The sequence below is a fragment of the Mesorhizobium neociceri genome (assembly GCF_013520985.1).
GTDB lineage: Bacteria > Pseudomonadota > Alphaproteobacteria > Rhizobiales > Rhizobiaceae > Mesorhizobium > Mesorhizobium neociceri.
Genome location: NZ_JACDTY010000005.1, coordinates 111,842 through 220,676 on the forward strand (window position 1 = coordinate 111,842; position 108,835 = coordinate 220,676).

The 108,835-nt window shown below is 63.0% G+C and carries 121 protein-coding genes, 1 tRNA gene and 2 pseudogenes (2 of these 124 cut by a window edge); 64 read left to right on the forward strand and 60 right to left on the reverse strand.

The features are described 5' to 3' along the window. The 3 genes from H0241_RS12805 to H0241_RS12815 all read right to left on the reverse strand — a co-directional run. A protein-coding gene (locus H0241_RS12805) for a (2Fe-2S)-binding protein (protein ID WP_181057891.1) crosses the window boundary here: on the reverse strand, positions 1 to 32 show its 5' end (the start). 448 nt of this gene lie to the left of the window's left edge; 32 of the gene's 480 nt are visible here — the first part of the coding sequence; it begins with the start codon at positions 30 to 32; its stop codon lies off the left edge, out of view. Continuing rightward, positions 32 to 892, reverse strand: a complete 861-nt coding sequence (locus tag H0241_RS12810; protein WP_181057893.1) for an FAD binding domain-containing protein — start codon at positions 890 to 892, stop codon at positions 32 to 34. The genes H0241_RS12805 and H0241_RS12810 overlap by 1 nt, the downstream gene beginning before the upstream one ends. A gap of 110 nt (positions 893 to 1,002) precedes the next feature. After that, positions 1,003 to 1,959 carry an SDR family oxidoreductase gene (locus H0241_RS12815; protein WP_181057895.1) on the reverse strand — a complete coding sequence of 319 codons (957 nt, stop codon included), beginning with the start codon at positions 1,957 to 1,959 and terminating at the stop codon, positions 1,003 to 1,005. Between the two features lie 95 nt (positions 1,960 to 2,054). Here H0241_RS12815 and H0241_RS12820 point away from each other — a divergent pair, with 95 nt between their 5' ends. Further along, positions 2,055 to 2,963 carry a LysR family transcriptional regulator gene (locus H0241_RS12820; protein ID WP_181057896.1) on the forward strand — a complete coding sequence of 303 codons (909 nt, stop codon included), beginning with the start codon at positions 2,055 to 2,057 and terminating at the stop codon, positions 2,961 to 2,963. Here the strand turns inward: H0241_RS12820 and H0241_RS12825 are convergent. Beyond that, positions 2,927 to 4,102 (reverse strand): MFS transporter, encoded by a 1,176-nt coding sequence (locus H0241_RS12825; RefSeq protein ID WP_181057898.1) that lies wholly within the window; start codon positions 4,100 to 4,102, stop codon positions 2,927 to 2,929. The two genes, H0241_RS12820 and H0241_RS12825, sit on opposite strands and share 37 nt — an antisense overlap. Positions 4,103 to 4,425: 323 nt before the next feature. On the opposite strand from H0241_RS12825, the gene hisC reads away from it, so the two are divergent. Continuing rightward, the gene (gene hisC / locus H0241_RS12830) at positions 4,426 to 5,499 is read left to right on the forward strand and encodes a histidinol-phosphate transaminase (protein ID WP_181057900.1); all 1,074 of its coding nucleotides are present in this window, start codon (positions 4,426 to 4,428) and stop codon (positions 5,497 to 5,499) included. A 56-nt stretch (positions 5,500 to 5,555) separates the two neighbouring features. On the opposite strand, the gene H0241_RS12835 is transcribed toward hisC, so the two are convergent. Both H0241_RS12835 and H0241_RS12840 read right to left on the reverse strand, forming a co-directional pair. Further along, a complete protein-coding gene (locus tag H0241_RS12835) occupies positions 5,556 to 5,864 on the reverse strand; it encodes a DUF1244 domain-containing protein (RefSeq protein WP_181057902.1) in 309 nt (102 codons plus the stop codon). 12 nt (positions 5,865 to 5,876) lie between these two features. After that, a complete protein-coding gene (locus tag H0241_RS12840; protein ID WP_181057904.1) occupies positions 5,877 to 6,674 on the reverse strand; it encodes an N-formylglutamate amidohydrolase in 798 nt (265 codons plus the stop codon). A 245-nt stretch (positions 6,675 to 6,919) separates the two neighbouring features. On the opposite strand from H0241_RS12840, the gene H0241_RS12845 reads away from it, so the two are divergent. Then, a complete protein-coding gene (locus H0241_RS12845; protein ID WP_181058229.1) occupies positions 6,920 to 7,408 on the forward strand; it encodes a DUF1036 domain-containing protein in 489 nt (162 codons plus the stop codon). Next, positions 7,405 to 8,850: a pyruvate kinase gene (pyk, locus tag H0241_RS12850; RefSeq protein ID WP_181057906.1), complete on the forward strand. Its 1,446-nt coding sequence runs from the start codon at positions 7,405 to 7,407 to the stop codon at positions 8,848 to 8,850. The genes H0241_RS12845 and pyk overlap by 4 nt, the downstream gene beginning before the upstream one ends. Before the next feature lie 8 nt (positions 8,851 to 8,858). On the opposite strand, the gene H0241_RS12855 is transcribed toward pyk, so the two are convergent. The 4 genes from H0241_RS12855 to ykgO form a co-directional block, all read right to left on the reverse strand. Beyond that, the gene (locus H0241_RS12855; protein ID WP_181057908.1) at positions 8,859 to 9,323 is read right to left on the reverse strand and encodes a hypothetical protein; all 465 of its coding nucleotides are present in this window, start codon (positions 9,321 to 9,323) and stop codon (positions 8,859 to 8,861) included. 5 nt (positions 9,324 to 9,328) lie between these two features. After that, positions 9,329 to 10,396 (reverse strand): alpha/beta fold hydrolase, encoded by a 1,068-nt coding sequence (locus H0241_RS12860; RefSeq protein WP_181057910.1) that lies wholly within the window; start codon positions 10,394 to 10,396, stop codon positions 9,329 to 9,331. A gap of 146 nt (positions 10,397 to 10,542) precedes the next feature. Next, positions 10,543 to 11,124 carry a tetratricopeptide repeat protein gene (locus H0241_RS12865; RefSeq protein ID WP_181057912.1) on the reverse strand — a complete coding sequence of 194 codons (582 nt, stop codon included), beginning with the start codon at positions 11,122 to 11,124 and terminating at the stop codon, positions 10,543 to 10,545. 113 nt (positions 11,125 to 11,237) lie between these two features. Further along, positions 11,238 to 11,363 (reverse strand): type B 50S ribosomal protein L36, encoded by a 126-nt coding sequence (gene ykgO / locus H0241_RS12870; RefSeq protein ID WP_006327841.1) that lies wholly within the window; start codon positions 11,361 to 11,363, stop codon positions 11,238 to 11,240. Positions 11,364 to 11,605: 242 nt separating this feature from the next. Here ykgO and H0241_RS12875 point away from each other — a divergent pair, with 242 nt between their 5' ends. Beyond that, positions 11,606 to 12,034, forward strand: coding sequence for a lysozyme inhibitor LprI family protein (locus H0241_RS12875; RefSeq protein ID WP_181058230.1), 429 nt, complete (start codon positions 11,606 to 11,608; stop codon positions 12,032 to 12,034). Positions 12,035 to 12,040: 6 nt separating this feature from the next. On the opposite strand, the gene H0241_RS12880 is transcribed toward H0241_RS12875, so the two are convergent. The 5 genes from H0241_RS12880 to H0241_RS12900 all read right to left on the reverse strand — a co-directional run bounded on the left by H0241_RS12880 (position 12,041) and on the right by H0241_RS12900 (position 15,395). Continuing rightward, entirely contained in the window at positions 12,041 to 13,117 is a 1,077-nt protein-coding gene (locus H0241_RS12880; RefSeq protein ID WP_181057914.1) for a 5-(carboxyamino)imidazole ribonucleotide synthase, read from the reverse strand. Next, positions 13,114 to 13,611, reverse strand: coding sequence for a 5-(carboxyamino)imidazole ribonucleotide mutase (gene purE / locus H0241_RS12885; RefSeq protein ID WP_181057916.1), 498 nt, complete (start codon positions 13,609 to 13,611; stop codon positions 13,114 to 13,116). The genes H0241_RS12880 and purE overlap by 4 nt, the downstream gene beginning before the upstream one ends. A 95-nt stretch (positions 13,612 to 13,706) precedes the next feature. Then, complete coding sequence (locus H0241_RS12890; protein ID WP_181057919.1) at positions 13,707 to 14,612, reverse strand: anti-sigma factor family protein; 906 nt, start codon at positions 14,610 to 14,612, stop codon at positions 13,707 to 13,709. Further along, positions 14,609 to 15,148 carry a sigma-70 family RNA polymerase sigma factor gene (locus tag H0241_RS12895; RefSeq protein WP_181057921.1) on the reverse strand — a complete coding sequence of 180 codons (540 nt, stop codon included), beginning with the start codon at positions 15,146 to 15,148 and terminating at the stop codon, positions 14,609 to 14,611. Before H0241_RS12895 ends, H0241_RS12890 begins: the two co-directional genes overlap by 4 nt. A gap of 46 nt (positions 15,149 to 15,194) precedes the next feature. Further along, a complete protein-coding gene (locus H0241_RS12900) occupies positions 15,195 to 15,395 on the reverse strand; it encodes a hypothetical protein (RefSeq protein ID WP_181057923.1) in 201 nt (66 codons plus the stop codon). A gap of 166 nt (positions 15,396 to 15,561) precedes the next feature. Between H0241_RS12900 and H0241_RS12905 the strand changes: the two genes are divergently transcribed. Further along, positions 15,562 to 15,918, forward strand: a complete 357-nt coding sequence (locus H0241_RS12905) for a hypothetical protein (protein ID WP_181057925.1) — start codon at positions 15,562 to 15,564, stop codon at positions 15,916 to 15,918. A 46-nt stretch (positions 15,919 to 15,964) separates the two neighbouring features. On the opposite strand, the gene H0241_RS12910 is transcribed toward H0241_RS12905, so the two are convergent. The 6 genes from H0241_RS12910 to H0241_RS12935 all read right to left on the reverse strand — a co-directional run bounded on the left by H0241_RS12910 (position 15,965) and on the right by H0241_RS12935 (position 20,762). Next, entirely contained in the window at positions 15,965 to 17,170 is a 1,206-nt protein-coding gene (locus H0241_RS12910; protein WP_181057927.1) for an aminotransferase class V-fold PLP-dependent enzyme, read from the reverse strand. Between the two features lie 20 nt (positions 17,171 to 17,190). After that, the gene (locus H0241_RS12915; RefSeq protein WP_181057929.1) at positions 17,191 to 17,652 is read right to left on the reverse strand and encodes a RidA family protein; all 462 of its coding nucleotides are present in this window, start codon (positions 17,650 to 17,652) and stop codon (positions 17,191 to 17,193) included. Between the two features lie 37 nt (positions 17,653 to 17,689). Beyond that, positions 17,690 to 18,484: an amino acid ABC transporter ATP-binding protein gene (locus H0241_RS12920; protein WP_181057930.1), complete on the reverse strand. Its 795-nt coding sequence runs from the start codon at positions 18,482 to 18,484 to the stop codon at positions 17,690 to 17,692. 4 nt (positions 18,485 to 18,488) lie between these two features. Continuing rightward, positions 18,489 to 19,139 (reverse strand): amino acid ABC transporter permease, encoded by a 651-nt coding sequence (locus tag H0241_RS12925; RefSeq protein WP_181057932.1) that lies wholly within the window; start codon positions 19,137 to 19,139, stop codon positions 18,489 to 18,491. A gap of 1 nt (position 19,140) precedes the next feature. Continuing rightward, positions 19,141 to 19,806 carry an amino acid ABC transporter permease gene (locus tag H0241_RS12930; RefSeq protein ID WP_181057934.1) on the reverse strand — a complete coding sequence of 222 codons (666 nt, stop codon included), beginning with the start codon at positions 19,804 to 19,806 and terminating at the stop codon, positions 19,141 to 19,143. Positions 19,807 to 19,892: 86 nt separating this feature from the next. Then, a complete protein-coding gene (locus H0241_RS12935) occupies positions 19,893 to 20,762 on the reverse strand; it encodes a transporter substrate-binding domain-containing protein (RefSeq protein WP_181057936.1) in 870 nt (289 codons plus the stop codon). 116 nt (positions 20,763 to 20,878) lie between these two features. Here H0241_RS12935 and H0241_RS12940 point away from each other — a divergent pair, with 116 nt between their 5' ends. After that, positions 20,879 to 21,694 (forward strand): IclR family transcriptional regulator, encoded by an 816-nt coding sequence (locus H0241_RS12940; protein WP_181057938.1) that lies wholly within the window; start codon positions 20,879 to 20,881, stop codon positions 21,692 to 21,694. Positions 21,695 to 21,720: 26 nt separating this feature from the next. On the opposite strand, the gene H0241_RS12945 is transcribed toward H0241_RS12940, so the two are convergent. After that, positions 21,721 to 21,924: a YdcH family protein gene (locus H0241_RS12945; protein WP_112559568.1), complete on the reverse strand. Its 204-nt coding sequence runs from the start codon at positions 21,922 to 21,924 to the stop codon at positions 21,721 to 21,723. A 239-nt stretch (positions 21,925 to 22,163) separates the two neighbouring features. Here H0241_RS12945 and H0241_RS12950 point away from each other — a divergent pair, with 239 nt between their 5' ends. From H0241_RS12950 to H0241_RS12970, 5 genes are all read left to right on the forward strand, one after another. Beyond that, complete coding sequence (locus H0241_RS12950) at positions 22,164 to 22,343, forward strand: YdcH family protein (RefSeq protein ID WP_095487303.1); 180 nt, start codon at positions 22,164 to 22,166, stop codon at positions 22,341 to 22,343. Positions 22,344 to 22,638: 295 nt separating this feature from the next. Continuing rightward, entirely contained in the window at positions 22,639 to 23,892 is a 1,254-nt protein-coding gene (gene ispG / locus H0241_RS12955; protein ID WP_181057941.1) for a flavodoxin-dependent (E)-4-hydroxy-3-methylbut-2-enyl-diphosphate synthase, read from the forward strand. A gap of 3 nt (positions 23,893 to 23,895) precedes the next feature. Next, a complete protein-coding gene (locus tag H0241_RS12960; protein ID WP_181057943.1) occupies positions 23,896 to 24,756 on the forward strand; it encodes a lytic transglycosylase domain-containing protein in 861 nt (286 codons plus the stop codon). Positions 24,757 to 24,796: 40 nt separating this feature from the next. After that, positions 24,797 to 25,357: a phosphotransferase-like protein gene (locus H0241_RS12965; RefSeq protein ID WP_456238127.1), complete on the forward strand. Its 561-nt coding sequence runs from the start codon at positions 24,797 to 24,799 to the stop codon at positions 25,355 to 25,357. 45 nt (positions 25,358 to 25,402) lie between these two features. Beyond that, positions 25,403 to 26,155 carry a Stf0 family sulfotransferase gene (locus H0241_RS12970; protein WP_181057945.1) on the forward strand — a complete coding sequence of 251 codons (753 nt, stop codon included), beginning with the start codon at positions 25,403 to 25,405 and terminating at the stop codon, positions 26,153 to 26,155. A gap of 83 nt (positions 26,156 to 26,238) precedes the next feature. On the opposite strand, the gene H0241_RS12975 is transcribed toward H0241_RS12970, so the two are convergent. Beyond that, complete coding sequence (locus H0241_RS12975) at positions 26,239 to 28,581, reverse strand: response regulator (protein WP_181057948.1); 2,343 nt, start codon at positions 28,579 to 28,581, stop codon at positions 26,239 to 26,241. A 407-nt stretch (positions 28,582 to 28,988) separates the two neighbouring features. Further along, a pseudogene (locus H0241_RS12980) lies at positions 28,989 to 29,312 on the reverse strand (AtaL-like protein); the annotation flags it as partial. Between the two features lie 83 nt (positions 29,313 to 29,395). Between H0241_RS12980 and H0241_RS12985 the strand changes: the two are divergent. The 3 genes and pseudogenes from H0241_RS12985 to H0241_RS12995 all read left to right on the forward strand — a co-directional run bounded on the left by H0241_RS12985 (position 29,396) and on the right by H0241_RS12995 (position 32,206). Further along, positions 29,396 to 29,974, forward strand: a complete 579-nt coding sequence (locus H0241_RS12985; RefSeq protein ID WP_181058231.1) for a TetR/AcrR family transcriptional regulator — start codon at positions 29,396 to 29,398, stop codon at positions 29,972 to 29,974. Between the two features lie 46 nt (positions 29,975 to 30,020). Continuing rightward, positions 30,021 to 31,298 carry a beta-ketoacyl-ACP synthase II gene (gene fabF, locus H0241_RS12990; protein WP_181057952.1) on the forward strand — a complete coding sequence of 426 codons (1,278 nt, stop codon included), beginning with the start codon at positions 30,021 to 30,023 and terminating at the stop codon, positions 31,296 to 31,298. 92 nt (positions 31,299 to 31,390) lie between these two features. Continuing rightward, positions 31,391 to 32,206, forward strand: a pseudogene (locus H0241_RS12995) (oxidoreductase). Between the two features lie 445 nt (positions 32,207 to 32,651). Here H0241_RS12995 and H0241_RS13000 read toward each other — a convergent pair. Continuing rightward, a complete protein-coding gene (locus H0241_RS13000) occupies positions 32,652 to 33,236 on the reverse strand; it encodes a TetR/AcrR family transcriptional regulator (RefSeq protein ID WP_181057954.1) in 585 nt (194 codons plus the stop codon). A 103-nt stretch (positions 33,237 to 33,339) separates the two neighbouring features. Here H0241_RS13000 and H0241_RS13005 point away from each other — a divergent pair, with 103 nt between their 5' ends. Together H0241_RS13005 and H0241_RS13010 are read left to right on the forward strand one after the other, a co-directional pair. Then, positions 33,340 to 34,155 carry an oxidoreductase gene (locus tag H0241_RS13005; RefSeq protein WP_181057955.1) on the forward strand — a complete coding sequence of 272 codons (816 nt, stop codon included), beginning with the start codon at positions 33,340 to 33,342 and terminating at the stop codon, positions 34,153 to 34,155. A gap of 68 nt (positions 34,156 to 34,223) precedes the next feature. Continuing rightward, positions 34,224 to 35,225 (forward strand): NADP-dependent oxidoreductase, encoded by a 1,002-nt coding sequence (locus H0241_RS13010; RefSeq protein ID WP_181057957.1) that lies wholly within the window; start codon positions 34,224 to 34,226, stop codon positions 35,223 to 35,225. Between the two features lie 39 nt (positions 35,226 to 35,264). Here the strand turns inward: H0241_RS13010 and H0241_RS13015 are convergent, their stop codons facing one another. Continuing rightward, the gene (locus H0241_RS13015) at positions 35,265 to 36,182 is read right to left on the reverse strand and encodes a polyprenyl synthetase family protein (protein WP_181057959.1); all 918 of its coding nucleotides are present in this window, start codon (positions 36,180 to 36,182) and stop codon (positions 35,265 to 35,267) included. Positions 36,183 to 36,313: 131 nt separating this feature from the next. Here H0241_RS13015 and H0241_RS13020 point away from each other — a divergent pair, with 131 nt between their 5' ends. The 4 genes from H0241_RS13020 to H0241_RS13035 all read left to right on the forward strand — a co-directional run bounded on the left by H0241_RS13020 (position 36,314) and on the right by H0241_RS13035 (position 39,148). Then, the gene (locus tag H0241_RS13020; RefSeq protein ID WP_181058232.1) at positions 36,314 to 37,021 is read left to right on the forward strand and encodes a transglycosylase domain-containing protein; all 708 of its coding nucleotides are present in this window, start codon (positions 36,314 to 36,316) and stop codon (positions 37,019 to 37,021) included. A 198-nt stretch (positions 37,022 to 37,219) separates the two neighbouring features. Next, complete coding sequence (rpmF, locus tag H0241_RS13025) at positions 37,220 to 37,402, forward strand: 50S ribosomal protein L32 (protein ID WP_008834724.1); 183 nt, start codon at positions 37,220 to 37,222, stop codon at positions 37,400 to 37,402. Between the two features lie 200 nt (positions 37,403 to 37,602). Then, positions 37,603 to 38,550 (forward strand): agmatinase, encoded by a 948-nt coding sequence (locus H0241_RS13030; protein WP_181057961.1) that lies wholly within the window; start codon positions 37,603 to 37,605, stop codon positions 38,548 to 38,550. A 196-nt stretch (positions 38,551 to 38,746) separates the two neighbouring features. Beyond that, positions 38,747 to 39,148, forward strand: coding sequence for a hypothetical protein (locus H0241_RS13035; RefSeq protein WP_142869343.1), 402 nt, complete (start codon positions 38,747 to 38,749; stop codon positions 39,146 to 39,148). 5 nt (positions 39,149 to 39,153) lie between these two features. Here the strand turns inward: H0241_RS13035 and H0241_RS13040 are convergent, their stop codons facing one another. From H0241_RS13040 to H0241_RS13050, 3 genes are all read right to left on the reverse strand, one after another. After that, positions 39,154 to 39,585: a GlcG/HbpS family heme-binding protein gene (locus H0241_RS13040; RefSeq protein WP_181057963.1), complete on the reverse strand. Its 432-nt coding sequence runs from the start codon at positions 39,583 to 39,585 to the stop codon at positions 39,154 to 39,156. 184 nt (positions 39,586 to 39,769) lie between these two features. Further along, positions 39,770 to 40,003, reverse strand: coding sequence for a hypothetical protein (locus H0241_RS13045; RefSeq protein ID WP_023670152.1), 234 nt, complete (start codon positions 40,001 to 40,003; stop codon positions 39,770 to 39,772). A gap of 79 nt (positions 40,004 to 40,082) precedes the next feature. Next, complete coding sequence (locus H0241_RS13050) at positions 40,083 to 40,610, reverse strand: winged helix-turn-helix transcriptional regulator (RefSeq protein WP_181057965.1); 528 nt, start codon at positions 40,608 to 40,610, stop codon at positions 40,083 to 40,085. Between the two features lie 102 nt (positions 40,611 to 40,712). Between H0241_RS13050 and H0241_RS13055 the strand changes: the two genes are divergently transcribed. From H0241_RS13055 to H0241_RS13070, 4 genes are all read left to right on the forward strand, one after another. Next, positions 40,713 to 41,540, forward strand: a complete 828-nt coding sequence (locus tag H0241_RS13055) for an alpha/beta fold hydrolase (protein WP_181057967.1) — start codon at positions 40,713 to 40,715, stop codon at positions 41,538 to 41,540. A gap of 119 nt (positions 41,541 to 41,659) precedes the next feature. Next, the gene (locus tag H0241_RS13060; protein ID WP_181057969.1) at positions 41,660 to 42,316 is read left to right on the forward strand and encodes a glutathione S-transferase family protein; all 657 of its coding nucleotides are present in this window, start codon (positions 41,660 to 41,662) and stop codon (positions 42,314 to 42,316) included. Between the two features lie 5 nt (positions 42,317 to 42,321). Further along, on the forward strand, positions 42,322 to 42,660 hold the full coding sequence (locus H0241_RS13065) for an ArsR/SmtB family transcription factor (protein ID WP_181057971.1): 339 nt from the start codon (positions 42,322 to 42,324) through the stop codon (positions 42,658 to 42,660). Positions 42,661 to 42,671: 11 nt separating this feature from the next. Beyond that, entirely contained in the window at positions 42,672 to 43,136 is a 465-nt protein-coding gene (locus H0241_RS13070) for an SRPBCC family protein (RefSeq protein ID WP_181057973.1), read from the forward strand. A 30-nt stretch (positions 43,137 to 43,166) separates the two neighbouring features. Here the strand turns inward: H0241_RS13070 and H0241_RS13075 are convergent, their stop codons facing one another. The 3 genes from H0241_RS13075 to H0241_RS13085 are packed head-to-tail and all read right to left on the reverse strand — an operon-like array spanning position 43,167 to position 44,991. Next, positions 43,167 to 43,430 (reverse strand): ArsR/SmtB family transcription factor, encoded by a 264-nt coding sequence (locus H0241_RS13075; RefSeq protein WP_181057975.1) that lies wholly within the window; start codon positions 43,428 to 43,430, stop codon positions 43,167 to 43,169. A gap of 32 nt (positions 43,431 to 43,462) precedes the next feature. Continuing rightward, positions 43,463 to 44,887: an MFS transporter gene (locus H0241_RS13080; protein ID WP_328824688.1), complete on the reverse strand. Its 1,425-nt coding sequence runs from the start codon at positions 44,885 to 44,887 to the stop codon at positions 43,463 to 43,465. After that, positions 44,797 to 44,991, reverse strand: coding sequence for a DUF1192 domain-containing protein (locus tag H0241_RS13085; protein WP_112559543.1), 195 nt, complete (start codon positions 44,989 to 44,991; stop codon positions 44,797 to 44,799). The genes H0241_RS13080 and H0241_RS13085 overlap by 91 nt, the downstream gene beginning before the upstream one ends. A gap of 144 nt (positions 44,992 to 45,135) precedes the next feature. Here H0241_RS13085 and H0241_RS13090 point away from each other — a divergent pair, with 144 nt between their 5' ends. The 3 genes from H0241_RS13090 (at position 45,136) to H0241_RS13100 (ending at position 47,659) form a co-directional block, all read left to right on the forward strand. Then, positions 45,136 to 46,146, forward strand: a complete 1,011-nt coding sequence (locus tag H0241_RS13090) for an NAD(P)H-quinone oxidoreductase (protein ID WP_181057979.1) — start codon at positions 45,136 to 45,138, stop codon at positions 46,144 to 46,146. Between the two features lie 358 nt (positions 46,147 to 46,504). Then, a complete protein-coding gene (locus tag H0241_RS13095) occupies positions 46,505 to 46,645 on the forward strand; it encodes a DUF1127 domain-containing protein (RefSeq protein ID WP_112393407.1) in 141 nt (46 codons plus the stop codon). A gap of 321 nt (positions 46,646 to 46,966) precedes the next feature. Further along, the gene (locus H0241_RS13100; protein WP_044548374.1) at positions 46,967 to 47,659 is read left to right on the forward strand and encodes a DUF1013 domain-containing protein; all 693 of its coding nucleotides are present in this window, start codon (positions 46,967 to 46,969) and stop codon (positions 47,657 to 47,659) included. Between the two features lie 61 nt (positions 47,660 to 47,720). Here the strand turns inward: H0241_RS13100 and H0241_RS13105 are convergent, their stop codons facing one another. From H0241_RS13105 to H0241_RS13115, 3 genes are all read right to left on the reverse strand, one after another. Further along, on the reverse strand, positions 47,721 to 48,440 hold the full coding sequence (locus H0241_RS13105; RefSeq protein ID WP_065518138.1) for a helix-turn-helix transcriptional regulator: 720 nt from the start codon (positions 48,438 to 48,440) through the stop codon (positions 47,721 to 47,723). Positions 48,441 to 48,572: 132 nt separating this feature from the next. Then, entirely contained in the window at positions 48,573 to 48,983 is a 411-nt protein-coding gene (locus H0241_RS13110; protein ID WP_181057981.1) for a hypothetical protein, read from the reverse strand. 184 nt (positions 48,984 to 49,167) lie between these two features. Further along, positions 49,168 to 49,338, reverse strand: a complete 171-nt coding sequence (locus H0241_RS13115) for a hypothetical protein (protein ID WP_181057983.1) — start codon at positions 49,336 to 49,338, stop codon at positions 49,168 to 49,170. Positions 49,339 to 49,547: 209 nt separating this feature from the next. On the opposite strand from H0241_RS13115, the gene H0241_RS13120 reads away from it, so the two are divergent. The 5 genes from H0241_RS13120 to H0241_RS13140 all read left to right on the forward strand — a co-directional run bounded on the left by H0241_RS13120 (position 49,548) and on the right by H0241_RS13140 (position 51,865). Then, positions 49,548 to 49,883: an ArsR/SmtB family transcription factor gene (locus H0241_RS13120; protein ID WP_181057985.1), complete on the forward strand. Its 336-nt coding sequence runs from the start codon at positions 49,548 to 49,550 to the stop codon at positions 49,881 to 49,883. Further along, positions 49,880 to 50,350 carry an SRPBCC domain-containing protein gene (locus H0241_RS13125; RefSeq protein ID WP_181057987.1) on the forward strand — a complete coding sequence of 157 codons (471 nt, stop codon included), beginning with the start codon at positions 49,880 to 49,882 and terminating at the stop codon, positions 50,348 to 50,350. Before H0241_RS13120 ends, H0241_RS13125 begins: the two co-directional genes overlap by 4 nt. Next, positions 50,343 to 50,798 carry a DUF417 family protein gene (locus H0241_RS13130; protein ID WP_181057989.1) on the forward strand — a complete coding sequence of 152 codons (456 nt, stop codon included), beginning with the start codon at positions 50,343 to 50,345 and terminating at the stop codon, positions 50,796 to 50,798. Before H0241_RS13125 ends, H0241_RS13130 begins: the two co-directional genes overlap by 8 nt. Positions 50,799 to 50,831: 33 nt before the next feature. Then, positions 50,832 to 51,614, forward strand: a complete 783-nt coding sequence (locus H0241_RS13135; RefSeq protein WP_181057991.1) for an SDR family NAD(P)-dependent oxidoreductase — start codon at positions 50,832 to 50,834, stop codon at positions 51,612 to 51,614. Between the two features lie 89 nt (positions 51,615 to 51,703). After that, the gene (locus H0241_RS13140) at positions 51,704 to 51,865 is read left to right on the forward strand and encodes a hypothetical protein (RefSeq protein ID WP_181057993.1); all 162 of its coding nucleotides are present in this window, start codon (positions 51,704 to 51,706) and stop codon (positions 51,863 to 51,865) included. A gap of 142 nt (positions 51,866 to 52,007) precedes the next feature. On the opposite strand, the gene H0241_RS13145 is transcribed toward H0241_RS13140, so the two are convergent. The 10 genes from H0241_RS13145 to tkt form a co-directional block, all read right to left on the reverse strand. Beyond that, entirely contained in the window at positions 52,008 to 53,642 is a 1,635-nt protein-coding gene (locus H0241_RS13145; protein ID WP_181057996.1) for a Dyp-type peroxidase, read from the reverse strand. Beyond that, positions 53,639 to 54,670: a hypothetical protein gene (locus H0241_RS13150; protein WP_181057999.1), complete on the reverse strand. Its 1,032-nt coding sequence runs from the start codon at positions 54,668 to 54,670 to the stop codon at positions 53,639 to 53,641. Before H0241_RS13150 ends, H0241_RS13145 begins: the two co-directional genes overlap by 4 nt. Beyond that, positions 54,657 to 55,331, reverse strand: a complete 675-nt coding sequence (locus H0241_RS13155) for a hypothetical protein (protein WP_181058002.1) — start codon at positions 55,329 to 55,331, stop codon at positions 54,657 to 54,659. Before H0241_RS13155 ends, H0241_RS13150 begins: the two co-directional genes overlap by 14 nt. Positions 55,332 to 55,548: 217 nt before the next feature. After that, on the reverse strand, positions 55,549 to 56,262 hold the full coding sequence (locus H0241_RS13160; RefSeq protein WP_181058005.1) for an SGNH/GDSL hydrolase family protein: 714 nt from the start codon (positions 56,260 to 56,262) through the stop codon (positions 55,549 to 55,551). A gap of 189 nt (positions 56,263 to 56,451) precedes the next feature. Continuing rightward, the gene (locus H0241_RS13165) at positions 56,452 to 57,192 is read right to left on the reverse strand and encodes a DUF899 domain-containing protein (protein ID WP_181058007.1); all 741 of its coding nucleotides are present in this window, start codon (positions 57,190 to 57,192) and stop codon (positions 56,452 to 56,454) included. Positions 57,193 to 57,370: 178 nt separating this feature from the next. Next, a complete protein-coding gene (locus tag H0241_RS13170; protein ID WP_181058008.1) occupies positions 57,371 to 58,396 on the reverse strand; it encodes a class I fructose-bisphosphate aldolase in 1,026 nt (341 codons plus the stop codon). A 121-nt stretch (positions 58,397 to 58,517) separates the two neighbouring features. Beyond that, positions 58,518 to 59,720, reverse strand: coding sequence for a phosphoglycerate kinase (locus tag H0241_RS13175; protein WP_181058010.1), 1,203 nt, complete (start codon positions 59,718 to 59,720; stop codon positions 58,518 to 58,520). Between the two features lie 159 nt (positions 59,721 to 59,879). Further along, positions 59,880 to 61,769 carry a potassium/proton antiporter gene (locus H0241_RS13180; RefSeq protein WP_181058012.1) on the reverse strand — a complete coding sequence of 630 codons (1,890 nt, stop codon included), beginning with the start codon at positions 61,767 to 61,769 and terminating at the stop codon, positions 59,880 to 59,882. Between the two features lie 207 nt (positions 61,770 to 61,976). Continuing rightward, the gene (gene gap / locus H0241_RS13185) at positions 61,977 to 62,987 is read right to left on the reverse strand and encodes a type I glyceraldehyde-3-phosphate dehydrogenase (protein ID WP_181058014.1); all 1,011 of its coding nucleotides are present in this window, start codon (positions 62,985 to 62,987) and stop codon (positions 61,977 to 61,979) included. Positions 62,988 to 63,144: 157 nt separating this feature from the next. Then, positions 63,145 to 65,136, reverse strand: coding sequence for a transketolase (gene tkt, locus H0241_RS13190; protein ID WP_181058016.1), 1,992 nt, complete (start codon positions 65,134 to 65,136; stop codon positions 63,145 to 63,147). 261 nt (positions 65,137 to 65,397) lie between these two features. Between tkt and H0241_RS13195 the strand changes: the two genes are divergently transcribed. From H0241_RS13195 to H0241_RS13210, 4 genes are all read left to right on the forward strand, one after another. After that, on the forward strand, positions 65,398 to 65,670 hold the full coding sequence (locus H0241_RS13195; protein WP_023670128.1) for a DUF4164 domain-containing protein: 273 nt from the start codon (positions 65,398 to 65,400) through the stop codon (positions 65,668 to 65,670). A 12-nt stretch (positions 65,671 to 65,682) separates the two neighbouring features. Then, on the forward strand, positions 65,683 to 66,048 hold the full coding sequence (locus H0241_RS13200) for a cell division protein ZapA (protein ID WP_023670127.1): 366 nt from the start codon (positions 65,683 to 65,685) through the stop codon (positions 66,046 to 66,048). Positions 66,049 to 66,246: 198 nt separating this feature from the next. Continuing rightward, complete coding sequence (locus H0241_RS13205; protein WP_112559528.1) at positions 66,247 to 66,906, forward strand: peroxiredoxin; 660 nt, start codon at positions 66,247 to 66,249, stop codon at positions 66,904 to 66,906. Between the two features lie 146 nt (positions 66,907 to 67,052). Further along, complete coding sequence (locus tag H0241_RS13210) at positions 67,053 to 67,925, forward strand: MBL fold metallo-hydrolase (protein WP_181058018.1); 873 nt, start codon at positions 67,053 to 67,055, stop codon at positions 67,923 to 67,925. A gap of 301 nt (positions 67,926 to 68,226) precedes the next feature. On the opposite strand, the gene rpoH is transcribed toward H0241_RS13210, so the two are convergent. Further along, positions 68,227 to 69,138, reverse strand: a complete 912-nt coding sequence (gene rpoH, locus H0241_RS13215) for an RNA polymerase sigma factor RpoH (RefSeq protein WP_181058020.1) — start codon at positions 69,136 to 69,138, stop codon at positions 68,227 to 68,229. A gap of 188 nt (positions 69,139 to 69,326) precedes the next feature. Further along, positions 69,327 to 70,367 carry an RluA family pseudouridine synthase gene (locus H0241_RS13220; protein WP_181058022.1) on the reverse strand — a complete coding sequence of 347 codons (1,041 nt, stop codon included), beginning with the start codon at positions 70,365 to 70,367 and terminating at the stop codon, positions 69,327 to 69,329. 26 nt (positions 70,368 to 70,393) lie between these two features. Between H0241_RS13220 and H0241_RS13225 the strand changes: the two genes are divergently transcribed. From H0241_RS13225 to H0241_RS13255, 7 genes are all read left to right on the forward strand, one after another. Next, complete coding sequence (locus H0241_RS13225; RefSeq protein ID WP_181058024.1) at positions 70,394 to 70,774, forward strand: fimbrial protein; 381 nt, start codon at positions 70,394 to 70,396, stop codon at positions 70,772 to 70,774. A 15-nt stretch (positions 70,775 to 70,789) separates the two neighbouring features. Next, entirely contained in the window at positions 70,790 to 71,203 is a 414-nt protein-coding gene (locus tag H0241_RS13230; RefSeq protein ID WP_181058026.1) for a VOC family protein, read from the forward strand. Between the two features lie 85 nt (positions 71,204 to 71,288). Beyond that, positions 71,289 to 71,363, forward strand: a tRNA-Glu gene (locus H0241_RS13235). A gap of 163 nt (positions 71,364 to 71,526) precedes the next feature. Beyond that, the gene (locus H0241_RS13240; protein ID WP_181058028.1) at positions 71,527 to 72,348 is read left to right on the forward strand and encodes a hypothetical protein; all 822 of its coding nucleotides are present in this window, start codon (positions 71,527 to 71,529) and stop codon (positions 72,346 to 72,348) included. An 810-nt stretch (positions 72,349 to 73,158) separates the two neighbouring features. Further along, entirely contained in the window at positions 73,159 to 73,740 is a 582-nt protein-coding gene (locus H0241_RS13245; protein ID WP_181058030.1) for a VOC family protein, read from the forward strand. A gap of 25 nt (positions 73,741 to 73,765) precedes the next feature. Further along, a complete protein-coding gene (locus H0241_RS13250; protein ID WP_181058032.1) occupies positions 73,766 to 74,629 on the forward strand; it encodes a glutathione S-transferase family protein in 864 nt (287 codons plus the stop codon). A 232-nt stretch (positions 74,630 to 74,861) separates the two neighbouring features. After that, entirely contained in the window at positions 74,862 to 75,230 is a 369-nt protein-coding gene (locus H0241_RS13255) for a hypothetical protein (RefSeq protein WP_181058034.1), read from the forward strand. Positions 75,231 to 75,340: 110 nt separating this feature from the next. On the opposite strand, the gene H0241_RS13260 is transcribed toward H0241_RS13255, so the two are convergent. Next, positions 75,341 to 75,556, reverse strand: a complete 216-nt coding sequence (locus H0241_RS13260) for a hypothetical protein (protein ID WP_142869957.1) — start codon at positions 75,554 to 75,556, stop codon at positions 75,341 to 75,343. A gap of 291 nt (positions 75,557 to 75,847) precedes the next feature. Here H0241_RS13260 and H0241_RS13265 point away from each other — a divergent pair, with 291 nt between their 5' ends. Next, a complete protein-coding gene (locus H0241_RS13265; protein ID WP_235984261.1) occupies positions 75,848 to 76,756 on the forward strand; it encodes a DUF2865 domain-containing protein in 909 nt (302 codons plus the stop codon). A gap of 17 nt (positions 76,757 to 76,773) precedes the next feature. On the opposite strand, the gene H0241_RS13270 is transcribed toward H0241_RS13265, so the two are convergent. Further along, entirely contained in the window at positions 76,774 to 77,130 is a 357-nt protein-coding gene (locus tag H0241_RS13270) for a hypothetical protein (protein ID WP_210284891.1), read from the reverse strand. A gap of 190 nt (positions 77,131 to 77,320) precedes the next feature. Between H0241_RS13270 and H0241_RS13275 the strand changes: the two genes are divergently transcribed. From H0241_RS13275 to phoB, 7 genes are all read left to right on the forward strand, one after another. Continuing rightward, on the forward strand, positions 77,321 to 81,877 hold the full coding sequence (locus tag H0241_RS13275) for a PAS domain-containing protein (RefSeq protein WP_181058040.1): 4,557 nt from the start codon (positions 77,321 to 77,323) through the stop codon (positions 81,875 to 81,877). 492 nt (positions 81,878 to 82,369) lie between these two features. Beyond that, a complete protein-coding gene (locus tag H0241_RS13280; RefSeq protein WP_181058042.1) occupies positions 82,370 to 83,398 on the forward strand; it encodes a substrate-binding domain-containing protein in 1,029 nt (342 codons plus the stop codon). Between the two features lie 96 nt (positions 83,399 to 83,494). After that, positions 83,495 to 84,955: a phosphate ABC transporter permease subunit PstC gene (pstC, locus tag H0241_RS13285; protein WP_181058044.1), complete on the forward strand. Its 1,461-nt coding sequence runs from the start codon at positions 83,495 to 83,497 to the stop codon at positions 84,953 to 84,955. Continuing rightward, on the forward strand, positions 84,952 to 86,268 hold the full coding sequence (gene pstA / locus H0241_RS13290; RefSeq protein ID WP_181058046.1) for a phosphate ABC transporter permease PstA: 1,317 nt from the start codon (positions 84,952 to 84,954) through the stop codon (positions 86,266 to 86,268). Before pstC ends, pstA begins: the two co-directional genes overlap by 4 nt. Positions 86,269 to 86,285: 17 nt before the next feature. Beyond that, positions 86,286 to 87,110 (forward strand): phosphate ABC transporter ATP-binding protein PstB, encoded by an 825-nt coding sequence (pstB, locus tag H0241_RS13295; protein WP_112559514.1) that lies wholly within the window; start codon positions 86,286 to 86,288, stop codon positions 87,108 to 87,110. A gap of 41 nt (positions 87,111 to 87,151) precedes the next feature. Continuing rightward, positions 87,152 to 87,856, forward strand: a complete 705-nt coding sequence (phoU, locus tag H0241_RS13300) for a phosphate signaling complex protein PhoU (RefSeq protein WP_181058047.1) — start codon at positions 87,152 to 87,154, stop codon at positions 87,854 to 87,856. Between the two features lie 16 nt (positions 87,857 to 87,872). Beyond that, positions 87,873 to 88,562, forward strand: a complete 690-nt coding sequence (gene phoB / locus H0241_RS13305) for a phosphate regulon transcriptional regulator PhoB (protein ID WP_010911896.1) — start codon at positions 87,873 to 87,875, stop codon at positions 88,560 to 88,562. Positions 88,563 to 88,592: 30 nt separating this feature from the next. Here phoB and H0241_RS13310 read toward each other — a convergent pair whose 3' ends face one another. Then, positions 88,593 to 89,828, reverse strand: a complete 1,236-nt coding sequence (locus tag H0241_RS13310; protein ID WP_181058049.1) for an ROK family protein — start codon at positions 89,826 to 89,828, stop codon at positions 88,593 to 88,595. A 270-nt stretch (positions 89,829 to 90,098) separates the two neighbouring features. Here H0241_RS13310 and xylF point away from each other — a divergent pair, with 270 nt between their 5' ends. From xylF to H0241_RS13330, 4 genes are all read left to right on the forward strand, one after another. Further along, positions 90,099 to 91,139: a D-xylose ABC transporter substrate-binding protein gene (gene xylF / locus H0241_RS13315; RefSeq protein ID WP_181058051.1), complete on the forward strand. Its 1,041-nt coding sequence runs from the start codon at positions 90,099 to 90,101 to the stop codon at positions 91,137 to 91,139. A gap of 145 nt (positions 91,140 to 91,284) precedes the next feature. Continuing rightward, on the forward strand, positions 91,285 to 92,637 hold the full coding sequence (locus H0241_RS13320) for a sugar ABC transporter permease (protein ID WP_181058053.1): 1,353 nt from the start codon (positions 91,285 to 91,287) through the stop codon (positions 92,635 to 92,637). A gap of 72 nt (positions 92,638 to 92,709) precedes the next feature. Next, positions 92,710 to 93,522 (forward strand): ATP-binding cassette domain-containing protein, encoded by an 813-nt coding sequence (locus H0241_RS13325; RefSeq protein WP_181058056.1) that lies wholly within the window; start codon positions 92,710 to 92,712, stop codon positions 93,520 to 93,522. 154 nt (positions 93,523 to 93,676) lie between these two features. Continuing rightward, on the forward strand, positions 93,677 to 95,323 hold the full coding sequence (locus tag H0241_RS13330) for a CHASE domain-containing protein (protein WP_181058057.1): 1,647 nt from the start codon (positions 93,677 to 93,679) through the stop codon (positions 95,321 to 95,323). Positions 95,324 to 95,362: 39 nt separating this feature from the next. Here H0241_RS13330 and H0241_RS13335 read toward each other — a convergent pair whose 3' ends face one another. The 6 genes from H0241_RS13335 to H0241_RS13360 form a co-directional block, all read right to left on the reverse strand. Further along, on the reverse strand, positions 95,363 to 95,605 hold the full coding sequence (locus tag H0241_RS13335; protein WP_112559509.1) for a YMGG-like glycine zipper-containing protein: 243 nt from the start codon (positions 95,603 to 95,605) through the stop codon (positions 95,363 to 95,365). Between the two features lie 83 nt (positions 95,606 to 95,688). Next, entirely contained in the window at positions 95,689 to 96,015 is a 327-nt protein-coding gene (locus tag H0241_RS13340; protein ID WP_181058059.1) for a hypothetical protein, read from the reverse strand. 151 nt (positions 96,016 to 96,166) lie between these two features. After that, a complete protein-coding gene (locus tag H0241_RS13345; protein ID WP_210284893.1) occupies positions 96,167 to 96,328 on the reverse strand; it encodes a hypothetical protein in 162 nt (53 codons plus the stop codon). A gap of 203 nt (positions 96,329 to 96,531) precedes the next feature. After that, entirely contained in the window at positions 96,532 to 97,572 is a 1,041-nt protein-coding gene (locus tag H0241_RS13350) for a sensor histidine kinase (protein ID WP_181058061.1), read from the reverse strand. A gap of 168 nt (positions 97,573 to 97,740) precedes the next feature. Then, positions 97,741 to 97,908, reverse strand: a complete 168-nt coding sequence (locus tag H0241_RS13355; RefSeq protein WP_127414401.1) for a DUF1328 domain-containing protein — start codon at positions 97,906 to 97,908, stop codon at positions 97,741 to 97,743. A 193-nt stretch (positions 97,909 to 98,101) separates the two neighbouring features. Then, positions 98,102 to 98,896 carry a response regulator gene (locus H0241_RS13360; RefSeq protein ID WP_181058063.1) on the reverse strand — a complete coding sequence of 265 codons (795 nt, stop codon included), beginning with the start codon at positions 98,894 to 98,896 and terminating at the stop codon, positions 98,102 to 98,104. A 211-nt stretch (positions 98,897 to 99,107) separates the two neighbouring features. Between H0241_RS13360 and H0241_RS13365 the strand changes: the two genes are divergently transcribed. Then, positions 99,108 to 99,311 (forward strand): NepR family anti-sigma factor, encoded by a 204-nt coding sequence (locus tag H0241_RS13365; protein WP_181058065.1) that lies wholly within the window; start codon positions 99,108 to 99,110, stop codon positions 99,309 to 99,311. 3 nt (positions 99,312 to 99,314) lie between these two features. Continuing rightward, positions 99,315 to 99,866 (forward strand): RNA polymerase sigma factor, encoded by a 552-nt coding sequence (locus tag H0241_RS13370; RefSeq protein ID WP_181058067.1) that lies wholly within the window; start codon positions 99,315 to 99,317, stop codon positions 99,864 to 99,866. 17 nt (positions 99,867 to 99,883) lie between these two features. On the opposite strand, the gene H0241_RS13375 is transcribed toward H0241_RS13370, so the two are convergent. Next, positions 99,884 to 100,261: a response regulator gene (locus H0241_RS13375; RefSeq protein ID WP_181058069.1), complete on the reverse strand. Its 378-nt coding sequence runs from the start codon at positions 100,259 to 100,261 to the stop codon at positions 99,884 to 99,886. 273 nt (positions 100,262 to 100,534) lie between these two features. On the opposite strand from H0241_RS13375, the gene H0241_RS13380 reads away from it, so the two are divergent. The 3 genes from H0241_RS13380 to H0241_RS13390 all read left to right on the forward strand — a co-directional run bounded on the left by H0241_RS13380 (position 100,535) and on the right by H0241_RS13390 (position 102,238). Beyond that, a complete protein-coding gene (locus tag H0241_RS13380) occupies positions 100,535 to 101,296 on the forward strand; it encodes a Crp/Fnr family transcriptional regulator (RefSeq protein ID WP_181058071.1) in 762 nt (253 codons plus the stop codon). A 139-nt stretch (positions 101,297 to 101,435) separates the two neighbouring features. After that, on the forward strand, positions 101,436 to 101,762 hold the full coding sequence (locus tag H0241_RS13385; RefSeq protein ID WP_181058073.1) for a DUF883 family protein: 327 nt from the start codon (positions 101,436 to 101,438) through the stop codon (positions 101,760 to 101,762). Positions 101,763 to 101,773: 11 nt separating this feature from the next. Beyond that, positions 101,774 to 102,238, forward strand: a complete 465-nt coding sequence (locus H0241_RS13390; protein WP_181058075.1) for a hypothetical protein — start codon at positions 101,774 to 101,776, stop codon at positions 102,236 to 102,238. Positions 102,239 to 102,359: 121 nt separating this feature from the next. On the opposite strand, the gene H0241_RS13395 is transcribed toward H0241_RS13390, so the two are convergent. Further along, entirely contained in the window at positions 102,360 to 103,889 is a 1,530-nt protein-coding gene (locus tag H0241_RS13395; RefSeq protein WP_181058077.1) for a sensor histidine kinase, read from the reverse strand. A gap of 157 nt (positions 103,890 to 104,046) precedes the next feature. On the opposite strand from H0241_RS13395, the gene H0241_RS13400 reads away from it, so the two are divergent. Next, positions 104,047 to 104,241: a hypothetical protein gene (locus H0241_RS13400; protein ID WP_181058079.1), complete on the forward strand. Its 195-nt coding sequence runs from the start codon at positions 104,047 to 104,049 to the stop codon at positions 104,239 to 104,241. Between the two features lie 26 nt (positions 104,242 to 104,267). Here H0241_RS13400 and H0241_RS13405 read toward each other — a convergent pair whose 3' ends face one another. After that, complete coding sequence (locus H0241_RS13405) at positions 104,268 to 105,188, reverse strand: diacylglycerol/lipid kinase family protein (RefSeq protein ID WP_181058081.1); 921 nt, start codon at positions 105,186 to 105,188, stop codon at positions 104,268 to 104,270. Positions 105,189 to 105,443: 255 nt separating this feature from the next. On the opposite strand from H0241_RS13405, the gene H0241_RS13410 reads away from it, so the two are divergent. After that, positions 105,444 to 106,772: a PRC-barrel domain-containing protein gene (locus H0241_RS13410; RefSeq protein ID WP_181058083.1), complete on the forward strand. Its 1,329-nt coding sequence runs from the start codon at positions 105,444 to 105,446 to the stop codon at positions 106,770 to 106,772. Between the two features lie 75 nt (positions 106,773 to 106,847). Here H0241_RS13410 and H0241_RS13415 read toward each other — a convergent pair whose 3' ends face one another. Continuing rightward, positions 106,848 to 108,395, reverse strand: a complete 1,548-nt coding sequence (locus tag H0241_RS13415; RefSeq protein WP_181058085.1) for an alkaline phosphatase family protein — start codon at positions 108,393 to 108,395, stop codon at positions 106,848 to 106,850. A 219-nt stretch (positions 108,396 to 108,614) separates the two neighbouring features. Between H0241_RS13415 and H0241_RS13420 the strand changes: the two genes are divergently transcribed. Further along, positions 108,615 to 108,835, forward strand: partial view of a VOC family protein gene (locus H0241_RS13420; protein ID WP_181058086.1) — the start only. The gene runs 712 nt beyond the window's last position; 221 of the gene's 933 nt are visible here — the first part of the coding sequence; the start codon lies at positions 108,615 to 108,617; its stop codon lies beyond the right edge, outside the window.

Below are 108,835 nucleotides of genomic sequence, written 5' to 3' on the forward strand. Positions count from 1 at the left end.
TTGATTGTCGTTGATACTGCTACACCGGCCATCATTTGCCTCCTGCACGTGCATAGGCGGTCGTCGTGGCTCTCCTGGCCAGCACGCCCGCAACTTTTCGTCTGAACTCGATGGTGCCCCGCTTGTCGTCAATGGGGCGGCAGGCCCCAGCGCAGACCTTGGCAAGCCGCTCAAGCGCTGCTTCATCCAGCTTCCTGCCGATAAGGGCCTCGGCTGCCTCTTCAACCAGCAGCACTGTTGGTGCTGCCGCACCGAGCGCGACGCGGGCGGCTGTGATGACGCCATGCTCGTCGAGCGTCAGGTTCACGCCGGCGCTGACCACCGCGATGTCCATTTCGGTGCGCGGAATGAATCTGAGATAGGCATCGCCTGAACGCGGCGCTTGGCTGTCGAGCAGGATCGCCTCGATGATCTCGCCCTTGGTGAGCGAGGTCTTGCCTGGTCCGATCGGCACGGCCCCCACGGGAATGGTGCGCCTGCCCGAGGGACCGGCAACCACTGCCTTTGCGCCGGCGGCCACCAAAGCCGGGACGCTGTCGGCGGCCGGCGAGGCGTTGCACAGATTGCCTGTTATGGTGCAGCGGCCCTGGACCTGCTTCGAGCCGATCAGCTTCGCCGCTTCGACGACACCGGGCCAGGCCTTCTTCAGAACCGAGCTCTCGCCCAGGACGGCGCAGGGGACGGTGGCGCCAATGCTGAAGCCGTCGGCCGTCTCCCTGATCTCGCTCAAGCCCTCGATCGCCTTGATGTCGACGATCAGGTCGGGTTCGACAAAACCGCCCTTCATCCGAACGAGGAGGTCACTGCCCCCGGCAAGAATGGCTGATGTGCCGGAAGCGCCGGCCAGCAGGCCAACGGCATCTTCGATTGAAAGCGGACGTATGTAACGCATCGTCTCCCCTTGGTGATGGTGATCTCGCCGACCGTTATAAACAATCACCTTATAAAGACCATCCGGTTGCTCGTTTCCAGCGATTGGGCCAGGGGCGGATGGAGTTTGCCTTAGGCCGCGACTTTTGCACGGCCGAGGCTGATGCCGATGTCCTTCAGCGCCTCGGCCACGGCCTCATCCAGCGGGGTGTGCGGGATCTCTCCAATAATGCCTTCCAGGCGGTCGGACACCAGCCTGTGCGGTTCGAAGCGCAGATAGGACATCGCGACGATTTCGCGCCACATCGCCACGAACGGGCTGCCGGCGCGCAGCACCCACCAAGGCATGAAGCTCAGTTTCAGCTGATATCCCAGCGCCTTTTCGGCAGCGGCCTTGATGTCCATGTCGGTGACGGCGTGGCCGGGGAAGTTGAGCGCTTCGTAGAAGCCGAGCTTGTCGAGGTTGCGCGCCAGGCCGACGAAGGCGACGGCAAAGTCCGGCAGGTAGGCCCATTCATGCACGAGGTTGGCCGGGCCGGGCGCGGTATAGACGCCCTTGCTCATCTTGGCGGCGACGACGAGGTCGAACCATGACCCGCTGCCGGTGCCGCCGAAGAAATCGCCGGCCCGCAGAATGATGGTGCGCACCCGGCCGGCGTCGGCCTCGCGGCGAAACAGCGCTTCCATGGCGCAGCGGATGCGGCCCTTCTCGGTCGTCGGGCGGAACGGCGTGTCTTCGCTCACCACCTGAGGCATCGGCGAGCCGTAGTTATAGACCGTGCCGGGGAAGAGATGCAGCGCGCCATTGGCGTGGCAGGCGGCCATGACGTTTTCCGCCATCGGCAGGCATTTGCCCCAGTCGGTGTAGATCGGGTTGAGGCCGTTGAAGATGATGTCGACGCCCTCAGTGGCGCGGATCAGCGCCTCGCTGTCAAGCGCGTCGCCGGCAGTGGCGGTGGCGCCCTTGAGTTCTGCCGGCACCTTGCCGCTGCGGGTGATGGCGCGGACGTCGAAGCCGGCGTCGATGAAGGCCTTGCCAACCACGCGGCCGAGCCGGCCATTGGCGCCCAGAATTGCGATCTTGGTCATTTTTCTTCTCCGTGTTTGTATTTGCACGCTGAATATGATGCCTTCATATGCGAATGAAAATTGACTGTGATTGGCGTTCTGTTATTCACAAATGAATGATCGATATCGACTGGAACCTGATCAAAAGCTTCGTCACGGTGGCGGAGACCGGCAGCCTGTCGGCTGCGGCGCGCAAGCTGTCGGCCAGCCAGCCGACGCTTGGGCGCCACATCGGTGAACTCGAACAGGCACTCGGCGTCACGCTGTTCCGGCGCGGGCGGCGCGGCTATTCACTGACGGAAGCCGGTGCCACGCTGTTCGAGCGCGGCAGGGCGGTGAGCGAGCAGGCGAGTGCCTTTTCGCTGCTGGCGCTGGGCTCGGTCGAGGCGATCGAAGGCACGGTGCGCATTGCCGCCAGCGAGGTGGTGGCCGCCTATGTGCTGCCGAAGATGACGGCGCGGCTCGGTATCGAGGAGCCCGGCATCGAGGTCGAGATCGTCGCCTCGAACCAGGTCGAGAACCTGCTAAGGCGCGATGCCGATATCGCCATCCGCATGGTCAAGCCGGCGCAGAACGAACTGACAGCGCGCAAGGTCTGCGATATTCCGCTCTGCTGCTGCGCGGCCAAATCCTATCTCGACAGGCACGGCCGCCCGCTCAGGCCCGCCGACCTAGTCGATCACCCGCTGATCGGCTTCGACCGCAGCGACGAGATGATCCGCGGCTTTACCCAGTTTGGCGTCCCCGTCACCCGCAGCAGCTTTCGCTTCAGGTCCGACAACCAGATCGTTCTGTGGGAAGCGCTGCGGGCAGGAAACGGCATCGGTCTCGGCCAGGAGCCGCTGGCCGACAGCGACCCATTGCTGGAAAAACTGCTGCCCGGAATGCCATTGCCCAGCCTGCCGGTGTGGCTGGCCATGCATCGCGACGTGCGCACCAGCGTACGCATCCGCCGCGTCGCGGATTTCCTCTACGAGGAGCTGAAACGCTATTCGGCGGGAGCTGCCGCGAATTCGGCGCGGTGAGCGAGCCCGGCCATCAAAAGCACGACGATCAAAAGTCCCGACATGGCGACGAAGATCGGTCCGAAGCTCGAATGCTCGGCAACGAAGCCGATCGCCGACGGCGCCACCAATATGCCGGAATAGCCCATGGTGGTGACGACGCTCATACCGGTGCCTGATGACATGCCTTCCTGGTTGCCGCCGGCCGAGAAGATGATCGGCACCATGTTGGCGATGCCGAAGCCGCAAAAGGCGAAGGCGGCGATCGCAACCCAAGGAGTGGGCGACAGGCCGGCAACCAGCATGCCGGCAGCGGCGACGATGGCCGAGCCGCGCAGTGTTGCCACCGCGCCGAAGCGGTTGCGCACGCCGTCGCCGAAGAAGCGCATGACCGCCATGACGCCGGAGAAGGCCGCGTAGGCGAGGCCGGCTATGGCAAGATCGGCGCCGAGTTCCTGTCGGAGATAAAGCGCTGCCCAGTCGAGCACGGCGCCTTCCGAAATCATCGTCAGCAGCGCCATCAGCCCGACCAGATAGACCAGCGGATTGGCCGGCAGGGTAAATTTGTGATGCTCGACCGCCTGCGGCTTGTCCTCGGCGATGAGGTAGCCGACCGCCACGGCTATGACGGCAAAAGCGATGACCGTGACGACAGCCGCATGGGCGAGGCGGCCGTACGTCTGGATGGCGTAGCCGCCCAAACCGCCACCCGCGAAACCGCCAAGGCTCCAGAAGCCATGCGACGACGACATGATGGCGCGGGAGAGCCTTCTTTCCACCGCCACGGCATTGGCATTCATGGCGACATCCATGCCGCCGATCGAGCCGCCGAAGATGACCATGGCAATCGCTGCCAGCGGCACGTTGGGCGCCAGCGCCACGACCAGCAGGCCGAGGCTGCCGCACAGGCCGAACCAGCGCAACACGGTGCGCGAGCCATATCTGGAGATCAAATGGCCGCACCAGCTCATGGCCGCGACGGCGCCGACGCCGAACAAAAGGATCAGCAGGCCGAGCGTGAATTTCGAGATATCGAGCCGGGTCAGGAACACCGGAATCTGCGGCGCCCAGCTGCCGGTCAGGAAGCCGTTGGCGAGGAATATGGCGGCAACAGCCCATCGCCCGCGAATGGCGCTCTGCATCGCGTTTTGCGCGCTCATGGTTCGAATCCGGTCAAAAGTGGCTTTGAACGGCAAATTAGATCGATTCAATTTTCAGTCAAGCCACTCTCAACCGAAAGCGCTTGGGCCAAACAGGACGGGAGGCGCCGTCATGCACCTGATCGCCTCTTCTGCGGCCTGCCCCTTGATGCGGAATTCTGTCAGGTCGCAAAGGCGAGGCGTGCGAGTTGTCGCAGATTGCTCAGCCGATCAGTTCGAAATGACCCATATCGGTGGCCACTTGAAGGCCAACGGCCGCGGCCTTGACCGCAGGAGTCTGAACCCCCATCAATATGTTGGAATTTGCTGCGAGAGGGGAACGCGTGAGCCGCTATTGGTCGGAGCTTGCCCGAGGTCTGTCGCCATACGTGCCCGGCGAACAGCCGCAGATTTCAGGCCTGGTGAAACTGAACACCAATGAAAGCCCTTTTGGACCATCTCCGATGGCGATCGAGGCCGTTCGATTGGCTGCCGCCGACACGCTCCGCCTCTACCCGGATCCGCAATCCACGCGCCTTCGGGAGGTATTGGCGGAATATCACGGCGTCGGGCCCGAGCAGGTCTTCGTCGGCAATGGCTCGGACGAAGTGCTCGCCCACGCCTTCTCCGGGCTGCTGAAGCAGCCCAAGCCAGTGCTTTTTGCAGACGTCACTTACAGCTTCTATCCCGTCTATTGCGGGCTGTTAGGCATCGACCACGAGACGGTCCCACTCGATGGCGAGATGCGCATTCGCATCGCCGATTATTTCGAGGGGGGCGGTTCCATCATCATCGCCAACCCGAACGCACCCACGGGGATCGCCCTGTCGCGGACGGAGATCGAACAACTCGTGAGTCGGCGGGTCGATGCGCCTGTGGTGATCGATGAGGCTTATGTCGATTTCGGCGCGGAAAGCGCCATACCCTTGATCCGCGACCATTCCAATCTCCTCGTGGTCCAGACCCTGTCGAAATCCCGCGCGCTCGCCGGCCTTCGCGTTGGCTACGCGATCGGCGATCGGGCGCTGATCGAAGCCCTGACGCGGGTAAAGGACAGTTTCAACTCCTACCCGCTCGGACGGCCAGCCCAAGCGGGTGCCATAGCGGCCATCCAGGACGAGGCATACTTCCAACAGAAGCGATCGATCATCATCGGAAACCGGGAGGGCCTGACCGCAACGCTGATCCAGCTTGGGTTCGATGTTCTGCCGTCCAGCGCTAACTTCGTCTTTGCCCGCCATCCGAGCCATACCGGCCAAGCCCTGTCGGCGGCACTGCGTGATCGCGCTGTACTCGTCAGACATTTCGCCGGCCCGCGAGTATCCGACTTCATGCGGATCACCATCGGATCGAAGGCGGAACTCCACCGACTGACAGACGCTCTGGCAGAGTTTCTTGCGACGCCATCGCCAATATAGCGACCGTTGCTGGGTAGCCGCGAATGGCGGCTGCTCAGCGTGATTGGGCTTTGCCCTTAATGATCCCTCGGCCGTCTCGCCTCGAACTCTGCCTTCTTGGCGTCCGAAGCCTCGGTCTGGTTGAGCGCCTGCCATTGCGCATAGGGCATGCCGTAGACGATTTCGCGCGACTGGTCCTTGCCGAGATCGACGCCCTCGGCATTGGCGGCGTCGCGGTACCAGTTCGACAGGCAGTTGCGGCAGAAGCCGGCGAGGTTCATCAGGTCGATGTTCTGGACATCGCTGCGTTCGCGCAGATGCTCGATCAGCCGGCGGAAGGCGGCGGCCTCGAAATCGCGTTTCTGTTCGTCGCTGAGTTCGGTCATTTTCTTGGGTCCCTATATCGGCCCGGTGCGCGAGCCGAACATCTTCACCTGATGTATATCGGCATGACGATCGATGGCGTCAACGATCGGCGCCAGCCGTTCGGCCCAGGCCAGCGCGCCCTTGCTGTCCGCAATCAGGTCCTGGCGGATCTCGATCAGCGCGTGGGCGAAGCCGTTGACGATGGCATGCTTGAACATGGTGTCGCCGCGCAGCGCGCCGTCATAGGGTTCGTTGTCGCCGACGACGAGGTTTTTATCCTGCGCCAGCATGTCGATCAGCGGCCGCGCCACGCGGTCGTCGAGGTCCCAAAGGATGCCGACATGCCAGGGCCGCGCAACGCCTTGCATGACCGGGGTGAAGGAGTGCACGGAGAAGATGAAAGGCGCTTTGCCCGAGGCCTGCGCCACCGACGCGATCATGGCGCCGACGGCGTCGTGATAGGGCCGGTAGAAACCGTCCAGCCGCCTTTCGCGTTCCTCCGGCGCCATCGGGTAGTTTCCCGGCACGACGGTGCCGTCATAGAGCTGGCGGATCAGTGTCGGGTCGTCCTCGCCGCGATTTGCGTCGATCAGCAGACGCGAAAAATTGGCGATCACCGCCGGCGCGTCGAGAACTGCCGCCAGTTCGCGCGTTACCGTCTCGACGCCGATGTCGTAAGCGATGTGACGCTCCAGTTCAGCCGCCGGCAGGCCGAGGCTGCCATACTCCTCCGGCAGGTCGCGCCGGGCATGGTCGGCGATCAGCACGATGCCGCGCTTGCGGTCGCCTTCGACAAGATCGAAAGGCGCGAAAACTGTGGATCGGGTCATTGGCTGAAAAGGTCTGTTCGCTGGCTTCCGGGGAGGGTGGTATCGTCATTCCACGAAGAGGACGCTGGCGCAATGCCGTTGTTTGGCCACGGTTTCTACGAAAATCCGGTCACGCGCGGCAGATTGCGTGTCGGGGGCCTTTCTAAATCGATTGGATTTGGACAGAACGGCGCGTTGACATGCGCCCGGACTTTTCCGAAAAGGGGCGTTGAGAGATGCAGATGACGTTGTTGAGGGGTTTCGGGATGGGTTCCGCCGGCAGGCCGGGTGCGCGCACCGCCTTTGCCGTGCCGCTCCTGACCTTGACCGTCGGGCTTACCGCGCTGGTTGCGGCCTCGCCCGCCCGCGCCGATTTCCGTGTCTGCAACGCGACGCAGAACTTGGTCGGCGTCGGCATCGGCTACCGCGCCAAGGCCGGCTGGATCACCGAGGGCTGGTGGCACATCGAAGGGTCGAGCTGCAAGACGCTGATCGAAGGGCCGCTGTCATCAAGGTTTTACTATCTTTATGCAGAAGACGCCGAGCGTGGCGGGCGCTGGGATGGCCCGATCAACATGTGCGTGGCCGAAAAAGAGTTCAAGATCGCCGGCGTTACCGATTGCGTCGCCCGGGGCTTCCAGCGCGCCGGATTCCAGGAATATGACACGGGCGAGCAGGCAAGCTGGATGGTCCAGCTGACCGATGAGTCCACAACGGGAGGCGCTCCAGCCGCCCCGGGAACAAACAGTCAATGAGACGTAGCCGCAAGGTCAAGATACTCGCCACCATCGGTCCGGCCTCCTCGTCCGAGGAGATGCTGCAGAAGCTGTTCGAAGCCGGCGCCGATGTCTTTCGCATCAATATGAGCCACACCGACCACGAGCTGATGCGCACGCTGGTCGCCCGCATCCGCGCCGTCGAGGAAAAGGTTGGCCGTCCGATCGGCATCCTGGCCGATTTGCAGGGACCGAAGCTGCGCGTCGGCAAGTTCGCCAACGGCAAGGAGGCGCTGACGGCTGGCCAGACCTTCACGCTCGACAACAATCCGGAGCCCGGCACGTCGACCAGGGTCTATCTGCCGCATCCCGAAATCCTGAGCTCGGTCGAGGCCGGTCACCGTCTGTTGATCGACGACGGCAAGCTGGAGCTCAAGGCGGTGAAAAGCGACGGCAAGTCGATCACCTGCACGGTCGTCGCCGGCACCACGATTTCCGACAAGAAGGGCGTCAGCCTGCCCGACACCGACCTGCCGGTCGGCGCGCTGACCGAAAAGGACCGCAAGGACCTCGACGCGGTGCTGGCGGCCAACGTCGACTGGGTGGCGCTGTCCTTCGTGCAGCGGCCGGAGGATCTCGCCGAAGCCCGCAAGATCGCGCGCGGCCGCGCGCTGATCATGGCCAAGATCGAAAAGCCGCAGGCCGTCGCACGGCTGGCCGAGATCATCGAATTGTCCGACGCGCTGATGGTCGCCCGCGGCGATCTCGGTGTCGAAATGCCGCTGGAAGCCGTGCCCGGCATCCAGAAGCAGATCACGCGCGCCGCGCGCCGCGCCGGCAAGCCGGTGGTGGTCGCCACTCAGATGCTGGAATCGATGATCACCGCCCCGGTGCCGACCCGCGCCGAAGTGTCCGACGTGTCGATCGCCGTGTTCGAGGGCGCCGACGCCATCATGCTTTCAGCCGAGTCCGCGGCCGGCGCCTATCCGGTCGAGGCGGTGGCGATGATGAACCGCATCGCCACCAAGGTCGAAACCGACCCGACCTATGCCGGCATCATCAACGCGCAGCGTTCCGAACCGGAAGCGACCGGCGCCGACGCCATTTCGCTCGCCGCCCGCGAGATCGCCGAGACGCTGAAACTGTCGGCGATCATCACCTATACGGCGTCGGGCACCACGGGCCTGCGCGCCGCGCGCGAGCGCCCGCAAGTGCCGATCATCGCGCTGTCGCCGATCCTCAACACGGCTCGCCGGCTGTCGCTGCTGTGGGGCACGCATTGCGTCGTCTCGCCCGATGCCGTTGATCTTGACGACATGGTCGACCGCGCCTGCCGTATCGCTTTCGAAGAGGGGTTCGGCCAACCAGGCGACCGTGTCATCATCACGGCGGGTGTGCCGCTGAGGACGCCGGGTTCGACCAACATGCTGCGCATCGCCTATGTCGGATCGGGCGCGCAGGTCAGCCGCAGCGTCGGTTGAGAGAGGCTTCAACTCGTCAGAGTCCGCAGCGCTCTTGCCGCGGCTTCGGCGTGATCTATTCGCCGAAGGAACCGGCGAGCCCGAGGAACGGGGTCGTACAGGTACTGGTCCGGACCCAGTATCTTTCGCCGGTTGAGCTCGACTGTATCGAGCAGATCGAAATCGACCCTGGTGATCGCGTAGTGCCATCCGGCGCTGCGTGAAGCCCAGCCTTTGCCATGGTGTTCCAGCAGCCGCTCGCGGGCGGAGTAGCCGTGGTAATCGAAGGCGATCAGGCCATTCGTCACATAGACATGGTTTCCAGAAAAGCCTTCGCCCGGAATGATCCGTTCGCCGTAAAATCCTTCCAGCGGGGGATGCTCAAGAAAGGCGCCGGCGAGAATGGCGCACGCGCCGTAGCCGAAGAAGATGCGGTCGGGCAACGCCCATCGCTTCTCCGGGTTTTTCTTGATGCCGTGCTTCAGGACATACATGGCCATCAGGTCGGGGCGAGTTCCGCGTCGGGCACCGTGATGTCGGGGCATTGCCCCTCATTATAGGCATCGCCGGCGATCCGCGTTTCCACGGTTTTCGTTATTACCTGCAGGTCGACGTCCTTGCCGCCGACCTTTTCGATGGCGCCGACGACGAGGTCGGAGGCGATCCAGTCCGGCTTGTGGCCGAGATTGTGGACCCAGATCAGCTCGGCGCCGGGGATGTCCCTGACAAGCCCGACGGAGTGGATCGAGGCATAGACCACCTTGTCGTGGTCGCCCGAGATGACGATCGTTGGCGTCTTGATGTCACGGTAATGCGGCGCGGCCTTGAGTGCGTAGTCGTAGAGGCCGGCGACATCGATGGCGTTGGCGCGGAAAGCGCCGGGACGCAGCACCAGTGGGATCGAGGCATTGCCGACATAGAAGTCCGGCACCTTGTTGGGGGAAAACACGCAGGCCGTGGCGCTGTTCATCTGCAGCGTGCCGGCCGGATAGGCCAATGTCTCGGAAAACAGCCAACCAATGATGGGGGTGGCGGTCAGCCTGTAGTACCAGGCGGTCGCGCCGCCCGGCCAGGGGTGGCTGACCGGCGACAGGAAGACCAGCCCGAGCGTCTTGTCGGGGTGCTCGCGGCCAAAGGCGGCGGTGATCACGCCGCCGAAGGAGTGGCCGACGATGACCGCCTTTGGGATGCCGAGGCGGTCCATCAGCCTGGCGATGGTGTTGGCCTGCGCCGACGGGCTCTCATTGTTGCCGGGGCCTCGCCCGGACCAGCCAAAGCCTGGCCGGTCGAGGAACACCATCTCGGCGCGGCCTTCGAGCAAAGGCCTTATCGGCAGCATCTGATCTCTAAGGTTGGCGCTGGCGCCATGGATGAAGACGATCGGCGGCAGCTCGGCATTTTGCGGCGCCGGCACGTGGACATAGTGGATGCGGGCACCGTCGATGTCGGCAAATTCGCCGGCCGGCGGGTTGCGCCATTCGATCAGCCATGCGCCGGCGCGGGTGACACCGGCAAGGGCAAAGACGAGCGCGAGGAGGAAGGCGCAGGCGGCGTAAATGAGGTTCATGGGGAGAGGTACGGGGATGGAGGGGGATAAGTTCTAGGCAGTAGGCAGTAGGCAGTAGGCAGTAGGCAGTAGGCAGTAGGCAGTAGGCAGTAGGCATCGGTTTCAACCGCCACCCTACAGCCTAAGCCCTATTCCCTACTGCCTAATCAAATTCCTTCGCCGGCAAGCTCTTCCGAGAGGGTCGCGACCTGGTCCTGGGCGCTGCGCATCATCGGATATATGGCCAGCACCTTCTGCCAGGCTTCGAGCGCCGATTGCTTGTGGCCGGTGGCGGCCATGATCTGCGCCAGGCCAGAAAGCGCGCCGAAATGGCGTGGCTCCAGCTGCAGCGTCTGGTCGATGTCGGACATCGACTTCCCGAAATTCTTCATCATGTAATGGACGGTGGCGCGCCGGTTCCAGCCTTCGGCATATTTTGGCTGCAGGATCACGACCTGATCGAGGAAGTCGAGGGCGACGTCGAACTTCTGGTCATCCATCGCCTTTTGCGACCATTGCATCATCAGGTCGATCGAGGCGCTGCCGGACTGGAACCATTCGCCCCAGATGCGTCCGGCGATGCGCTCGGCCGCCCTTTCATTGCGTTCACGCTTCAGGTCGGCAAACAGCTGGTCGAGCCGGGCTTCTTTTGTGGCAGCAACCGGCGGCTTTGCCGGCGGATCGTCCGCCCACGCCGGAGCGGCGCCGAACAGGAAGAGGGTCGCGAAAAATGCAAAAAGAATCCGCATCGCCGGAATCTAACCCCGGACGACGGATCGTCAAACTGAAATTAGCGTGAAAGTGCCTGATCTCAGGCAATTAACATCATCTGGGCGGCGGCAGCGTGCCTCCGGCCGAAAACTCAGCCCTGGCGCGCCTTGTAGCGCGGAGCGGTCTTGTTGATGATGTAGACGCGGCCCTTGCGGCGAACCAGCTGGTTGTCGCGATGACGCGCCTTCAGCGCCTTGAGCGAATTCTTGATCTTCATGGTCTTGCCCGTCGGTCTGGGCCCGGTTCGGGCCGAATTATTAAGGCGCGCCTGCAAAGCGCGCCTTTGAACTTGCGGTGGCTCATAAACGAGGAGCCTTGCCCGTGTCAACCGCAAGCGTGCTGGATAGAGGCTGAGAACGGCTTTGGCCATCAAATATCCGCCATCTCCGCTCCACGCCATTGCGCCGCCGAAGGCGGGCTGGAATGGTGCTGCGCCTGCAAGCTGATTTGGAGACGTCCATGCGCCTGTTGTTTCTGTCCGCCTGCCTTGCCGTTCTGGCCGCGGCCTCCACCGCGCAAGCGCAGGAATGCGACCGCAACGACGACAGCCAGCAGATGATGAATATTTGCGCCGGCGAGGACTATCAGGCGGCCGATGCCAAGCTCAACCAGGCCTACAAGGATCTGGTCGGCCGCAACGACGACAAGAGCAGGAAGCTGCTGCAGGTCGCGCAGCGCGCCTGGATCGCCTTCCGCGACGCTGAATGCGCCTATACGACGACAGACAGCGAAGGCGGCTCGATCCATCCGATGGAAGTTTCGCAATGCCTGACCGAATTGACGGAACAGCGCATCAAACAGCTCACCGCGGGGGCCAACTGCCAGGAAGGCGATGCGAGCTGCGCCAGCCCCGACGAGGACGGGGATCTGAACGACGAGTTGCAATAGAAGAGTTTAGCCGCGACGGCTGATGCGCGTGAAATGGCCCATCTTGCGGCCCGGACGTGCCTCGGCCTTGCCATAGAGATGCAGCATCAGATCGGGCTCGGCGAGCAAGGCAGGCACGCGCAGGACGTCGTCGCCGATCAGATTTTCCATGACGCAGTTGGAATGCCGGCCGGGGTTGCCCAGCGGCAGGCCGGCAATGGCGCGGATATGCTGCTCGAATTGCGAGACGACGCAGGCGGCTTCCGTCCAGTGGCCGGAATTGTGCACGCGCGGCGCTATTTCGTTGGCCAAGAGCGAGCCGTCGGCAAGCACGAAGAACTCGACGCCGATGACGCCGACATAGTCGAGGGCTGACAGGATCTTTGCCGCCGCCGCTTGTGCGGCGGCTGCGGTCTCCAGCCTGATTGCAGCCGGCAAGGTCGAGGTATGCAGGATCCCGTCGCGGTGGATATTCTCGGCCGGATCGTAGGCGGCGACCGCGCCGTCCAACCCGCGCGCGGCGATCACCGAAACTTCGCGCTCGAAGGCAACGAAGGATTCCAAGATCAGCGGCACATTGCCCATGGCCTCGCAGGTGCCGGCAAAGCCGCCAGTCTCCATGTTGCGGAAGACGCGCTGGCCCTTGCCGTCATAGCCCATGCGGCGGGTCTTCAAGATACCGCTGCCCGAGAACTCTCTCAGCGCTGCGGTCAGTTCGTCGTCATTGTCGACGGTGCGGAAATCCGCTGTCTTGATCCCGATGCCGTTGAGGAATTGCTTCTCCGCCACCCTGTCCTGGGCGACTTCCAACGCCCTGGGCGGCGGATAGACCGTCACCTTGGCAGCAAGCGCGCTGGCGGCGGCCACCGGCACATTCTCGAATTCGTAGGTGACAACGGCGCTGGCTGCTGCCAGTTCGGCAAGGGCTGCCGCATCGTCATAGGCCGCCGTGATCTGGCGGTTGGCCACTTGAGCTGCCGGGCAGGCCGCCTGCGGTTCGAGGATCACGGTGCGGTAGCCGAGCCGGGCCGCCGCCATGGCTAGCATGCGCCCGAGCTGGCCGCCGCCGATAATGCCGATGGTCGATCCCGCGGGCAGGCTCACGGCGCGTCCGTCGGTTCGGCGGCGACCTTGGCGGTCTGGGCGGCGCGCCAGGCATCCAGCCGGGCAGCGAGCCGCTCGTCGTTGAGCGCCAGCACGGCGGCGGCGAGAAGGGCTGCATTGGCAGCCCCCGCCTTGCCGATGGCCAGCGTGCCGACCGGGATACCGGCAGGCATCTGGACGATGGAGAGCAGCGAATCCTGGCCCGACAGCGCCTTCGATTCGACGGGCACACCGAACACCGGCAGCGGGGTCATCGCCGCGGTCATGCCGGGCAGGTGGGCGGCACCGCCGGCGCCGGCGATGATCACCTTGTAGCCGGCCGCCTTGGCGCCCTTGGCGAAATCATAGAGCCGGTCGGGGGTGCGGTGGGCTGAGACGATCAAGCGCTTGTGCGGGATGCCCAGCGCCTCAAGGGTTTCGGCGGCGTGGCGCATCGTTGCCCAATCGGACTGGCTGCCCATGATGATGGCGACGTCGGCGCGGTGGTCGGTCAAGCGCATGCTCCCGGCGGCAAAGGCGCGCCTTAGCGGAATTCGCGCAAAGCCGCAAGGATAGGTGGCGGCCGACGGCGCGCCGGCCGCCAATCGAACTATACCGCTGCCTTGCGGAAGCGCGCGACGAAATCGTCGAGTTCGGGGCGCTCCATGTCGGAGATCGCCCAGTAGGAGAAGGCGCCGTCGCTCCAGTGCACCATGGAGAAGCCGCCCGAGGAAACGTCCTTCGGCTCGGTGATACGGCCACCTTGCTGCGGTTCGGCGATCAGGGTGATCAGATGTTCGCGGTGGCGGTAGACCAGCGCCGGCACCGGCTTGCCGGAGACGACCTCGACCCGGCCGCCGATCAGTGCGAACCCGTCCGTGGCAAGATCGGGCGCCGGCGGCGACACGCCGATGCGGGCATCGAGCCATGGTTTTACCGTGTGGCGGTCGGACGAGACGATGTCGATCGGGCTGGCGGCGAGCAGGCTGCGGCGATGGTCGCCGGCGATCTCGGCAGCAATGCTGTCGGAGGCGCTGTTGAACATCACCCATTGCGTGGCGCCGCTGGCCAGCACTGCGGTCATGACGATCGATGCCGCCATCGCGCGCCAGTCGAACGAGCCGAACCGGCGCACCCTTGGCGATGGCCTTGCCTGGGACGGCCGCGTATCGGCCGCTCGCCGCTGTCCTGCGCCGGCACCAGCGATCAATCCCGGCAGCGCCGACGGTGCGCCCCGCTGGGGCTCCTGTTCCTGCATCGGCTGTTGTGATGATGCCATGCCGATCGCCGCAATGCGGGCCCGAAAGGCATCGCTGACATCGGGACGCGGCAAGCGGCTGACCGCGCCTTGCAGTGCAAGGATGCGGGCGTGTTCGGCGGCAAGCGCCGGATCGGCAGCGATGCGCCGTTCCACGGCAAGCGCGGCCGCCGCATCGAGTTCGCCATCAACCAGAGCGTGGATCATCAGCCTGATGCCTTCGGGATCATTGGGCAGTCCATCGTCATGCACGGTCATGGCGCTCTCCCCAGTTCGGACGCAAGCAGGCCGCGGGCCCGCGCCAGCCGTGACATCACAGTGCCGATCGGCACGGCAAGCATCACCGATATGTCGCGGTAGCTGAGGCCGTTAATGTCGCGCAGCACCAACGTCTCGCGAAAGGGCTGCGGCAGCGCCGCGATCGCGGCTTCCAGTGCCGCCGTGTCGGACTTGGCGATCAGGCTGGCCTCCGGACCGTCTTCATCCGGCAGGCTGGCGCCGTGTGCTGCGGCCATCTCGTCGAGATCGCCGAGGTCGCCGACGGCCATCATGCCGCGCGGCCGGTTGCGTGACATCCAGGTGTAGGCGGTGTTGCGCACGATGGTCAGCAGCCAGGCGCGCGGGTTGCCGCCGGCATAGCCGGCAATTCCGGCATGCGCCTTGATGCAGGCATCCTGCACGACATCCTCGGCATCGGCGGCATTGCCGGTCAGCCAACGTGCCAGCGCAAGCGCGTCGCCGAGATGCGGCAGCACCACTTCGTTGAAGCGTTCGGCCAGAGCCCTGTCGCTCACAGCAGCACCATGATCGGACACTCCAGGACGAACAGGCCGTGCGCTCTCAGCCAGCGCCGGTCTCGCCCTGCTTGTGCGGGCAAACCCCGCAGAAACAGGCAAAGCCGCCCGCAGTAGCGAAAGTGAATTCATCTGCGTCACCGGTGTCAAGCGCCATGGAAAGGGGACTGGTGACGCTCATGCGGTTCAGCGCATGACGACGGCTGACGCCGAGGCCCTGTTCACTGTCCTCAAAATGATGCGGCATGCCGGTCTCCTCAACGCCTGCAAGGGCGTATGTGGAGGAGACCTGTTGCGGCAGCGATTTATTCCCGCTTGTATCGCTTTCGGAGATCACGGAGTCGTGATCTGCGGCGTCTCGCGGCCTGACGAAGATAGGGCGAACAATCCTCTGACGATCAAAGGAGTCGCATATGTTGCGAGAAATGCGAGAACTAATTGAGTTCTTCATCCCGCATGCCCGCGATACCGAGACCTTGGAACGCCTGCTCCGAATGATCGACGACCGTGGCTCCTGGCCGAGGGCACATCACCTTTTTGATCATATCCGGCACAAGACGCTACGTGCACATCGCGTGCACGACATTCAGGCCGAAGCGCAGTTCTTGTTTGAAGAGGCCTGCGCCAAAACGCTGTTCAATTTTACCCATAGCACTGCACCATTCGATCCCGACTCACCGTACTGGATCGTGCCGAACGCGCTGACCTGTGCACAAAAGCTTGGGCTGGATCCGATGGATGTCGTCAGGATTGTTGCCAGGACCGACTGACACGCATCGCGATCTGGCGAGACCTGGCTGTTGCTTTGCTTGGCGCTCAATCCGGCCAGCGCAGGGCGCCGGACGAATCCTTTCGCGGTTGTTTCATCGCATCCGCCGGCCGGTCGGCCGCGGTGAGCACGGCGCGCAGGCGCTCGGCGACGATCTCGGCTTCGCCGGGGTGCAGATTGCACGGGTCGAGGAAGAAATGGCCGCGCTCGACCTCGTGGTTGCGCACGATGATCGGCGGCGAGCCGGCGGCAAGTGCCGAGGCGAGGCCAGCGGCGGTGAAGCGGCTTTCGGGCGAGACGAAGATCTGCAGCCGGTCGAGCGGGTTGGCGGTGGGGTCGGGAATGATATGGGCGGCGATGCCCGGAATGCCTTGCAACGAGCCCTTCCACAGATTGAGCGCTGCCTCCTCGCGCTGCCGGATGCCGGCATGGTCGCGCTTTTCCCAGGCTTCGAGCGCCGCCATGGTGCCGGCGATGCTTTCCTTGCCGACCTTCATGGCGCGGGCGACGCCGCGGTTCTGCAGATAGGCGGCGCGGACAAGATCCTTGCGTCCCGTAATAATGCCGCTGGTCGGCCCCGAGAGGAACTTGTGGCCGCTGTAGACGACGATGTCGGCGCCGCGCGCCAGGAAGCTGCGCAGATCATATTCGGAGGCCGCGTCGACGATCACCGGAACGCCCCTGGCGTGGCAGATCTCGCAGAATTCCTCGAGGGAAAGCATGCCGTACTGCACGGTGTGGTGCGCCACGACGTAGAGGCCTGCCGCCGTGCGCTCATTGATCGCTTCGCGCACGTGATAATCCTGGGTGACGCTGACGGTGCCCGCCGGAATGACCTTGGCGCCGGCCACGCGGATCGACTGGTCGATCGGCGCGCCGTAATTGACGATATGGCCAAGCTGGATGACGACTTCGGACTTCAGCCCTTCGGTATCGTCGGGCAGCCGTTCGATCGCCAGCAAATTGGTGCCGGTCATCGCCCCGGCGATCGCCATGGTGATGCCTGAGGCGCAGCAGGCGGTGATGAAGCCGGCCTCGCCGCCGGTCAGGCGGGCGCTGATCACGCTTGCGGCGCGCTGCAGATCGTCCATCTCCACCCATTGCGAGGCGATCTCGGCCATGGCGCTGATCGCCTCGGGAACGATGATCGAGGCGCCGAGCGTCGTCATCGTGCCGGAGACGTTGATGATCGGCCTTAGTCCCAGCCGTTCGCGGATCGTGGTGTTGGAGCCGGTGTCGGAATAGGTTTTCATTTTCAGCAATCCCTTGACTGTCAGGCGGCGATCTCGACGACCGCTTCGATTTCGACGGTGATGTTTCCAGGCAGCGAGCCGACGCCGATCGCCGAGCGGGCGTGACCGCCTATTCTGTCGAAGACGTTGGCGAACAGATCCGAGCAGCCATTGACGACCTTCGGATGGTCGCTGAAGGTCGGCGTCGCGTTGACGAAGCCGAGCAATTTGACGACACGCACGATGCGGCCGAGATCGCCGGCGGCAGCATGCATGACAGCCAGCAGATTGAGCCCGGTGAGCTGGGCATGCTCATAGGCCTGCTCGACGGTGACGTCCTCGCCGACCTTGCCGGTGCACAGCGTGCCGTCGGCGCGCAGCGGCCCCTGGCCCGAGAGAAAGATCAACCGGCCGCTCTCGGCATGGGTGACGAAATTGGCGATCGGTGTCGGCGGCTCGGGCAGCGTCAGGCCGAGTTCGGCGAGCCGGATGTAAGGCGTCATGGAAGAATTCTCCTTGGGGCGGCTTCAGCCGCCCATATCAGAAATGCGAGGCGCGGAACCGCGCCAGGAAAGAGCGCAGGCGCTCGTTGGTGGTCTCCTGGGCGAGGATCTCCTTCGGCGGGCCGACAGCGCTGACACCGCCATCGGCCATGAAGACGATGCGGCTCGAAGCGTCGCGGGCAAAGGCCATTTCGTGCGTGACCATCACCATGGTCATGCCGTCTTCGGCGAGGCTGCGCACAACGGCCAGCACCTCGCCGACCAGTTCGGGATCGAGCGCGGATGTGATCTCGTCGAGCAGCAGAATCTTCGGTTCCATGGCGACGGCGCGGGCAATGCCGACGCGCTGCTGCTGGCCGCCGGAGAGTTCCGCCGGCAGGCTTTCAGCCTTGTGGGCCAGGCCGACGCGGCCAAGCCAATGCTCGGCGATCTGGCGTGCTTCGGCCTTGCTCTTGCCGCGCACTTTGGTGAGGCCGAGCATGATGTTGCCGGCGGCGGTGAGATGCGGAAACAGGTTGAAGCTCTGGAACACCATGCCGGTCTCGGCGCGCATGGCGGCCAGGTCGCGCTCGCTGCGCCGCTGGCGCGCGCCGGCCTCGCGAAAACCGACCTCCTTGCCGTCGATGCGGATCGAGCCGCTGTCATAGCTTTCGAGGAAGTTGACGCAGCGCAAAAGGGTCGTCTTGCCGCTGCCCGAAGGGCCGATGACGGTGACCACCTCGCCCTTGTCCACCTTGAGGCTGACCGCGCGCAGCACCTCGACCGAACCGAAGGCTTTCGAGACCCCGGCAATGTCGAGAAGGGCTGTCGTGTCGTTCGAGCTTGTGGCCATCGTGCTAGTCCCGGATGAAGGCAAAGCGCCGTTCCAGCCGCCGGCTGGCGTAGGAAAGCGCATAGTTGACGGCGAAATAGATCAAGGCGCCGAGGATGTAGAGCGGCATCGCCTCATAGGTGCGGCCGATGACCTGGTTGATCGCCTGCATCAAATCGGTGATGCCGAGCAGCGAGACCAGCGCGCTGCCCTTGACCGCGTCGGTGACACCGTTGATCCAGGGCGGCAGGAAGCGGCGGAGGGCCTGCGGAAAGATGACAGAGGTGAGCCGCTGGCGAAAGGTCAGGCCGATCGCCATCGCCGCCTCGGACTGGCCTTTGGGAATGGAGCCGACGGCGCCGCGCACATATTCGACGACCTGCGCCGTTTTGAACAAGGTCAGCGCCAGCACCGCTGCCCAGAACGATTGCAGGTGCAGCCCAGCGGCGGGCAGGCCGTAATACACGAAGAACATCAGCACCAGGATCGGGATGCCGCGGATGGTGTCCGAGAAGATGCGCACCGCCCAGCGCACCGGCGCTGGGCCATAGACGAGGCCGACGCCGAGCGCGACGCCGGCAATCAGCGACAGCACCACGACGAGCAGCGACACCCACAAGGTCACGGCGAAACCCTGGGCGAGGAACGGCAGGGCGTAAAGGATCTGGCTAAGCATGTCAGCGCGCCGCCCTGAACCGGCGCTCGACCAGCCGCAGGCCGAAGAGCAGGGTGTAGCCGGTCACCAGATACATTGCCGTCGTCACCAGATAGACCTCGACGATGCGGAACGTGTTGAAGTTGATCCACTGGGCGCCGTAGGTCAGCTCGGGCACGGAGATGACCGAGGCGATGGACGTGTCCTTGAACAGCGAGATGAAGGTGTTGGAGAGGGCCGGCAAGGTTATGCGCAGCATCGTCGGCAGGCGCACGTGAACAAGCCGCTGCCAAGGCGTGAGCCCGATCGCCTTGCCGGCATCTAGCTGCCCGCGCGGCACGGCTTCCAGCCCGGAGCGGAACACCTCGACCAGATAGGCGCCGCTATAGACCGACAGCGTCAGCACGAACGAGGTCGGCGCGTCGTAGGCGAGATCGACCACCGTCGGCACGCCGTAGAAGACGAGATAGACCAGCAGGATCAGCGGCACGTTGCGGATGAATTCGACATAGGCGGCGATGATGCCCCGTACGACGCGCCCCGCCGAAACGTACCAGACCGCCAGTACGAGCCCGATGACGATGCCGATGGCGATCGAGATGACGGCGAGCTCGAGACTGAGCAGCAGGCCACCCCACAGCTTGTCGAAATGCCGCCAGATCAGGTTGAAGTTGAGGGCATAGCCCATGCGTCCGCCTCAATATCCAACGTGGCATCACGCTGTCGAGGAAAAGGAGGCGGAAGGGCGTTTGCTCGCCCCTCCGTCGGCTTTTGTCAGATCACCGGAAAACCGGGATGCCGCGCCGGCGGCTCCAACCCGAAATAGTCCTTCAATGCCGCGTCGTAGAGCGCCGTTTCATGACCGAACATTGCGGTCGCGAAGGTCGTGTTGACGAAGGCCAGCCAGTCGAGATCGCCCTGCCGCAGCGCGGCGCCGTAAAGCATCGAGAACCAGCTCTTGCCGGCATCGAAATACTTGTCGGGATTGCGAGAGGCGAGCCAGCGGACCGTCGAGAGATCTACGGCGGCCGCGTCGACGCGCTTCGATTCCAGTGCCTGCAGCACGTTGGCCTGAGTGTCGATCTGCATCACTTGTGACTCCGGCAAGACGAGATGCACATTTGCCTCGGCATCGACGTTCTGCAGGATGGAAATCCGCGTTGCCGAACCGCCGGCGAGCAGCTTGTCGAAGGTCTTGTTCTCGGCTGTCGGAAGCGTCAGCAGTGCGACGCCCTCGACGTAGTACGGCCTGGAGAAGTTGATCAGCTGCGAGCGCTGGGCGGTCATGGTCATGAATTGGATGGTGATGTCGACCTTGTTGGTGGTGACATTCGGAATGCGCTGCGCCGGGTCCTGCATGACGAACTCGACCTTGGTCGGGTCGTCAAAAAGCCCCTTGGCCAGGATGTGCCCCATGGTGATATCCATGCCGACGAGTTCGCCGGCATCGTTCTCGAAATGCCAAGGCGCGTTGGTGCTGCCGGTGCCGACGATCAGCTTGCCGCGGTCGAGCGCGGTGCGCAGCACGCTGTCGGTTGCGGCCTGTGCTGCCGCCTTTTCGGCGCTGACCGCGGTCATCACGCCGGCCGTTGCCAGTCCGGCCATGCCCAGTTTCAGAAAATCTCGCTTGGATGCGTCGTTCACTGCGACCTCCTGTTCGTTTGAGTTCCCCTTACAGGCACATGTGTCGCATGCGATTTGTCTCTTACAAAAGACACATGTATCCTATACAAGACAGATACTAACATCAGGAATCAGTTATGCAAGACAGCAATGGGATCACCGATCAGCCGGAGCTTGGTCCAGCCGAGGCCCTGACGGCGGACAAGGCCTCAGGTTCTCGCGAAAAGGGTCTCAACCGGGTGCTGGAGATCCTGGAGTTCCTGCATGTCACGCAGCGCGCCATCGGCATTGGTGACCTCGCCAAGGGGGTGAATGCGCCGCGCTCCACCACCTATACGCTGGTGCGCTCGCTGGTCGATGCGGGTCTCTTGGAGATGGAGGGCGACGGCAACAGAGTCTATTTCGGCAAGAAGCTCTACCTCTACGGAATGGACTATGTCAGGGGCAACGACCTGCTTAGGAGAGGCCGGCAGGAGGTCGACAATCTGTCACGCGAGACCGGCGAGACCTCCGAATTGTGCATGCTGCAAAGCGGCCGCTACACCATCGTCCATTCCAGCCCCGGCACCAGGCCTTTCCGCATCAGCTCGGCCACCGGCCTGCAGATCCCGCTGCCATGGACGGCATCAGGGCGGCTGCTTCTGGCCGGGTTGGAAAGGGCCGCCATCCAGGACATGGTGTCGGACGATGACCTTTTGCTGCCGGACGGTCGCAGGCTGCAGCTCGACGATTTCATCGCTGACATCGCGACAGCCAGGACGACGGGCTATTGCATCACTTCGGGGCTGGTTGACGCCTACACCAAATGCCTGGCCGCCCCGGTCTTCGCCGCCGCCGGCAAGGTCGAGGCGACGATGTGCCTGGTGGTGCCGATCGACACCACGGCGGACAAGACCGACGAATTGCTCACGCTGCTGCGCCAGCGCGCGGCGCGACTGTCGATAGCGGGATGAACAGTTAGGCCCTGAGGCTCGGCCGGCTAAGCTATGATGTCTGGGATGATCTTGTCTTCCAGCGCCATCAACCGGTCCTTGAGGAAAAGCTTCTTCTTCTTCATGCGCTGGATCTGCAAGGGATCACAGCCCATGGCGATCATCGCATTGATGGCCGCGTCGAAATCGGCATGCTCTTGTTTCAGCCGAGAAAATTCGAGGCGAATATCAGCCTGTTCCTGTTCGGACATTACCTACCGTCTGCACGTCTGCGGCGCCCAGCAATGGGCTTGATTGGGCGGGGGCGGCATCAATTGCCACCGGCGCGCAGGCAATATCACATTTCACATTGTCGTGGAATGCTACCACGCAGCATTCGACATCGCCGCTGGATGGTGGCAGAGTGTCATGGTGCCGTCACAGATGCGACCTGCGGTGGACGTGCCTTTGACGGCTGCAATCGAGGAAACCATGAAAGGGAGAACCAATCATGTCTCTTGCATCCCATCTTGATGAGTTGCAGCGGAAACACGGTGATATCGAACGCGAGATCGATGATGCGATGAACCATCCATCGGTCGACGACCTCGAAATCGTGAATCTCAAGCGACGCAAGCTGGCACTCAAGGACGAGATTGAAAAACTGAAGGCGAAACCGACGACACACTGACGCCCTTCCTGGAGTAGTCGCGCCGCCTAGGCGCGTATCCATCGCTCCGGTGGCGACACGCCGCCGGAGAGCTGTATTTGTTACTGTTTCCCACACTATTGGCCGGTCGACACCGTCTGTGACGGGTCGCCGCGCCAGTGCGATTTGGCGGCTCTGCCCGGCTGTCGCCATTGACAAGCCATCTTTGCTCCTCCACCTCATGCCCGAACCTCAGCGCAATGCGCTGATAACTGTTTGAGCGTAGTTGTGCGTCGACGTGGACGTATGTCGCTCGGGTGAGCAAGAGGCTGCCGGCATGACCGGGTATTTTTCCTCCCCCTTTCCGCGCCGGACATCGGTCGGCGTCGATGTCGGCGGCGTGATCGTCGGTGGTGGCGCGCCGGTCGTCGTGCAGTCGATGACCAACACCGACACGGCCGATATCGACCAGACCGTCGCGCAGGTTGCGGCTTTGCACCGTGCCGGCTCGGAGATCGTGCGCATCACCGTCGACCGGGACGAGAGTGCGGCCGCCGTGCCGCGCATCCACGAACGGCTACAGCGGCTTGGCATCAATGTGCCGTTGGTCGGCGATTTCCACTATATCGGCCACAAGCTGCTCGCCGATCATCCAGCCTGCGCCGAGGCGCTGGCCAAATACCGCATCAACCCGGGCAATGTCGGCTTCAAGGACAAGAGGGACCGCCAGTTCGCGGCGATCGTCGACATGGCGATCAAGCACGACAAGCCGGTGCGCATCGGCGTCAATTGGGGGTCGCTCGACCAGGAGTTGCTCACCCGGCTGATGGACGAAAACCAGGCGCAAGGTTTTCCGCTGACGGCGCAGGAGGTCACCCGCGAGGCGATCGTGCAGTCGGCGATCCTGTCGGCCGAAATGGCCGAAGAGATCGGCCTTGCCCGCGAAAAGATCATCCTGTCGGCCAAGGTCAGCGGCGTGCAGGATTTGATCGCCGTCTACACTGAGCTTGCGACGCGCTCCAACCATGCGCTGCATCTCGGCCTGACCGAAGCCGGCATGGGCTCGAAAGGCATCGTCGCCTCGTCGGCCGCCATGGGCATTCTGTTGCAGCAAGGCATCGGCGACACCATCCGCATCTCGCTGACCCCGGAGCCGAATGGCGACCGCACCCGCGAGGTGCAGGTGTCGCAGGAATTGCTCCAGACCATGGGCTTCCGCCAGTTCGTGCCGATCGTCGCCGCTTGCCCCGGCTGCGGCCGTACCACGTCCACCGTGTTCCAGGAGCTGGCGCAGAACATCCAGGCCGATTTGCGCAAGAACATGCCGGTGTGGCGCGAGAAATATCCCGGCGTCGAGAACCTCAAGGTCGCGGTGATGGGTTGCATCGTCAACGGCCCCGGCGAATCCAAGCATGCCGATATCGGCATTTCGCTGCCCGGCACCGGCGAGACGCCGACGGCGCCGGTCTTCGTGGACGGCAAGAAGGCGGCGACGCTGCGCGGTCCGTCGATCGCCGCCGATTTCGAGAAAATGGTCGCCGACTATATCGAGCAGCGGTTTGGGCAGCACGGCAAGGCCGCGGCCGAATAGGCCATGCGGGGGCTGCTCCAAGCCGGTGTGATCCTGCTCTGCGGGCTGGGTTTTACCGGACAGGCCCTCGCCGATCCGCCGCAATCGCGCTCGGCGGCAAAACGATTGATTGGCCGTGTCTGCGACCTGATCGAGGCGCATGCCGAACAAAACGGCCTGCCCAAGGACTATTTCGCACGGCTGATCTGGAAGGAAAGCCGCTTCGATCCCAATGCGGTGAGCCCGGTGGGCGCCGAAGGCATCGCCCAGTTCATGCCGGGTACCGCCAAGATGCGCGGGCTGGCCGACCCGTTCGACATCGACCAGGCGATCCCGGCCTCGGCAAAGTATCTTGGCGAGATGAAACTCGCCTACGGCAATCTCGGCCTGGCGGCGGCAGCCTACAATGCCGGCGAGAACCGGGTGTCGCGCTGGCTTGATACCGGCGGCTTCCTGCCGATGGAGACAGAAGCTTACGTCTTCGACGTCATGGGCGAGCCGGTCGACAAGTTTTCCGACAGCGCCTACGCCGGAATGGTCGAGCCGCTCGATGCCAGGACAAGCTTTGCGGTTGCTTGCCGCAAGCTGCCGGTGATCATGTCGCGAACGGTCGCCATGGCCTCGATCAATGTGAAGCCATGGGGCGTGCAGGTGGCCGGAAATTTCCGCCGGGGCGCCGCGATCAATCAGTGGCTTAGGGTGCGGAGTCGGTTTCCGGCGCTGCTATCCGGCCATGATCCGGTGGTGAGCCGGGTGCGCACGCCGATCGGCCGGCGCGGCATCTATGCCGTCAGGATCGGCGTCGATGACCGCGCCGCTGCTAACGTCATCTGCCAGAAACTGCAAAGCGTCGGCGGCGCCTGTATCGTGGTGCGCAACCGGTAGGCTTGATCGCGGCGCGGCTTCTCTTTGGAAGGTTTGCGAGATGACAGCCAGGATCGTCCTGCTCAATGGTGTCGGCAGCGCCGGCAAAAGTTCGATCGCGAGAGCCCTGCAGACAATCACTGCCGCGCCGTTCCTGCATGTCCAGATGGATGTCTTCATCGACATGATGCCGGAGGCGTTTCAGAACCATGCCGACAGGTTTTCCTTTGAAACGGTGTTGGAAGACGGCAAGCCGTCGGTGGTGATCCGGAGCGGGCCTGTCGGCGCGCGAACCATGCGCGGCATGCGCCACGCCATCGCCGCCATGGCAGGGCAAGGCAACAATCTCATCGTCGACGACGTGCTCTGCAATGGCGGGATATCGGAATATCTCCAGCTGCTGTCAGGTTTCGATCTGCATCTCGTTGGCGTCATTGCGCCGCTCGACGTCCTTGAGGCAAGGGAAGCCGCGCGCCGACAGGCTGCCGGGACTGGCGCGCTGGCAGTATGGGCGCGTCCACAAGGGCATAGACTACGATCTCGAAGTCGACACCAGCCGGCTGACGCCGCTCCATTGCGCCCGTCGCATCCAGCAGGAATTTCAGCTATAGGCCGACGCTGAAGTGGCCGGGCTTGCCCTGGCTCTGACGAGCGGCAAGGACAGCGCATGTTAGACGGCTACATAATCTGCGGCACGCCGAGAACTGGAAGCACGTTGCTGTGCGGCCTGCTGGCATCGACGAAGACGGCCGGCGATCCGCACTCGTTCTACCGACGGCAGGACATGGCGGAGTGGGCCGAAGAGTGGCATTTGCCGCATCCGGAGACGATGAACGCGCATGAGTTCGATGTCGCCTATCTCCAGGCAGCGATCAGCGCCGGCAAGGGCCAGACAGATGTCTTCGGCCTGCGTCTGATGCGGGAAAATCTGGATGAGCTTTCGGCGATCCTCGACCGGATTTTCCCAGGCCTGCCATCGGACAAAGCGCGGTTCGAAAAAGCCTTCGGCCGCGTCCTCTACATTCACCTGTCGCGCGAGAACAAGCTGGCGCAGGCTGTCTCCCTGATCAAAGCCGAGCAGACCGGGCTTTGGCATGTCGCGCCCGACGGAACCGAGATCGAACGGGTCGCGCCGCCGCAGGAACCCCGTTACGATTTCGAGCGGATCCGGCATGAGCTCGCCGAACTCGAAGCCTATGATGCGGCCTGGAACGCGTGGTTCGCCGAGCAGGGGATCGTCCCGCTGCGGATCGGCTATGAACGCCTGTCAGCCAATTCGGCCGCCACGTTGGCTTCCATCTGCGAGGCCCTGGGCGCCCCGCCGCCCAATGCCGCTGACGTAAAGCCGGGCGTCGCAAAACTCTCGGACGCGACCAGCCTGGACTGGATGCGGCGCTATGATCTGGACGCGGCCGTCTGAGGGATTTGTCTGACGCAGTTCGCAAGGGAAAGCGCTACGCGCTTTTCCCGGGAAAACCGCGTCGCACTTTTCCTGGAATTGCTCTAAGCCGTCTTCGCCGCCACAGTCTCGCTGAGCCAGGTGCCGATCTTGCTGCCGAGGCGATCGGGCGAGACGGGCTTGGGCAAATAGTCGTCCATGCCGGCCTCGATGCATTTGTCGCGGTCGCCTTTCAGCGCGTGCGCGGTGACGCCGATGATCGGTGTGTGGTCGCCTGTCGCGGCCTCCGCCGCCCTGATGGCGCGGGTCGCCTCGTAGCCGTTCATCTCCGGCATGGAGACGTCCATCAGGATCAGCTTCGGCCGCAGCGCCCGGTACATCTCGACGGCGGTGCGGCCATTGCCGGCGATGCGGTAGCTGAGGCCAAGCCCATTGAGGATCTGGCCGAACACCAGCTGGTTCACGTCATTGTCCTCGGCAATCAGGATGTCGATCGGGCCATTCGGCGTGGTCATCGATTCGGGCACTGTGGCCGCAGGCATCACCGGACCGCGAATGACGGTGAAGGCCGGCGGCGCCACGGGCGCTGCCTGCGCGACAACCGGCTCGCGAACGAAGTGGGCTTTGCCGATCTGGGCACGCGCCTTCTGGATGACCGAGATGACGGTGCCGAGCAGGATGGCCGAGCGCGCCGGCTTCGTCAGATGCGCGGCAATGCCGAAATCGATGACCATCTTGCCGAAATCGACCTGGTCGACCGAAGTCAGCAGCACCATCGGGATGGCGGAGAGACGGCTGTCGGCGGCAATCGCCTTGGCGACATCGGCGCCATTCATGCCGGGCATCTGGTAGTCGAGGATGATGCAATCGACCGCGGCGCCGAGCTGGCTGGCCCGGTCGAGGAAGGCGAGGCCGACAGCGCCGCTTTCGGCGGCCGCGCAGTCGAAGCTCCAGCTCCGCAACTGTTCCAGCAGGATCTCGCGGTTGACCGGGTTGTCGTCGATGACCAGCACGCGGGCGCCGGTGACGTCGACGGGCACGATCTCGTTGCGGGTGTCCTGCTGATGCGCCGGCAGCGGCACCGCGAACCAGAACACCGAGCCGCGGCCGATCTCGCTTTCGACGCCGATCTTGCCGCCCATCAGGTCGACGAGGCGGGCGGCAATGGCAAGGCCGAGGCCGGTGCCTTCATGGCGGCGTGTCGACGAGCCGTCGACCTGGGCGAATTTCTCGAACACATTCTCCAGCTTCTCTGCCGGAATGCCGATGCCGGTGTCCTCGACGCGGACCTTGAGCTGGACCAGACCGTCGACCACATCGCCGCCGACATCGATCAGCACATGGCCCTTTTCGGTGAACTTCACCGCATTGCCAAGCAGATTGGTGACGATCTGGCGGAAGCGTCCGGCATCGCCGACCACATGGGCCGGTAGGCGCGGGTCGACACGCACGATCAGCTCGAGGTTCTTTTCGGCGACGCGCGCCGACACCAGCGTGGCGACGTCCTCGACCGCTTCGGCAAGCCGGAAGGGGGCCGGATCGAGCGTCAGCTGGCCGGCATTGATCTTGGAGAAATCGAGGATGTCGTTGATGATGGTGAGCAGCGCGTTGCCGGATTTGACGATGACGTCGGTGAAGGTTTTCTGGCGCGCGGTAAGGTCGGTCTTGGCGAGCAGCTCGGCCATGCCCAGCACGCCGTTCATCGGCGTGCGGATCTCGTGGCTCATATTGGCCAGGAATTCCGATTTGGCGCGGTCGGCCGCTTCGGCCTTGAACAAGGATGCAGCGGATTCAGTGAAAGCGCGGCGGATCGCCTTTTCCATCGGCCGGAAGATCCACAAGGCGACAATGGCAAGAACCGCAAACAAAAGGCCGCTGGCCCACAAAAGCAGCCGGTCGCTGGAGGCGTCGGCCAGATGGCGTTCGCCGTCCATGGCGGTGCGCACCCGCACCAGCATCGGCTGGACGAACAGATCGTTCTGGTTGAGGATTTCGCGCGAGCTCCATTCATCGGTCTTTTGCGCCGCCGACATCAGGTTGAAGTTGCGCACCATGTCACGCGACGACCAGAACAGGTCACCGTTAACGGCAGCCGAGGAGAGTTCGCCCAGCGTTTTGGCCGACAGGCTCGGCTTGATCGCGGCAAGCTGGGCCGAGAGCGTTTCGATCTCACCGGTCAGGCGTTGCGAATGGCCGCGCGCGGCGGCCGCAAGGCCGTCACGGGTTTCGGTGCGCCAGGCGGTGCTGGCGGTTTCGGCAAAACTGGAGGCGTTGCGCAGATCGCGGGTGAAGACGACGAGGTTGCTGCTCAGCGCATCGATGTCGTGACGGAAGGAATTGACGCGATTGAGCGCAAACATCACAGCGGCGGAGGCCAGCGCAAAGATCAGCAATCCGGAGATATAGCGGATCCGGATCGAGCGGATGAAGAAAGAATATTCCGGCATGCGCAACCCCAACACATACGCATCATTTTAACGGTCGGGATTACGCTTGATTTACATTAAAATTTCGTTCGTGGTGGTGCCTGACACATGGGCAGAAGACGGCCGCATGGTGATTGAGAGCTTTTGTCCCGAAGGCGACCGCCGTGAGGCGCCGACGTTTGGCGGCTTTGCGCCTCATGGCAGCCATTCAAACGGTCCAGTCCATTCACCAAAACCGGACATCGCTGCAAAGGCCGCAGCCGGCTTTGCCAAGAGCGCACGTGAGCGAGGAGGGCAGAGAGCCAACCTAGCTGCATCGCGCTGGAATTCGGCACCTGGACGGAAAGCGGAGCTTCGCTGTACGTGCAAGTAGCGGTACAAGATGGGCGTTGTAGCTGAGTATTCCGCTAGGTTGCGCACGGCATGGAGTAGAAGCAAAGCTGCAGTGCGCCTTCCTCATCTTCGAACAGTTCGTTGACAGTCACTCCCTTGCGCGGACCGGCCGCCTGGAAGAAGGCGACCTTGCTTTCCGGCTCAAGCGTGACGATCTCGCGCAAGTCGTAGCCACGGATCGTGGCTTCACGCACTAAGTGGGTCGCGCTTTCCTCAACAACCTCACAACGGGTGCAGAGACCTGGGACGAGGAACAAGCACGCGTCGCGTGCTTTGAGTTCAAGACCCTTCCACGCTTGAGCGCGCGTCAACCGAGGTTCGCCTTCCGGGTTTACCGGAATAGCGGTTCTCTTTTTCACGCTCGCGCCTCACATCAAATTAGATTGCATTCGATTTCTATATCGATTATAGATTACGAACGCAATCAAAATGGAGAGCGATGATGCGCGTCAGCCGAATTCAAGCCGCAGAAAACCGCGAAACCGTGATCAATGTGGCAAGCCGTCTTTTTCGGGAGCGAGGCTTTGACGGCATCGGCCTCAAGGACCTGATGAAGGGTGCCGGACTGACCCAAGGCGCCTTTTACAAGCAATTCGAGTCAAAGGACGACTTGGCTGCGCAGGCATCCAGGCGCGCGATGGAGAGCGCCACCCACCGGTGGTCGGCCGCAACGGCAGCAAACCCTGAGAATCCGCTCGACGCAGTGATCTCGTTCTATCTCAGCATGGATCATCGCGAAGAGAAGATGGACGGCTGCCCGGTCGTTGCACTCGGCTCGGATGCTGCCAGACAGGGTGCCGACGTGAAGGCGTCATTCGAAGCCGGGATCAAGGAGTACCTTGAGATGCTAGGCCGTTGGGTTGGCGAGGCCGACGGCGACGAGGCCGGCGGCAAGGCCATGGCCATTCTCTCGACAATGGTCGGCGCGGTGCTGCTCTCGCGGGTCGTCAACGACCTGGGCCTCGCGCAGGCTTTTCTAGATGCGGCGACCGATCAGGTTCGCGAAGCAGTCACCGCTTGAACGGCGTGGGCAGCGCTGTCGGCGCACCCAAGTGATAGGAGAATAGATGCGACGGATTGTGGTTACAGGCATGGGGGCGGTCACGCCCCTTGCTGCCGATGTCGAAGCGTCCTGGTCGCGTCTCTTGGCCGGCCGCTCGGGCATCCGGAGGCTTCCGGACGATGTGGTGAGCGACCTGCCCGCGAAGGTCGGCGGGGTGGTGCCCTCCATAGACGAAGACCCGGACAGTGGTTTCGATCCGGATGCCGTCCTGCCGCCGAAGGATCAGCGCAAGGTAGATCGGTTCATTCTCTTTGCGCTGGCGGCGGCGGAAGAGGCGCTTGTGCAGGCAAAATGGAAGCCGGGCTCGGAAACGGATCGCCTGCGCACGGCCACGATCATCGCTTCAGGGATCGGCGGGTTTCCCGCCATCACCGAGGCGGTGCGCACCGTCGACCTGCGTGGCGTCCGCCGCCTGTCGCCCTTTACGGTGCCATCCTTCCTGGTGAATCTTGCTGCAGGCCACATCTCGATCCGCCATGGCTTCAAAGGCCCACTCGGCGCGCCGGTGACGGCGTGCGCGGCCGGCATCCAGGCGATTGGCGATGCGGCTCGTCTTATTCGCGCCAACGAAGCCGATATTGCCGTGTGCGGCGGGACGGAAGCATGCATAAATATCGTCAGCCTGGGTGGGTTTGCCGCGGCACGCTCTCTTTCGACCTCCTTTAATCACCGTCCTGATGAGGCCTCCCGACCGTTCGACAAGTCGCGCGACGGCTTCGTTATGGGCGAAGGAGCCGGCATGCTGGTCATTGAGGAATTGAGCCATGCGCTGGCGCGCGGCGCAAAACCGCTCGCCGAGCTCGTCGGCTACGGGACGACCGCGGATGCTCACCACGTCACTTCTGGTCCTGAGGACGGCGACGGTGCGCGCCGAGCCATGGAAATCGCAATTGCGCAAGCAGGGATTTCGGCGCGCGAGGTTCGTCATCTCAATGCGCATGCGACCTCCACGCCAGTAGGCGACCTAGGTGAGATCGAGGCAATCAAGAGCGTGTTCGGGCGCGATTACGCGATAGCTGTCAGCGCAACGAAATCGGCGACCGGACACCTGCTGGGCGCGGCTGGCGGGCTTGGCGCCATCTTCGCGATCCTGGCGCTCAGGGATCAGGTCGCCCCGCCGACCCTCAATCTGGGCGCGGCCGATCCGGCCGGCGACGGAATCGACTTCGTCGCAAACGAGCCCCGGCCAGTGGAGATGGAGTACGCGATCTCCAATGGATTCGGCTTTGGCGGCGTGAATGCCAGCGCCTTGTTCAGGCGCTGGAACCACCCGGTGGCCTGACGCGAGCGCCAGGGGCAGTCATGACAGACGCCTTTTGCTCCGATCTTTCATGCTTCTCCACTCCGATCCAACGCAAGAAGGAAATCATTTCCATGAACAAGACCAATCCTGGCGTCGCCCTCGTCACAGGGGCATCCTCCGGCATCGGGCGCGCAACCGCCAACACCTTACGGAACGCCGGCTTTCACGTATTCGGAACCAGCCGTCGCATGGCCTCCACACAATCCGACGGCGTTACCATGCTAACTTGCGACGTGACCGACGACGCGTCCGTTGCGACAATGGTCGATGACGTTCTGGCCAAGACCGGACGCATCGACCTGCTTGTCAACAATGCCGGTATGGGTCTGTTTGGCGGCGCGGAGGAGTCCTCAATCGCACAGGCTCAGGCGCTGTTCGAAGTGAATGTCTTCGGCGTTTTCCGCGTGACCAACGCGGTCCTGCCGGCAATGCGACGCCAAGGGAAGGGCAGAATCGTTAATTTGAGTTCGGTGCAGGGGTTCATCCCGGCTCCCTATTTCGCGCTTTACTCGTCGACCAAACACGCCGTCGAGGGTTATTCCGAATCGCTCGATCACGAATTGCGCCCGTTCGGCATTCGCGTTTCGCTAGTCGAGCCCGCCTATACCCGTACGTCATTCGAGGACAATCTCGCCGCCCCCGATCAGTTGCTTGATATCTATGACTCTGCGCGCGCTGGCATGACTATGACCGTTCGGAAATCGATGGAAAAAGGCGATGCGCCCGAAGTGGTAGCCAAGACCATTTTGGCCGCTGCGATCGATCCCGCTCCGAAGAAACGCTATGCGGCGGGAAAAATGGCGCGCTAGGTCAGTTTCCTGCGCCGTTTCGTCCCCGCGTCCGCATTCGACAAAAGCTTGCGAAAGCAGCTCGGGTTGCCGGTCTGACGTCGCCATCAACAACATCTGACAGTCGCGAAAGGACATTGGAAATCATCGGCGCCGGAAAATATTGGCGCGAAAGGTCGAAGCCTAATATTGGCGAACGATGGACGCCCCCATCGTTTCCTGAGCCGGTTCAGCGCGCTCAAAGGTCCCAGGGTCAGAAAGGCCAGTTCACCTAGACGTCTTCTATCCGGCATCTAAGTGGGCTCGGCAAAGTTCGACTGAGGTCAGTTCACGTCGATGCATGGGCCGCCTAAATGTCCGCTTCTCACACTCCAAGCTCCCCAAGCCGCAAGGCCGCTTCCGGCCCAAATCCGGTCATTCCTTAACGCAGATTGAGATGGCCCTGCGCTGGCAATCGCTGACAGCTTCTTGAGGCAAAGCGGACACTTCTTGTAGTGCGACCCGCCCGGATGATGTCAGGCCGCTTTGCCGTTGCCGCCGACCTCTAGGATGCCTTCTCACCCTCAGGGGTCTGGATCAGCCTCCGCGCCGCATCTGCTCCTGCCGCAAGGATACGATCCGACAATTCGGTCCCTGCCACCGCGCGGGCCAGTTGAAGCGTGCCGATGAGGGTCGCAAAGACACCCAGCGCATCGCCTTCCGGATCCTTGGCCCGCGGAAATGCTGCAGACAACTGGCGCGCCAAAATCAACAAGCGGTCGGTATAGACTTCGCGCGTTTCGGGTGGCTGACGCGCGAGTTCCGGCAACAGCGCGGCCGACGCGCAGCCCGTTCCCGGATTGTCCCGGTGCTCAGCTGACAGATACGCCGCTATGCCCATCTCCGGACCACCGGCGGCCAATGCTTCCTGCAGTTGCTGCGACTGGGTCTCCATAGCCGCTACCAGGCTTTCACGTACAAGCTCCGCCTTGGATTGGAAATGCGGATAGAAGGCTCCGTTCGTCAGCCCGGCGTCGCCCATGATGGTTGCCAGTCCGGACGCGGCTATGCCGTCTCCGCGAAAACGCTGGGCGGCGACCTCCACGATCCGATCGCGGGATGCATCCTTTCGGCCCTTTTCGTAGCGCATGGCGGCCGTTCCTTTCTGCTATTGCATTATGAACGTAATGTGATATTACGACTGTAATTCAATCGACGGCAAAAAGCTAGCCCTCATGTCTCTGGAGTATCAAATGAGTACCCTTTCAGGAAGAACTGCGATCGTGACGGGAGCCTCCTCGGGCATCGGCCGCGCCACCGCCGAGGCCTTGGCACGGGCGGGATATACCGTCTTCGGGACAAGTCGCAGCAAGGCCCGCAACAGCCCGACGCAGGTGTCCATGCTGACGTGCGACGTGACCGATGGGGCGTCCGTCAGTGCCCTCGTTTCAGCCGTGCTGGCGCAGACCGGCCGCATCGACCTGCTGGTCAACAATGCCGGTGTCGGGCTGCTTGGCGGCGCCGAGGAATCCTCGGTCGCACAGGTGCAGGCCCTGTTCGACGTCAATCTATTCGGCGTCATCCGCATGACCAATGCCGTGTTGCCGTCGATGCGGCGGCGCGGCCAAGGGCGCATCGTCAACATCGGCTCGATTCTGGGATTGGTACCCGCGCCATACTCAGCGCATTACTCGGCGGTCAAGCACGCGCTCGAGGGCTATTCGGAATCGCTCGATCACGAGGTTCGTGCCTTCAACATTCGCGTCTCGGTCATCGAGCCGGCATTCGTGCGTACCGTCTTCGACCAGAACGGAATCGAGCCGGATTCCTTGGTGGAGGAATATGATCGGGCGCGAGCCGGGGTCAAGGCGCTGCTTGCCGATGTGATGCCCAAAGCCGATCGGCCGGAAGTGGTGGCCGATGTGGTCGTCAAGGCGGCGACCGATGCCCGTCCGCGACGGCGCTATACCGCCGGCAAGGCAGCGCGCCAGGTCAGCCTGCTGCGCCGCTTCGCCCCAGCGGAGATGTTCGACAAGACCTTGCGCAAACAGTTCCGCTTGCCGGTCTGAACAACGGTGAGACCGAGAATTTCACGCACAAACGGCACACCAACAGACACTTTCAGAAAGTCACTGCCATGAAGGCATTCGTTGTCGATAAATATAACAAGAAAGGCATTCTGCGGCTGGCCGAGATGCCGGAGCCGGAGCTGCTGGACAATGATGTCCTGGTCGAGGTCAATGCCGCAGGCGTGAACTTGCTGGATTCCAAAATCAAAACCGGCGAATTCAAGCTCATCCTGCCCTATAGCCGGCCCTTTATCCTGGGTCACGACGTGGCCGGGACGGTTGTCAGGGTGGGATCAAAAGTCCGCAAATTCAAACCCGGCGACGATGTCTATGCGCGGCCGCGCGATGGCCGGATCGGGACATTCGCCGAATTCATCGCGATCGATGAGGCCGACGTGGCCCTGAAGCCCAAAAACCTCAGCATGGAAGAGGCGGCCTCAATCCCCCTGGTCGGTCTGACCGCCTGGCAGGCGCTCATTGAAAGGGCAGGCTTGAAGAAGGGACAGAAGGTCTTCATCCAGGCTGGCTCCGGCGGCGTGGGGACGTTCGCCATCCAATTGGCAAAGCACCTCGGCGCGACCGTTGCGACAACGGTAAGCGCGGCGAGTGCCGATCTGGTCAGGAGCCTCGGGGTCGATGTCGTCGTCGACTACAGGAAGGAAGACTTCGAGAAAGTCCTGTCGGGCTACGACGTCGTCTTGAACAGCCAGGACGCCAAAACGCTTGAAAAATCCCTGAGTGTGCTGAAACCGGGTGGGAAGCTCATTTCCATCTCCGGTCCGCCGGATCCCGAATTTGCCAGGGAAAAGGGGCTGAATTTGATCCTGAGGCTGGTGCTGCGCTTGCTGAGCCGCGCTATTCGGACCAAAGCCAAGCGCCGTGGCGTGAAGTTTTCGTTCCTTTTCATGAGGGGGCAGGGCGATCAGCTGAGCAAAATCACGTCCCTCATCGAATCCGGAGCGATCCGCCCGGTTGTCGATCTGGTCTTTCCATTCGAAGCGACCAATGAGGCCTTGGCTTACGTCGAAACAGGACGTGCCAAGGGCAAGGTCGTCGTCAAGGTCAGATAGCGAGCGCACGCAAGCGCCCATCCGCCAATAGCCAAAACCTCAGCTGTTGCGCGCCGCCACGAAACTGGCCGCTGCTTTCAGCAGGGCTGCCTCTTCGCCGTAAGGTTCAAGCAATTCATGCGCTTGCTTGACCAACCCATGGAGCTGGGCGCGCGCCCAATTCGTGCCGTGCAGCGCCACAAGCGTCGCCTTGCCGGCGGCTGCGTCCTTGCCGGTCGCCTTGCCCATCTGGCTCACATCGGCGGTCAGGTCGAGCAGGTCGTCGGCAAGCTGGAAGGCAAGCCCGACCGCCGAGCCGAATTCGGCCAGCCGGTCGCGGTCCTGTGGTGCCGCGCCGGCAATGATCGCGCCGGCTTCGCAGGCGAATCGGATCAGCGCGCCGGTCTTCATCGCCTGCAGCCGGATGATGCCGGCCTCACCAGGCCTGTTGCGCTCGGCTTCGAGGTCGAGCGTCTGGCCGCCGACCATGCCGCCGGCGCCGGCCGCGCGCGCCAGTGCCAGCAGCAGAGCCGCCCTGCGCTCCGCCGGCAAGGCTGTCGCCTCATCGGCGAGGACGTCGAAGGCAAGCGTCAACAACGCGTCGCCGGCAAGGATGGCGGTGGCTTCGTCGAAAGCCTTGTGCACGGTCGGCTGGCCGCGGCGCAGATCGTCGTCGTCCATGGACGGCAGATCGTCATGGATCAGCGAATAGCAATGCACGCATTCGAGTGCCGCCGCCACGCGGAGTGCCGCTTCACCATCGGCGGCAAAAAGGGCGGCACTTTCCATGACCAGGAACGGGCGCAGCCGCTTGCCGCCGTTCAGCACACCATGGCGCATGGCAGCCATCAGCCGCTCCGGCCGGGCGATCTCGCCGGCAAGCGTACGGCCGTCGAGCAACAGCCTGAGTTCGGTCTCGATCGCCGCCGCCCGCACCAAAAGTGCGGCTTCAAAGGCCAATTGCTCGTCTTTCGTCATGGCCGGGAGCGGTAGCCGACACTCAGACGTTGCGCAAGAAGCCTCACGCCATTATGCCGGAGGCGGGAGAGTGGCGCGGGTGGGGCGGCTTGACGGAACCGATCGTCGATCATGAAACCGAAGGGCTGGACATGGCGCGACCGAGGCGCCTGAACCGCGCCGGTCTGAAGCGCCTGGCTCGGCGCTGCCTTGTCGTCGCCGCCGTGCTGGTGGCGATACCCATTGTGCTGACCTTCCTTTACCTGCCGTCCTTCGTGCATCCGATATCGACCTTGATGGTGAAGGACCTGGCGACATTTTCCGGCTACGACCGGCGCTGGGTGTCGATTGACGATGTGTCGCCGGTGCTGGCCAATTCGGTGATCATGTCGGAGGACGGGCAGTTCTGCTTCCATCGCGGCGTCGATCTCGGCGAATTGCGCGGCGTCGTCGACGATGCGCTGGCCGGCGAGGCAACGCGCGGCGCCTCGACCATCACCATGCAGACGGTGAAGAACCTTTTCCTGTGGTCACGGCCGCTGGGCTCGGTGCGCAAGGTGGTCGAACTGCCGCTGGCCGTCTATTTCGACGCGGTGATGTCGAAACGGCGGATCATGGAGATCTATCTCAACATCGCCGAGTGGGGTCCGGGCATCTACGGCATCGAGGCGGCGGCCCAGCATCATTTCGGCGTTTCGGCCAAACGCCTGTCGCGGCGACAGGCGGCCCTGCTCGCCGTTTCGCTGCCCAATCCGATCGCCCGCAATCCGGCCAAGCCCGGTCCGGGTCTGCGGCGGCTGGCGTCGCTGATCGAGCGTCGCGCCGGTCGGTCGGGCGCATATGTGGGGTGTCTGGATTAGGGTGCGCCTATGTTCAGGTGAGGCCCGCCTGACCTCAAATCTTGCCACGCCTTGTGGTGCCGGCAAAAAAATTTGCCTCAACGCTGGCCAAAACGGCGCAGGGCGTGTATAGGCACCCGACTTTCTCAGATTATGGCCCTGACGCGGCCCTTTCACGAGGGCTATCGGGGCATTTTGACCATGTAGTGGAGCATATCCATGGCCGTTCCGAAACGAAAAACCTCTCCGTCCAAGCGCGGCATGCGCCGCTCGGCCGACGCTCTCAAGGCCCCGACCTACGTCGAGGACAAGAATTCCGGCGAAATGCGCCGCCCGCACCATATCGACCTGAAGACCGGCATGTATCGCGGCCGCCAGGTTTTGACGCCCAAGGAAAGCTGAGACCAGCTTTTCGAAGGGTTTGAGTTGCAAAAGACCGGCCTCTGGCCGGTCTTTTTGCGTTTGGTGGCCGCCGCGCCGCCAGCTATGCCAAAGACCGGGGCGTCCGTGGCGATACAAGCTGCGACGGCAGTGCTGTATTGGGTCTGCATGCCTTGTCGCGGCGCTTCCGCGCGGCGACCGGCCGGCTTCAGAGGACAAGCATGACCAAGCTCACCACAGCACCACGCGATGTCTTCCAGACCTTCATGAATTTCCCGTTGGTCGAGGATCTCGATGCGGTGAAGGCTGATATCGCCATCATCGGCATGGCTTACGGCAGTCCCTATACGATCGATGAGCTGATCAACGACCAGACCAACGCGCCGACCGCGGTGCGGCGCGCCTCGCAGCGCATCAGCCTGGGGCTCGACCGCTATGATTTCGACATTGGCGGAACCCTGTTCGACGGACAGGATGTCAAGGTGGTCGATGTCGGCGATATCCCCGGCGATGCCGCCGGCGGCCACTACGGGCGGGCCGAAGCGGCGATCCGCAAGATCCGCGCCGCCGGCGCCTTGCCGATCACCATTGGCGGTGATCATGGCATTCCGATCCCGATCTTTCGTGCGTTTGACGGCGAAGGGCCGATCACTCTGGTGCAGATCGATGCCCATCTCGACTGGCGCGACAACGTCAACGGCGTCAGGGAAGGCTATTCCAGCCCCATCCGCCGCGCTTCGGAGATGGCGCATATCGACAGGATTTTCCAGCTAGGCATCCGTGGCCAGGGCAGTGCCCGACTCGAGGAGGTCGAGGCGGCACGCGCCTATGGCTCCAACATCGTCACCGCCAATGAATGGCAGGACATCGGCACGGCGGCGCTGCTCAAGCGCATCCCGGATGGCGGCCGCTACTACCTGACCATCGACGCCGACGGTCTGGATCCCGCGGTCATGCCGGCAGTCGAGGGGCCGGCGCCAGGCGGGGTCAGCTATCGGCAGACGATCGAGCTGATCAAGGGGCTGTTTGCCAAGGGGCGCGTCGTCGGCATGGACATTGTCGAGATCGCGCCGGCGCGCGATGTCAATGAGATCACCTCGATGACCGCCGGCCTTTTCATTCTCAATGCCATCGGCGCCGCCGTACGCACAGGCCAGTTCAAGCGCTGAATCCCGGCGTGTCGGGCATCAGTCGGAGCAATTGCGGCTGACAGTGTTGTTTCGCGTGGTCTTTTTCCGTGTTTGCGGCGCATGCGAAAATTCTTGACGAGGGACGGTTGGCGCATTCTACAGAATATGCCCCCATCGTTTACGCAATTCCCGTGGGAAAACCGCTTTTGCCCGGAATTGCTTGAGGAGACGCCTGATGTTCGGTGCCATCCCGCTGCTGATCGTGCCCTTCGTGGCCTACAATCTCGGACTCCTCGGAATATTCGGCAGCGGCGACGATCCGTGGGCGACCGAAATCTTCTCTTTCCGCATGATGTCTGGCGGGGTGTTTTCGATGACGCTCGGCGACCTGATGGTGGTGATCGGGCTGATCTTCCTGTTCCTCGAAATGGTGAAGTCGGTGCGCACCACGAACGCTTCGATCATGGACCATCTGTTGTCGACACTGGTCTTCGTGGCGTTCCTGGTCGAGTTCCTGCTGGTCAAGGGCGCGGCGCACTCGGTCTTCTTCACGCTGATGGTGATCGCGCTGTTCGACGTGCTGGCCGGCTTCTCGGTCTCGATGCGGTCGGCAAGCCGGGATATCAACCTCAACTAGAGCTCTCAGCCCGGATCGGCGGTGAAGCCCGCCGCTTCTATGCCGGCGATGGCTGCGGCCTCGTCATTGTCCGATGTGTCGCCCGAGATGCCGACGGCGCCGATGACGGCGCCGGCCTTGTCGCGGATCAGCACGCCGCCCACGACCGGCAGGACGCGGCCGCCCGAGACATCGGAAATGCCGGCGATGAGATGCGGCCGCTCCTTGGCGAAAGCCTCGACACGGCGCGAGCCCATGCCGATGGCGAGCGCGCCATAGGCCTTGCCGGCTGACATTTGCGGGCGCAGGAACGAGGCGCCGTCCTGACGCTGGAAGGCGACGAGATGAGCCCCGGCATCAAGCACGGAGACGCCGAGCGGCTTGAGCTTCAGCTCGGCGCCCTTGGCGAAGGCCGCGTCGATGATGTGCTTGGCTTTTTCGAGGGTCAGTGCGGTCATGGCTGTCTCCTGATCAAAACGCGTCAATTATCCGCCTGACACGGGAGATGCGAAATCCCGGTTGCGGTTGAAATTGCTTCGCGTGGGAAAGCGGAATGGCGGCGGCTCGGAACGTGCCGTTGACCGACACAGGATAGCGCTGCCGGCTTCCAGATCGGGCGTCGATGAAGAAGACCGCCGAGCGCTATTTCTTCTTGGCTCGCGCAGCTTTCTTGACTGGGGCGGCAGGTGCGTTGGCGAGGTCTTCCGCTTCCTTGGCAAGGCGCAAGGCCCGGAGCTTGTTGGTCTTGGCCTGGCGGGCGTCGGCCTCGGCGACGTACTCCGCCATTGCCTTCTGGCGGACGGTGGCGGCCTCTTCCTGCTTCTTGAAACGCATATCTGCCCGGGCGCGGGCAGTATCCTTAGAGTTCTCAACCAAGAGCGTTATCCAATCCCATAAATTATGTTTTTCAGCCCCTTGATAGCAGAGCCGCCCCATAAATGGGAAAATAAGTTGGTCAGGAGGCGGCGGCCTGGCCGGCGCTCGACGCCTTGCGAGCCACCACCGCCTCGTATCCGGCCTGCAATGTGGCGCGGACGGAAGGCCGCCCCGCCGCGGCGACTGGCGTCCCCAGATGGTCGTGGCGCAGCTCGTCCATGAATTGCTCCCACAGTGGCGGACCGCCCTTCTCCAGCAGTTCGGCGCGGATCGACAGCTCCTCGCTGACCGGCAGCCAGACGCGGCCCCAGGCGCCGAGATGCGCCATGATCGGCACCAGCGTGATGGCCATTTCGGTCAGGCTGTAGATCGCCTTCTGCTTGTGCGAGGGGTCATCGGCCTTGGTCAGCATGCCGAGTTCCATCAGCCGCTTCAGCCGGTCGGCCAGGATGTTGGAAGCGATGCCCTCGATCGAGCCGTTGAGCAGCTCGCGAAAATGGCGTTTGCCGCCAAAAATCATGTCGCGCAGGATGATCAGGCTCCAGCGGTCGCCGAACACTTCCAGCGACAGATTGATCGGGCATCCCGAGCGATGTTCGGTTTTCATCCGACTCTCCCCAAAAAAACCAGTTGCATTATCGTACCAGTTTTATTATCGTGCAACCGATTGCAAAACGCAATCAGTTTGAATGTAGGCGAGGAGATTCCCATGACAAAGACCGCAGCATCCGAAATCGTCTCCCAGACGTTTGGCGATCCCGGGGATCCAGCCATGCTGCTGGTCATGGGCGCCATGGCCTCGATGCTGTGGTGGCCGCAGGCGCTTTGCAAAAAACTCGCCGGCGAGGGCCGTTTCGTGATCCGCTACGACAACCGCGATACCGGCCTGTCGACCAAATATGCGCCGGGTGCCTACACATTCGACGACATGGCGGACGATGCCGCCGGCGTGCTCGACAGCTACGGCATAGCGAAGGCGCATGTGGTGGGGATGTCGATGGGCGGCATGATCGCGCAACGACTGGCGGTGAAACATCCATCGCGTGTCATCACACTGACGGTGATCAGCAGTTCGCCGGTGGGGATCGATACATCGCATCTGCCGGGGACGACCGCGGCCTATATGGAGCACTCGGCCGCCGGCGCAAAGGTCGACTGGTCGGACCGTGACCAGGTTGTCGGCTTCGTCGTCAAGGACGCCCACGCCATCGCCAGCACCGCGCATCCGTTCGATGAGAAGGCGATGAAGGCGTTCATTGAACAGGACTATGACCGATCCGGCGGCTTTTTGAGCGCGACCAACCATTTCATGCTGAAAGGTGGCGAGGATATGAAAGGGCGCCTGCGCGAGATCAAGGTCCCACTGCTCGTCATCCACGGCACATCGGATCCGATCTTTCCAGTCGAGCATGGCGCAGCCCTTGCCGATGCCGTCCCCGGCGGACGGCTTGTCCGCATCGAAGGCGGTGGCCACGAACTGCATTCCGACGATTGGGGCGCGATTGTCGCCGCCCTCGTCGCGCATACCAAACCCTGACAGGCGGTGGAGTTGGAACCTTGACTCACTCCACCTGTGACAATAGTTAAGTAATTACTTCAGTGTTTGGTAACAAGGCAACTCCAGCAACGACGAACTCGAAAACAGACGAGCAAAAAATGTCCCTGACGTTCCATTTCCATCCGCTGGCATCGTTCTGCTGGAAACCGCTGATTGCGTTTTATGAGAACGAGACGCCCTTCACGCCGGTCATCGTCGACCTCGGCGACGTGCAGTCGCGGGCGGCGTTCCTGAAGGTGTCGCCGACCGGCAAGATGCCGGCGCTGCGTGACGATGCGCGCAACCGCACGGTGCTGGAATCGACCATCGTCATCGAATATCTGGCCACCCACTATCCCGGGCCGGTCGAGTTCATCCCGGCCGAGGCTGACCTTGCTCTCCAGGTTCGCCAGGCCGACCGTTTCTACGATTTCTATGTGCAGGCGCCGATGCAGAAGATCGTCGGCGACAGGTTGCGGCCACAGGACAAGACCGATCCGTTCGGGGTCGAGGAGGCGCGTGCGCAACTGCGCAACGCCTATGCGATCGTCGAGGAGGAGATGCGCTCGAAAATCTGGGCGGCCGGCCACACCTTCACCATGGCCGACTGTGCGGCCTCGCCGGCGCTTTTCTACGCCAACAAGGTCGAGCCGTTCGGCGACAGCTATCCGGCGGTGAAACGCTACCACGACCGCCTGCTCAAGCGGCCGTCCTTTGCCAGGGTGATCGAGGAGGCGCAGCCCTACTTCAAGTTCTTCCCATACAACAACGGCTAGCCGCGATGTTGCACGATCCTGCCCAACTCGACCTGATGTTCCAGGCGCTTGCCGACCCGGCGCGCCGCAGCATGGTCGAACGGCTGTCGCGCGGGCCGGCCTCAGTCAGCCAGCTGGCCGAACCGCTGGCGATGTCGCTGTCGGCCGTCGTCCAGCATCTCAACGTGCTCGAGGCAAGCGGCCTGGTGCGCTCGGAAAAGCTCGGCCGTGTGCGCACCTGCCAGATCGCGCCGCAGGCGCTGCGCGGCGCCGAACACTGGATCAATGAGCGGCGGCTGACATGGGAGCGCCGGCTAGACCGGCTTGGCGATTTTCTCGCCGAGACCAAAGACTCAGAAAACTGAAGGAGGCCATTTTGACCGAACGATCCGTCGTCCACTCCACCTTCGTGCTTGAGCGCGTCTATCCGGCCGCGCCGGCGAAAGTCTATTTCGCGCTCAGCGATGCGGCCGCCAAGCGGCGCTGGTTTGCCGATCCGGACAGCCCACGACCCAGCCGCTACGAGATGGACTTCCGCGTCGGCGGCAAGGAGATCAATGTCGGCGGGCCCAAGGAGGGACCGCTCTATACCTTCGCCGCCACCTATCTCGACATCGTGCCCAATGAGCGCATCGTCTACAGCTACGACATGCTGGCCGGCGATGTCAGAATATCGGTGTCGCTGGCGACAATGGAGATCCGCCCGGAAGGCACAGGCACGCGCCTGGTGCTGACAGAGCAGGGCGCGTTTCTCGATGGGCACGACACATCGTCGTCGCGCGAGCATGGGACCGGTTTCCTGCTCGATGCGCTGGGCAAGGCACTGGCGGCGGGCACTTGAAAGCCCGGGAAAGCGAGTTTGGATCTCGGCCTATGCTTCCCAGAACTGGTCGAGCCAGATGTTGAGCTTGAGGAAGCCGGTATTGCTGACGGTATAAACCCGCCTCGTGCCTTCGGCCTTGGCCTGAACCAGGCCGGCGTCGAGCAACACTTTCAAATGCTGGGACACGGCCGGGCGGGAGACTGGCAGGCCCGAAGCCAGTTCGTTGACGGTTTTCGGGCCGCGCCGGAGCTCTTCCAGGAGATAGCGCCGGTTGGGATCGGCAATCGCCATAAAGGCGTCAGAAAAGATCATGCCTATACTTGTGGGGCAAAGCTTTTCAAATCTCAACCGTCGGCTTCCGCTTTTCTGAGCCGCAATGCTTCAGGGGTGACCGAGCGATCGGCCGGTTGCGTCTTGAAGGCATCGCGGTCTTCGATTGGCACCGGCGCGCGGCGGCTGATGCGCAGCAGCGTGTAGGCGGCGAGGCACAGATGCGCCAGCGCTGTGGCCAGGAACAGGCCTTCGGGGCGGAACCAGCCCATCAGGGCGGCGGCCAGCAAGGGGCCGATCATGGTGCCGAAACCGTAGAGCAGCAGCAGGCCGCCCGAGACTTTGACGAAGTCCTCGTCGCTGGCATGGTCGTTGGCATGCGCCACGGCGATCGAATAGAGCGTGTAGGCGAAGGCGCCGTAGGCGGCAGTGAGCACAATGACGAGAACCGAGGAGTGCGGTTCGAACAGGAAGATCAGGATGGCGAAAAGTGCGGCGCCGAAGGCAGCGCCCGCCAACACGAAACGACGGTCGGTCTTGTCGGAGAGGCGCCCGGCCGGAAGCTGCATGGCCGCGCCGGCAACAACGACAAGGCTCATCATCAGCGCGATTTCGGCCGTGGAAATGCCGATGCGGGCGCCGTAGACCGCACCCAGCGTGCCCCATGCGCCGTTGGCGATGCCGACCAGCAGGCAGGCGATCGCCGACACCGGTGAATTGGCGTAAAGCCCTTTGACGTCGAGCTTGACGTCCTGCAACGGCTTGGGAGACGAAGCCGTCGACACCGCGGTCGGGATCAGCGACAGGCAGAACAATATGCCGGTGATCATGAACAGGGAGGCCGATCTGACGTCGCCGCCGGCAACGATCATCTGGCCGCCCATGATCGAGGCATAGGTGACCATCATGTAGAGGCCGAAGACGGTGCCGCGGTTCTCGTTGGTGGCCTTCTCGTTCAGCCAGCTTTCGATGACCATGAACGCGCCGGCCATGGTGAAGCCGGTGAAGGCGCGCAGCAGGATCCAGACATATTCGTTGATAATCAGGCCGGTGAGCAGGGCGACGATGGCGCCCGACGCGGCAAAGGCGCCGAACGCCCTGACGTGGCCGGCGCGGCGCACGAGGCGCGGTGCGAAGAAGCAGCCGGTGACGAAGCCACCGGCCCAGGCCGTGCCCATCAGGCCGAGCGATGCGGTGGAAAACCCTTCGAGCTGGCCGCGCAACGGCAGCAGCAGGCCGTGCAGTCCCGAAGCCGCGAGCAGGAAAGCAGTGCCGCGAAGCAGCGAGAGAATCGGTCTGTAGCTTGCAAACATTGTTTGATCCGGCTGGAGGGGCTTGTCAGTTCTGAAGACAGGCGCATTCGGGCTTTTCGGCGGCGGATGCTCCGACGCCGAAACTAGCTCGAAAACTAACCGCGGCGAAACAGGGCTTCGGCCGCCGATTTGGTGCTGCCCTTGGTCTGCAGTTCGGCTTCCAGCCGGGCAATCTCGTCGCGCAATATGCCGATCCGCTCGGTCAGGTCACCGACCGAAAGCAGCGACAGATCCTGTCCGATTTCATGCGGCCTGGATTTCTTTTTGGGTTCGTCGTCGAAGATCGCCATCGTCGCTCCTCCCCGATCAGTATTGGCCTGATCAGTATTGGCCTGATTTGAGCATTTGCCTGATCCGGCAATCAGCATACATAGGGCAGGGGTGCTGATGCAAACAGCCGGCGACAGACCGGCAGGATCGGGACGGAAAATTTGATGGCGAGCGGACTTAAAATTCCGGCCAAAATGACGGCCATTGCAATTTCGCAACCGGGCGGGCCGCGGGTGCTGAAACCGGAAACGCGCGACGTGCCGGTGCCCGGCCCCGGCGAAATCCTGATCCGGGTGCGTGCCGCCGGCGTCAACCGGCCCGACGTTCAGCAGCGCAAGGGCGCCTATCCGCCGCCGCCCGGGGCGTCGGACCTGCCCGGCCTTGAGGCATCGGGCGAAGTGGCTGCCCTTGGCGACGAAATTTCGCGCTGGCGCATCGGCGACCGGGTCTGCGCGCTGACGCCCGGCGGCGGTTATGCGGAATATGTCAAGGTTCATGCCGGCAGCGTGCTGCCGCTGCCAGCCGGCTTCACCCACACGGAAGCGGCCGCGGTGCCGGAAAACTATTTCACCGTCTGGCACAATGTGTTCGAGCGCGGCGGCCTGAAGAAGGGCGAGACGCTGCTGGTCCATGGCGGCTCGTCGGGCATCGGCACCACGGCGATCCAGCTGGCGTCGGCCTTCGGCGCCTACGTCGTCACCACCGCCGGCAGCAAGGAGAAGTGCGACGCTTGCCTGAAGCTCGGCGCCGACCGGGCGATCAACTACCGAGAGGAGGATTTCGTCGCCGCGGTCAAAGATGCCACCGGCGGCAAGGGCGCCGACGTCATCCTCGACATGGTCGGCGGCGACTATGTCGCGCGCAACTACGAGGCCGCCGCTGTCGAGGGCCGCATCGTCCAGATCGCCGTCCAGGCCGGCGCGGTGGCGAGCGCCGATTTTTCCAAGATCATGGTCAAGCGGCTGACCCATACCGGCTCGACGTTGCGGCCACGCACGGTCGAGTTCAAGGCAGCGATCGCCGCTGCGCTGGAAGCGCAGGCGTGGCCGCTGCTCGGCGCCCGCAAGGTGTCGCCGGTCATGGACATGATCTTCCCGCTGGCCGATGCCTGGCGCGCGCATGAGCGCATGGAAGAGGGCGAGCATATCGGCAAGATCGTTCTCGACGTCGGCTAGGATGCTCCAATATTCAGATGAGGCCGGCCTGCGAATGGCCGATCCCTGCGCTTCCGGCCTTCGCCGGCCGAAGCCTGCATGAGTGGTTGCGGCAGTTAAGGCTAGGGCCCGCGTAGGCCGGTGCTCACGTACTTTAGTACGATCCGCTCCGGTTCTCGGTATCAGCCATTCTCGACTCGGCCTGACCTGGATCTCGGCACATCCTCCACGCTCGGCCTGTCGGCAAGATGAACAGACGCTTAATTGTGCAATGCAGCATTTGCATTGCCGCTATGCAAAGACGTCTGTTCAATTCGTGGGCAGCGCTGCCTATCTAAGCGTCATCGAAACGATTTGATCCAACAACTGGAGGACTACCATGAACCCGATCCGCGCTTTCCGTAACTGGCGTATGTACAACGAAACCGTGCGCGAGCTGAACAAGCTCAACGCCCGTCAGCTCAACGACCTCGGCATCAGCCGCGGCGACATCGAGCGGATCGCCCGCAAGGCCATCTAACTCGAAGCATGGTCGGCCGTAAGGCCGGCCATGTGCTGGAAGCAAGAGCCGTAGCAGACGTTTCCCGTCGCCGGTTCCGAGCCCGCTGGACCCTGTCCGGCGGGTTTTGTCGTTGGGGCCCTTTTTACGAGGGGCGTCAACGATCGCCGAGGCCGAGGCCCTTTCTGGCCTACACGCAGTCTGGCGCCCAGTGGCTGCGCCCTGCGCCAAAAACATTGCGAAACGGCGGCAGAGCGGTTATACAGGCCGCGAATTTCCCATTTTGGTGGCTCTAAACCACCGCCCGCGCGGGAACGCGGGCGAACGAGAAGGATTTTTGAAATGGCCAATACGCTGCTGATGCCCAAGGCGACCGCCGTCTGGCTGGTCGACAACACCGCACTCTCCTTCGAGCAGATCGCGCAGTTCTGCGGGTTGCATCCGCTTGAGGTCAAGGCGATCGCCGACGGCGAATCGGCGCAAGGCATCAAGGGCATGGACCCGATCATGACGGGACAGCTGACCCGCGACGAGATCGCGCGCGCCGAGAAGGATCCGAACCAGCGCCTGAAACTGTCCGACCCCAAGGTGCGGGTGCCGGAATCCAAGCGCAAGGGCCCGCGTTACACGCCGCTGTCCAAGCGTCAGGACCGGCCCAACGCCATCCTGTGGCTGGTGCGCAACCACCCGGAACTCAAGGACGCGCAGATTTCGCGCCTGGTCGGCACGACCAAGTCGACAATCGAACAGATCCGCGAGCGCAAGCACTGGAACTCCGCCAATCTGCAGCCGATGGACCCGGTGACGCTGGGTCTCGCCTCGCAGATCGACCTCGACATGGAAGTCAACCGCGCCTCACGCGGCCGCGAACAGGCGCAGCCTGTTGGCGACACGCTGCTGCCGGCGGCCCTGACCGAGCGCCTGGTGCCGGCGCCGGAGAAGCCGAAGGACGAGGATGCCGAGCTCGACGCCAACGCCGTGTTCGCCAAGCTCTCGGCGCTGAAGTCCAAGAACGAAGACGCCGACGACGAGTGAGGCCTGCGACCGCCCAACAAAAAGCCCGCTTCGAGCGGGCTTTTTTATTGTGCCTGCAGCGTCAGCTGCGCGCCGCCCGGTCCGGCGTCATGCCGTAATCCTCCGAGCGTTCGACCGCGCGGTAGAAGTCGGCGAGCTGCTTGCCGCGCTCCGGCTTGAAGATGCGGCCGGCGATGACCACCGAGGCGATGCGATCGATACGGAAGGCGCGGAAATCGTCACGCATCTCGCACCAGGCGACCAGTGTCCACACCTTGCCCCAGAACCACAGGCCGAGCGGCCGGATATCACGCGCAGTGCCGCGGCCGGCCTCGTCCGAGTAGTCGATGGTCAGCACTTGGCGCTTCTCGACGGCACGCTCGATCAGGTCGATCGCCTCGCGCGCGGCATCGCTCACCACCCACATCGGCGTGTGGATCTCGGTGCGAGCGATGCGGTCTTTTTCGGCGTCGGGCAGCACGGCGCCGATCTTGACCAGCGCCTCGTCGGCGGCACGCGCCATGGCAGCGCCGCCAAAGGCGCGCACCATGCGGGCGCCGGCGACCAGCGCGACGATTTCGTCACGCGTGAACATCAGCGGCGGAAGGTCGAAACCCTCCCTCATCATGTAGCCAACGCCCGCCTCGCCGTCGATCGGCACTCCGGTCGACTGCAAGTCGGCAATGTCGCGGTAGATGGTTCGCTCGGAAACCTCGAGCCAGGTACCGAGCTTCTGAGCGGTGACCAGCCGGCCACCGCGCAGGTGCTGCACGATCTGGAAGAGCCTGTCGGCACGGCGCATCGTATGGTCCCTCTGCGTGTTTCTTATGCATGCCGTTGCCCAAAACCGGTTTCGACTTTCGGGCGGCAGGCATGTCCTGTTTGATGCGTCTCGTTATCCCAAAAACCGCTGCGCACTTTTGGGCGACACGCATTATGGCTTCAGCCCTTCGCGCTTGCGCTGCGCGGCGACGAATTCCGCGCCGAAGGACAGTTTCTTCGTCGTCGGCGTGTTGGTGTCGAGTACACGCCAGAAGGGTGCTACGTCGCTCAGCGTCATGCCGCGCTCGATATCCTCATTGGCGGCTTCGGCGACGGTGCGCAGATGATAGCCGATGGTGACCGGACATGTCACTTGCGCCCCGTGCTCAATGGCGAGCGCGGTGCGCAAGGCGCGGACGTCCATCTCGACCCCGTTGGGGATCGTGCGGATGAAATCATCGACCTGGCGGGCCGTCGGCACAAGCATCGGCTGGCCCTCGACGACATCGCCCATCGTGCGCGGCGTCGGCTTCACGCCATTCATGCCCGGCGTGTTCAGCCTGTCGTTCCAGCTTTTCACCATTCATGTCTCCTGACACGTTTATGGCATGGTGCTCCTGACAGCATTCTGTCAGGAGCCTTCAGCATTGTCCGTGGCAAGTGCCGAAAGATTCAGCACCTGCCCGCATGCATCGCTGCCTGCGCGTCATGTCTTTGATCTGGGTGTGGCGATGGCTGCATCCAAGCATTGCCATGAAAAAATCGCCTCAGACCTCACGGATACGGCCGCGACCCTGATACATATCGGGCCAGCCAATGTCCTTGCGGATGTCCGCCGGCAAAGAATTCATGAAGCGCTGGGTACGGACTTCATTGCGCATCGTGCGGATCTTGCCGACATAGTGCTGTACGCTGTTCAAAATACCAAAGCTGTTCATGACCATCTCCTCTTCTCTGATGGAGACACTATCGCATTCCCCTCCTGACAGCAGTCTGTCAGGAGCCTGTCGGCATCCCGTGACTTTTTTCACCCTGGAATCGTCGGCAAGCGTCTGCGTCAAAAAAGGAGATCGCTTCCTGGCTTGTTGACAGCATGAACATCCGTCTGTATCTAACATGAATGTTAAATAACAAAATGGTTAGATAGTTGCAAACAGACCCGCTTACCGCCACATTCGCGGCCCTTGCCGATCCGACACGCCGCGCCATCCTTGCGAGGCTGGCGACGGGCGAGGCGACCGTGACCGAGCTGGCCGAACCGTTCGAGATCAGCGGTCCGGCTATATCGAGACATCTCAAGGTATTGGCGCGTGCCGGCCTGATAAGCCGCGGCCGCGATGCGCAGTGGCGGCCGTGCCGGCTCGAAGTCGACCGGCTGCAAGGCGTGGACCAATGGCTCCAGCATTACCGGCAGCTCTGGGATGGCCGCTTCGACCAGATGGATGACTATTTGCGAGCGCTGCAGAAGGGGGAGGACAAATGACGGACCCGGCAACTGACCGGCACGATGCACGCCAGCGGGCGCTGACGATCACCCGAGTCTTCGAGGCGCCACGGGCGCTTGTCTACAAGATGTGGACCGAGCCGCACCATATGAAACGCTGGTGGGGTCCGCGCGGCTACACCACCTTGTCGGCGCAGGTGGATATGCGGTTGGGAGGGTTCTGGCGGGTCCATTCGCGCAAATACGATGGCACCGAGGTGGCCGAACAGGGCGTGTTTCGCCAGATCGTCGAGGCGGAGCGGCTGGTCTTCACCCACGCCTGGGAAGAGGGCGATGGCAATCTTGGCCACGAAACGCTGGTGACGCTGACGTTCACCGGCGATGGCGACAAGACGGTCATGACCTTCCACCAGGCAGACTTCCTGACAGTCGAGAGCCGCGACGGCCACCTGCAGGGCTGGGGTGAGAGTTTCGACATGCTGAAGGAGTATCTCGGCAATGCGTGACGCCAGCACAAACATCCTGAAAATCGGCCGCTTCATCGCCTTAGCCGGCGTCGTGCTGCCGCTGCTGTTGATCGGCGGTCTCAAATTCACCCAGACAGAGGTCGAAGCACTCAAGCCGCTGATCGGTGGAACACCGTGGCTGGCATGGCTCTATCCGCTGTTCGGTGAGGCCGGTGCGTCGTATTTTCTTGGCGTCGTGGAGATTGCTACGGCCTTGCTGCTGGTGGCTTCGCCGTGGACGGCACGAGCAGGTGTGGTCGCAGGGGCGCTGGCGACTTTCACCTTTCTCACCACGTGTTCGATCATGTTGGCATTGCCGATCTGGGACCCTGCGCTGGGCTTCCCGGCGCTTGGACCGCTCGGATCGTTTCTGATCAAGGATGTTGCCTTGCTCGGCATCGCGGTCGTGGTGCTTGGCGAAAGTCTTGGCCGTCTCCGCTCCGCGTGAGCCAACCGCAAAAAACGAGAGGCGTAAAAAAACATGCTGCTCTCTGACAAAGTTGCCGTCATCTATGGCGGCGGTGGATCAATTGGCGGCGCGGTTGCCAGGACCTTTGCCAGGGAAGGCGCACGGGTCTTTCTTGCCGGCAGGACGCGCGAGAAGGTCGAGGCGGTGGCGCAGGCCATCCGCCAGACGGACGGGCACGCTGAAGCGGATCAGGTCGATGCGCTCGATGAGGCGGCAGTCGGGCGGCATGTCGAGGCCGTTGCCGAGCGGGCCGGCCGGATCGACATTCTCTTCAACGCGATCGGCACCGAGGACATCCAGGGCACGCCGCTGGTCGATATGCAGCTCGCCGATTTCATGCAGCCGATCCGCAAGGCGGCGGCCAGCCAATTCATCACCGCGCGGGCGGTGGCGCTGCACATGACGAAACACGGCAGCGGCGTCATCCTGACAATCACGGCCGGTCCGCCCGAGGCGGTGCGCGAGATCGGCGGTTTCGGCCCGGCCTGCCACCTGATCGAAGGGCTATGGCGCGGCCTGGCGGCAGAACTTGCGCCGCATGGCATCCGCGCGATCTGCCTGCGTTCGGCGGGGTCGCCCGATTCTCCGGATTTCCAGGAGATGGTGCGCCAGCATGTCGCCGTGTCGGGCGCCAGTCGCGAAGCCTATCTGGCCGAACTGGGCGCTGGGACGCTGCAGAAGCGGCTGCCGCTGCTGGCTGAAGTGGCTGAAGTCGCGGCGATGATGGCATCCGACCGTGCCAGCGCCATGACCGGCACGTTCGTGCATGTCACCTGCGGATCGCCGGCGGGATAGAGGCGACTGCCTTAAGCCGCCAGTTTGGAGTTTCGGAGCGAACGCAGACAGCGCTTTGACAGCCGCCCGCAATGCTGGTCAAAGGCGGCATGTCGAAGCTTCTCGCCCTTGTCTTCATCGGCATCATGCTCATCCAGATCATCAAGCCGCTCGGTTGGCCGGGTCTGCGGCGGCGCGGCGATTTCTGGAAGCTGGCGCTGCTGGCCATGGCCGCCATCTCGCTGGCCGGCGTGCTCGGGCACTGGACATAGAGCGTTTCACCGTTTCACGGAAACGGCGAACCGCTCTATCTCTTTGTTTTTCGTAATTTCCGGACGGAAAACCGCTCACACTTTTCCTGAAATTGCTTTAGCACGGCGCCTGTCGCGCCTTTGCCGGAGCAGGCAGGCTGTGTCAGGTCGGATCGACCGTTCCCATGGCGATCATGCGAATTGCGGTGAGGCTGGGGACGAAGAAGTAGTCGCCACCGCGCGTCGTCACGAATTCAGGCAGGTTCGCCGCGATGAAGGGTGTGGCGTTGGCCGGCCCGGCCGGAATGACGTGCTTGCTGGATTCGGCCCGATTGCCGGTCAGCGGGCAGGTGTCGTTGCCGGCATCGAAATCCAGGCCGTAGCTCATCCATTGCTGCTGGATGAATTCGAACTGCCGGAAAATGCTCGAACAGATCGCCATCATGATGACGCCCCGTTCGCCGTCTGGATCGGCATAGGGCAGCCCGCGCCGCAGGATGCGGCGGCGGTTGGTGAGCGTGCTTGCCCCATGCGTGTCGCTCAGCAGCGGGTCGAGCATGTCGCGCGGATTGGCGCGGCGAATATGGGCGCCGAACGGACATTTGGCGCCATCGGGATCATCGCCGTAGCGGAAGCCGGTGCGCAGCCGGGCAAAGGCGGCGAGCCGCTCCTGGTGCTTGACGTCGTCGCGCGGTTTGCACAGCGCGGGGTCGATGCAATCCGCCCATTCGTCCATCAAGCGCTGGTGATCGGCCCAGCTCGGCGCGGCCAGCAGCGGAATGCCGGACCGCCAGCGGCCGACCAGCTTGGCCGAAACGATCTCATAGGCCTCAACGTCGTCGCTAATGCCGGTAACCTGCTTCCAGAGGGCCGCCTGCCGCCGCATCTCGGCCTCGAACCCCGGCACGTCCTGGCGCAGCTTGCGCCAGACCATGAAGGTGCCGTTGCGGGCAAAGCCGGACGGCTCGGTGGCGACCGGAAACTCCTGGCCCTCGTCGACCTGACCGAGGATGAACTCGCCGGTCTCAAGCGCTTTCCAGCTGGTCTTGGGATCGTAGGGGCCTTCGGCGATCTTGCCGGCGCCGATGACGGCGCGCGCCTCTGCGTCGGCCTGGAACTGGCCGCGAAAGACCGGATCACTGATGCCGTCGGTGAAGCCGAACGGCTCCTTCGGCTGCGGGACCATCGTGCCGTCAGGACCGGGTTCCATCAGCGCCGCGGAATCCTGCCAAAGGCCTTGTCCGTCAGCTCCGTGCCCTGCGAGGAGAGCCACGCCGCCGTTGGACTTTGCCGCAAGCTCCTGCAGCCATGTCGTCCACAGGGCAAGCTCAGGCAGCGGCGTGCCGTCGGGGTTGGCGCCGACATTGAGCGACACCCAGACATGAACCGGGCGCACGCTGCCGTCGAGATGCGCGTGCCACACGGGGTCCCAATGCCTTGGCGCGCTGCCTTCGACGTCGCCGAGGATGTCGGCGCGGCAGCCCATGCCGTCGATGAACTCGTCGGGCAAAAGGCGCAGCGTGCGGGTCGGCAGATCAAGCGCGCGCAGGCCAAGATAGGTGAAACCGATGTTGAGCGTGATCGGCGGCTTGCGCAGCAGTATGGGTCCGGTGCCGCCAGCCTCCGACTTTCCCCATGGCTCGGCGGTGGTGATGCGCGGCCGGATGCCTTGCACGAACAGACGGCCAGCAGCAGCGTCCGCGATGGTGAAAAACAGATGCCGGCTGTGCGGAAAGCCAAAACGGCCATAGGGGCGATGGATGTTGCCCTGAAGGTCGGGAAGGTCGAGTTCAATCATCGCGCCCACTCCGCCGCCGGCGCCTGGATTTCACCGGCCTGCTGTGTAGGTTCCGCCGGATCATCCGGCTTTACGGCGCTGACAAAGGCACCGAAGCGGGCGTGAAGTGCCGTGTCGTCAAGGCCCTGCGCCTCGATGGCGAAACGGGTGAAATGCTGCTGCACGAACAGCGATTTCAGCACCGAGGGCAGGTCGGCGCCGGGTGCGGTCGGAAAGGGCGTCATGCCCTGGTGCAAGACCTTGCGATACAAGCTCCAGGCCATAAGCAACGTCAGGATGACCAGCAACGAAACCACGGCGACGCCCCATGTAGCTGCCGTCGCGACCCATTGCGCAAAAGCATTGTGAACGCCGAAGACAGCGAAGACGCCGTGCAGAAGCAGGACCGCAAGCCAGATTATGATCGCACCGCCGGTGGCGATGCCAACCGGCTTGAGCGTGCCGATCTCCAGCTTCTTGACTTTGACGTCGAGCCCGTCTGGCCAGTAGTCGTTGAACGGCATCGTCGTCTCGATCTGGCAGCGCTTGATATAGGCGTGAAACCCGTCCGCGGAATCGATGCCGTCGAAGCCGACGCAATGGCCGAAGATAATCACCAGATCGCGTTTCATCGTCGCCCACAGTGCATCGGTGTAGGCGCGCAGTGCATCGCCTTCGGCCTGTGCGTCGATATCGGCCGCGAACAGCAGAAAAGGTGTACCCAGCTGATCGACGGGCTGCGGTGCCAGCGGATTGATGGTGCGCACGGCGCTGACCAGCGCATCGCTCGACATGCGCCCGTTGAAGGCCGGTCCATGGATGATGACGAACCGGGCGAGGTGGTTCAAAGTATTAAGCGAGAAGGGCGAGGGCCGTGCATTCGGCGGCGATTCCGCCGTCTGTTTGCCGGTGGCCAGCAACGCCAGCTTCTGCGCCAGCAGTTGCCGGTGCGAGCGGGAACGGCCGATCTCGTCGGGATCGATCATGATGTCGACCCGGATCGGGGCGAGGACCGTCAGGAAATAGTGGCCGCCGTCAAGGTTTGGCATCGGCCGCCCCACGCTTCTTTTCGAGCATGTCGATGAATTCGTTCCGCGCCTTGTCGGCCTTGCGCGTCGCCACCGAGGCGATCGGGGCAAAGCCCGGCGATGCCAGCGAGTTGGCCACCTTCACAAGCGCCCCCCTGTAGGCCAGTGCGAAGGTCTTCGGGTCGCTGCTGCCATGGATTCTGGCGAGCTTCAGCACCTCGTTTCGGACACGCAGCGCCGCCTTGATGTCGCGCTGCGCTGCACCCGGCGTGGCGTTGTAATAGTAGTTGGTATGGATCTGGTTGGCGCCGATATAGTCCTTGAAACTCGAGATCGGGATCGAGTGGGGATATTTGGTGCTGGCATACCAGAACATGTCCAGGCCGCTCGGAATGCCGTCGGCGAAGGCGTCGATATACTGGTCCCAGGTGCCGTTGAAATTGGACAGGAACAGCATGTAGTCGTTCTGGATGGCCTGCTTGCCCTGGCCGAGATCAGGCCATTGGTCGCGCCGGATGATCACCCAACGCGCGAAATGAATGAGCTTTAGGCCAAGCAAGCCCGAGAGCTGCGCGGGCCCGGCGCGCGCCACCATGAAAATCAGGGTCTGGATCCATGTCCGCCAAGGCCGCATCGGCGTCAGCACGTTCATTGCATATGCTTTGCCGGCAATGTTCGACATGCCACCCCACACCCTTGCCCAATGGCAGAATGACCCAGCAGCCCTGAATCCGCAAGGTGGCATTGCAGAAGTAACGCCGGTATGGCGCATTCATGTTGTTTTGACTTGAAATATTCTTCCCCCAGTCCATTGGAGGGATGCCGAAATCAACAGTATTTCGAAAACAATCGACCCAGTTCTCCGAAACCCGGTTAGCCTGAGCCGGTGCCCACTCTGGTCAATCGGCGAGAACCTGCCCGACCAGATGTTCAGCCCAGGCCCGGTATCCGGCTTCCGAGGCATGAAAGCCGTCGGAGGCAAAACCCTCTTGAGGGTTGGTGATCGGCAGCCGCGGCGCCGGTACGGCGCCGCGCTCGAAACACAAGCGCTCGCCCATACGGTTCATGGCGGTGGCGCGGATCTCGAGAATCTTGCCGAGCAGCGGCGGCATGGCCGGCGCGCGGGTGAATTCCAGCACCGGCGACCAGACGACACGCGCCTCCGGCCATTTGGCGCGCAGGGCGTAGAGCAGGCCGCCGAACTCCTTCTTGAAGCGTGGCACCGAGTGGAAATTCTTGGTGTCGTTGGTGCCGATGGCCAGAACAATGTGCGTCCACGGATCGGCCGATAGATTGGGCAGCACATGGTCGCGGATCTGGCCCGACGTTGCCGAGTTGAAGCCGGCGGCGCGCCAACGCACGGCGTCGCCGGTGCGTTGCGCGATCATGACGGCAAGCTGTGCGGCAAGCCCGTCCTCGGAATTGCCGATGCCGACCGAAGCAGCGGAGGAATCGCCCAGCACCAGCAGCGAGATCGCCGGCGCCTTGCCGGATATCTCGTGCATCACCGGCCCTTGCGCCGGCAGCATGCGGGTGGTGCGGCGGCGCACGCCAAGTCCCTGCCAGACATAGACAGGGTAGGCGAGCCAGGTGAGAAGGGCCGGGAAGCGCATGACGGTACCGTTTAGAGATCAGCGGCAGCCTTAGCGCATGTTCGAGCTGAGGTGAACGCGCTTCTAGAGCATTTCACCGTTTCAAGGGAAACGGCGAACCGCTCTAGCTCCTTGGTTTTTCGCAATTGCCAAGGGAAAACGCTACGCGTTTTTCCCGGGAAAACCGTTCCCACTTTTCCTGGAATTGCTCTAGTCGCAGCAGCTCGGCTTGTCCGCCTGCCTGTCTTGATATTCGTCATGCAGCCGCACCCAGTCCATCAGGCTTTGATAAGCGCCGTTTTCACCGCGGCCCTTCGGCGTCATGTCGAGATAATCATAAGTGCCGATCTGCGCCTCGCCGCCGCGGGCGCGCGACGTGAAGGTGAGGAAGATGTCGCCGTTCTCGTCCTTGTAGAAAACACTGGTGCCGGGAAGGTCCTTCGATGTGCGTGGACGGGTCTCGAAATTGTAGGTGGTGTCGCCGGCGGCGATCTGCTTGTCGGTGAACGAGACCTGCATGTCGAAATTGAAATCCGAGGCGTAAGACCACACCCAGTCGAATTTCCAGCCCATACGCTGCTTGTAGGGCAACAGCTCCGCCAGTGGCGCGCGCGCAACCACGACCAGCGACACATCGTGGTGCCTGAGATGCTGATTGGCGCCGTCTATATGGTCGGCAAGGAACGAACAGCCTTCGCAGCGATGATCCAACCCTGGCGTCATCATGAAGTGGTAGACGATGAGCTGGCTGCGGTTGGCGAACAGCTCCGCCAGGTTCTTCGGACCTTGCTCTGTTTCGAAGACGTAATCCTTCCTGATCTTCAGCCATGGCAGTTCACGCCGCTCGGCCGCGACGCGCTCGCGGAACCGCGTCAGTTCCTTCTCGCGCGCCAGATGCGCCTTGTGCGCCTGGAACCAGTCTTCGCGCGAAACCACCTTGTTGCGATGCATGAACTTCTCCCTGTCTGCACCCCCAAGGACGTTCGGGATGGGCAGGAACCGACATCGCTGCAGGTTTCGGCCGAAAGGGAAATAAGGATGCTGACGTCCGATCCCAAGACCGGGCTCGCCACAAACAAAAAACCCGGGCGCATCGGCCCGGGTTTGTATGACAACGGGAGGACTGCGCTCAGGCAGCCTGTTCGAGGCTCTGCTTCCATTTCCCCAGCGCCGCCAGGTGGTTCATGTGGGCGCGATGGGTGAAGGCGGCCTGGCCGGCGGCGACGTTCGATGCCTTGCCGCTCCATGCCTTCTGCGGGGCGGCCTGCAAAGCGCGGCCGTAGGAGAAGGTCAGCTTCCAAGGATGCGGGCCGATGGCGTTGATCGCGTTAAGGTTGGCGGTCGCCTCCTCGTCCGATTGTCCACCCGAGAGGAAAGCGATGCCGGGCACCGCAACCGGCACCACTTCCCGGAACAGCTTGATCGTCTTCTCGGCGATCTCCTCGGGGCTGTTCGTCTTGCCGGATTTCTTGCCGGCAATGACCATGTTCGGCTTCAGGATGGTGCCTTCGAGCACGACGCGCGCCGCATGAAGCTCGTCATAGAGCTTGATCAGCGTCGCCTTCGAGACCGCGTAGCAGGTGTCGATGTCGTGGGCGCCGTCCATCAGCACTTCCGGTTCGACGATCGGCACGATGCCCGCTTCCTGGCACAGCGCGGCATAGCGGGCGAGCGCATGGGTGTTTGAGGCGATCGAATTGGCCGAAGGCACGCCCTTAACGGTGTCGATATCGATCACAGCGCGCCATTTGGCGAAACGGGCGCCGAGCTTGTAGTAGTCGGCAAGGCGTTCGCGCAGGCCGTCGAGGCCTTCGGTGATGGTATCGCCTGGGAAGCCGGCCAGCGGCTTGGCGCCGGCGTCGACCTTGATGCCGGGGATGGCGCCCGATGCCTTGATGATATCGACCAGCGGCGTGCCGTCGGCGGCCTTCTGGCGGATGGTCTCGTCATAGAGGATGACGCCAGAAATGTATTTGGTCATCGCGTCCTTGGCGCGAAACATCATCTCGCGGTAGTCGCGGCGGCTGTCGGCGGTCGATTCGACGCCGATGACGTCGAAGCGTTTCTTGATGGTGCCGGAGCTTTCATCGGCGGCCAGCAGGCCCTTGCCGCCGCCCACGATCGCGGCGGCAATATCTTCGAGACGTTCGCTCATTGTTGCTTCTCCTGAAGGGGTCTGTTCCGCGCTTAACGGAAGTCTACCGCCAAAGGAATGGCATCGGAAAGCTCGAATCGATTGAAAGTTCCCGGCGCGTCGTTTGGCGCCGCCGTTCCGCTCAGGCCTGCTTCTTCAGCACGTCGACGCCGGGCAGGGGCTTGCCTTCCATCCACTCCAGGAAGGCGCCGCCGGCGGTCGAGACATAGGTGAAGTCGTCGGCGACGCCGGCATGGTTGAGTGCGGCCACCGTATCGCCGCCGCCGGCAACCGAGACCAGCTTGCCGGCGTTGGTGCGGGCTGCCGCGTGCCTGGCCGCTGCCACTGTCGCATGATCGAAAGGCTCAATCTCGAAGGCGCCGAGCGGGCCGTTCCAGACCAATGTCGCGGCGCGGTCGATCCATTCTCCGATCGCCTTCACGGTCCTTTCGCCGACATCGAGAATCATGCCGTCGGCCGGCACATCAGAGATGGCGACGGTCTCGCAGGCCGCGCCCGCCTTGAATTCCTTGGCCACGACGCCGTCGACCGGCAGGATGATGGCGCAGCCGGCTTCGGCCGCCTCGATCATGATCTGCTTGGCGGTCGGGGCAAGGTCGTGCTCGCACAGCGACTTGCCGACAGCGGTGCCGCGCGCGGCGAGGAAGGTGTTGGCCATGCCGCCGCCGATCACCAGCGCGTCGACCTTCTTCACCAGGTTCATCAACAGGTCGATCTTGGTCGACACCTTGGCGCCGCCGACAATGGCGACGACCGGACGGACCGGATTGCCGAGGCCCTTCTCGAGAGCTTCAAGCTCTGCCTGCATGGTGCGGCCGGCATAGGCAGGCAACAGCCGCGCCAGGCCTTCGGTCGAGGAATGCGCGCGGTGCGCGGCGGAAAAGGCGTCGTTGACGAAGATGTCGCCATTGGCGGCAAGCCTTTCGGTGAAGGCCGGATCGTTCTTCTCCTCGGTCTTGTAGAAACGTGTGTTTTCCAGCAGCAGCACGTCGCCCTTGTTCATGGCCGCAACGGCGCTTCCCGCGGTGTCGCCGACGCAGTCGCTGGCAAAGCCGACGGAGCGGCCGAGCACTTCGGCCGTAGCTTTCGCGATAGGCTCCAGCGAGAATTCGGCCGAGGGACCGTCCTTCGGTCGGCCGAAATGGGCGAGCAGGATGACCTTGGCGCCCTTGCCGGACAGTTCGGCGATGGTCGGCGCGATGCGTTCGATGCGGGTGGCGTCGGTGACCTTGCCGTCAGCGACGGGCACGTTGAGGTCGACACGCACCAGCACGCGCTTGCCGCTGATATTGCCGATATCGTCGAGTGTCTTGAAGGCGGCCATGCTGGTTCCTTTCGGTGAAAAATCGCCGGGACCATACCTCGCATCAATGACGATGCAAGGCTTGAGCCGCAGTGCGCGTTAAATTTTGAAGTCAGGGCGAAGGTAGCGGTGATGCTGGGGGACGAACCTGCTTTGGTTGGTGGCGCAGACGGATCGTACTCAGCTCTCGGTCGTTGCTTTTTCCGCGGCAGGATCCGAGGACGGCTTCTCCTCGGCTGGAGCCTCCGCGACCTGCGCCTCCGTCGGCTTGCGCCAGTTGCGGATGAAGGCGGAGACCCGGTCTCCCATCTCGCCGGCGCTTAAGAAAACCGGCACACGCGCCACCGGCGCGGTCGGTTCGAAGGACAGGCCGAGCCCTGTGATCTTGCCCTTGTCGTCGACATCGCGAACGATCAGTTCGATCGGGCCGATCAGCACCCGGTCGGCATATTCGGCATGGCCGCCGAGCCGCGCCGTCACCAGAGCGCCAACGGTCTGTTTCTGCTCTGCCTCGGTCAGGCCCGGCGTGTAGGCAGCTTCCAGTTCGGCGGCCGAGCGCGCCGGATCGACGGCGAAGGCGCCGAAGAAATCGGCATCCTCGGGGTCGACCACCGCACGGCTGGCGAACAGCTTGTCGAGCAGGCGCGGATAGCGGTCGGGCACGAAGATGTAGACCTGGTCGCCGGCGGCGAGCCGGCCCATATCCTGGAAGCGCATCGAGCGGCCGTCGCGCAGCACCAGCGAGGGCCTGGCCCAGCGCGGGATGCGTTCGCCGCGCGCCACCGGGCTGCCGGGCGCGACGCGGTAGGCCAGAAGCTCGTGATGGGCCGAGCCCGGCAGTTCGAGCTCGACCTTGTCGAGAGGTCCGAGTCTGGCCGGCACAATCAGGCCGAGCCGGCGCGCCAGTGGCCCGACCGTCCAGCCCTGCACCACCAGCGACACCAGGACGATGATGAAGGCGGTGTTGAAGATGACGCGGCCGTTCTCCAGTCCGCCGAGCAGCGGGGTGATGGCAAGCAGGATGGAGACGGCGCCGCGCAGGCCGACCCAGGACACGAAAGCGACTTCGGGGCGCGGCAGGCGGAACGGGATCAGGCAGAGCCAGACGGCGACCGGGCGCGCGACGAACATCAGGAACAGGCCAAGCAGCACCGCCGGTATGAGGATCGCCGGGAATTGCGAGGGTGTCGCGAACAGGCCGAGGATCAGGAACATGATGATCTGCGCCAGCCACGACATGCCGTCCTGGAAGCGTTTCAGGATGGTGACGGCGCGGATGTCGGAATTGCCGGCAATCAGCCCGGCGAGATAGACCGCGAGAAAACCCGAGCCGCCAATGGCGCCGGCGGCGGCGAACACCATCAGCGACAAGGTCAGCACGAAGATCGGCAGCAAGCCGTGGTCGAGATTGAGCCGGTCGACGAGGCGCACGATGCCGAGGCCACCAAGCACGCCGACAATGGCGCCGAGGCCCATATTGAGCAGGAAGCCGAGGATCAGGTCGGTGACCAGCACATGGGTCTCGGGATTGGCGTGGGCGGCGATGACCTCGACCAGCGTGATGGTCAGGAAGATGGCGATCGGGTCGTTGGTGCCGGATTCAACCTCAAGCGTCGCACGCACGCGCTCGCGCAGATTGATCTCGCCGGCGCGCAGCAGGAAGAACACCGCGGCCGCGTCGGTCGAGGCGACGGCGGCACCGAGCAGGAAGGATTCCAGCCAGCTGAGGTTGAGCAGATAATAGGCGGCGGCGCCGAACAGGCCGGTGGTCAAAAGCACGCCGAAGGTCGCCAGCGATAGCGCCGGCCCGGCCGCCTGGCGCAGCGCGTTGAGCGGCGTGCCGAAACCGGAATCGAACAGGATGACGGCCAGCGCCAGTGAGCCGGCAAAATAAGCCAAGCGCGCATTGTCGAATTCGATGCCGAGACCGTCGGTGCCGGTGGCAAGGCCGATGCAGAGGAAGAGCAGCAGCAGGGGAGCGCCGAAGCGGAAGGCGATCAGGCTCGAAAACGCGGCGGCGACGACGAGCGCTGTGCCGACCAGCGTGACGAGATAGATCGCATGCTCCATCCGTGATTTGCCCCTCGAATTCCTCTACCTCTCCGATTTACGGGAGAGTGGGGCGAAGGCATGGCCAGTGCAAGGCGGGAGGGTGGCTTTTTGCCCTATGCCGCTGATTTTCCGGCATTTGGCGGCTCAGCGCGCCTTGCCGAGCACTCTGACGAAAAACGCCCGGACAAAGCCGGGCGTTTGAAGCTGCGAGACGAAGGCCTGCGATCAGGCGATGGTCTTGCCGAAGGCGACCGAGGTATCGGCCATGCGGTTGGAGAAGCCCCACTCATTGTCGTACCAGGACAGTACCGAAACGAAGTTGCCGTCCATGACCTTGGTCTGGTCGAGCGCCATGATCGAGGAGCGCGGATCGTGGTTGAAGTCGATCGAGACATTCGGGTGATGAGTAACGCCGAGAATGCCCTTGAGCTTGCCGTTGGAGGCGGCGATCACCGCTTCGTTGATCTCCTGCACGGTGGTGGCGCGCTTGGCGATGAACTTGAAGTCGACGACCGAGACATTCGGGGTCGGCACGCGGATCGAGATGCCGTCGAGCTTGCCCTTGAGGTCGGGCAGCACGAGGCCGATCGCCTTGGCGGCGCCGGTCGAGGTCGGGATCTGCGAGAGTGCTGCGGCGCGGCCGCGGTAGAGATCCTTGTGCATGGTGTCCAGCGTCGGCTGGTCGCCGGTGTAGGAGTGGATCGTCGTCATCATGCCTTTTTCGATGCCGACGGCATCGTGCAGCACGGCAGCCAACGGCGCCAGGCAGTTGGTGGTGCAGGACGCGTTCGAGATGACGATGTGGTCCTTCGTCAGCTTGTCGTGGTTGATGCCGTAGACAACGGTGAGGTCAGCACCTTCGGCCGGCGCCGAAACGACGACGCGCTTGGCGCCAGCGGTCAAATGCGCGGCGGCCTTGTCGCGGGCAGTGAAGATGCCGGTGCATTCGAGCGCGATGTCGACGCCGAGCTCCTTCCACGGCAGCTGTGCTGGGTCCTTGATCGCGGTGACCTTGAAGGTCTCCTTGCCGACGGTGATCTGGTCGCCGGACACCGACACTTCATGCGGGAAGCGGCCATGCACGCTGTCATAGCGCAGCAGGTGGGCGTTGGTTTCGACCGGGCCGAGATCGTTGACGGCGACGACGTCGATATCCTTGCGGCCGGATTCATGGATGGCGCGCAGGATGTTGCGGCCGATGCGGCCAAATCCGTTGATGGCAACTCTGACGGTCATTTTACTCTCCCTGGGAGCTCGAAAGGCGGCAGATGGGTCCGCAGCTTCATAGCGGCGGAAGCGGAAAGAATCCAGCCGCAGCGACGTGGATTTAAATCGATTAGGTTGGGCCAGTCCCGCGAAGCCGCCGCAGCGGTTCGCGGGAATGACACCGAGCTTACTTGCTGTGCAGGCGGGCTTCCGCCGCCTTGGCCGCCGCTTCGGCGGTAATGCCGAAATGCGGGTAGAGCTGTTCGATGGTGCCGGAAGCGCCGAAGCCGTGCATGCCGATGAAGATGCCGTCGGAGCCGATCAGGTGATCCCAGCCCTGGCGGATGCCGGCTTCGATCGCCATCTTGATCGGCGCGTTGCCGATCGTCTTCGTGCGGTAGGCGTCGCTCTGCTGGTCGAACAGCTCGAAGCAAGGCACCGACACAACGCGGGTCGGGTGGCCGTGCTTTTCAAGCAGGTCGCGGGCACCGAGCGCGACCTCGATCTCGGAGCCGGTGGCGAAGATCGTCACCGCCGCCTCGCCGCTGGCCGCGGCGAGCTCATAGGCGCCCTGGCTGCTCAGGTTCTTGGCCGAGAATTCGGTCCGCACGGTCGGCAGGTTCTGGCGGGTCAGCGCCAGGGTCGACGGCGTCTTTTCCGTCTCAATGGCGATCTGCCAGCATTCGGCGGTTTCCACTGCGTCGGCTGGACGGAAGACATTGTGGTTCGGGATGGCGCGGAGCGCCGCCAGATGCTCGACCGGCTGGTGGGTCGGGCCGTCTTCGCCCAGACCAATGGAATCATGGGTCATGACGAAGATCGAGCGGATGCCCATCAGCGAGGCCAGCCGCATCGAGGGGCGGGCATAGTCGGAGAAGCACATGAAGGTGCCGCCATAGGCGATAAGGCCGCCATGCAGCGTCAGCCCGTTGAGCGCGGCGGCCATGCCATGCTCGCGAATGCCGTAGTGGACATAGCGCTGGCCGTAATCGTCCGGCGTGATGTTCTTGGTCTGGCTGGTCTTGGTGTTGTTGGAGCCGGTAAGGTCGGCCGAGCCGCCGATGGTCTCGGGCACCGCGCCGTTGATGACTTCCAGCGCCATTTCCGAGGATTTGCGGGTGGCGACCTTCGGCTTGTCGGCCGACAGCTTCTTCTTGTAATCGGCAATGACGGCGTCGAAGTTGGACGGCAGCTTGCCGGCGAGGCGACGCTCGAACTCGGCCTTCAGCTCGGGCTTGGCCTTGGCGAGGCGGCCTTCCCAGTCGGTGCGCGCCTTGACACTGCCCTTGCCGGCGGTGCGCCAGGCGTCGAGGATGTCGGCCGGAATTTCGAACGGCGGCGAGTCCCAGTTGAAGAACTTGCGCGCGCCGGCGATCTCGTCGGCGCCGAGCGGCGAGCCATGCGCCTTGTTGGTGCCGGCCTTGGTCGGCGCGCCGAAGCCGATGGTGGTCTTGCAGGCGATCATCGTCGGCTTGTCGGAATGGCGGGCGGCTTCGATGGCATAGGCGATCGCTTCCGGATCGGTGCCGTCAATGTGGCTGGCATTCCAGCCGGAGGCCTGGAAGCGGGCGACCTGGTCGGTGTTGTCGGCGAGCGAGACCGGGCCGTCGATGGAGATGTTGTTGTTGTCCCAGAAGACGATCAGCTTGTTCAGCTTGAGGTGGCCGGCAAGCGCGATAGCTTCCTGCGACACGCCTTCCATCAGGCAGCCGTCGCCGGCCAGCACATAGGTGTAGTGGTTGACGAGGTCGTTGCCGAAAGCGGCGTTCATGATGCGCTCGCCAAGCGCGAAGCCGACCGAATTGGCGAGACCCTGGCCGAGCGGGCCGGTCGTCGTCTCGATGCCGGTGGCGTGGCCGTATTCGGGATGGCCGGCGGTCTTGGAGCCCAGCTGGCGGAAATGCTTGATCTGGTCGATCGTCATGTCCTCATAGCCGGTCAAATGCAGCAGCGAATAGAGCAGCATCGAACCATGGCCGGCCGACAGGATGAAGCGGTCGCGGTCGGGCCAATGGGGGTTCTTCGGATCGTATTTCAGGAACTTCGTGAACAGCACGGTGGCGATGTCGGCGCAGCCCATGGGCAGGCCGGGGTGGCCGGACTGGGCCTTTTCGACAGCGTCCATGGCGAGAAAACGGATCGCATTGGCCATCCGGTCATGTTGTTCACGCGACGTCATGGTACCTCCGGGGTGGGGATTTGCGGGCTTGGCAGAGCCCTGGAAAGGGTGCGCGACACATAGCAGGCGCGGGCTTTTAGTCAACAAATCGGCTGCACATTTGCCGGTCTTGTGATGCCGGCAGGAGGCCTACATTAGCGTTAGCAGGGGACAGTCGCGAGAGCTTTGTTGACGTTGCCTTCACCCGGTGCCTAATGTTTCCTTGTTAACGCGTTCTGAACGCGAGCGATTCGGTGATGGGCAGGGCACAGGACGAAGGCCATGACCGGGGAAACGACACTCAAGGAAGTCATCCACAGGCTGGGCAAGGCTATCGAGGGGCTGGAAAACGCCGTCGCGGCCAAGCTTGAGCACGAGCGCGACTATTCCGAAGCCGAGGCTGAAGTGCAGCGCATGAACGCCGACCGTTCGCGGCTGGCGCAGGAACTCGACAATTCCGAAGCTCGCGCCGAACGGCTGGAAGATGCCAACAAGGAAGTGTCGCGCCGCTTGGTGACCGCCATGGAAACCATCCGCGCGGTGCTGGACAGATAGGAGCTGCAGGCCATGGCACAGGTCACGGTTTCCATCGACGGCAAGCAGTACCGCATGGCTTGCGACGAAGGCCAGGAAGAGCATCTGATCGACCTGGCCGAACGCTTCGACCGCTATGTCTCGCATCTGAAGGATTCGTTCGGCGAGATTGGCGACCAGCGGTTGACGGTGATGGCCGGCATCATGGTGATGGACGAGCTCTCGGAGCTGCAGAAGCGCGTCAAGGGCATGGAGACCGAAGTGCAGACGCTGCGCAAGACGCGCGACGAAGCGTTGACCAAGGCCGACAAGAACGACACCGTGTTGACCAGCGCGCTCGGCGCGCTCGCCCAGCGCATGGAAGACCTGGCTACGTCGCTTGCGGTCAACAAGGCCTGAGCGCAACCTTTTCCCGCAGAAACGAACGATTGTCGGGCCGAATGTTGAGTAGGTAGAACGAAAGTGCTCGTTCCGTCGCCGACAAGAGTTTCCTATTGTCTCGCGGCCGCGATTTATGCGCTAAGATGCGGCAATGCCGGAGCGTGGGCGCCGCCTTGGTGCCGCTCCTAACGAAATCTGTTGCAGGGGAGATGTGCCATGAGCCTTCGTATCAACGACATCGCGCCGGACTTCACCGCCGAAACGACGCAAGGAACGATCAATTTCCATGACTGGATCGGCGACGGCTGGGCGATCCTTTTCAGTCACCCGAAGAATTTTACCCCGGTCTGCACGACCGAGCTTGGCACGATGGCCGGGCTCGAGGGCGAGTTCAAAAAGCGCAACGTCAAGGTCATCGGCATTTCCGTCGATCCGGTTGCGAGCCACGACAAGTGGCAGGCCGACATCAAGACGGCGACCGGCCAGACGGTGAACTACCCGCTGATCGGCGACAAGGACCTCAAGGTGGCCAAGCTCTACGACATGCTGCCGGCGGGCGCCGGCGAGACGTCGGAAGGCCGCACGCCGGCCGACAACGCCACGGTGCGCTCGGTCTATGTCATCGGGCCGGACAAGAAGATCAAGCTGGTGCTGACCTATCCGATGACCACCGGCCGCAACTTCGACGAGATCCTGCGCGCCGTCGATTCCATGCAGCTGACCGCCAAACACCAGGTGGCGACGCCGGCCAACTGGAAGCAGGGCGAGGACGTGATCATCACCGCTGCTGTCTCCAACGAGGATGCGATCAAGCGCTTCGGCGCTTTTGACACGATCCTGCCCTATCTCCGGAAGACCAAACAGCCGTCCGCCTAGGTTTTCTCGACCCGGGTCGTTTTCGATTTTTGTCCTGTTTCTGGCAAGGCGTGCTTGACGAGTGCGCCTTGTCAGATGACCATGCTCCTGGTTCGCTCCGGCAGAGAAAATCATTCCTGCCGGAGCGAGGGGCAGGGGACCGGAAAATGGATGCAGCTTTGGCCAAGCCGCTGGTCAGCGGCTTCTACGACAAGCCGACCGGCGCCATACAGTATGTCGTCGCCGATCCGGCGACGAGGCGCTGCGCCATCATCGACCCGATCCTGGATTTCGACGAAAGGTCCGGCGCAACGGCGACAAAGAGCGCCGATGCCTTGCTGGATTTCATTCGGGAGAACGGACTGGAGCTCGAGTGGATCCTCGATACCCATCCGCATGCCGATCACTTCTCGGCAGCGCACCACCTCAAGGAGAAGACTGGCGCGCCGACCGCGATCGGCGACAGGGTCATCGAGGTCCAGGCGCTGTGGAAGGCGATCTACAACTGGCCGGAGTTTCCGGCCGACGGCTCGCAGTGGGACCGCCTGTTTGGCGAAGGTAATAGCTTTCGGATCGGCAGCCTTCCGGTCAAGGTGCTGTTTTCGCCCGGCCACACGCTGGCTTCGATCACCTATGTCGTCGGTGACGCGGCCTTCATCCACGATACGCTGTTCATACCCGACAGCGGCACGGCAAGGGCAGACTTTCCCGGTGGCAGCGCGGCGCGGCTGTGGCGCTCGATCCAGGGCATCCTGGCATTACCGGACGACACGCGCCTATTCGTTGGCCACGACTACCAGGAGGGTGGCCGCGAGCCGCGTTGGGAGAGCACCGTCGCTGAGCAAACGGAGAAGAATGTCCACCTGGTTGCGGCACACACCGAAGCCGAGTTCGTCGCCTTGCGCGAAGCGCGCGACAAGACATTGCCGATGCCGCGCCTGATCCTGCATGCGCTGCAGGTCAACATGAACGGCGGACGGCTGCCGGAGCCGGAAGCCAATGGAAGGCGGTATTTGAAGTTCCCGCTGGATGGGTTTTGAGGGGCTGTTGGCGAAGCTGCCAATCTCCCCCCTTGCGGGGGAGATGCCCGGCAGGGCAGAGGGGGGTGCTGTCCCTCCGCCCTGTCAGCCAGATGTAGCTGCGCCCTCAATTTCCGATTGGGGTGGCTAAAACCGAAGTTGGCGATCCTTCACACCCCCCTCTGTCCTGCCGGACATCTCCCCCGCAAGGGGGGAGATTGGATGTCACGAATGCTTTCGCCAGCCATCAGCATAGCGCTAGACACAAAAAGGGCGGCGCCAGTTTCCTGGCGCCGCCTTCTATTCATAACCGAACCTGGCCTTAAGCCGCGGGCTGCGCCTCGATCGTGCGCAGGGCCTGCATCTGGCGCTTGGCGGCGGCCTTGACCGCGTCCTGCACCTTCTCGAAGGCGCGCACCTCGATCTGGCGCACGCGCTCGCGGCTGATGTCGAACTCGGCCGACAGCTCTTCCAGGGTCAGCGGCTCTTCGGCGAGGCGACGTGCCTCGAAGATGCGCCGTTCACGATCGTTGAGCACGGCAAGAGCGCCCGACAGCATGCCGCGCCGATTTTCCAGCTCGTCCTGCTCGATCAGCATCTCTTCCTGGCTTTCGTGGTCGTCGACCAGCCAGTCCTGCCATTCGCCGGACTCACCTTCGCTGGCGCGGATCGGCGCGTTGAGCGAAGCGTCGCCCGACAGGCGGCGGTTCATCGACACGACTTCGGCTTCGGAGACATTCAGCCTGGTGGCGATCTCGGCGATCTGATCGGGCTTGAGGTCGCCATCGTCGAGCGCCTGGATCTTGCCCTTCACCTTGCGCAGGTTGAAGAACAGGCGCTTCTGATTGGCGGTCGTGCCCATCTTGACCAGGCTCCACGAGCGCAGGATGTATTCCTGGATCGAGGCCTTGATCCACCACATGGCGTATGTCGCGAGGCGGAAGCCGCGCTCGGGTTCGAATTTCTTGACGGCCTGCATCAGGCCGACATTGCCTTCCGAGATCACTTCGCCGATCGGCAGGCCGTAGCCGCGATAGCCCATGGCGATCTTGGCGACGAGCCGGAGGTGGCTGGTGACGAGCTTGTGCGCGGCGGAAGTGTCTTCATGCTCGGCGTAACGCTTGGCGAGCATGTACTCTTCCTGCGGCTGAAGCATGGGAAAGCGGCGGATTTCTTCCAGGTAGCGGCTGAGGCCGCCTTCGCCGGAAACGATACTGGGTAATGACTGGGCCATGATAGCGCCCCCTCTCTATTGGAGTGATGCCCCCGAAACGCGGCGGGCATGTGACGCGAGCACCAAAAGGCTCGCCCGCGACAGCTGATTTATACAGGAACAAAACCAGAAAAGACAGGCATTTGTTCAACACGAAACAGTGTGTCACGCCAAAGTGAACAATGCCGCTCAGGTTTTAGCTGGCCGGTTCATAGCTTGCGAAAGCCGCCGACGAGTTCCTCCATGTCCCCCGGTATCGGCGCCTCGAACCTCATCGATAAATGGGCAGTCGGGTGTCGAAATGCAAGGAGCCAGGCATGCAAAGCCTGGCGGGAAAATGCCTTGACCTGGCTTTTCAGCGGTTCGGGCAGCCGATTGGCCTTGGTGCGGAAGGCCTGGCCATAGTCGGGGTCACCGACGACAGGATGGCCGATATGGGCCATGTGAACGCGGATCTGGTGGGTGCGGCCGGTTTCCAGCCGGCATTCGACCAGACTGGCGGTGGCGAACGCCTGCTGGTCCGCGCCGAAACGCTCCTTGACGGAGAAATGGGTGACGGCGTGGCGGGCGTCGTCGCGGCCTTCCGGCACCACGGCGCGGCGCACCCGGTCGGCGGCGCGGCCGAGCGGCGCGTCGACCGTTCCCGTCGGCCGCGACGGGATGCCCCAGACCAGCGCCAGGTACGCGCGTTCGAGGTCGCCGGTGCGGCCATGGTCGGCGAAGGCCTCCGACAGCGCCTTGTGAGCGCGGTCGGTCTTGGCCACCACCATGACGCCGCTGGTTTCCTTGTCGAGGCGATGGACGATGCCCGGCCGCCTGACGCCGCCAATGCCCGAAAGACTGTCGCCGCAGTGATGGATCAGCGCATTGACCAGCGTGCCGGTCCAGTTGCCGGCGCCGGGATGGACGACGAGGCCGGCCGGTTTGTTGATGACGATCAACTCGTCGTCCTCGTAGAGCACGTCGAGCGTGATGTTCTCGCCTTGCGGCTCGGCCGGCTCCGGTTCGGGCATTAGAACCGCTACACGCTCGCCCGCGACCATCTTGCGCTTGGTCTCGTCGATCGGCTTGCCATCGATCGAAACGGCACCTTGCCGGATCAGCATCTGCACCCGGCTGCGCGACATATCGGGGCCAAGGGCGGCCGCCAGCCACTGATCGAGGCGCTGGCCGGCCGCTTCCGCGCCGGCTTCGAGCACGGTTGGCGGCGCCTCTATGAATTGTCTGGTCTCTTCGTTATGAGCGCTCATCGAAAAAAGTTCCGGAAAGTTCTGCCATGGCCCGGCCCGTTGCCGATGAAGAAGAAAAGCCGCTCGATCCCGAGATCGAAAAGGTGCGCGGCAGGCTCATCCGCTTCATGGCCATCAATCTCGGCCTGCTTTTGCTGGCCCTTATGGTGGTGATCGCGGCCATTGTCTACAAATCGCGCAAAGCGCCGCCCACGAACCCGCCTGCGGCCGGCGACATCCAGGTGCCGGGTGGCGAGCCGCTGGCAGAGGACATTGTGCTGCCGGTCGGGGCCAAGGTGATCAGCCAGTCGCTGTCGGGAAACCGTATCTCGATCGACGCCGAGCTTGCCGACGGCAGCCGCACCATCTTCGTCTACGACATGGCCGAGCGCCGCATGATCGGCCGCTTTGCCATCCGCAACAAATAACTGGGCCGCAACAAAATGACCGGGTTTGCCGAAAGCCGCCGCATTGCCACCGTCACGCTCGTCGTTGCCGACTATGACGAGGCGATAGCCTGGTATGTCGGCAAGCTTGGCTTTGCGCTCTGCGACGACATCGGTCTCGGTGACGGCAAGCGCTGGGTGACGGTGACGCCGACGGCCGGGCAGGGCCCACGGCTGCTGCTAGCTGAGGCGTCGGACGATTTGCAAAAAAGCCGCATCGGCGACCAGACTGGCGGCCGGGTGGTTCTGTTCCTCGAAACCGATGATTTTGCCAGGGACCATGCGACGATGCTCGAAAACGGCGTCGACTTCCACGAAACACCACGCCATGAGCCTTACGGCACGGTGGCGGTTTTCGCCGATCTGTACGGCAATCTGTGGGACCTGATCGAGCCGAAACGCCAGGCCTGAACGGGACAAATCAGCCGTTCGTCCGAACCGCTCAAAGCCCGGTTGCTTTTTCCCAGCCGTCAGCCTATATCGCCGGTTCTTGAACGCGCCCATCGTCTAGCGGTCAGGACACCGCCCTCTCACGGCGGGAACAGGGGTTCGATTCCCCTTGGGCGTACCAGACTTTTCAAGCACTTAGCGACATTCTCCCTCCTTCGGTCGAATATCCGTCGAATAAACGCCTGCGAATTTGGGTGAACGGCACCTGATTGATTTCGACTAAGTTCCTGCGACTATCAGCAAGTCCGTGCGACATGACGCGGCAGACAGGGGGAGGTTTTCAGATGAGCAAGCGCCCACCTATCGGAATGAACTCAACAAAACTGTCGCCCGTAGCGGCTGATCTGCAAGCTCGCCGCGCGCCGCGAATATCGGGATCGGTTCCTCCCGATTATCAGGGTCCGATTTTTTACCGGACCCGCGTCAACCATGCCGAATATGCATACAAGCAACTTTATGCGCATCTGAAGTTCGCCAATCGCGATCTAGCGCGACGCATGGCTCATGCTTACCCTCATGAGGTCGCGCTCCGCGTCGATCCGCGCCTGTTCGGTCCCGATCGCGAGCTTCTCCCGATCTTTCGCCAGCCCGTGCAAGCCTCGCTTTCAGCTTCTGCTCCGAAGAAATCGCCCGAATGGTCGTTCGGTCACAATCAACTCGTTAACGAGCGTGTCCGCGAGGCGATCGAGACTCTTCAGCCCAGCAAGCACCTTTTCATTCCGATCGACGTTTCCGGGCCGGAAGGACGCGACCGGCGTTACGTCTTTTTCGTGCAGCGCGATCATACCCAGACAGTGCTGGCAATGGAGGCGAACGGCATCGAATACACAACGGCCGAGTCCGGAAGCCCACTCTTTCCCACACCGCTTTGGACTTTGTCGATGGATCATTTTGGCTACCTTTCCGCTCCATTAGTCGAAGGGGTGACGGTTGATTTTGATGGGCGCATCGGGACGATCATATCGAAAGCCTTGATCGACGAACTGGGCGATGTTTTCCCGAAGGGCCTCTATCTCATACCTATGGGCATCGCTGACGAGGCGCGGACAGTGAAACCCTGGGTGCCCTCAGCCGAGGTCCTTGCCAGACTTTCCAAATCGGCGTGATGTCCGCTTTCCAAAGCGGTATTCCCTTTCGGGTACCAAGCGTCAGATTTTCCACTAGAGGCATGGTCGACGAAGGGCAAATACCCAAAGCGCTCAAGATGGCGGATCGGTCCTTGGTCATCTTGGCGGATGAAATGGACGCCACCCGCGTGAATAAGAAGAAGCGGAGCGCGCGCGGATCGCGTTTGACCGCGAGGGGCGGCGGCGTCAGCGAAAGCCGGCTAGTCCGTGCACACGGATACACCCAATTTAAGTCAGGCCGCGACGCTTGAAAGCGTAGCAATCTCTGTTACTTGCGGTGCGGGGGCAGCATCTGCGGCAACGCGGATTTGGGTCGGGTAATGCAGGTAATGAGCTCGGTGACAATGACATGCCCGCACTGCCACGGCAGCGGGAAGATTTTCGATTGCTCCAGATGGCATGCGTCAAAAGGGTATTGCTGCCCGCAAGGAACGCATCGAACAGGCTGCCCGGGGCAGACCATGGCATGCGCCGAATGCGCGGGCGTGGGCACGTTGACGGAGGCCGAGTTCAGAGCTGTCGCTTAGCGAATATCCTGCAACCTTAAAGCCTTTTTCATTATCGAGCGCCCGCAGGCTCTGCGAGCTTCTGGCGCGTCGCTGCCAATTGCACTAGCATCATTGTGCGAAGCCTTGCCAAGGGTTCGTTACGGCGCGCAGAACGCCGGGGAACAGATAGGGAAAGCCGCCAGGCATGCACATCCGCCGCGCGCATGGCGTGCGGCGATGGTATGATTTGGCAGGATCCAAGCTCGCCCCGGAAGGCGATGGGTCGGCGAGGAGAAGACCGATGCAGAAACTGCAATCGCAGGGCGTCCATCACATCACGCTCGTTGGCGCCGGCCGCCAGACCTCGATCGATTTCTGGGAAGGCGTGCTCGGCATGCCATTCATCTTCGAGCAGCCCAATTTGGACAAGGCGAGCGAAAGCCATCTCTATTTCGATCCCGGCGACGGAAGGCTGATCACCATCTTTACCGATGAGAGCCGCACGCCGGTCAAGCGGCGCACGCCGACCGATATGGGCTGTGTGCATCACATCGCCTTTTCGGTGTCGCGCGTTACTTTCCTGCAGGCAGTCGCCCGGCTCGACGAGCGTGGCATCAAGCACAGCGGCGTCAAGGATCGCGGCTTCATGGATTCGATCTATTTCGAGGATCCTCTCGGCCTGTTGATCGAGCTCGCGTCTTACCGCTTCGAGCCGCCGGCGGGCTTCACCCATGCCGATGTGCTGATGCAGGCGCACAAGCTGCGCGTCGCGCGCGGCGACTACAACATTGCCGAAGTGCACCTTGCCGACGCGATCCAGGCGTTGGTGGAGAGTTCCCGCGCGACCTTGTCGGACGACCGGGCACCGAAGAATCCATACTGACGGCCACAAAAGGGGAGGAACCACAATGGCAAAGACAGTGAAGAGCGCGAAGAAGCCGGCGGCAAAAGCCGCCGCCAAGCCTGCGGCAAAGGCATCCGCAAAGACCTCACCAAAGGCAGCCGCAAAGCCGGCCGCGAAAGCAGCGGCGAAGCCGGCAGCGCCAACGGCAAAGGCCAAGTCTGCGAAGAAGCCGGCACTGAAGATCAGCATGCTGAAGCCGAGCGTCAACAACATGACCGTTCGGGTGTTTGCGCGTGCGGCCGGCTTCGACGCCGCCGAGACCGATGCCTGGGGCCACACGCGTTCGCCCGAATACATGGCGCGCAACCCGGCGCATCTGACGCCGATGATCGAGGACAAGGGTCTCCCCAGAGGCGTACTCTGGGAAAGCTGCGCCATCATGCAGTATCTCGCCAACAAGCACGGACTGGAGAAATTCTATCCCAAGGCGCCGGCCAAGCGGGCGATGGTCGACAGCGCCATGTTCTATCTGATCGGAACGCTCTACCCCTACGTGGCGCGCGCCACCTATCCGGCGCTCGGCTTCCCGCAATATGCCGGCGAGGTCGGCCACAGCGATGCCCACCCCGACAGGAAATCGGAGGCGCAGAAGGCGGCCATGGCGGCCATTGCCGAGCCGCTGGAAGTATTTCACTCCTTCTTCCGGGACGGCAAGCCGTTCATCGGCGGCAAGCACCCGTCGATCGCCGACATCCGACTGGCATCGACACTCGAGTTCCTGGCCGTCATCGACTACGCGCTGCCCAAATGGGCGAAGGAGTATATGGCGGCGATGGAAAAGAAACTCGGCAAAGCCTATGCCGAGCCGGCCGGCGATGTCAGAGGCTACATCGCCTATGTGAAATCACAGGCCAGCGCGCAAAGCTAAGGATTCGTTAACCAAAGCCCTGTCTATTGAGGGCAATCCACCCCGCGACCACGGATGTACTGGCGCCGAAGTGGAAGGAAAGGTCGGCGCAATGCCGGCCTTTTTGCTTTTCGCCGATGCGCTATGAGGCGCGTCCCCGCGCTCTGCCATAAAGTCCGACATCAGGCATATTGCCATTGCCGGCGTCGACCCTACCATCATGCTTGGCGGCCGAGGTACGAGGAGCTTTGCGATGAAAGGCGTGGCGAGATTGTTTGCGGTTGTTGGTGTTGTGTTGGTCGGAGGCTACCCGTCCAATGCCGCGGTGCTCGACACCATGACGGAGGTCGGCGATGCGATCCAGACGTGCTGGACGCCTCCGTCCGATGCTGGAAATGCCAGCGTCACCTTGAGTTTCAGCTTCAAGCGGGACGGCACGCTGATCGGTCCGCCGCGACCGACGGCGATCAAGGTCGATGGCGACGCCAATGCCAAGAAAGCGTTTGTCGACGCCGCGACCACTGCCTTGCAGAAATGTCTGCCGCTAAGCTTTTCGCCGAAGCTTGCACAAGGCGTAGCTGGCAACGTCTTCACCATGCAGTTCGCCTCGCCCAAGCAATAAGCGAGCGGTAGAGCGTTTCACCGTTTCACAGAAACGGTGACCCGCTCTCTCGTTGTTTTGACGCAATTCCGGACGAAAAACCGCTCACACTTTTCCTGGAATTGCTCTGATCAGTTGTGCCGGCGCCTTATGTCGACATGCCGCTGCAGATCGGGTGTCTCGAAGACGTAGTCGGCCCAGGCGGATTCGGGAATCTGCCCCGCGAGATAGCATTCCAACAGGAGGCTCTGCTCGGGATCGAGCGCCCTTGGCGCCCGTTCATGGTCCAGCCCCAGCGAGTGGAACAGGTTCCTGGTCAGGCCAGAGACAGTGAAGTGAATAGACATCTTCGGTCTCCTTTGTCCGACACAACGCGAAACAGCGGAGAAAAGTTTCAACCGCAAGGGCCGATAACGCGCGATTGATCGGGCTGCGGCCGGCCATCGTCGATGCCTGGCTTCGTCTCAATCTTGAAACAAAAGTGTAATAGCGAGTTTACAGGGGTTGGCATAATACACTTGGCATAAATACTTGGCCTTTGCTGGCTTCCTCTTAATTAGACTTGGCTCATGTATTAAGGCTCAATCGGCTGGAGCGGCAATCGGCTCCACAGGGTATAAGGACCAGGGGCGCCGATGATGCGTTTGTGGCTAGTCGTGATCTTCGCGCTGGTGTCGATGACGGCAAGTGCCGTGGGGATTTCGGCTTCCCTTGCCGATCCATGTGCCGCGCTCAGGGGCCAGATGGCCTCGTCCGGCCGCGGCGGCGGGATCAGCCCCGAACTTGCGCAGCTGCGCCGCCAGCTCGCGGCGATCCAGGGCCTGGAGAGGCAACGCCGCTGCACGGCGCAAAGTGCGACGGGCGGCTTCTTCAACGCTTGCGCCGATCTGGCCAAAAGCCGCGCGCAGGTGCAACGCCAGATCGCCGGCGCCGCGTTTTCGGGCCGGGACACGTCCGGGCTGCAGGGCAGGCTCATCGCGCTCGGCTGCGCGCCCGCCGCCGGGCAACAGAAACAGCGTCCGGCGGGCACCATGATTGGCAGCAATTCGATGCTGTTTTGCGTTCGCCTGTCCGACGGCTATTTCTTCCCGGCACCGAAGTCGCAGTTCGTGCAAGGCGACGATGTCAAGGAGATGGTCGATCAGTGCCGCTACATTTGCGACGATACCGGCGTCGACCTGTACACGCTCGGCGACCCGAGCCTTGAAACCGAAGAGATGGTCGCGCTCGGTACGCGCAAACCCTACAAGGATCTGCCAGCGGCCTTCCGATATCGCGACGATACGACCTTCAGGGCGTGCGACCTCAAGCGATACTATCGGCGCGTTGCCGAACTCAGGGCGCGTACGGTCACGCCAGCCAATATGAGCAACGCCATCATTCCCCTGCCGTCCGCAAAGCCGGATCTCGGTACCGTTGCGCAAATCCCCCAGACCGACGCCGATGCCCTGGAGGCCAGGGGCGCTGCCCAGCAGCAGTCGGTCGAGTCGTTGGCCGGCGAGCGGCCAGTCAGGATGGTCGGGCCGGCTTTCTTCCCGTCGGAGTAACCTGCGCCTAGTGCCAGCTATTCGCAGACCATCTTGTAGCGTTTACCGGGTTCGCTGACATTCTTGCAGGTGAGCGGATTGGCTGGTTCGGAAGCCATGCTGGGCGGGCTGGACCTGACGTGCCTTCTTGGCGCAGCAATCTTTGTCGTGTGCCTGCGTGCCGCCGGCCGGTACGGCTCCTGCGGCGGCGGCGTCGGAAACACACCGGCTGCCGCCTGCATCTGGCTGGCCTCGGTCTGCGACGGATCGCGATCCCAGACCCGCCTGATATCCAGCGGCCGCGGGATCACAACCGTGCCGTCATAGCTGCGCGCGCAGCCGCTGCTCGCAAGCAGCGCCAGGCACAGGAAACAAGGCACGATCCAACCAGTCATCAGCAACACCCCCTGCCGACTTATAGCCCGGCCGGGGTTCCGCCGACAACCGGCGGAATACCGCAGGGCAATGTGGGCTCTGGCCGCAGTCTGGATGCGTTATGGTTAGCGGATCATTAATGCTTCTCGGGCACATTCCGCCGGCGAGCCGCTGAGGGGGTTCGGCCTTGGCTTTCGGGGTGGGAACGGGATGGCTGACGGGACTGTTGGAACACGCGGCGGACGCGGTTCCCGAAAAGGGGCTGTGAACGGCGAGGATACGTCCGTCGGGGCTTCGCCCGAAGCGCTGCGCGAGCTGGTCGAGGCTGGCGCCGACTGGGTCTGGGAGACCGACGCCGAGCTGCGCTTTTCCTGGCTTTCGGAACATTACCAGGCCGCCACCGGCATCGATCCCGCCAGCATTCTTGGCCGCTTCCGCTTCGATTTCCTCAACCAGATGGTGCATGGCAATCGGCATGCCGCCGCGCATCTGGAGGATCTGCAGGCGCATCGGCCGTTTCGTGACTTCGTCTATGAATTGAAAGGTGGCCGCCCCGGCTGCCGCTGGGTTTCGATTACCGGCTTTCCCCGATTCGACAGCGAGGGCGAGTTTACCGGCTATCGCGGCATTGGCCGCAACGTCACGGCGCTGGCCGGTACGCTGGACGACCTTCGGCAGGTGCCGCCGGCCGCAGCCGAGAGCACGCAGCATCTCGCCGACCTCGAGCGGACCATGGATGCCATGCATATGGGCGTCGTGCTGCTCGACGCGAAGCTCGACACGCTCATCGTCAACAAGGCCTATCGCGACCTATCGAGGATACCCGACGGCGCCGTCACCGTCGGCGCGCCGTTCAGTCTCCTAATGGAGCTCAACCGCCGCAACGGCATCTATGGCGATCTCGATGAACAGCAGTGGCAGCACTACCTTGCCACCCGCGTCGAGGAGATCCGCGCCGGCTCGGTTGCGCCGCGCGAGTTCACCCACGCCAGCGGCCGCACCATGATGTTCTCGGTGACGGCGCTGTCCGGCGGCAAGCGGCTGTTGACCTATTACGACGTCACCGAGCTGACACTTCGCGACGCCGCGATCGAAAGCGCCAACGCCAGGACCGCCGAGACCTTCGCCAATCTGCGCACGATGGTCGACCAGATGCCGATCGGCGTTGTCGTCGTCGACGCCGAATTGCGCGCCGAAGTGATCAATCGCGCCTTCTACGATTTCTGGCAGATCGATGCCGGGCAGGCCGGCATCGGCTGCAGCTTCCGCGCGCTGATGGAGGCCAGCCGTGGCGTCGATCCGTTTGGGCAGGACGAAGCGGCCTGGCAACAGCACATTGCCGAGCGCGAGGCGGAGATCCGCGCCGGCATAGCCGGATCGCGGCAGTTGCCGCGCAATGACGGCCGCACCCTGATCTGCTCCACGGCGCCGCTCGCCGGCGGCAAAAGGCTGATCTCTTACGTCGACGTCACCGACATGAAGGACCGCGAGGCCGAGCTCGCCGAGGCGCTGGAAAAATCGCGGCTGGCCGAGGCGGTGATCAACGCCGTCGAGGACCCGATTTTCGTCAAGGACGACAATCTGCGCTTCGTCTTCGTCAACGAGGCGTTTTCGGCGCTGTTCGGTCAGACGCCGCAAGCCATGCTGGGCAGGCCTGGCGGCGACTTCATGCCGGGGAAGGACGCCGCGCTGTTCGAAGACAGCGAACGCGCCGTACTGGCGACAGGCACGCCCTACGAGGTCGAGGAGAATTTCGAGGTCGAAGGTGCCAGGCGCTCGCGCATCGTGCGCAAGAACCGCGTCGGCATGCCCAGCGGCCGCAACTATGTCGCTGGTTTCCTGTTCGACATCTCCGACATGAAGCGCCGCGAGACGGAAGCCGAGGACGCCCGCAAGAACCTCGCCACGGTGCTGGAATCGCTGCCCGCCGCCGTCATCATCTACGACCGCGACGACAAGTTCGTCTTCGCCAACCGCAAGCTGCAGGACACGCTGCCGGCGCTGGTGCCGGCATGGCAGCCCGGCAGCAGCTTCCGCGACGCGCTGGAACTGGGGCATTCGGTCGGCTATTTCCGATCGAGCGGTGATCCAGAGATCGACAGACTCTATGATGGCGACCGCGACGTCTGGCTAAAGGCCATCCTCGCCCGCTACCACTTGCCGAACTCCTCCTACGAACGGCGCAATCCGGACGGCCGCTGGTACCAGGTCTACGACATGCGGACCGAGGACGGCACCTTCATCGGCGTGCGCGTCGACATTTCCGACATCAAGAGCCGCGAAAAGGCGCTGCAGGATTCGATGCGCCAGATCGACCTGTTCCGCCACGTCATGGACGAATTGCCGGTCGCCGCCTTCATCAAGGCGCAGGATCTCAGCATCGAATTCGTCAACAAGGCCTGGTGCGCGATCACCGGCCTCGCCAAGGAAGACGTCATCGGCCGCACCGACCGCCAGCTGTTCGGCGCCGACGATGCCGAAAGCTACAGCTATGACGACACCGAGGTCGTTGTCACCAGCAGCGTCAAAGAGATCGAGGAACCGGTCACTCATCGCGACGGCACCGTGCGGCAATTGATGACGCGCAAGAGCCGGCTGGTGGCGCTCGACGGGTCGGTGCATCTGGTCGGCTCCAGCACCGACATCACCGAGGTCAAGGCGCGTGAGCAGGCGCTGGAAGAAAGCATGCGCGAGAACGAGGTGTTCCGCAATCTCATCGACAACGTGCCGGTGTCGATCTACGCCAAGCGCTCGGATCTTCGCCAGTTTTACGTCAACAAGGGCTGGTGCGACCTTACCGGCCTCAGCAAGGAGGAGGCGATCGGCAAGACCGACGTCGAGATCTTCGGCGCGGATGGCGAGGCCTTCGTCGCCGGTGATATGGCCGTGCTGCGCACCGGCGAGACGCAGGAGATCGAGGAGACGGTGACGCTTGCCGGCGGCAATGTGCGCCACCAGTTCGCGCGCAAGGGCGCGATGATCGCCTCCGACGGTTCGCTCTATCTGATCGGATCGACCACCGACATCACCGAATTGAAGATGCGCGAGGCCGAGCTGCGTGAGGCGCGCCAGCGCGCCGTGCTCGCCGACCGCGCCAAGTCGGAATTCCTGGCCAATATGAGCCACGAGATCCGCACCCCGATGAACGGCGTGCTGGGCATGGCCGAGCTGCTCGCCAAATCCGACCTCGACCCCAAGCAGAAGACGTTCACCGACATCATCGTCAAATCGGGCAACGCGCTTTTGACCATCATCAACGACATATTGGATTTCTCCAAGATCGATGCCGGCCAGCTCGTGCTCGACCCGGCGCCGTTCAACCTGCCAGAGGCGATCGAGGATGTGGCGACGCTGGTGTCGACACGCGCCAAGGAGAAGGATCTCGAACTGATCGTGCGCGTCGAGCCGGGCCTGGAAAGCCTGTTCATCGGCGATGTCGGCCGCTTCAGGCAGATCGTCACCAATCTGCTCGGCAATGCGGTGAAGTTCACCGACGAAGGCCATGTGCTGGTCGATGTCACGGGGACAAGGGTTGCGGCCGGAACCAGGCTCACCATCTCGGTTACCGACACCGGCATCGGTATTCCGGAGGAGAAGCTGAGGGCCGTCTTCGAAAAGTTCAATCAGGTCGATACCTCGTCGACCAGGCGCCACGAAGGCACCGGCCTCGGCCTTGCCATCACCTCGCGGCTGGTCGAGCTGATGGGCGGCGAAATCGGCGTCGAGAGCGCCGAGGGCAAGGGCTCGACCTTCTGGTTCACGGTCACGCTGCCCAGGGCCGGCCAGCAGACGGGGCAGCGTATCATGCCCGTCGATGTCACCGGCGCGCGGGTGCTGATCGTCGACGACAACGCCGTCAACCGCTCGATCCTGACCGAGCAGATGGTGTCGTGGACGTTCGATTCCTGCGCAGCCGAAAGCGGTGCGGAAGGGCTGAAGGTGCTGGTCGCCGCGGCTGCCTATGGCGTGCCGGTCGACTGCGTCGTGCTCGACTACCAGATGCCGGGGATGAGCGGCGCCGAAATGGCGCGCATCGTGCGCAACACCGCAGGGCTGGCCGACACGCCGATCATCATGCTGACCTCGGTCGACCAGTCGCTCGCCAACACCGCCTACCGCGACCTCGGCATCGACGCGCAGCTGATCAAGCCGGCGCGCTCCTCGGTGTTGCTGGAGACACTCGTCGCGACCATCCAGCGCCATCGCCACGGCACGACAGGTGGCGATGGGGAACACGCGGCAAGCGACAGCTCCGGCCAAGCGATGGTGCAGCCGGTCTCGGCGCTGCCGGCACGGGCCGCATCCGAGCGAGCCCAGCTGCATCCGCCGCCGGTGCGTGCCCGCGCCCGGGCGGGCGGCAACGAACGCGGGCTCGACATCCTGGTTGCCGAGGACAATGAGGTGAACCAGATGGTGTTCACCCAGATCCTCGGTGAAACCGGCTTTAGTTTCGAGATCGTCGGCAACGGCCGCAAGGCGCTCGACGCTTTCGGCCGGCTCAATCCGCGTATGATCCTGATGGACGTCTCGATGCCGGAGATGAACGGGCTCGAAGCCACCGCCGCGATTCGGCGGCTGGAGGAAGAGAGCGGCACGCATATCCCGATCGTCGGCGTCACCGCGCATGCCTTGAAGGGCGATCGCGAGCGCTGCCTGGAAGCCGGCATGGACGATTATCTGCCCAAGCCGATCAGTCCCAAGGCGCTGCTCGAAAAGGTCGAACGTTGGGTCGGCATATCAGGCGAGGCCCATCGAGACGCCGGCTAGCGATTTCGCCGCCGGATTCGGCAGCTCCGCGAGGTCCAGGGATATGGTGCGATCGCACCATATCAAAGCTTGCGTCCAGTCGGGAAAATGGCGGCAACGGAACCGCTCATTCAGTTACGGGCGGGAGCAAGCGACCGCCGACAAAGAAACAGCGTCGAAATCTACCCCAACGGACCTGTTTTTGGCGATGGCTCGGCCAAGATACGCTCTGGCCACGGGCAACGCGCTCCCGTCCGGTTTTTCTTTCTCGGCATCGCGACCTGCGATCTACCGAGACAAATGCCGGCGCAAAATCCCGCAAGCTTATGATTCCAGCGGCAAACTGCGGCTCTCCGGGAGAGGCGGGCCAGCTGCGGTTTTCAGTGCGTCCATCCGACGTTACCGGGCTGACACGAAACTGTCATGCGACTGTAATAATCGAAGGCTATGGCCTCAGCGGGCGCCGGCTGAAGAGGGCGCCGAGAGACCATATTCCGAACAGGAGCAGGCCACATGAAGAAATTCCTCGTTACGGCATCGGCCGTGGCGGTAGCGTTCGCCGCATCGTCGGGTGTCGCCGTCGCGCGCGACCAGATCCAGGTCGCCGGTTCGTCGACCGTGCTACCTTACGCCAAGATCGTCGCCGAGCAGTTCGGCGAAACCTTCACCAACTTCAAGACCCCGGTTGTCGAGTCCGGTGGCAGCGGCGCCGGCATCAAGGAATTCTGCAAGGGCGTCGGCGAAGACACCATCGACATTGCCAACTCCTCGCGTCCGATCAAGAAGGACGAACTGAAGTCCTGCGCCGACGCCGGCGTGAAGGAAGTCCAGGAAGTCCGCATCGGCTATGACGGCATCGTCTTCGCCACCGACATCAAGGGCCCGGACTGGGCGCTGGTTCCCGCCGACATCTACAAGGCGCTCGCCGCCAAGCTGGTCGTCGACGGCAAGCTCGTCGACAATCCGAACACCAAGTGGAACCAGGTCAACCCGGCGCTGCCCGACTGGGATATCGCCGCCTACATCCCCGGTGAAAAGCACGGCACCCGCGAAGTGTTCGAGACCAAGCTGCTCGACGCCGGCTGCGACAAGGCCGCCCTGAAGGCCGCCGGCATCGCCGACGACAAGGAAATCGGCAAGACCTGCATCGCTATCCGCAAGGACGGCAAGGCTGTCGACATCGACGGCGACTACACCGAGACGCTCGCCCGCATCGACTCCAACAAGACCGGCGTCGGCGTGTTCGGCCTCGCCTTCTACGAGAACAATGCCGATAAGCTGAAGGTCGCCACCGTGGAAGGCATCGTGCCTTCGACCGAGACGATCGCGACCGGCAAGTATCCGGTATCGCGTCCGCTGTTCTTCTACGTCAAGAAGGCGCATCTCGGCGTCGTTCCCGGCCTCAAGGAATATGTCGAGTTCTTCCTTGACGACCAGATGATCGGCCCGGAAAGCCCGCTCGCCCAGTACGGCCTGGTTTCCGCTCCCGACGCCGAGCGTCAGGGCCAGCGCGACGCCTTCGCCGCCGGAAAGACGATGTAATCGACTGACTGGATCAGGGCGCGGACCAAATCCGCGCCCTGATTTCGCCGTTTGCCGCAAAGGCGGCGGCGATCTGAACTTTCCCTGGGGTGGGTGATGTCGTCCTTGCTCGTACTCGCCATAATCATTGCCATCGGCGTGGTCGCCTTCGTGATCGGCCGCCAGCGCGCCGCGGCGCAGGATACCGGCAAGGTAAAGCCGCATTCGCGCGCCCATTATCACGGCTGGTGGGCCTTTCTGCTCGCCGTCCTGCCTGCCGTCCTGCTGCTTGCCGTCTGGGACATCGGCTCGTCCTTCTATCTTGACCGGCACATCCATGCCGCTCTGCCCGAGCGCACCGCTGACTCCAAGGTCGCCAGCGAAGCGCTCGACGCCAGCCTGGTGAAGAGCCTCGCCAAGGGCCTGCGTCGGCTCGATGCCGGTACGCCGCTTCCCGCCACCTTCGCTGAATTGCAGCCGCTGCTCATTGCCAAGGGCGTGGCGCTGGCCAGCGATACGCAGGATTACATGATCCCGATCGCCGTCGACGCGAACACGGTCCAGGACAGGCTCGGCCTGTTCGGCGCCGTCGTTACCTTCGCCCTGTCAATCGCCGGCGCCTTCTATGCGCTGCGGCAGATCGCGCCGCGCGCCAGGGCGCGCAACAATGTCGAGAGGCTGATGCTGTGGGGGCTGCTTGCGGCGTCGACCATCGCCATCCTGACCACGGTCGGCATCGTGCTGTCGATGCTGTTCCAGACCATCACCTTCTTCGAAAGCGTGTCGCCGATGAGCTTCTTCTTCGGCACCGTGTGGGACCCGCGTTTCGCCGCCGCCGGTTCCGGCGGCAGCCAGGGCCAGTTCGGCCTGATCCCGCTTCTCGCCGGCACGCTCTACATCGCCGCCGTCGCTCTTCTGGTGGCCGTGCCGGTCGGGCTGATGTCGGCTGTCTACATGTCCGAATATGCCTCGCGTAGCGTGCGCTCAGTGGTCAAGCCGGCGCTGGAATTGCTGGCCGGCATCCCGACCATCGTCTACGGCATCTTCGCCGTGGTCACGCTCGGGCCGTTCCTGCGCGATCTGTCGGCGGCGCTCACCGGCGGCTCGCCCTTCATCCAGGGACAGAGCATCTTCACTGCCGGCCTGGTGATGGGCGTCATGCTGATCCCGGTCGTGTCCTCGCTGTCCGACGACATCATCACCGCAGTGCCGCGCGCCATGCGTGACGGCTCGCTCGGCCTGGGCGCCACGCGCTCCGAGACGATCAAGCGGGTGATCCTGCCGGCCGCACTTCCCGGCATCGTCGGCGCCATCCTGCTGACGGCGTCGCGTGCCATCGGCGAGACCATGATCGTAGTGCTGGCGGCCGGTGTCGCCGCCAATCTCACCGCCAACCCGTTCGAAGCGATGACCACCATCACCGTCAAGATCGTCAACCAGCTGACCGGCGACCTTGAGTTCAATTCGCCGCAGACGCTGGTCGCCTTCGCGCTCGGCCTGACGCTGTTCGCGCTGACGCTGGTGATGAACATCGTCGCCCTCTACATCGTGCGCAAGTACCGGGAGCAGTACGAATGACCGACATCCCCCTGGACACGATGGCCGGTGCGGTTGCGCGTCCGCGCCGCGACATTGGGCTGAAGGCCCGCTACGCCGCCGAACGCCGGTTCCGCATCTACGGTGTGATTGCGATCTCGGTCGGCCTGGCGTTCCTGGCCATCATGCTGATCACCATCGTCTCGAAAGGCTACACCGCCTTCTGGCAGACCACGGTGACACTGCCGATCAGCTTCGACGAGAAGGTCATCGATCCCTCGAACAAGCGCGCCACCGATCCGAGCGTGCTGATCAAGGCGAACTATCCCAAGCTTGCCGAGAACGCGCTGGTGGCCAAGCTCGGTATCGATCCGGCCAACAAGCCGATGATGCTCAAGCTCAAGGGCTTCCTGTCGGAAGGCGCCCGCGTCCAGCTGCGCGACATCGTTTCCGCCGATCCGTCGGTGATCGGCACGACGCGCGACGTCAACATCCTGGCCGCCGCCAATCTCGACTCGGCCTTCAAGGGCCAGATCGACCTCAGCGTCGATGAAGCGCGCCGCAAGGTGTCCAACCAGCAGATCGACTGGATGAACAAACTCAAGGCCGATGGCGTGATGGCTGAGCATTTCAACACCGGCCTGTTCACCTACGGTGCCTCCAGCCGGCCCGAGACGTCGGGCATGGGCGTGGCCATCATCGGCTCGTTCTACATGATGGTGATCGTGCTTGTGCTGGCGCTGCCGATCGGCGTCGCCGCCTCCATTTATCTCGAGGAATTCGCCAAGAAGAACCGCTTCACCGACCTCATCGAAGTCAACATCAACAATCTGGCGGCGGTGCCGTCGATCGTCTTCGGTCTGCTTGGCCTTGCGGTGTTCATCAACTTTCTCGGCATGCCGCGCTCGGCCGCCTTTGTCGGCGGCCTGGTGCTGACGCTGATGACGCTGCCGACCATTATCATTGCCACGCGCGCCGCGCTCGCCGCGGTGCCGCCGTCGATCCGCTCGGCAGCGCTTGGGCTTGGCGCCTCCAAGATGCAGATGGTGTTCCAGCACATCCTGCCGCTGGCCGCTCCCGGCATCCTGACCGGCACCATCATCGGCCTGGCGCGTGCGCTGGGCGAGACAGCACCGCTGCTCCTGATCGGCATGGTCGCCTTCGTCGCCGACTATCCGAAGACGCCTTTCGATCCGGCGACCGCGCTGCCGGTGCAGATCTACATGTGGGCAAACGAGGCCGAACGCGCTTTTGTCGAGCGCATGTCCGGCGCCATCATCATCCTGCTCGTCTTCCTCATGGCCATGAACATCACCGCGATCGTGCTTCGGCGCCGGTTCGAGCGGCGCTGGTAGAAAAAAGGCAATTTGGTATGAACATCATGACCGAACAGTCCCTTGAAAACGCAGTGGGCGACAAAATGAACGCCAAGTCGAACGAAGTCATCAAGATGCGCGGCGACAAGGTCGGCGTCTTCTACGGCGAGAAGCAGGCGCTGTTCGACGTCAATCTCGACGTCCGCCAGAACCAGGTGACGGCGCTGATCGGCCCGTCCGGCTGCGGCAAGTCGACCTTCCTGCGCTGTCTCAACCGCATGAACGACACCATCGATTCGGCGCGGGTGACCGGCAAGATCACGCTCGACGAGGACGACATCTACGACAAGAACATCGACGTCGTGGAACTCAGGGCCCGTGTCGGCATGGTGTTCCAGAAGCCCAATCCGTTCCCGAAGTCGATCTACGAGAACGTCGCCTACGGCCCGCGCATCCATGGGCTCGCCAAGCGCAAGTCCGACATGGACCAGATCGTCGAGTCCAGCCTGAAGAAGGCGGCGATCTGGAACGAGGTCAAGGACCGCCTGCAGGAGCCCGGCACCGGTCTGTCCGGCGGACAGCAGCAGCGCCTGTGCATCGCGCGCGCCATCGCCGTGTCGCCGGAAGTGATTCTGATGGACGAGCCCTGCTCGGCGCTCGACCCGATCGCCACCGCCCGTGTCGAGGAGCTGATCGACGAATTGCGCCAGAACTACACCATCGTCATCGTCACCCACTCGATGCAGCAGGCGGCGCGCGTGTCGCAGCGCACGGCGATGTTCCATCTCGGCTATCTGGTCGAGGAGGGCGCCACCGACAAGATGTTCACCAATCCCGACGACAAGCGCACCCAGGACTACATTACCGGCCGCTTCGGCTGAGCCGTCCAGCGGTTGAATTTTCAGGCACGAGGACCAGGATCATGGGTGAACATACCGTCGCCTCCTTCGATGAAGAACTGGGGCAGATCAGCAAGCTGATCCGCGACATGGGCGATCTGGCCGGCTCGATGGTCAGCGGCTCGACCAGGGCGCTGCTCACTTCGGACAACGCGCTGGCACAGCGTGTCGTCTCCGACGACGCCATCATGGACGCGCGCCAGCGTGAACTGGACGACCGCGCCATCACGCTCATCGCCAAGCGCCAGCCGATGGCCAACGATCTGCGGGCCGTGGTCGGCTCGATCCGCATGGCCGGTGACCTCGAGCGCATCGGCGACCTTGCCAAGAACATCGCCAAGCGCGTCGGCACCGTTGGCCTCAGCGTCACGCCGCGCGATCTCTCGCACTCCATCGATGCGATGGCGCAGCTGGTGCTGATCCAGGTTCAAGGCGTTGTCGAAGAATATGCCGCCGCCGATGCCGCGGCGCTGGCGAAGCTCCGGAATGACGACGAGCGCATCGACGTCAAATACACGTCGGTGTTTCGTGAGCTCTTGACTTACATGATGGAAGACCCGCGCAACATTACCGCCTGCACGCATCTCTTGTTCTGCGCCAAGAATCTCGAGCGCATCGGCGATCATGTCACCAACATCGCCGAAAATGCGTACTATGTGCTGACCGGCCAGCAATTGCCCGCCAATCGCCCGAAGCAGGACGAAACGGCGATGGCCACATCGCCCTGATAAAGGTGAACTGCTGATGATTGCGCCACGCATCATGGTCGTGGAGGATGAGGAGCCGCTAGGCGTGCTGCTCCGCTACAACCTCGAATCCGAAGGCTACCAGGTCGAAGTGGTGACACGCGGCGATGAGGCCGAGATCCGGCTGCAGGAAAACGTCCCCGATCTCCTGGTGCTCGACTGGATGGTGCCGGCGGTGTCCGGCATCGAGCTGTGCCGGCGTCTGCGCATGCGGCCGGAGACCGAGCGGCTGCCGATCATCATGCTGACCGCGCGCGGCGAGGAAAGTGACCGCGTGCGTGGCTTGTCCACCGGCGCCGACGACTATCTGGTCAAGCCGTTCTCGACGCCGGAGTTCATGGCGCGCGTGAAAGCGCTCCTGCGCCGCGCCAAGCCGGAAGTGCTCTCCAGCGTGCTCAAGGTCGGCGACATCGTGCTCGACCGTGAATCGCACCGCGTCTACCGCAAGAAGAGCGAGATCCGGCTCGGGCCGACCGAGTTCCGCCTGCTCGAATTCATGATGCGCCATCCAGGCCGGGTGTTTTCGCGCAGCCAGCTGCTCGACAATGTCTGGGGCGAGACGATCTATATCGACGAGCGTACCGTGGACGTGCATGTCGGCCGCCTGCGCAAGGCCGTCAACAATGGCCGCATGCCGGATGTCATCCGCACGATCCGTGGGGCGGGTTACGCCATCAGGGAAGACTAGGGCGCGCCGGGGCGCGCCGTTGCCGGCCTCTCAGGCGACATGTTTGCCGGTCTTCGACTGGATACCCGGCGCGAAAATCTCCTGGTCGACGAAGCCGAGTGCGCGCATGGCGCAGCCTTCGCGGATCAGCGGCAGTTCGTTGGGCTCGGTGTCGAAGGAGATCGATTTCGAGTGCTGGCCGCCGGCGGTCTGGGCGATCGCTTCACGCAGCGCCGGTTCGATCAGGTCGAAGGCGGCGGCGCTGACGCCGACCATGGCGACGGGGGCGGGATCGATCAGGGCGAACAGGCTGCCAAGGCCGAAGCCGAGCGCTTCGCCGGCCTTGTGGTAGGCTTCCCGCTCGGGACCGTCGGTTTCGCGGGCGCGTGCGGCAAGCGCGCGCATATCAGCGTCGCCGACATCGACTGGTTCGGCGTCCTCGCTCATTCCCATGGCATTGCGCCAGATGGCGTAATTGCCGGCATAGGCCTCGACGCAGCCGCGCCGCCCGCAACGGCAGAGTGCGCCGCCGGGACGGTGGATCATATGGCCGAACTCGCCGCCCGAGGAATGGGTGCCGGTGAACAGCTCGCCCTTCAGCACCAGCCCCATGCCGATGCCGTGCGAGAGCAGGATGGCGATGAAATCGTCGCGGTAGCGCTCAGGCTGGCGCCATTGCAGCGCCACCGCCATCATGTTGCAGTCGTTTTCCATGGTGGCCGGGATGCCGAACTCCGCTTCCAGTATGTCGGCGAAGGCAATGTCGGTCAGCGGCGTGATCGGCGACCATAGCATGGCACGTGCCTGCGAATCGGTGATGCCCTGGATGCCCATGGCAATACGGGCGATGCTTTGGACATCGAGGTCGGGATCCTCGAGCCGCCGCCGCACGATTGCCGTGCATTCGCCGATCAGTTCGTCGCGCGGCATGGTCAGCGTGTCCAGCCGGCGCTGCTCCTCGGCGACCACGTGGCCGGCATAGTCGATGACGGTGACGGAAAGGAAATTCAGCGACAGCACCACGGTCATCACGGCCGCTGCTTCCGGGTTGAGGCCAAGGCCGACCTGTGGCCGGCCGCGTTTCAGCGCACCGGTCTCGCCGGGCTTGCTCTCGGCCAGGATGCCTTCTTGAATCAGGTCAGAAGAGATTGCCGATATGGTCGAATGGCTAAGGCCGGTGGTTGCCGCAATCTCGGTCCGCGACGGCTGGCCGGCCCGGCGCACGGCCGAAATCACCATCGCACGGTTGCGACGGCGCAGATCGTCGTGGCGGATACCAACCGACATCTTTTTTGTTTCCTCCCGGTCCCCCCGCGCCTCATGATAGTGGAGGCGGTCAGGGACGCCACGCAAATATTGGCAGAAGCCGGTCACGCTGTCATTGTTTATTGCGGGTCTCGAAAAAAATCGACGAGGCCATCAGAATCCATCAGAATCGATGTTGACAGCGTCTCGCCGTTGGACCAGTATTTTTTCGAGGCTCGAAAAAATAGAGCCTCTGTGTGCCGGCCCTCGGGCCAGTTTTGTGGCGCCGCGCGCGGCGCAGGGAGGACTATCATGAACAGATTTGCAGCCGCCATGCTGGCGGGTGTCGCCATGTCGCTGACGCTGGTGTCGGTCGCGCAGGCGAAGGACAAGGTCATTGGCGTGTCGTGGTCGAACTTCCAGGAAGAGCGCTGGAAGACCGACGAAGCGGCGATGAAGGCGGCGATCGAGGCTGCCGGCGACAAGTACATTTCCGCCGACGCGCAGTCCAATCCCGGCAAGCAGCTGACCGACGTCGAAAGCCTGATCTCGCAGGGCGCCAACTCGCTGATCATCTTGGCGCAGGACGCCTCGGCCATCGGCCCGGCGGTGCAGAAGGCGCTGGACGAAGGCATTCCGGTCGTCGGCTATGACCGCCTGATCGAGAACAAGGACGTCTTCTACCTGACCTTCGACAACAAGGAAGTCGGCCGCATGCAGGCCCGCGAAGTGTTCAAGGCCAAGCCGGAAGGCAACTACGTCTTCATTAAGGGCTCGGGTTCCGACCCGAATGCCGATTTCCTGTTCTCGGGCTCGATGGAAGTGCTCAAGGAAGCTATCGACTCGGGCAAGATCAAGAATGTCGGCGAAGCCTATACGGATGGCTGGCTGCCGGCTAACGCGCAGAAGAACATGGAACAGTTCCTGACCGCGAACGACAACAAGGTCGATGCGGTGGTCGCGGCCAATGACGGCACCGCCGGTGGCGTTGTCGCGGCGCTGACGGCGCAGGGCCTTGCCGGAACGGTTCCGGTCTCGGGCCAGGACGGCGACCATGCCGCCCTGAACCGCATCGCGCTCGGCACGCAGACCGTGTCGGTGTGGAAAGATGCACGTGAGCTCGGCAAGAATGCCGCCGAGATCGCCTCGCAGCTCGCCGACGGCAAGAAGACGAGCGACATTGCCGGCGCCAAGGACTTCACCACGCCTGGCGGCAACACCGTCAAGTCGTTGTTCCTGACCCCGGTCGCCATCACCAAGGACAACCTCAACGTCGTCATCGACGCCGGCTGGATCAAGAAGGACGAGGTCTGCACGGGCGTCGCCGCCGGCAGCGTCGCGGCCTGCAACTAAGCTTGGCCTGTTTCCATTCGATCTCGACGCCGCGGCCCAAAGCCGCGGCGTTTTCTCAACAAGATTTGTGTTTCCGCCGTTGGCGGCTAACTTCTAGGCTGTGGTCCGGCATCCGCGTCAGACGGCAAACCGCTGGGAGGACATCATGACCGACACGACCTCGACTTCGCAGGCCGACACCGCGCGTGCGTCGGAACTCGGCGCGGTCGCCCGGTTCCTGAAAGCGACCGAGATCGACACCCGCATGCTCGGCATGATCGGCGCGCTGCTTCTGATCTGGATTGGCCTGCATGTCATTTCCAGCTTCCGCCTCGGGGTCAATCCACTCGATTTCGACAGCCGCACCTTTCTGACGCCGCGCAATCTGTGGAACCTGTCGGTGCAAACGTCCGCCGTCGCCATCATGGCCTCGGGCATGGTGCTGGTCATCGTCATGCGCAACATCGACCTGTCCGTCGGCTCGGCCGAGGGCCTGATCGGCATGGTGATGGGCTTTGCCCAGGTGCATTTCCTGGTGCGCTTTGTCGGGCTCGAGCTCGGCAATCCGTGGATCTGGGTTCTGGCGCTGGTCATCGGCCTGGCGCTCGGTCTTTTGATCGGCGCCTTCCAGGGTTTTGTCATCGCCTATCTCGAAGTGCCGGCCTTCATCGTCACGCTGGGCGGCCTGCTGGTCTGGCGTGGTGCAGCCTGGTGGGTGACCAGCGGCCAGACCGTGGCGCCGCTCGACGCCACCTTCCAGCTGATGGGTGGCGGCCCGGCCGGATCGATCGGCGCGACGTGGAGTTGGGTCGTCGGCATCGTCGCTTGCCTTGCCGTGGTGTTCGCGCTGTTCAACGGCCGGGTGCAGCGCAAGCGCTTCCGCTTCCCGCTGCGGCCGATCTGGGCCGAGACGCTGCTCGGCACGGTCACATGCGCCGTCATCATGGGCGCGGTGTGGCTAGCCAATTCCTATCCGTGGCCGATCGGCATCGTGAACCGCTATGCGGCCGCCAACAACATCACCGTGCCCGAAGGCGGGCTGTTCATCGCGCATGGCATCGCCATCCCGGTGCTGATGGCGGTGACTGTCGGCATCATCATGACCTTTATCACCAAGCGCACGCGTTTCGGCCGCTATGTCTTCGCCATCGGCGGCAATCCGGAAGCCGCCAACCTCGCCGGCATCAACACGCGCTGGATCACCATGAAGGTGTTCATGATCATGGGCGTGCTGGCGACGATCGCCGCGGCGATCTCATCGGCCCGGCAGAATTCGTCGACCAACGTGCTGGGAACGCTGGACGAGCTGCTCGTCATCGCCGCCGCCGTCATCGGCGGCACGTCGCTCGCCGGCGGCTCGGGAACGATCATCGGCGCCATGCTCGGCGCGCTTTTGATGCAGTCGCTGCAGTCCGGCATGGTGCTGCTCGGTGTCGACTCGCCGTTGCAGAGCATCGTCGTCGGCGCAGTGCTGGTCATCGCGGTGTTTCTCGACACCGTCTATCGCAAGCGAGTCTGAGCATGATCCCGAAAAGTGGAAACCGGTTTTCGGGCAAGATCATGCTCAAGCAAGAATCCAGGGAGAACGACCATGGCTGAGAAAACCGCTCCCTCCGCTGCTCCCACAGGCACCGCGCTGATCGACATGCGCAACATCTCGATCGCCTTCGGCGGCATTCGCGCCGTCGACGATGCGTCCATCGATCTTTTCCCGGGCGAGGTCGTGGCGCTGCTTGGTCACAACGGCGCCGGCAAATCGACGCTGATCAAGATCCTGTCCGGCGCCTACAAGCGCGATGCCGGCCAGATATTCGTCAACGGCCAGGAGGCTTCGATCTCCAACCCGCGCGATGCCAAGAAATACGGCATCGAGACCATCTACCAGACGCTGGCGCTTGCCGACAATGTCGACGCCGCCGCCAATCTGTTCCTCGGCCGCGAAATCATGACTGCCTGGGGCACGCTCGACGATGTCGCCATGGAGGCCGAGGCGCGCAAGGTGATGGGCCGGCTCAATCCGCGCTTCCAGCGCTTCAAGGACCCGGTAATCAAGCTGTCGGGCGGCCAGCGGCAATCGGTGGCGATCGCACGCGCCATCCTGTTCAACGCCCGCATCCTGATCATGGACGAACCGACGGCCGCGCTTGGTCCGCAGGAAACGGCGCAGGTCGGCGAACTGGTCAAGCAGCTGAAGTCGGACGGCATCGGCATCTTCCTGATCAGCCATGACATCCATGATGTGTTCGAACTTGCCGACCGCGTCTGCGTGATGAAGAACGGCCAGGTCGTCGGCACCGCGCGCACCACCGACGTCACCCAGGACGAGGTGCTCGGCATGATCATCCTCGGCAAGTGTCCGCCCGGCGCCATTCCTGGGCCGGGCGCGCTGAAGATCGCCGCCTGAGACACGCACTCTCATCGGGTGATCGCCATCCTCTCATGGTAAGCCGGCTAAATGTCTGGAACTTGATGTGCCAGCCGTCATGATGGTTTGGCCGCGCCATTGTGTTGCCGCGGCGACTTGCCCATAAAGGTTCCGAACCGTTCATGGGCCTGCGTTGAAGAAGTTTTTCCCGATCCTCGCCTTCATTGCCGTCGCGCTGATCAGCCTGACGATGGCGGGTTTTGCCTACTTCGCCACCCAGGAGGCGGCGCGGATCAAATTCGAGGCGACGGCCGACGATGCGCTCAACCGCATCGAAAGCCGCATCGACCTGCATCTGTCGCTGCTGCGCTCGACGCAGGCGCTGTTCGACGCCCGCAATGGCGAGATTTCGCGGAGCGAATTCAAGGCCTTCTTCAGCGCGCTCGACGCCGACACCAACTTCGCCGGCCTGCGCGGCATCGGTTATCTCAGGCTGGCCAAAGCCGGCGACGAAGCGGCGGTCGAGCGAGACATGTTGCGCGACCGTGGCGTGCCCCACGCTGTCTATCCGGACACGTCACAGTCCTGGCGCACGCCCGTCGTGCTGTTCGAGCCGCTCGATCCTTCCAACGAGTCGACCATCGGCTACGACATGTTCACCGAACCGGTGCGGCGCGAAGCGATCGAAAAGGCGATGGCCGATGACGCACAGCATGCAAGCGGTCTGGTTCAACTCGGCCAGGACACGGGCGCGGCGCAGACTTTTACCGGCTTTCTGGTCTTCGTCAGGCTCAATGTGGAAACCGCGCCGGATGGCATCAACGCGTCCAGATCGTCGACTTCAGGCTTTCTCTACGCGGCCTTCCGCGCCCGTGACCTGTTCCAGACGGCGCTCAGCCGCACGCCTTTGCTGCCGGTCAACACCGAGGTCTATGACGGCAAGGTCGACGCCGATAATCTTCTGTTCCAGTCGGAAACGCCGCCGGTTGCGAGCTTTGGCGACAGGCTCTTGGTGACGCGCAAGATCATCGTCTCCGGCCGGCCGTGGACGGTGCTGTTTCGGCCGACCAGCGCTTTCTCGCAGCCGTCCTCGCGCGCCATTCCGGTGATGCTCGGCCTGTTCGGCCTGCTTTTGGCCGGCGCCATCGCGCTGGTGGCGCGCTACCAGGAGCGCGCCTATGACGCGAAGTCGCTGTTGCACGAGACGACGGAAAAGAGCCTGCTCGAAAAGGATCTGATGCTGCAGGAAATGAAGCATCGGATCAAGAATTCGATCACGCGGGTGCTGGCGATCGCACGCCAGACGGCGGCGCACGCCACCGACGTAAAGGAGTTTTCCTCCTCGTTCTCGGCCCGCCTGCAGGCAATGGCGGCTTCACAGGACATGCTGACGCGCTCGCGCTGGCAGAAGGCCGACCTTGGCGACCTGTTACGCATCGAGCTTGGCCAGGTGTTCGGCAAAGAGCTTCCGGACGGGATATTGTCAGGGCCTCAGGTGCTGCTCGACGAGACGACGACGCAGGCGCTTGGCCTTACGTTCCACGAACTGGCGACGAATGCGCTGAAATATGGCGAGGCCGGCAATTCCGTCGGCGCGCTGAAAGTGGACTGGTCGTTTGAAGGGCGCGGATCCGGCAGGATGCTGGTCCTGAACTGGCGCGAGGCGGGGCAGAAGCAACTCGAAGCGCCGGCCAAGACCGGCTTTGGCACCAAGCTGATCGATCTCAATGTCACGCGTGAATTGCACGGCACGATCACCAGAGATTTTCGTGCCGACGGGCTTACGGTGGAAATCAGGATTCCACCGCCTGACGCAGGCAAACAAACGGAGACCGGCTGACCGGTCTCCGTCTTGATTGTCTGACGCTTTTGAAGCTGATCAGCAGCGAGCGGTGTAGAGCCGGCCGCGATTGTCGCGATACTGGCAATAGCCATTGCGCAGGTTGCGCACCAGCAGACCGGAACCGGCACCGACGGCTGCGCCGATGAGCGCACCTTTGCCGCCGCCAACCAGGCCGCCGACGCCGGCGCCAACCAACGTTCCGACACCCACGTCCTGCTCGGTCGTGCTGCAGCCGCTGACGGCGACCACGGCAACCATGGCAATAATCAATTTCCGCATCGAGTCTCTCCTCACTTTCGTCCTCACTTTAGTAAGCTCCAGCCGCCATTTAGCACGAAATGACGGCCTTTGCCCGCTCGATCTTATTGTTGGCGAAGAAAGTCTTTTTCGGGGCGCGTCACATTCGACGCAACCACGACGTTGGAAATCTGCAAGGATGCTTCGAGCGAACCGTCCGGGCGCACGTTCCAGACGATCTGGTCGTAATCATCCTCCAGGGCAGGATCGACGGCAAGACATTTGGCGACGACATACTCGGCCTGACCTTGCACGTCACCCATGGCGAAAGGCCGCTCGGCGGTGCATGCCTCCGCGGTCTCGAACACGCTGACCGGCACCTGCAGTTCGCGGCATTCGGTCATGCTGTTTGAACAGCCGATGACCAGAAGCAAAGCGGCGATGTGTTCCACGGCGAAAAATCCTCTCACCATAAGAACGGTCGACAGCCGTCAAAGTTCCTGTGACGAAAGGTGGGGGCGTTAGCAATTGGCTGGCCAGGAGCCAGTCCAGCCTCCCAGCTCAGCGTGATTTGGGAGCAATGTGGACCCGAGCGATCTGGGCTCAGCCCAACTGCGACGCCACAATCAGCACGATGGCGGCGACGAGCGCGACAGCGGCGAAGCGAAGCAAGGGATGCCAGGCGTGCGGCAAAGGCGCGGCGGAAGCATCAGGATCCTGAAAGCCGCTCATGGAGACGCGGGCGGCCTGCTCCAGCCTGTTCATATCGGCAACCGTCAAAGATCATTCCTCCCATACTTGCATTGCAGGCCACGCCGAAGCGTCGGTTGAATCGGCCAGGGTCCAGCAATCTCTGGGAACCACAGCATCGAACTTTATGGTGAACAGCCGGTTAAGGAATCCGACGCTCCGGGCTCTCTGTCTGACGCAATTCCGGACGGAATTGCTCCAGGGGCAAATCCGGCCGCTCACTCGGTTTCGAAATTGCCGTGCGGAACGACAAGCCGATACTCGAGCCGGTCGCCGGTGATCTCCAGTGTCGCTGTGCCGTTCAACGATGCCGGCACGACACGTTCGAGGGCAACGCTGCCGAAGCGCTTCTCGGTGGGTCTGTTGTCATTGGCGACGATGGCCTCGACCCAGGTCAGCGACAAAGCTGGCTTGTCAACGGCCTCAGTGACGCTCGACAGTTTGGCGGTTACCTCGACGAAGCCATCCGGCCGCGCCAGGGCGCCATAGCTGAATGAATTGACGGCGAGTTCGTGCATGGCCAGGCCGATATGAAGCGCGGCATTGGGATTGAGGTAGGGGTTGACGCCATTGAAGCGCAGGCTCTGTGTGGGATCGGCGCCATAGCGCACGACCTGGCCACGGACAAGCTCGCGCAGTGCGGCACCCCGCCAGTTCGACGACGTCACCAGATCCTGGGAGGAGGCCAGTGACTGAAGCCGGCCGCGAAAGCGCGTGAGGAAATCGTCCGATGTCTCGGAATAGCGGCCGGTCTGGGTGGCAATGCTCTGGATGATGGCCAACAGGTTCTTGGAGCGGTGGCTGACCTCGCGCAACAGCGTCTTCAGCGTCTGCTCGCGGCGTTTCTGCTCGGTGGTCTCCACCATCGTGGTGACGACGCCCTGCACATCGCCGCGGTCGCCATGATCGGCGTCAACCCACACCTGGAACCAGCGGATACCGTCGGTGGCGGGCACACTGAGCTCGACGTGCTCGGGATTTCCGGAGGCGATGACACGGCGTTTGGCGGTATCGATGTGCTCGACCTGCGCCGCCGGCAGTATGCCGCTGCTGTCCGCGGAGTCGGAAGCCCATGGCTCACGCATGTTGCGGGCCCACACGGTCTTCATCTCGCGGTCCTGGTACAGAACGGAGATACCGGCATTGTGCAGAGCGTGGAGCAAGGCGCGACCAAGTTGCATGCCGCTTTCAGCGGGGTGCAGGGCGATGACTTCGTCACTCCGCCCGTTGTCGCTTGTCTCTCCGCCTCTGGAACGCATCAGTCACCTGTCCGCCCACCCAAGCTGAACGATTCACTCTGAAATGAGTTCCTGAAATAAGCGCTGAAACAGGTCCGCCGGACGGCGTCCTGTTGAAGGACACCGCCCGGCGGTGGCTGGAAACCGTTTGAGGGGTGCGGCTTCCAGTGTTTGGCTCGCTACCCGGTCTTACGACGCCCGCCTGAACAGGCCGGCCAGAAGCGAGATGATGAGGAAGGCGAGAAAGATGAAGAACAAGATTTGCGCGATGCCGGCGGAGGTGCCGGCGATACCGCCGAAACCAAGCGCGCCGGCGATGATCGCCACGACCAGAAATACGAGCGCCCAGTAGAGCATGATCCGTCTCCTTCCGATGCTGAGATAAGAACGTGGGTGGTTGGTGTTTGTTCCACCCTTTGCCGAAAAAGACGGCCTTTGGAAGGGCCTGGACGCGAATTGATTTCAAGCACGCGAGCGCGACGGCAACCGGCGATCGCCAGGTTGACGATCGCCAGTGCTGGCAACGCCGCGCGATGCGGCGAATGTTGTGCTAGGCGGCGGCCTTGGCCTGCCGGTCGAAGAACAGCGCCTGGCTGATCAGCGCTTTGACCATGTCAGGATTGAACGGCTTGGTGACCAGGAAAGCGGGCTCGGGCCGCTCGCCGGTCAGCAGACGCTCGGGGAAGGCAGTAATGAAAATCACCGGCACCGAGGTCGACGACAGGATCTCGTTGACCGCATCGATGCCCGAGCTGCCATCGGCAAGCTGGATGTCGGCCAGCACCATCTTCGGCCTTGTCTTGCCGAACATCGCCACCGCCTCCGAATGGGTACGGGCGGTGCCGACGACACGGTGGCCGAGGCTCTCGACCATTTCCTCGATGTCCATGGCGATCAGCGGCTCGTCCTCGATGATCAGCACGTCGGTCGCCACCTGGCGGGAGATCTCGTTGCTCGCCTGGGCAAGCAGTTCGGAGAATTCCCTGGCGTCGACATCGAGAATTTCAGCGGCCTCGTCCTCGCTGAAGCCTTCGACCGCGACCAGCAGGAAGGCCTGACGTGGTCGTGGCGCTATGGCATTCAGATTGGCGGCGGCGCGCTGCTCCCATGCCGATTGCGCCTGCTCCTGCGGAACGCGGATGGCAATGGAGGTGAACAGTTTGGCGAAAACCTTGTAGATCGCGATGCGGTCGTTCGACGCTTCGGGGAAGATGTCGACGTCGGCGATGATGGCTTCGAGCATCGCGGCGACCAGCGCATCGCCACTCTCCTGCGATCCCGAAACGGCGCGCGAGAAGCGGCGCAGGAACGGCAGGTGCGGAGCAATGGTTGCGGAAAGGCTCATGATGGACGTCTCCCTCAGATGACGTGATTGCACAGATTCCAGGTCCAGCCGATTGCAAGCCCCGAACACAAAACGCGGGTTTTGCGAAAAAGTTCCGAGACTTGTGGAACGAATCTGTGCGGGCGACGTTTGTGGGGCGACGGGCAACCAGACGAGGGGGCCGCTTTGCGTTGTGTAATAGGGCGGCTCGGGCGCTGGAATTTAAGGGCGAATGAAGGACATGAACAAAGATCCACTGGCTGGCGCCGCTGACAGGCGCCGGGCCAATTCCGGCGACCCGCTCGGGGCGAATTCGGAAATCGGCCGCAAACTCAAGCAATATTATGACGAGCTGGTCTCCGACAATGTGCCGGATCGCTTCGCCCAGTTGCTCAGCCAACTGGAACAGGCCGAACCCGCACAGAAGAAGGACTGAGGCGTGGCAGCTGTCTCACAAGGCTTCAAGACCGAACTGCTTGGCTCGATCCCGAGCCTGCGGGCCTTTGCCGTGTCGCTGACGCAGAATGCCGACAAGGCCGACGACCTGGTGCAGGAGACGCTGGTCAAGGCCTGGGACAAGCATGAGAGCTTCCAGCCCGGCACCAATCTCAAGGCATGGCTGTTCACCATCCTTCGCAATGAGTTTTATTCTCAGATGCGCAAGCGCGGCCGCGAGGTGCAGGACAGCGACGGCATCATGACCGCCAGGCTCGCCGTTCATCCGGCCCAGCACGGCCAGCTCGACCTCAAGGATTTTCGCGGCGCGCTCGAGCAATTGCCCGAGGACCAGCGTGAAGCCATCATCCTTATCGGCGCTTCCGGTTTTTCCTACGAGGAGGCGGCCGAGATCTGCGGTTGCGCGGTCGGAACGATCAAGAGCCGGGTCAGCCGGGCCCGCACGCGATTGCAGGAGATCCTGAAAATCTCCGGCGAAGACGAATACGGGCCGGATGCCATCTCGTCTCAGGTCACCGGCTCAAACGCCGCCTGACAGCGATCGAAGGCATTTCAGACTGGCGCGCGTCCGCAGGCCGCCGCCAGCGCCTCGACGAGATCGTCTCCCGAATATGGCTTGGTCACCAGCCGGACGCCGGGGAAAGACGCCTCGATCTCGTCCGCGTCCGAATAGCCGGAGGCAAAGACGAAGGGCGTGCCCGCCTGGCGCAGTTGCGCGGCGAAGTCGAGCGTCGACGTCCCTCCCAGCATCAGGTCGACGATAACGCCGTCGAACTTGTCGGCGACCGTCTGCTCGTCGATCTCTGCCAGGTCGCGGGCAATCACCACATCGCCGGCGCCATGGTCGCGGCAAAGCTGCTCGACATCCATGGCGATCAGGATTTCATCCTCCAGGACAAGAATTCGCAATCCCTCGAGCAATGGCGGCACCTGGCAAATTCTCCTCGTTCCGGCAGCACTTCAAATCAACACCACACTGGATCTCAACAATCCACCAGTGGCCTTGCACCCTGAATTCGCTTGCCGGGGCTGCTCCAACGTCAGACGAACCGGATTCGTCTCACTGGAGCGGGGCAAGTCATGATCGGTATTCGACTCCCTGTCATTTAAAAAAGACATGCCCCGACCGCCGACGCCGGAACCACAACCCCTGTTAGCCGTTGCAGTCAGTCTGCCACAAAGGCTTTCGAAAGAGGGATCGAAATGTCTGGCCAGAATGGTCGTTCTTTTTCCAGCCGTCAGTACCCCTGCGAGAATTGCCCGCTTCGGCCACTGCCAGCGTTCCGGGAGTTCGAGAAGCAGGAACTTGCCTATGTCAGCAAGTTCAAGAAGGGCGAACTGGCCGTCGACAAGGGCGCCACGGTGCTGGTCGAAGGCAGCCACAGCGCCCATCTCTATACGGTGCTTTCGGGCTGGGCCTTCCGCTACAAATTGCTGTCGGACGGCAGGCGCCAGATCCTGAACTATTCCATGCCCGGCGATCTCATCGGCCTGCAAGGTAGTGTGATGGGTGAAATGCAGCATTCGATCGAGGCGCTGTCGCCCATGTTGTTGTGCGTCTTCGAGCGCGAAAACCTGCACGAACTCTACCGCAACCATCCGGGCCTTGCCTACGACATCACCTGGCTGGCATCGCGTGAGGAGCGCATGCTGGACGAGAATCTGCTCAGCATCGGCAGGCGCACGGCGGTCGAGCGCACCGCCTATCTTATCGCTTTCATCGCCAGCCGTGCGGCGATAGTCGGGCTCAACGGCAAGGCGCCGGTGCAAATCCCGATCACGCAGCAGCACATCGCTGATACGCTCGGCCTATCGCTGGTCCACACCAACAAGACGATCCGAAAGCTGATCGACCGCAAGCTGATCGCCTGGCGCGACGGCGGTTGCGAAGTGGTCAACAGGCAAGCGCTGAAGGACCTCGCGCGCTGGGAGGGTCTGAGCGAAGGTCGCCGGCCGCTGATCTGATGCCGCTGATCCAGCAGGGAAACCAGTCCAGCCGGGTTGGACTCGCAGGCAAACACCCATTCATGGATATGGTCTTCCGATTTCGGAACCTTGACGTGTGTCGGGCGTTTGAAACCAAGCAAACGCAAGGAGTTATAGAATGGCAACTGCCGCAGGAAAAACCGCTGGCGAAAGCCAGACGAATGCCGACCTCGAAGCCGATATCAGGCAGTTGAAGGCCGACATCGAAAAGCTGACCAAGCAATTGGCCAAGACCGGCGAACATGGTTACGGGACCGCCCGGCGCGCTGCCGCCGAAGGCGTCGAGCAGTTGCGCGCCCAGGGCGAAGCCGCCTTCGACAGTCTGCGCGGCAACGCCAAGGACCTCGAGGCCCAGATTACCGCCAATGTGCGTGAAAAGCCGGTGACGTCGCTGGCCATCGCCGCCGGCGTCGGCTTCCTGTTCGCGCTTCTCGCCCGGCGCTAGTTTCGCCAGAGATGGGGACGCTGGCATCGCTGATCTCGGCCCTGGCCTCGGGTGAAGCCGTTGCCGCCATGCGCCGCGCGCGCACGGCGGCAATCGTCTATGCACTTGCCGCCGTGGCGGCTCTGTGCGGCCTCGGATTCCTTTTGGGGGCTGCCTATATCTGGGCCGCTGACCGATATGGGCCGATGGCCGCCTGCCTCGGCTTCGCGGCCTGCTTCCTGGTGATCGCGGGGCTCATCCTGCTCGTCCATCAACTGGCTGCCGGCACGCGCGCACGCCGCCGCGCTCGTCGGCGCAATGCCGACCTCAAAGCGCTGGGCATTACGGCGGCCCTTGCCGTGCTGCCGGCCTTGCTCAAGGGAAAAGGTGGCAAGGAACTTGTCCTCGGCCCGATCATCGCGCTGGTGGCGTATGCCATCTATAAGGAAAACGTCAAACCGGACCGGGATGACAATGCCGACGGCGAGGCCGAATAACTAGAGCGTTTCACCGTTTCACGGAAACGGCGAACCGCTCTATCTCTTTGTTTTTTCGCAATTCCCGGACGGAAAACCGCTCACACTTTTCCTGGAATTGCTCTAAGGGTCGGCAGGATACTCAGGTCGGCAGGTCTTCCAGCGGCAGCGATATTTCGGCGAAGACGCCTTCGCTGCGGAATTCGTGCACCACCTCGCTGGACAAAACCTTGGCGAGGCTGCGGCGGATCAGGATTGAGCCGAAGCCCTGGCGTTCCGGCGGCTGGACCTGCGGCCCGTCGCTTTCAAGCCAGGTCAGCACGAGGCGTCGTGCGCCTTTCTTGCCCAGCGCCTTCCAGTCGACGTCGACCTTTCCCGAGCCCACCGACAGCGATCCGTACTGCAGCGCATTGCTGGCCAGTTCGTGCATGATCAGACCGAGCCCCACCGCCTGGTCGGGCGAAAGCAGCAGGTCGGGGCCTGAAATCGCGATGCGCGGCTGTTCGGCAGCGTCGAACGGCTTGACCTCGATCTGCATCAATTCGCGAATGCCGATGCCGCGCCATTCGCGATCGGACAGCAGGTTATGGGCAGCCCCCAGCGCTTGCAGCCTGGCGCCGAAGGCTTCGAGGAATTCGCTTGGGCGGCGGGCATGGCGAACGGTCTGCGTCGCCAGCGCCTGCACGGTGGCCAGCGTGTTCTTGACCCGGTGGTTGAGCTCGCGCAGCAACAGCCTTTGCCGCTCCTCACCGAGCTTGCGTTCCGATATGTCGTAGTTGACACCGAAGATCAGCGTCGGTTTGCCCTCGCCGTCGCGCTCGATGACGCGGCCGCGGGTGGCTATCCAGCGCGGCGGATCGAAGCCCTTGACCCGGTATTCGCCGAAATAATCGTCGCTGCCGGTCAGGGCGTCACGAAAGCGCGTCTCGGTCTGGTAGACATCGCGGGGGTCGATGGCGCCCAGAATGTCTCGCGCCCGCAGCCGGTTCGAGCGCGGCAGGTTGAACAGCTCCGACAGGCGCACATCGCATTCGATCATGTCGGTGCGGATATCCCAAGCCCAACTCGCGAGCGAGGCGGCATCGAGCGCAATGGCGCGGCGTTTTTCCTCCTGCGCCAAAGCCGCCTCGGCAATGGCGCCGCTGCGGGTCGCGTCCTTGAGCGTAAACAGACTGGCGGCGAGGTCGGCCAGCGCCTTCAGTTGGTCGAGCGCCGCGGTGGACGGAAAGTCGTGCGGCTCGCGGTCAAGCACGCACACGGTTCCGATGCGGGCACCGGCCACCACCACCGGCGCGCCGACGTAGAAGCGGACATGATGCTCGCCGGTGACCAGGGGGTTGCGGAAGAAGCGGGGGTCGATGCGGGCATCGGTCACCACCATCGGCTCGTCGCCGGCCGCAATGGCGTGGGCGCAGAACGATATGTCGGTGGCGGTTTCGGTCTCGTTGAGGCCAACACAAGACTTGAACCACTGGCGCTCGGTATCGAGCAGCGTGACGAGCGCAATGGGCGCCTGCATCACGACGGCGGCAAGACCGGCGATGCGATCGAAGTCGGGGTCGGAGGCCGTGTCTATCGCGTCAAGCCCGTGCAGCACGGCAAGCCGCTCCGGCGCCGCCACGGCATGGCGGACCTCGACCGGCAGACCTGTTTTCTGTACCTTGCTATCCACCAAGCCCCCTCGCTTGCAGGCCCCGTCCGCCGTGGCGAGCGTCTGGCGCAGCCGTCGGGACCCGGAACTTTTGTAGCAAGCAATCGTTACCCGACCATGTTTCGCCAGCCATGGTTCTATCGACCATGCGTGCAGCCGAATGATAGGAACGCCGCCAATGACCAAGATCATCCCTGAGAACAAAGCCCGTCAGGGTCGCTGGGGTTGGCATGGCCTGCGCATTCTGATCGCAGCGCTGCTGCTGGCCTTCATCGCCTGGGGCATCGCCGAGATTTATGGCGAGAAGATCCGCAACAACGCTCCCGCCAACCAGAGCGCGCCCGTCAGCCAGGGGCAGCCGGCCGGCGGCTAAATCGCCCCTCGTCTTCGGCGCCAGCATCAGGCAGCCTTTGCCTGGGCGGCACGCGCCGGCACCAGAACTTTCAACGCGCCGGGATGAATCTGCACAGCTGTTTCGCGCTCCAGCTTGACCAGTTCGCCGTCGATGACGGCGCCGAACTTCTTGCTTCCCGTGTGGATTTTCACAACTGCCTTGTCGGCCTGATGGATTTCGACATGGTCGCTGTCGCGCCATCTGCCGCGCGCCATGTCGAAAAGAGCCCTGGCCAGTTGGCCGCGTTGCCGCGCCACGGTGACATAGATGCCCAGCACGCCGCCGGCAGGATTGTCGGCATAGGGCAGGTGACCCTCGCCGAACAGATTGTTGGAGATGCCGATGCCGCTGATGCGGGTCACGATCTCGGCGTCGCCGACCGTCAATGTCACCTTCATGGCGGGCGGATTGTTGATCGTCGTCCAGGCGGCTTTCGCCGAAGCACGGATCTTTCCCAGGCGCGAGGCGAACTCCATATTGTCGCGCAGCTTCACCATCCTGGCATGCAGGCCGATGGAGAATTGATGCACGAAGGGTCGGCCATTGGCGCTGGCGATGTCGACCGCGATGACCTCGCCGTCGGCAAAGGAAGTCAGGGCTCCTTCGAGGGTCTGCGGAATGCCCAGGCCGCGGGCGAACAAGTTCATGGTCCCTGCAGGCAGGACAGCCAAGGCTTTCTTGCCATTCATCAGCCGCGCCGCAGCGGCCGAAATGGTGCCGTCGCCGCCGCCAGCCAGGACGACATCTATGCCACGCCGCGAAGCGACCTTGTCCAGTGCAGCGACAATGTCGCTGCCAGCGACGACATTAATGTCGACGGTATGGCCAGCCGCCTCAAGCGTCTGGCGCATCCGGTCGGAAAACGCGGATAGATCGGTCGTCCGCATGGTGCCGCCGTCCCGGTTCAGCACCGCTGCAAATCGCATGCCCCACTCCGTATTCTTCAGTGGGCCGGATTGGTCCAGCCGTGGGCTGAAACGCCCCGGTCGGGCAAAGGTTCCGCAGGTCAGCCGAAAATGTCGCGCGATTCCACGGACTTGCCTGAGGCATCCGATGCCCCTCGTTTTTTCGGAACAAGCGCCTTGTCACAACGTTGTGATCCTATTGGAGGCGCCGCTTTCGGTCTCCCGGCAACGGTTTGCCGGTTGCGGCGCGCACGATCAGGCAAGAGGAGACTTATCATGATCCGCACTCTTTTCGCGACAACCGCGCTTGCAACGCTGATTGCCACCGGCGCGTTCGCGCAGTCAACGACGGCCCCGGCGACAAGCCCTGCGCCGGCTGAAGCCCCCGCCACCATTGCTCCGGCGCCGCAGCAGGCCGAAGGTGCCTTGATGACCAATATCATCGGCGAATCCGTCTATAACGGCACCGGTGATGACGCGCAGAAGATCGGCGACGTCAGTGATGTCGTCTTCGATGAAAACGGCCAGGCGAAATCCGCCATTATCGGCGTCGGCGGCTTCCTCGGCATAGGCAGCAAGAACGTCGCCTTCGACTACGGCAAGTTGCAATGGGTCGAGAGGAATGGTGACCGCTGGCTCGTCGCCGAGACGACGAAGGAAGCGCTGACGGCGCTGCCCGACTTTGACCGTAAGCCTTACGATCCGGCCCCGGCGCCTGCTTCCACGGCGCAGAGCGACCCGCAAAAGCCGGTTGATCTCAACGCCGCGCCGTCCGAGCCGGCGGTGAAACGCGCCGACGGCAATCTCGCCACCAACATCATCGGCGAGAACGTCTACAATGGCACCGCCGACGATGCCCAGAATATCGGTGACGTCAACGACATCGTGCTGACCAAGGAGGGCAAGGCGCAATCACTGGTGATTGGCGTCGGTGGCTTCCTCGGCCTGGGTGAAAAGAATGTCACCTATGATTTCGCCAAGGCCGAGTGGGCGGAGAAAAACGGCGATCGCTGGCTGGTGGCGCACACCACGAAGGAGGAACTGCAGGCACAGCCTGATTTTGACCGCAAGCCCTATGATCCGGCGCCGGTGACGACGATGTCCGACGCCGGGACGCCGGCTGCACCAGCAACCACGGCCCCTGCGGCGACCGCTCCGGCTGAGACGGCTGCTCCGGCGCCGATGGACAAGACAGCCGAGGCGCCGGCGGCCGAGTCACCGGATGTGAAGGCCACCGATCCGACGCAGACGGCGGCGATCGACAAGTCGACCCTGACCGAGATGCCGGTCGGCGAGATCAGGGGCGACGATCTGAAAGGCACAACAGTCTACGGCGCCGATGACGCCAAGGTCGGCGAGATCGGTGACGTCGTGCTGGCGCCCGACAGCAAGCCCGATGCGGTCATCGTCGATGTCGGCGGCTTCCTCGGCATCGGCGCCAAGGAGGTCGCGGTCGGCATGGACAAGCTCAAATTCATGACCGACAAGGACGGCAAGAAGTATCTCTATACCAACTTCACCAAGGAGCAGCTGCAGGCGCAGGCCGCCTACGACAAGGGCAGCTATGCCGAGAAGCGGGATGAGCAGCGGATGATGGTGCAGTAAGGAAGGGAATAGGGCAGGGATTAGGCAGTAGGCGAAGAATAGGTGGCTAAGCATCGAGCCGCCGAGATTTACTGCCTACTGCCTACCCACATACCCAACCACGCCATCATCCGTCAGTTCCGCCAGTGCTACGGACTGGTCGAGATGTTCGGCGCGCCAGGCAAGAAGCCGCTCCGCGAATTCGACCCGCACGCTAAGATACTTCGGATCGGCGGCAACATTGGTCAGTTCGCCCGGATCCTTTTTCAGATCGAACAGCAGCGGCGGCAGGCCGCCGCCGAAATGCACGTATTTGAAGTCTTCCGTTCGGATGACGGCCAGATTGCATCGGCGCGAGCCGATGCCGAAATGCCGCTCGGCTTCACCACTGGCAATCGAGCGGAAATCGAACTCCCAATGCGCCGCGTCGCGCCAGTCTTTGGGCGGTTCGCTTTCCAGAAACGGTTTTAGCGAGTGGCCGTCGAGATGCGGCTGGGCGTCGGCATCCAGCAGATCGAGCAAGGTCGGGAAGATGTCGACAGCCTCGGTGAAGTGGTCGACGGTCGAACCGGCTGCATTGCCGCGGCGCGGGTCGCGGACAATCAGCGGGATGTGATAGCTGCCATCGAAGAAGCCGCCTTTGCCCAGCATGAAATGATCGCCCATCATTTCGGCATGGTCCGATGTCAGCACGATGATCGTGTCGTCCCAGGCGCCAGCGGCATTGAGTGCCTGCCAGATGCGTCCAAGCTGCGCGTCGACCTCCGACATCATGCCGTAATAGATCGCTCGGATGGCGCGGAGATTGTCGTCGCCCCAGTCGCGCACATTGCCGTTAGCGCCGGGACGGAAGCTCTTCCGCTTCTGACGACCGAGATCGTAAGCCAGATAGGGATGGCTCTGCGCCTCCGCCTGCCAGCTTTCAGCGCGGCGAAAGGCTGGGCCGTCAGCCGCTTCATAAAGCGTGTTGTAGGGCGCCGGCACGATGAAGGGCGGATGTGGGCTGATGAAGGAGACATGCGCGAACCATGCCGTATCCTGCTCGTCCAGCCAGCGCATGAACTCGCCGGCGAGGAACGCGGTCGGCGTTTCGTCCCTGGAATAGACAGGCGGCGCGTTGGTCACGGCGTCGCCAACCTGTTCGCAGACAGGGCGATGAATGCCGGGAGAGCCGGCGCTGGTGTCGACGCCACGCGCCTTCAGCCATGAGAGCCACGGTTTCTGATGCTCGGGCAGGAACTGGCGCACGCTGAAGCCGGGCAGCACGCCCTCATAGCTTTTCAGGCGGGGGTCGCCCGGCGCCATTGTGCGTGGATCGGACGAGACGTCGGTGTAGCCGAACAAAGTCGGATCATAGCCGAGGGCGCGAGCCGATAGCGCGATGTTGCCGTGGCGGGCGTCGAGCGGCGTGCCGTTGCGGCAGACACGGTTGTTCATCTGGTAGAGGCCGGTGTAGAGGCAGGCGCGGGCCGGCGAGCAGGGCGCCGCGCCGCCGTAATGCCGGTTGAAAAGGACGCCCTCGGCAGCGAGTGCATCGGCATTCGGTGTCTTCACCACGGGATGGCCGGCAGCCGACAGGCAATCGCCGCGCCACTGGTCGCAGGAGATCAGGAGGATGTTCGGGCGTCTGCTTTTCGCGGCCAATGCTCTATCCTGTCACGTCGGGAAGACGTTCAATGAACCGGATTCTGGCGGCGGCGCAAGCCTGTCTCGCTCCCGCTGAAATGGTGAACGAAAATTTTCTGTCGTTCACTATTAGGATACAGTCCATTCTGAGTTTGCCGCCTTTGCCATTGCCGGGCGGACCCTCATATAGGCGTGGACAGCGGCAAGGGCCGCAAACACCAAGGGAAGGAGCAAGACATGCTCGACCAGATCAAGGGCCTGCATCACGTCACGTCAATGGCCGGCGATGCGCGCCAGAACAATGATTTCTTCACCCACAAGCTCGGCCTGCGCCGGGTCAAGAAGACCGTCAACTTCGACGCGCCCGACGTCTACCATCTCTACTATGGCGACGAGCACGGCACGCCGGGCTCGGTGATGACCTATTTTCCGTTCCCGGACATTGCCAGGGGCCGCCA

Excerpts from the sequence above, each read along its gene's own strand:
- H0241_RS12810 (WP_181057893.1), bottom strand. The coding sequence starts at position 892 with ATGCGTTACATACGTCCGCTTTCAATCGAAGATGCCGTTGGCCTGCTG.
- H0241_RS12815 (WP_181057895.1), bottom strand. The coding sequence starts at position 1,959 with ATGACCAAGATCGCAATTCTGGGCGCCAATGGCCGGCTCGGCCGCGTG.
- H0241_RS12820 (WP_181057896.1), top strand. The coding sequence starts at position 2,055 with ATGATCGATATCGACTGGAACCTGATCAAAAGCTTCGTCACGGTGGCG.
- H0241_RS12825 (WP_181057898.1), bottom strand. The coding sequence starts at position 4,102 with ATGAGCGCGCAAAACGCGATGCAGAGCGCCATTCGCGGGCGATGGGCT.
- H0241_RS12835 (WP_181057902.1), bottom strand. The coding sequence starts at position 5,864 with ATGACCGAACTCAGCGACGAACAGAAACGCGATTTCGAGGCCGCCGCC.
- H0241_RS12840 (WP_181057904.1), bottom strand. The coding sequence starts at position 6,674 with ATGACCCGATCCACAGTTTTCGCGCCTTTCGATCTTGTCGAAGGCGAC.
- H0241_RS12845 (WP_181058229.1), top strand. The coding sequence starts at position 6,920 with ATGGGTTCCGCCGGCAGGCCGGGTGCGCGCACCGCCTTTGCCGTGCCG.
- pyk (WP_181057906.1), top strand. The coding sequence starts at position 7,405 with ATGAGACGTAGCCGCAAGGTCAAGATACTCGCCACCATCGGTCCGGCC.
- H0241_RS12855 (WP_181057908.1), bottom strand. The coding sequence starts at position 9,323 with ATGTATGTCCTGAAGCACGGCATCAAGAAAAACCCGGAGAAGCGATGG.
- H0241_RS12860 (WP_181057910.1), bottom strand. The coding sequence starts at position 10,396 with ATGAACCTCATTTACGCCGCCTGCGCCTTCCTCCTCGCGCTCGTCTTT.
- H0241_RS12865 (WP_181057912.1), bottom strand. The coding sequence starts at position 11,124 with ATGCGGATTCTTTTTGCATTTTTCGCGACCCTCTTCCTGTTCGGCGCC.
- ykgO (WP_006327841.1), bottom strand. The coding sequence starts at position 11,363 with ATGAAGATCAAGAATTCGCTCAAGGCGCTGAAGGCGCGTCATCGCGAC.
- H0241_RS12875 (WP_181058230.1), top strand. The coding sequence starts at position 11,606 with ATGCGCCTGTTGTTTCTGTCCGCCTGCCTTGCCGTTCTGGCCGCGGCC.
- H0241_RS12890 (WP_181057919.1), bottom strand. The coding sequence starts at position 14,612 with ATGACCGTGCATGACGATGGACTGCCCAATGATCCCGAAGGCATCAGG.
- H0241_RS12900 (WP_181057923.1), bottom strand. The coding sequence starts at position 15,395 with ATGCCGCATCATTTTGAGGACAGTGAACAGGGCCTCGGCGTCAGCCGT.
- H0241_RS12905 (WP_181057925.1), top strand. The coding sequence starts at position 15,562 with ATGTTGCGAGAAATGCGAGAACTAATTGAGTTCTTCATCCCGCATGCC.
- H0241_RS12910 (WP_181057927.1), bottom strand. The coding sequence starts at position 17,170 with ATGAAAACCTATTCCGACACCGGCTCCAACACCACGATCCGCGAACGG.
- H0241_RS12915 (WP_181057929.1), bottom strand. The coding sequence starts at position 17,652 with ATGACGCCTTACATCCGGCTCGCCGAACTCGGCCTGACGCTGCCCGAG.
- H0241_RS12920 (WP_181057930.1), bottom strand. The coding sequence starts at position 18,484 with ATGGCCACAAGCTCGAACGACACGACAGCCCTTCTCGACATTGCCGGG.
- H0241_RS12925 (WP_181057932.1), bottom strand. The coding sequence starts at position 19,139 with ATGCTTAGCCAGATCCTTTACGCCCTGCCGTTCCTCGCCCAGGGTTTC.
- H0241_RS12930 (WP_181057934.1), bottom strand. The coding sequence starts at position 19,806 with ATGGGCTATGCCCTCAACTTCAACCTGATCTGGCGGCATTTCGACAAG.
- H0241_RS12940 (WP_181057938.1), top strand. The coding sequence starts at position 20,879 with ATGCAAGACAGCAATGGGATCACCGATCAGCCGGAGCTTGGTCCAGCC.
- H0241_RS12945 (WP_112559568.1), bottom strand. The coding sequence starts at position 21,924 with ATGTCCGAACAGGAACAGGCTGATATTCGCCTCGAATTTTCTCGGCTG.
- H0241_RS12950 (WP_095487303.1), top strand. The coding sequence starts at position 22,164 with ATGTCTCTTGCATCCCATCTTGATGAGTTGCAGCGGAAACACGGTGAT.
- ispG (WP_181057941.1), top strand. The coding sequence starts at position 22,639 with ATGACCGGGTATTTTTCCTCCCCCTTTCCGCGCCGGACATCGGTCGGC.
- H0241_RS12960 (WP_181057943.1), top strand. The coding sequence starts at position 23,896 with ATGCGGGGGCTGCTCCAAGCCGGTGTGATCCTGCTCTGCGGGCTGGGT.
- H0241_RS12965 (WP_456238127.1), top strand. The coding sequence starts at position 24,797 with ATGACAGCCAGGATCGTCCTGCTCAATGGTGTCGGCAGCGCCGGCAAA.
- H0241_RS12970 (WP_181057945.1), top strand. The coding sequence starts at position 25,403 with ATGTTAGACGGCTACATAATCTGCGGCACGCCGAGAACTGGAAGCACG.
- H0241_RS12975 (WP_181057948.1), bottom strand. The coding sequence starts at position 28,581 with ATGCCGGAATATTCTTTCTTCATCCGCTCGATCCGGATCCGCTATATC.
- H0241_RS12985 (WP_181058231.1), top strand. The coding sequence starts at position 29,396 with ATGCGCGTCAGCCGAATTCAAGCCGCAGAAAACCGCGAAACCGTGATC.
- fabF (WP_181057952.1), top strand. The coding sequence starts at position 30,021 with ATGCGACGGATTGTGGTTACAGGCATGGGGGCGGTCACGCCCCTTGCT.
- H0241_RS13000 (WP_181057954.1), bottom strand. The coding sequence starts at position 33,236 with ATGCGCTACGAAAAGGGCCGAAAGGATGCATCCCGCGATCGGATCGTG.
- H0241_RS13005 (WP_181057955.1), top strand. The coding sequence starts at position 33,340 with ATGAGTACCCTTTCAGGAAGAACTGCGATCGTGACGGGAGCCTCCTCG.
- H0241_RS13010 (WP_181057957.1), top strand. The coding sequence starts at position 34,224 with ATGAAGGCATTCGTTGTCGATAAATATAACAAGAAAGGCATTCTGCGG.
- H0241_RS13015 (WP_181057959.1), bottom strand. The coding sequence starts at position 36,182 with ATGACGAAAGACGAGCAATTGGCCTTTGAAGCCGCACTTTTGGTGCGG.
- H0241_RS13020 (WP_181058232.1), top strand. The coding sequence starts at position 36,314 with ATGGCGCGACCGAGGCGCCTGAACCGCGCCGGTCTGAAGCGCCTGGCT.
- rpmF (WP_008834724.1), top strand. The coding sequence starts at position 37,220 with ATGGCCGTTCCGAAACGAAAAACCTCTCCGTCCAAGCGCGGCATGCGC.
- H0241_RS13030 (WP_181057961.1), top strand. The coding sequence starts at position 37,603 with ATGACCAAGCTCACCACAGCACCACGCGATGTCTTCCAGACCTTCATG.
- H0241_RS13035 (WP_142869343.1), top strand. The coding sequence starts at position 38,747 with ATGTTCGGTGCCATCCCGCTGCTGATCGTGCCCTTCGTGGCCTACAAT.
- H0241_RS13040 (WP_181057963.1), bottom strand. The coding sequence starts at position 39,585 with ATGACCGCACTGACCCTCGAAAAAGCCAAGCACATCATCGACGCGGCC.
- H0241_RS13050 (WP_181057965.1), bottom strand. The coding sequence starts at position 40,610 with ATGAAAACCGAACATCGCTCGGGATGCCCGATCAATCTGTCGCTGGAA.
- H0241_RS13055 (WP_181057967.1), top strand. The coding sequence starts at position 40,713 with ATGACAAAGACCGCAGCATCCGAAATCGTCTCCCAGACGTTTGGCGAT.
- H0241_RS13060 (WP_181057969.1), top strand. The coding sequence starts at position 41,660 with ATGTCCCTGACGTTCCATTTCCATCCGCTGGCATCGTTCTGCTGGAAA.
- H0241_RS13065 (WP_181057971.1), top strand. The coding sequence starts at position 42,322 with ATGTTGCACGATCCTGCCCAACTCGACCTGATGTTCCAGGCGCTTGCC.
- H0241_RS13075 (WP_181057975.1), bottom strand. The coding sequence starts at position 43,430 with ATGATCTTTTCTGACGCCTTTATGGCGATTGCCGATCCCAACCGGCGC.
- H0241_RS13085 (WP_112559543.1), bottom strand. The coding sequence starts at position 44,991 with ATGGCGATCTTCGACGACGAACCCAAAAAGAAATCCAGGCCGCATGAA.
- H0241_RS13090 (WP_181057979.1), top strand. The coding sequence starts at position 45,136 with ATGGCGAGCGGACTTAAAATTCCGGCCAAAATGACGGCCATTGCAATT.
- H0241_RS13095 (WP_112393407.1), top strand. The coding sequence starts at position 46,505 with ATGAACCCGATCCGCGCTTTCCGTAACTGGCGTATGTACAACGAAACC.
- H0241_RS13100 (WP_044548374.1), top strand. The coding sequence starts at position 46,967 with ATGGCCAATACGCTGCTGATGCCCAAGGCGACCGCCGTCTGGCTGGTC.
- H0241_RS13105 (WP_065518138.1), bottom strand. The coding sequence starts at position 48,440 with ATGCGCCGTGCCGACAGGCTCTTCCAGATCGTGCAGCACCTGCGCGGT.
- H0241_RS13110 (WP_181057981.1), bottom strand. The coding sequence starts at position 48,983 with ATGGTGAAAAGCTGGAACGACAGGCTGAACACGCCGGGCATGAATGGC.
- H0241_RS13115 (WP_181057983.1), bottom strand. The coding sequence starts at position 49,338 with ATGAACAGCTTTGGTATTTTGAACAGCGTACAGCACTATGTCGGCAAG.
- H0241_RS13125 (WP_181057987.1), top strand. The coding sequence starts at position 49,880 with ATGACGGACCCGGCAACTGACCGGCACGATGCACGCCAGCGGGCGCTG.
- H0241_RS13130 (WP_181057989.1), top strand. The coding sequence starts at position 50,343 with ATGCGTGACGCCAGCACAAACATCCTGAAAATCGGCCGCTTCATCGCC.
- H0241_RS13135 (WP_181057991.1), top strand. The coding sequence starts at position 50,832 with ATGCTGCTCTCTGACAAAGTTGCCGTCATCTATGGCGGCGGTGGATCA.
- H0241_RS13140 (WP_181057993.1), top strand. The coding sequence starts at position 51,704 with ATGTCGAAGCTTCTCGCCCTTGTCTTCATCGGCATCATGCTCATCCAG.
- H0241_RS13145 (WP_181057996.1), bottom strand. The coding sequence starts at position 53,642 with ATGATTGAACTCGACCTTCCCGACCTTCAGGGCAACATCCATCGCCCC.
- H0241_RS13150 (WP_181057999.1), bottom strand. The coding sequence starts at position 54,670 with ATGCCAAACCTTGACGGCGGCCACTATTTCCTGACGGTCCTCGCCCCG.
- H0241_RS13155 (WP_181058002.1), bottom strand. The coding sequence starts at position 55,331 with ATGTCGAACATTGCCGGCAAAGCATATGCAATGAACGTGCTGACGCCG.
- H0241_RS13160 (WP_181058005.1), bottom strand. The coding sequence starts at position 56,262 with ATGCGCTTCCCGGCCCTTCTCACCTGGCTCGCCTACCCTGTCTATGTC.
- H0241_RS13165 (WP_181058007.1), bottom strand. The coding sequence starts at position 57,192 with ATGCATCGCAACAAGGTGGTTTCGCGCGAAGACTGGTTCCAGGCGCAC.
- H0241_RS13170 (WP_181058008.1), bottom strand. The coding sequence starts at position 58,396 with ATGAGCGAACGTCTCGAAGATATTGCCGCCGCGATCGTGGGCGGCGGC.
- H0241_RS13175 (WP_181058010.1), bottom strand. The coding sequence starts at position 59,720 with ATGGCCGCCTTCAAGACACTCGACGATATCGGCAATATCAGCGGCAAG.
- H0241_RS13180 (WP_181058012.1), bottom strand. The coding sequence starts at position 61,769 with ATGGAGCATGCGATCTATCTCGTCACGCTGGTCGGCACAGCGCTCGTC.
- gap (WP_181058014.1), bottom strand. The coding sequence starts at position 62,987 with ATGACCGTCAGAGTTGCCATCAACGGATTTGGCCGCATCGGCCGCAAC.
- tkt (WP_181058016.1), bottom strand. The coding sequence starts at position 65,136 with ATGACGTCGCGTGAACAACATGACCGGATGGCCAATGCGATCCGTTTT.
- H0241_RS13195 (WP_023670128.1), top strand. The coding sequence starts at position 65,398 with ATGACCGGGGAAACGACACTCAAGGAAGTCATCCACAGGCTGGGCAAG.
- H0241_RS13200 (WP_023670127.1), top strand. The coding sequence starts at position 65,683 with ATGGCACAGGTCACGGTTTCCATCGACGGCAAGCAGTACCGCATGGCT.
- H0241_RS13205 (WP_112559528.1), top strand. The coding sequence starts at position 66,247 with ATGAGCCTTCGTATCAACGACATCGCGCCGGACTTCACCGCCGAAACG.
- H0241_RS13210 (WP_181058018.1), top strand. The coding sequence starts at position 67,053 with ATGGATGCAGCTTTGGCCAAGCCGCTGGTCAGCGGCTTCTACGACAAG.
- rpoH (WP_181058020.1), bottom strand. The coding sequence starts at position 69,138 with ATGGCCCAGTCATTACCCAGTATCGTTTCCGGCGAAGGCGGCCTCAGC.
- H0241_RS13220 (WP_181058022.1), bottom strand. The coding sequence starts at position 70,367 with ATGAGCGCTCATAACGAAGAGACCAGACAATTCATAGAGGCGCCGCCA.
- H0241_RS13225 (WP_181058024.1), top strand. The coding sequence starts at position 70,394 with ATGGCCCGGCCCGTTGCCGATGAAGAAGAAAAGCCGCTCGATCCCGAG.
- H0241_RS13230 (WP_181058026.1), top strand. The coding sequence starts at position 70,790 with ATGACCGGGTTTGCCGAAAGCCGCCGCATTGCCACCGTCACGCTCGTC.
- H0241_RS13240 (WP_181058028.1), top strand. The coding sequence starts at position 71,527 with ATGAGCAAGCGCCCACCTATCGGAATGAACTCAACAAAACTGTCGCCC.
- H0241_RS13245 (WP_181058030.1), top strand. The coding sequence starts at position 73,159 with ATGCAGAAACTGCAATCGCAGGGCGTCCATCACATCACGCTCGTTGGC.
- H0241_RS13250 (WP_181058032.1), top strand. The coding sequence starts at position 73,766 with ATGGCAAAGACAGTGAAGAGCGCGAAGAAGCCGGCGGCAAAAGCCGCC.
- H0241_RS13255 (WP_181058034.1), top strand. The coding sequence starts at position 74,862 with ATGAAAGGCGTGGCGAGATTGTTTGCGGTTGTTGGTGTTGTGTTGGTC.
- H0241_RS13260 (WP_142869957.1), bottom strand. The coding sequence starts at position 75,556 with ATGTCTATTCACTTCACTGTCTCTGGCCTGACCAGGAACCTGTTCCAC.
- H0241_RS13265 (WP_235984261.1), top strand. The coding sequence starts at position 75,848 with ATGCGTTTGTGGCTAGTCGTGATCTTCGCGCTGGTGTCGATGACGGCA.
- H0241_RS13270 (WP_210284891.1), bottom strand. The coding sequence starts at position 77,130 with ATGACTGGTTGGATCGTGCCTTGTTTCCTGTGCCTGGCGCTGCTTGCG.
- H0241_RS13275 (WP_181058040.1), top strand. The coding sequence starts at position 77,321 with ATGGCTGACGGGACTGTTGGAACACGCGGCGGACGCGGTTCCCGAAAA.
- H0241_RS13280 (WP_181058042.1), top strand. The coding sequence starts at position 82,370 with ATGAAGAAATTCCTCGTTACGGCATCGGCCGTGGCGGTAGCGTTCGCC.
- pstC (WP_181058044.1), top strand. The coding sequence starts at position 83,495 with ATGTCGTCCTTGCTCGTACTCGCCATAATCATTGCCATCGGCGTGGTC.
- pstA (WP_181058046.1), top strand. The coding sequence starts at position 84,952 with ATGACCGACATCCCCCTGGACACGATGGCCGGTGCGGTTGCGCGTCCG.
- pstB (WP_112559514.1), top strand. The coding sequence starts at position 86,286 with ATGAACATCATGACCGAACAGTCCCTTGAAAACGCAGTGGGCGACAAA.
- phoU (WP_181058047.1), top strand. The coding sequence starts at position 87,152 with ATGGGTGAACATACCGTCGCCTCCTTCGATGAAGAACTGGGGCAGATC.
- phoB (WP_010911896.1), top strand. The coding sequence starts at position 87,873 with ATGATTGCGCCACGCATCATGGTCGTGGAGGATGAGGAGCCGCTAGGC.
- H0241_RS13310 (WP_181058049.1), bottom strand. The coding sequence starts at position 89,828 with ATGTCGGTTGGTATCCGCCACGACGATCTGCGCCGTCGCAACCGTGCG.
- xylF (WP_181058051.1), top strand. The coding sequence starts at position 90,099 with ATGAACAGATTTGCAGCCGCCATGCTGGCGGGTGTCGCCATGTCGCTG.
- H0241_RS13320 (WP_181058053.1), top strand. The coding sequence starts at position 91,285 with ATGACCGACACGACCTCGACTTCGCAGGCCGACACCGCGCGTGCGTCG.
- H0241_RS13325 (WP_181058056.1), top strand. The coding sequence starts at position 92,710 with ATGGCTGAGAAAACCGCTCCCTCCGCTGCTCCCACAGGCACCGCGCTG.
- H0241_RS13335 (WP_112559509.1), bottom strand. The coding sequence starts at position 95,605 with ATGCGGAAATTGATTATTGCCATGGTTGCCGTGGTCGCCGTCAGCGGC.
- H0241_RS13345 (WP_210284893.1), bottom strand. The coding sequence starts at position 96,328 with ATGAACAGGCTGGAGCAGGCCGCCCGCGTCTCCATGAGCGGCTTTCAG.
- H0241_RS13350 (WP_181058061.1), bottom strand. The coding sequence starts at position 97,572 with ATGCGTTCCAGAGGCGGAGAGACAAGCGACAACGGGCGGAGTGACGAA.
- H0241_RS13355 (WP_127414401.1), bottom strand. The coding sequence starts at position 97,908 with ATGCTCTACTGGGCGCTCGTATTTCTGGTCGTGGCGATCATCGCCGGC.
- H0241_RS13360 (WP_181058063.1), bottom strand. The coding sequence starts at position 98,896 with ATGAGCCTTTCCGCAACCATTGCTCCGCACCTGCCGTTCCTGCGCCGC.
- H0241_RS13365 (WP_181058065.1), top strand. The coding sequence starts at position 99,108 with ATGAAGGACATGAACAAAGATCCACTGGCTGGCGCCGCTGACAGGCGC.
- H0241_RS13380 (WP_181058071.1), top strand. The coding sequence starts at position 100,535 with ATGTCTGGCCAGAATGGTCGTTCTTTTTCCAGCCGTCAGTACCCCTGC.
- H0241_RS13385 (WP_181058073.1), top strand. The coding sequence starts at position 101,436 with ATGGCAACTGCCGCAGGAAAAACCGCTGGCGAAAGCCAGACGAATGCC.
- H0241_RS13390 (WP_181058075.1), top strand. The coding sequence starts at position 101,774 with ATGGGGACGCTGGCATCGCTGATCTCGGCCCTGGCCTCGGGTGAAGCC.
- H0241_RS13400 (WP_181058079.1), top strand. The coding sequence starts at position 104,047 with ATGACCAAGATCATCCCTGAGAACAAAGCCCGTCAGGGTCGCTGGGGT.
- H0241_RS13405 (WP_181058081.1), bottom strand. The coding sequence starts at position 105,188 with ATGCGATTTGCAGCGGTGCTGAACCGGGACGGCGGCACCATGCGGACG.
- H0241_RS13410 (WP_181058083.1), top strand. The coding sequence starts at position 105,444 with ATGATCCGCACTCTTTTCGCGACAACCGCGCTTGCAACGCTGATTGCC.